This window comes from Candidatus Pantoea symbiotica, from assembly GCF_056491525.1.
On record NZ_JBSZHR010000002.1, the window covers coordinates 977,604 to 1,091,825 of the forward strand.

A 114,222-nucleotide genomic window follows, 5' to 3' on the forward strand; every position below is an offset into this window, starting at 1 on the left:
GCCAGCTCAACACGCTCGGCTGGATGCACAATCGCTTGCGCATGATTACAGCCAGTTTCCTGGTGAAGGATCTATTGATCGACTGGCGTGAAGGCGAGCGTTATTTCATGCAGCAGTTGATCGATGGCGATCTGGCCGCCAACAACGGCGGCTGGCAGTGGGCAGCGTCAACCGGCACCGATGCCGCGCCCTATTTTCGTATCTTCAATCCCACCACGCAGGGCGAGCGTTTTGATAAACAGGGCGCGTTTATCCGTCAGTGGCTGCCGGAATTAAAGGAAGTGCCCGACAGCGATATCCATCAGCCGCAGGTGTGGGCGCAGAAAAATAACAAGAAACTCGATTATCCCGCGCCAATCGTGGAACATAAGGACGCACGTAAAAAGACACTAGACGCCTTTGAGCGCGCTCGCAGCGCGGCTTGAGGCGGTCAGGGAGCCGTAATGAATAATGTCGAGTTAGAACAGATCGTCAATCAGCAGCTGAACAACAGCGCCTTCAGCGACTATGCGCCGAACGGTTTGCAGGTTGAAGGACGCGCCGAGGTCAAAACCATCATCACCGGTGTAACCGCTTGTCAGGCGTTGCTGGATGAAGCGGTGAAGCGCAACGCCGATGCGGTGCTGGTGCATCACGGATACTTCTGGAAAAGCGAAGCGCCGGTGATTAAAGGCATGAAACGCCAGCGTCTGCGTACGCTGTTAGCCAATGATATCAACCTGTATGGCTGGCATCTGCCGTTGGACGCGCACCCCGAGTTGGGTAATAACGCGCAGCTGGCGCGCCTGTTTGATATTGAAGTGAAAGGCGAGATTCAGCCGCTGGTGCCGTGGGGCGAGCTGGCAGAACCAGTGAGTGGCGCGGCGCTGGCGCAGAGAATTGCCCAGCGATTAGGTCGCACACCGCTGCACTGCGGCGATAACGCACCGGCATTGATCAAGCGCGTTGCCTGGTGCAGCGGCGGCGGTCAGGGTTTTATCGATAGCGCAGCAGCCTTTGGCGTTGATGCCTTTATTACCGGCGAAGTTTCTGAGCAAACCATCCATAGCGCGCGCGAACAAGGTTTGCACTTCTTTGCCGCTGGACACCACGCGACCGAACGCGGCGGGATCAAGGCACTGGGCGAATGGTTAGCCGCCCATCATGGCCTTGATGTGACCTTTATCGACATCGATAATCCTGCCTGATTCTTCCATTCTCACGCCCTTAACCTGCGTTTAAGGGCGCAAATCTGTTGACACATCTCTGTCACTTTCGCATAACTTATTGCCTTTACGCATTAACGAGTTGCCCGGTCGCCATGAAAGGCGACCCTACGTTATGTTTTGAATTTGACCAGGAGGTTGTTTTTGCAACGAGCACGTTGTTATCTGCTAGGTGAGCGCGCGGTGGTGCTGGAACTGGAACCGCCGGTTTCGTTGACCAGTCAGCAGCGCATCTGGGGATTGTGTCAGCGACTGCAGCAGAACGAGCAGGTAGAGGAAGTGATTCCTGGAATGAACAACCTGACGTTGCTGCTGCGCGATCCGCAACTCAATGCATTGGACGCCATTGAGCGTTTGCAGCGCTGGTGGGAAGAGAGCGAAGCGCAGCTGCCGGAATCGCGTCGGGTTGAAATCCCGGTGGTGTACGGCGGCTCGGGCGGGCCTGATCTGCAGGTGGTGGCGGATCGCGCCAACATGACGCCAAAGCAAGCGGTAGAACTGCACAGCAGCATCGATTACGTGGTCTATTTCATCGGCTTCCAGCCTGGTTTCCCCTATCTCGGTGGCCTGGATGAGCGTTTACACACGCCACGCCGTGCTGAGCCGCGCGTGATTGTGCCGAGCGGCTCAGTGGGCATCGGCGGCAGCCAAACCGGCATCTATCCGTTAGCCGCGCCTGGCGGCTGGCAACTGATTGGTCACACACCGCTTAGCCTGTTCGATCCACTTCAGCATCCACCGACACTGTTACGGCCCGGAGATAGCGTGCGCTTTGTGCCGCAGCAGGAGGGCGTATGTTGAAAATTCTCCGCGCGGGCATGATGACCTCGCTGCAAGACCACGGCCGCACCGGCTTCCGCCAATACGGCATCAGCGTAGGCGGCGCGCTCGATCAACCGGCAATGCGCACCGCCAATATGCTGGTGGGCAACCCCGAACAGAGCGCGGTGCTGGAAATTGTGCTGGGACAATTTAAAGCGCAGTTTACCCGCGACGGTTGGTTTGCGCTGACGGGTGCGGGCTGCAATGCCGATCTGGATGGCAAACCGGTCTGGACAGGCTGGCGTCTGCCGGTGAAAAAAGGGCAGGTGCTGACGCTTGCAACGCCAACGCGCGGCATGCGCAGCTATCTGGCGGTCAACGGTGGTTTTGCCGTGCCGGAAATGCTTGGTTCGGTGAGTACCGATCTTAAGGCGGCGTTTGGTGGCTGGCAGGGACGTAAGCTGCAGGACGGCGACGAACTGCCGTTGGGCAAACCGACGCGCGACTTCAAAGATAAAGCCGGCGTGCGTCAGCTGCTGTGGGGCAACCGCATCCGCGCCTTAGCGGGCCCGGAATATAACGAGTTCTCGCGAGAGGCGCAGCAGGGTTTCTGGCGCAGTCCGTGGAAGCTTAGTCCGCAAAGTAACCGCATGGGCTATCGCCTGCAGGGGCGTCAACTGCATCGCGATGCAACGCGCGATTTGCTGTCGCACGGTTTAGTGCCCGGTGTGGTGCAGGTTCCGCCCAATGGTCAGCCGATTGTGTTGATGGCGGACGCACAAACTACCGGCGGCTATCCGCGTATTGCCTGCATCATCGAAGCCGATCTCTATCATCTGGCGCAAATTCGCCTCGGCGAACCGATTCACTTTATCCACTGCACGCTGGAAGATGCGATTCACGCCAAACAGCATCAGCAACGTTCCTTCGACCAAATAGCCTGGGGATTGGCACATGAAGATTGATCTTAACGCCGATCTCGGCGAAGGCAGCGCCAGCGATCAGGAACTGCTGACGCTGGTGAGTTCAGCCAATATCGCCTGCGGCTTTCACGCCGGTGATGCGCAAACCATGCTGCAATCGGTGCGCTGGGCCAAAGCGTCTGGTGTGGCGATTGGTGCTCATCCAAGTTTCCCCGATCGGGAAAACTTTGGTCGTACCGCCATGCAGCTGCCGCCAGAAACCGTATATGCGCAGATGATCTACCAGATTGGTGCGTTGAAAAGCATTGCGGAGAGCGAAGGCGAACGGCTGGTGCACGTCAAGCCGCACGGCATGCTGTACAACCAGGCGGCGGGCGATCCACAACTGGCGGATGCCATTGCGCGTGCGGTGAAAGCCGTGGATGCCGGATTGATTCTGGTAGGATTGGCGGGCAGCGCATCAATTGCGGCGGCGGCGCATCATGGTCTGCGCACCCGCGAAGAGGTGTTTGCCGATCGCGGCTATCTGGCGAGCGGGGCGTTAGTGCCACGCAGCCAGCCGCAAGCGATGATTGAAGATGCCGACCAGGCGCTGGCGCAAACGCTGGCGATGGTACAGCAGCGTCAGGTGCAGAGCATCAGCGGAGAATGGGTCAAGGTTAACGCCGAAACCGTCTGTTTACACGGTGATGGCGCACACGCGCTGCAGTTCGCCCGCACGCTGCGCGCCGCCTTTGCGACACATCAGATTGCTGTCACCAGCGCATAACGTTTTACTCATTGCCCGGCATCACGCCGGGCTTTGTCTTTTCACATAAGGGAACAACATGGATAACGTGGTAAACCTCTGGCCGCTGTTGGGTATTGCCGCCATCATTCTGGGTTTTGTGCTGCGCTTTAACCCGGTGCTGGTGGTAATTGTGGCGGGCTTCGTCACCGGATTGGCGGCGCATCTGCCGCTGGCAGACATTCTGGAAAAACTCGGCTCAGGCTTCCTCAATACGCGCAACCTGCCGCTGATTCTGCTGCTGCCGCTGGCTGTTATCGGTTTGCTGGAGCGTCATGGTCTGAAAGAGCGTGCGCAAAGCTGGATCGCGCAGATCAAAACCGCTACCGCCGGCCGCTTACTGATCGTCTACCTGTTTGTGCGTGAAGCCACCGCCGCGCTGGGCTTAACCAGTCTCGGCGGCCATCCGCAGATGGTGCGTCCGCTGCTGGCACCGATGGCTGAAGGCGCTACCGAAAACCGTTACGGTGACGTCCCGCCAGACGTGCGCCATCGTCTGCGCGCCATGTCTGCGGCGACCGATAACATTGGTCTGTTCTTCGGCGAGGATATCTTCGTTGCCTTTGGCGCGATTATCTTTATGCATAACTTCATGCAGGAATCTGCCGGTATCAGCACCGAACCGCTGCACATCGCGTTGTGGGGCATTCCTACCGCCCTTTGCGCTTTCCTCATTCATTCTGCTCGTCTGGTGCGTCTTGATCGCCAGCTGTCGCGTGAATTAGGCGCGTTGAACCAGCAGGCGCTGAACGCCAAAGGAGGGAAGTAATGTTCCAGCAACAATATTTGATGTGGCTGGCAGGGGTGATCCTGCTGGTGGTTGCCGTGCTTTCCTGGCGTGACAGCGCTAACCCGCGTCGTTTTACCACCGGGCTGTTCTGGGCATTGTATGGTCTGATTTTCCTGATTGGTGAGGGTGCTTACCAGCTGATGGGACAATGGGCGGGCGATGCCGAACTGGGCCGCCGCTGGTTGCATATCGGCGTGGGCGTGGCCGTGGTGTTGATGGCGCTGATTGCCGGTTTCGGCGGCGTGCGTCTGGGCCGCTATCATCAGCGCAGCGACGAGCAGAAACAGGAGAGCGCTAAACGTCTGCATAACAAACTGTTCCTGCCAGCGCTGGCGATTCCGCTGGTCACGGTGATTGGCGTGCTGGCGTTTAACCATATTCCCGGCTTGCAGGACAGCGTGTTTGGACCCGGTAATCACTCCACATTGGTGACGCTGTTCTCAATGATGATTGGTTGCCTGCTGGGCTGGCTGATCGCGTTGAAAATTACCCATGAAAAGCCGCTGCAGTCGATGCAGGAAACCCGTCGTCTGCTGGATGCGGTGGGTTGGGCATTTATCCTGCCGCAAATTCTGGCCACGCTTGGTTTGCTGTTCACCAGTGCCGGTGTCGGCACGGCGATTTCGCATCTCACCGAGCAGTATCTGGCGGTGGATAATCGTCTGATTGCCGTCGCGGTCTATGCGGGTGGCATGGCGTTGCTGACCATGGTGATGGGTAACGCCTTTGCTGCCTTCCCGATTGTGACCGCCGGCATTGGTATTCCGATTCTGGTGCTGCAACACGGCGGCAATCCGGCGGTGATGGCGGCGATTGGTATGTTCTCCGGCTATTGCGGCACGCTGATGACACCGATGGCGGCCAACTTCAACATCGTGCCAGCGCGCCTGCTGGAGCTGCCGGACCGCAACGCGGTGATCAAGGCTCAGGTGCCAACCGGTGTGCTACTGTTGGTAGTGAATATTTTCCTGCTCTACTTCCTGATGTTCTTGTGAGGTTGCAATGAAAACGGTGTTAATGACGGCGTTTGAGCCCTTTGGTGGCGAAACTATCAACCCTTCGTGGGAAGCGGTGCGCACTTTTGACGGCAAAGAGATCGCCGGTGCGCGCATTGTGGTACGCCAGTTGCCGGTGGTGTTTGCTACCTGCGGTGAAGTGCTGACGCGCGCGCTGGACGAGATTCAACCCGATCGCGTGCTGTGTGTTGGGCAAGCTGGCGGCCGCGCCGATATTACGGTTGAACGTGTCGCAATCAACGTAGACGACGCACGTATTCCGGATAACAACCAGCAGCAACCGATCGATCAGCCGATTGAGGCGGATGGCCCGGCGGCCTATTTCTCCACGCTGCCGATCAAAGCGATGGTTGCCGCGCTGCGCGAAGTGGGCGTGCCGGCTTCGGTATCGCAAACTGCCGGCACCTTCACCTGTAATCACGTGATGTACAGCCTGCTGCACTGGATCCACACCACCAACAGCAAGGCGCGCGGCGGTTTTATTCACATCCCGTATATGCCGGAACAAGCGGTGCACCATCCGGGCGTGGCCAGCATGGCGACGTCTAGCGTGATTCAGGCGCTGGAAACTTCGCTGCAGGTGATTCTGAGTACCGAAAATGATATCCGCGTCGTCGGTGGCGCCACGCATTAACAGGAGTTGTTATGCCTGAGGGACCGGAGATCCGCCGCGCGGCGGATCAGCTGGCAGAGGCAATGGTCGGCAAACCACTCACCGATGTGTGGTTTGCCTTTCCACAGCTGAAAACCTACGAACCGGCGTTGATGGATGCCACCATCAACGCCTTCGAAACACGCGGTAAAGCGTTGCTCACCCACTTCTCTAACGGTTTGACGCTCTACAGCCACAATCAGCTGTACGGCGTGTGGCGCGTGGTTCCAACCGGCACGCAGCCGAATACTACGCGCCAGCTGCGTGTGCGGCTCGCTACCGCGGATAAAACCATTTTGCTGTATAGCGCATCGGATATTGAGCTGCTCAATGCTGATACCTTAGCGGCGCATCCGTTTTTGCAACGTGTAGGCCCGGATGTGCTGGATGCCAGTTTAACGGTGGAAGAGGTGCGCGAGCGTTTGCTGTCGCCGCGTTTTCGTCGTCGCCAGTTCAGCGGCTTGCTGCTCGATCAGGCCTTTTTAGCTGGCCTCGGCAATTATCTGCGCGTGGAGATTTTGTGGCACGCCGGATTGCTGGCGTCGCATCGGGCGCAGGATCTCAGCGAGCAGCAGCTGACGGCATTAAGTGAGGCGATGCTGGTGGTGCCGCGTTTGTCGTATCAGATGCGTGGCAGCATGAAGAAATATCACGAAGAGGCAGCTTTTCGCTTCGAGGTGTTTCATCGGCAGGGCAAAAAGTGTCGGCGATGTGGAGCGGTGATTGAGAAGGGCGTGCTGTCATCGCGGCCGTTTTACTGGTGTCCGGGATGCCAGTTGTAGCGCTGCGTTCAGTGCCTAACGCTGGTGCCTGGTTTTCGTAGGGTTCGCATTTATGCGCACCAGGTCGCCATGAATGGCGACCCTACGGAGTTTGTAGCGATTGTGAGTCAAGAAAACGTACTGATGCTACAGCGCGGGTGTTGAGGCGACATCCCAAACCGCTGAACGATTGAGGGATTCCAGGGCGAGCCGCATGGATGCGGCGAGAGGTGGCGTTGAGCAGGAGCGAATCGACACCGGTCCGTCAGGAATCGTGAATGAGTGAAGGGACCGCGCAGCGGCGGGTTGGGCTGGCGCAGGGCCCGGGAGTGCAGAGGGCGTGGCCATGACGCCCTCTGCTCGGTCGCCGCACCAAGGTGCTGCAACTGCTTAGCACATGGCGAACGAAAGTCGCTCTGCGCTTAACTAATCGGCGTTGCCAGATGGCCGCCTTTCTCTTATTTATCCAGCGCCGAGGTGAATGGACGCTCGGTGTAACCGGTATACAGCTGACGCGGACGGGCGATTTTCATGCCTTCGTCGTGCATCTCTTTCCAATGTGCAATCCAGCCCACGGTACGCGCCATCGCGAAGATCACGGTAAACATGGAAGACGGGATGCCCATCGCTTTCAGAATGATGCCTGAATAGAAATCGACGTTTGGATAGAGTTTACGTTCGATGAAGTACGGGTCGTTCAGCGCGATGTGTTCGAGCTCCATCGCCACTTCCAGCAGATCATCTTTCATGCCCAGTTCGTTCAGCACTTCGTGACAGGTGTCGCGCATCACGGTGGCACGTGGATCGTAGTTTTTATACACGCGGTGGCCGAAGCCCATCAGACGGAACGAATCGTTCTTATCTTTCGCACGTTTAACAAACTCAGGGATGTGATCAACGGTGCTGATCTCTTCCAGCATGCGCAGTGTCGCTTCGTTGGCACCGCCGTGCGCCGGTCCCCACAGTGAAGCGATACCGGCGGCGATACACGCAAACGGGTTCGCGCCTGAAGAGCCTGCGGTACGCACGGTAGAGGTTGAAGCATTCTGCTCATGGTCGGCGTGCAGAATCAGAATACGGTCCATCGCGCGTTCCAGTACTGGATTCACTTTGTACTCTTCGCAAGGCGTGGCGAACATCATATGCAGGAAGTTACCGGCATAAGAGAGGTCGTTACGCGGATACACAAACGGCTGGCCAATCGAGTACTTGTAGCACATCGCCGCCATGGTCGGCATTTTCGACAGCAGGCGGAACGCAGCGATTTCACGGTGACGTTCAATGTTGACGTCTAAAGAGTCGTGATAAAACGCCGCCAGCGCACCGGTCACACCACACATCACTGCCATTGGATGCGAATCGCGGCGGAAGCCGTGGAACAGTCGGGTGATTTGCTCGTGGATCATGGTGTGGCGGGTAACGGTGGTGCGGAACTCTTCAAACTGGGCTTGGGTCGGGGCTTCGCCATTCAGCAGGATGTAACACACTTCGAGATAGTTTGAGTGGGTTGCCAACTGATCAATCGGGAAACCACGGTGTAACAGAATACCTTCGTCACCATCAATAAAGGTGATTTTAGATTCGCAGGACGCCGTAGAGGTGAAGCCGGGATCGAAGGTGAACAGGCCTTGAGAGCCAAGGGCGCGGACATCAACAACATCTTGTCCCAGCGTGCCTTGCATCACGTCCAGTTCAACAGACGTATTATCTTGTAGGGTTAGCGTCACTTTTTTATCTGTCATTATTTCGTCTCCATAGCGCCTTTAAGGTAAGGATCTTAGACACCAGAATAGCCTCCATGTTGCATAAAACCACAATCTTCCCAGCATCACTCTACGGTAACGTTGGTTAGGCAAGGTTACAGAGTAAACGCTGAATTTGGGCCATTCGGTGGCATCGGGGCATGACATGCTGCACATCGAGGATGTTAAAGTTCCTGTCACGACATAACTTCTTGGTAACCAATAACCTGATGCTTTATATAACTTGTATTGGCAATGTTACATAACTTGAGCTTAGGGGAAAGTGTATCCCCATAACTTTTGTGCATCATAGGGCTTTAATGCGATTGTTTGTAACTGAAATGTTGATTCTTTGTCAAATCAGATAATTAAAAATGTATAAATTGTGAAATTCGTGAAGGTGATCACTGTTCAGCCTAAATGTGACCAAAGAGATTGTAGGGGAATTGTAATCAGAATGTGATCCTCCTATACTGCGGCCAGGTCTCCGGAACACCCTGACACCAGGAGCCACCCAGCGTTTTACCCGCTTTATTTAACACTGGATGTTGCTATTTTGGTGGCGGTTGCAGTCTGAACACACGCTGTGTCTCTGATGCAACTCAGGACCGGAGGAAGCAAAATAAAAAAGAGCTGTGTGGGCAAAACCGTGAAAAAACAAAGACCTGTTAACTTGGATCTCTCGACGATCCGGTTTCCCGTTACTGCAATATCGTCCATTCTCCACCGCGTCTCCGGCGTGATCACCTTTGTCGCTCTCGGAATTCTGCTCTGGTTACTGGGTCTCTCCCTCTCTTCTCCTGAAGGCTTCCTGCAAGCGGCATCCATCATGGATAGCTTCTTTGCCAAATTCATCATGTGGGGCATTTTAACTGCGCTGGCGTATCACGTCGTGGGCGGTATTCGTCATATGTTGGCTGATTTTGGCTTTATGGAAGAAACCCTGCAGGTGGGAACCCGTTCCGCGCAAGCGGCTTTTGTTATCACTGTCGTGCTCTCAATTTTGGCTGGAGTCCTCGTATGGTAAGCAATGCTTCTGCATTAGGACGCAACGGTATCCATGACTGGCTGTTACTGCGTGCTGCTGCAATCTTAATGACGCTTTACATCATCTACATCCTCGGTTTTGTCGTGATGACAGGCACGCTGACGTATGACGTCTGGCATGGCTTCTTCTCATCCGCCTTCACTAAAGTGTTCACCATGTTGACGCTGTTCTCGATTCTCATCCACGGCTGGATTGGAATGTGGCAAGTGCTGACTGACTACGTGAAACCAGTAGCAACCCGTTTGCTGCTGCAGTTTGTGATTGTGGTTGCGCTGCTGTCGTACGCAATTTATGGATTTGTTGTGGTGTGGGGTGTGTAAATGAGTTTGCCAGTCAGAGAATTTGATGCCGTGGTGATCGGCGCAGGTGGCGCAGGTATGCGCGCCGCCTTGCAAATCTCCCAATCGGGCCAGACTTGTGCCCTGTTATCCAAAGTTTTCCCAACCCGTTCCCATACTGTATCGGCGCAGGGCGGTATTACCGTCGCGCTGGGTAACACCCATGACGATAACTGGGAATGGCACATGTACGATACCGTCAAAGGTTCCGACTTTATCGGCGACCAGGACGCGATCGAATATATGTGTCATGTCGGTCCAGAAGCGATTCTGGAACTGGAACATATGGGATTGCCTTTCTCCCGTCTTGATGACGGCCGCGTCTATCAGCGTCCGTTTGGTGGTCAGTCGAAGAATTTCGGCGGTGAGCAGGCGGCGCGTACCGCTGCTGCGGCCGACCGTACCGGCCACGCCTTGCTGCATACGCTGTATCAGCAGAACCTGAAGAACAAAACCACCATCTTCTCCGAATGGTATGCGCTGGATCTGGTGAAAAACGAAGACGGTGCGATTGTCGGCTGTACGGCTATCTGCATGGAAACCGGTGAAACCGTCTATTTCAAAGCCAAGGCCACCATTCTGGCGACCGGCGGCGCGGGCCGTATTTATCAGTCCACCACTAATGCTCACATCAACACCGGTGACGGCGTTGGTATGGCGCTGCGCGCAGGCGTGCCGGTGCAGGATATGGAAATGTGGCAGTTCCACCCAACCGGTATTGCCGGTGCGGGTGTGCTGGTGACCGAAGGTTGCCGTGGTGAAGGCGGTTACCTGCTGAATAAGCACGGTGAACGCTTCATGGAACGTTACGCGCCGAACGCCAAAGATCTGGCGGGTCGTGATGTGGTTGCACGCTCGATGATGGTGGAAATCCGTGAAGGTCGCGGTTGCGATGGCCCTTGGGGTCCGCACATTAAACTGAAGCTCGACCATCTCGGTGCCGATGTACTGGAATCGCGTCTGCCAGGCATCCTTGAGCTGTCGCGTACCTTTGCGCACGTTGACCCAATCAAAGAACCGATTCCGGTGATCCCAACCTGCCACTACATGATGGGCGGCGTGCCGACCAAAGTGACCGGCCAGGCGCTGCGCGTGAACGAGCAGGGCCAGGATGAGGTGATTCCGGGTCTGTTCGCTGTCGGCGAAATCGCCTGCGTATCGGTACACGGCGCTAACCGTCTCGGCGGCAACTCGCTGCTCGATCTGGTGGTGTTCGGCCGCGCAGCCGGTGTGCATCTGCTGGAGTGTATTGAAGAGCAGGGCGAACTGCGTGAAGCCACGCAGGAAAATCTCGATGAAGCGATGGCGCGCTTCAACCGTTGGGAAAATAACACCACCGGTGAAGATCCTGTCGAAATCCGTAAAGCGCTGCAGCGCTGCATGCAGAACAACTTCTCGGTATTCCGCGATGGCGATGCGATGCGTGAAGGTCTGGAAGAGCTGAAAGTGATTCGTGAGCGTTTGAAATCGGCGCGTCTGGATGACCGTTCGCCGGACTTCAACACCCAGCGTATCGAGTGCCTCGAGCTGGATAACCTGATGGAAACCGCTTACGCCACTGCTGTCGCCGCCAACTTCCGTACCGAAAGTCGTGGCGCGCATAGCCGCTTCGACTTCCCGGATCGCGATGATGAAAACTGGCTGTGCCACAGTCTCTATGTTCCGCAGACGGAAAGCATGACGCGCCGTGAGGTGAACATGCAACCGAAACTGCGTGCGGCCTTCCCGCCGAAAGCGCGTACCTACTAATTGCGGAGATCATCATGAGACTCGAATTTTCTATCTATCGTTACAACCCGGAAGTCGACGACAAACCGCGTATGCAGGAATACACGCTGGAGTCGGAAGATGGTCGCGACATGATGCTGTTGGATGCGCTGATCCGTCTGAAAGAGAAAGACCCAACGCTGGCTTTCCGTCGCTCATGCCGTGAAGGCGTGTGCGGTTCAGATGGTCTGAACATGAACGGTAAAAACGGTCTGGCATGTATCACGCCGATCTCTGCGCTGGGCAACGGCACGAAGAAAATTGTTATCCGTCCACTGCCAGGTTTGCCGGTGATCCGCGACCTCGTGGTAGACATGGGACAATTCTATGCACAGTATGAGAAGATTAAGCCTTTCCTGTTGAATAATGGGGAAAATCCACCGGCGCGCGAGCATTTACAGAGCCCTGCTGAGCGTGAGCATCTGGACGGTTTGTACGAGTGTATTCTCTGCGCCTGCTGCTCAACGTCGTGCCCGTCGTTCTGGTGGAATCCGGACAAGTTTGTTGGTCCGGCTGGCCTGCTGGCCGCTTACCGTTTCCTGATCGACAGCCGCGATACGGAAACCAATGCGCGTCTCGACAATCTAAACGATGCTTTCAGTGTTTTCCGCTGTCACAGCATCATGAACTGTGTGAGCGTGTGCCCGAAAGGCCTAAACCCAACGCGCGCCATCGGCCATATTAAGTCGATGCTACTGCAACGCGGGGCGTAATAGAAAGTCACTCTCCGGGAACTTAGGTTCCCGGATGTTTACGGAAGCCTCTATAAGCGCGGTGCTGACCACGCTTATAAAGGTTCCCTTACGAGCCAGGCGCCGGTAGCGCACAGGTTCGTATCGCTGAACTCACTACGGCAAGCCGCGTAAGCGGTAAAAAATGAAACCTCATAAAAAGCAGATTAATGCTTAAGGGATCACAATGCAGAACAGCGCGATGAAACCCTGGCTGGACTCCTCCTGGCTGGCCGGCGCGAACCAATCTTACATAGAGCAGCTCTATGAGGATTTCCTGACCGATCCTGACTCAGTTGATGACATGTGGCGCGAGCTGTTCCAACAGCTGCCGGGCACTGGCGTGAAACCTGAGCAATTTCACTCCACCACGCGTGATTACTTCCGCCGCCTGGCTAAAGACGCCACGCGTTACACATCAACCGTGACCGATCCAGCAACCAACTCCAAACAGGTTAAAGTGCTGCAGCTGATTAATGCGTTCCGCTTCCGCGGCCATCAGCATGCAAACCTCGATCCGCTTGGCCTGTGGAAACAGGACACGGTAGCCGACCTCGATCCGGCTTATCACGATCTGACCGACGCCGATTTTCAGGAAAGCTTTAACGTAGGTTCTTTTGCTATCGGCAAAGAGACTATGAAGCTGGCCGATCTGTTTGCGGCGCTGCAGCAGACTTACTGTGGCTCGATTGGTGCAGAGTACATGCACATCAACAACACTGACGAGAAGCGCTGGATTCAGCAGCGTCTGGAATCGGTGGTGGGCCACGCGTCTTTCAGCAGCGACGAGAAAAAAGGTTTCCTGAAAGAGCTGACCGCGGCAGAAGGCCTGGAAAAATATCTGGGCGCGAAATTCCCGGGTGCGAAGCGCTTCTCACTGGAAGGCGGTGATGCGCTGGTGCCAATGCTGCGCGAGATGATTCGTCACGCTGGCAAGAGCGGTACGCGCGAAGTGGTGCTGGGTATGGCGCACCGTGGTCGTCTCAACGTACTGATCAACGTCTTAGGTAAGAAGCCGCAGGATCTGTTTGACGAATTCTCCGGCAAGCACAAAGAACACCTCGGCACCGGCGACGTGAAGTACCACATGGGCTTCTCGTCTGACGTGGAAACCGAAGGCGGCCTGGTGCATCTGGCGCTGGCGTTCAACCCGTCGCATCTGGAAATCGTGAGCCCGGTAGTGATGGGTTCGGTGCGCGCGCGTCTGGATCGCTTGGCTGAGCCAAGCAGCAACAAAGTTCTGCCAATCACCATTCACGGTGATGCTGCCGTTATCGGTCAGGGCGTGGTGCAGGAAACCCTAAACATGTCGCAGGCGCGTGGTTACGAAGTGGGCGGTACCGTTCGCATCGTGATCAACAACCAGGTTGGTTTCACCACCTCCAACCCGAAAGATGCGCGTTCTACGCCGTACTGTACTGATATCGGCAAGATGGTGCTGGCACCGATTTTCCACGTTAACGCGGACGATCCAGAAGCGGTGGCGTTTGTGACTCGCCTGGCGCTGGATTATCGCAACACCTTTAAACGTGATGTGTTCATCGATCTGGTGTGCTATCGCCGTCACGGCCACAACGAAGCCGACGAGCCAAGTGCAACTCAGCCGTTGATGTACCAGAAAATCAAAAAGCATCCAACGCCGCGTAAAATCTACGCCGATCAGCTGGAAAGCGAAGGTGTTGCGACCACCGAAGATGCCACCGAGATGGTTAACCTGTACCGCGACGCGCTGGATGAAGGCGAATGCGTGGTGCCGGAATGGCGTCCGATGAGCCTGCATTCGTTCACCTGGTCGCCATATCTGAACCACGAGTGGGACGAAAGCTACCCGGCAACCGTGGAACTGAAACGCCTGCAGGAACTGGCGCGCCGCATCAGCAGCGTACCGGAATCGGTAGAAGTGCAGTCTCGCGTGGCCAAGATCTACAACGATCGCAAAGAGATGGCCGAAGGCAACAAAGCGTTCGACTGGGGCGGTGCAGAAAACCTCGCTTACGCCACGCTGGTTGACGAAGGGATTCCGGTACGTCTTTCCGGTGAAGATACCGGTCGCGGTACCTTCTTCCACCGTCATGCGGTGATCCACAACCAGACCAACGGTTCAACTTACACGCCGCTGCACCATGTCCATAACGGTCAGGGTCAGTTCAAAGTGTGGGATTCCGTGCTGTCTGAAGAAGCGGTACTGGCCTTCGAATACGGTTACGCCACCGCAGAACCGCGCGTGCTGACCATTTGGGAAGCGCAGTTCGGCGACTTCGCCAACGGTGCGCAGGTAGTGATCGACCAGTTCATCAGCTCCGGCGAGCAGAAATGGGGCCGTATGTGTGGCCTGGTAATGTTGCTGCCGCACGGTTATGAAGGTCAGGGTCCTGAGCACTCCTCAGCGCGTCTGGAGCGTTATCTGCAACTCTGTGCTGAACAGAATATGCAGGTATGCGTGCCTTCAACGCCAGCGCAGGTTTACCACATGCTGCGTCGTCAGGCGCTGCGCGGTATGCGCCGTCCGCTGATCGTCATGTCACCAAAATCACTGCTGCGTCATCCGTTGGCGATTTCCAGCCTGGAAGAGTTGGCGACGGGCAGCTTCCAGCCGGCTATTGGTGAGATCGACGATCTCGATCCGCAGCAGGTTAAACGCGTCGTACTGTGTTCGGGCAAGGTTTATTACGATCTGCTGGAGCAGCGTCGTAAAAACGAGCAGACCGACGTGGCTATCGTGCGTATCGAACAACTCTATCCGTTCCCGCACAAAGTCGTGCAGGACGTATTGAAAAACTATGCTCATGTGCAGGATTTCGTGTGGTGTCAGGAAGAGCCACTGAATCAGGGCGCATGGTATTGCAGTCAGCATCATTTCCGCGAAGTGGTTCCATTTGGTGCGTCACTGCGTTATGCAGGCCGTCCGGCTTCTGCTTCACCGGCCGTGGGCTACATGTCCGTACATCAAAAACAGCAGCAAGACCTGGTTAATGACGCGCTGAACCTTGGTTAATAAAAAGGAAAGAAAATGAGTAGCGTAGAAATTCTCGTTCCCGATTTGCCTGAATCCGTAGCGGACGCAACGGTTGCAACCTGGCACAAAAAACCCGGCGACTCCGTGAGCCGCGATGAAGTACTGGTAGAGATTGAAACTGACAAAGTGGTGCTGGAAGTGCCTGCTTCAGCGGACGGCATTCTGGAAGCCGTGCTGGAAGATGAAGGCGCTACCGTCACTTCTCGTCAGATTCTGGGCCGTCTGAAAGAGGGCAACAGCGGCGGGAAAGAGACTGCGGCAAAAGCGGAAAGCAAAGAGTCGACACCAGCACAGCGTCAAACCGCTTCTCTGGAAGAAGAGAGCAACGATGCGCTCAGCCCAGCGGTTCGCCGTCTGATTGCTGAAAACAACCTCGATGCCAGCCAGATCAAAGGCACCGGCGTTGGCGGCCGTCTGACGCGTGAAGATGTGGAAAAACATCTGGCGAAGAAAGCCGACGGTGGCAAAGCCGCACCAGCGCCAGCCGCTGCTGCTGCACCGCAGGCCGCTGTGGCTAACCGCAGCGAAAAACGCGTACCGATGACGCGTCTGCGTAAGCGTGTTGCCGAGCGTCTGCTGGAAGCGAAAAACAGCACCGCGATGTTGACCACGTTTAACGAAATCAACATGAAGCCAATCATGGATCTGCGCAAGCAGTACGGCGACGCGTTCGAGAAGCGCCACGGCGTGCGTCTGGGCTTCATGTCCTTCTACATCAAAGCGGTGGTTGAAGCGCTGAAACGCTTCCCGGAAGTGAACGCGTCGATTGATGGCGAAGATGTGGTTTACCACAACTATTTCGATGTGAGCATTGCGGTTTCTACTCCGCGTGGTCTGGTAACGCCAGTGCTGAAAGATGTTGATGCGCTGAGCATGGCCGACATTGAGAAGAAAATTAAAGAGCTGGCGGTGAAAGGCCGTGACGGCAAGTTAACGGTTGAAGAGCTGACTGGCGGTAATTTCACCATCACTAACGGTGGTGTGTTTGGTTCGCTGATGTCTACGCCAATCATCAACCCACCGCAGAGCGCGATTCTGGGCATGCACGCCATCAAAGATCGCCCAATGGCGGTCAATGGTCAGGTAGTGATTCTGCCAATGATGTATCTGGCGCTCTCTTACGATCACCGTTTGATTGATGGTCGTGAATCCGTTGGCTATCTGGTCGCGGTGAAAGAGATGCTGGAAGATCCAGCTCGCCTGCTGCTGGACGTCTAATTTCGCCGGGCGCGCGGTGTGAAGGCGCGCCCAAACTCATACCTGAATGGATAGAACATCATGAATTTACATGAATACCAGGCGAAGCAGCTGTTTGCACGCTATGGCATGCCAGCACCGACAGGCTACGCCTGCACCACGCCACGTGAAGCTGAAGAAGCCGCGTCTAAAATCGGCGCAGGTCCGTGGGTAGTGAAATGTCAGGTTCATGCCGGTGGCCGCGGTAAAGCGGGTGGCGTGAAAGTGGTTAACAGCAAAGAAGACATTCGTGCTTTTGCTGAGCATTGGCTGGGCAAACGTCTGGTGACCTATCAAACTGATGCGCACGGTCAGCCGGTAAACCAGATTCTGGTTGAAGCCGCGACTGATATCGATCAGGAGCTGTATCTTGGTGCGGTTGTTGACCGTGCGACTCGTCGCGTAATCTTCATGGCCTCGACTGAAGGTGGTGTTGAGATTGAGAAAGTGGCAGAAGAAACGCCACACTTGATCCACAAGATGGCGCTGGATCCATTAGCGGGTCCACAGCCGTATCAGGGCCGCGAGTTGGCGTTCAAACTCGGCCTGACCGGTAAGCAAGTTAGCCAGTTCACCAAAATCTTCATGGGTCTGGCGACCATGTTCCTCGAGCGCGATCTGGCGATGGTTGAGATCAACCCGCTGGTGATCACCAAGCAGGGCGACCTGATCTGCCTCGATGGCAAACTGGGTGCAGACGGTAACGCACTGTTCCGTCAGCCGGAACTGCGTGAAATGCGCGATCCAAGCCAGGAAGATCCACGTGAAGCACATGCAACGCAGTGGGAACTGAACTATGTTGCGCTGGATGGCAACATCGGCTGTATGGTAAACGGCGCTGGTCTGGCGATGGGCACCATGGACATCGTGAAACACCACGGTGGTGAGCCAGCAAACTTCCTGGACGTTGGCGGCGGCGCAACCAAAGAGCGCGTGACCGAAGCCTTCAAAATCATCCTGTCTGACGATGCGGTAAAAGCCGTGTTCGTTAACATCTTCGGCGGCATCGTACGTTGCGACCTGATCGCAGACGGCATCATCGGTGCGGTGGCAGAAGTGGGTGTGAACGTACCAGTTGTGGTACGTCTGGAAGGTAACAACGCCGAGCTGGGCGCTAAGAAACTGGCGGACAGCGGTCTGAACATCATTGCAGCAACCAGCCTGACAGACGCTGCACAGCGTGTTGTAGCTGCAGCGGAGGGTAAATAATGTCCATTTTGATCGACAAAAACACCAAAGTCATTTGCCAGGGTTTCACCGGTGGTCAAGGGACGTTCCACTCTGAGCAGGCGCTGGCCTATGGTACGCAGCTGGTTGGCGGTGTAACGCCAGGCAAAGGTGGCACCACGCATCTCGGACTGCCGGTGTTCAACACCGTGCGTGAAGCAGTAGAAGCGACCGGCGCAACCGCCACCGTTATCTACGTTCCAGCGCCGTTCTGCAAAGACGGTATTCTGGAAGCGATCGATGCGGGCATCAAACTGATCATCACCATCACCGAAGGTATCCCAACGCTGGATATGCTGACCGTGAAAGTGAAGCTGGATGAAGCTGGCGTACGTATGATCGGCCCGAACTGCCCAGGCGTGATCACGCCTGGCGAATGTAAGATCGGTATCATGCCGGGCCACATTCACCAGCCAGGCCGCGTCGGTATCGTATCGCGTTCAGGTACGCTGACTTATGAAGCCGTTAAGCAGACCACTGACATCGGCTACGGCCAGTCAACCTGCGTAGGTATCGGTGGCGACCCGATCCCAGGCTCTAACTTCATCGACATCCTGAAACTGTTCCAGGAAGATCCACAGACCGAAGTGATCGTGATGATCGGTGAGATCGGTGGTAGCGCGGAAGAAGAAGCAGCAGCTTACATCAAAGCGCACGTGACCAAGCCGGTTGTCGGCTACATCGCGGGTGTGACTGCACCGAAAGGCAAACGTATGGGCCACGCAGGCGCCATCATTGCCGGTGGCAAAGGTACTGCTGATGAGAAATTCGCTGCGCTGGAAGCGGCCGGTGTGAAAACCGTACGCAGCCTGGCAGACATTGGCGACGCAGTTAAAGCGGTTCTGCCAATCAAATAAGCCAGTATTGACTGACATTAAAAAGCCACCTTCGGGTGGCTTTTTTTTTGGTAATAACCCGCCGAAAATAGGGGCAAAAAGCGTAACGGTTTCAAAAACAGCGGCTATGCTTACTCTGTCATCAGGGTAAAGAAGGGAAAAGACGCTGGATCTTTGTCAAACAATTGGCGCAAAGCTTTCCAGATCGAGGTTAAATAATTGCGGAAAAGGTAATTATATTCTTAATTATATGATGATGTTGTGACATCTAATTAACAACCACTTTAACACTACATATCTGGAAATTTATTGTCTTAATCCAGATCAATAAATAGCGAGTTATAGGAAACTTTACCGCTAGCAAAACAGCAACTAACCGGTATAAATTGCGCTGCATCAATTCAGTCTTCGTCATAATTTTTCAGGAGTTTGTGCCAGGCGTTGTTATATCAATTCTGCCGCCTCCTCATTCCAATCCTGCTTAAAATTGACTGAAAAGATCGGTTTTTAAGGGAATTTTATCACTGTTACTCGCCTTCTTCGGGCAACAGCTTTCTCTGTTCTATCAGTAACAAAACTGGAATCAATAATCAGTCGTTCCTGAATCTTATTCTGCGCGTCAATGTCTGTTGTTTGCCGTTGTCATCCGCAGGGGAAGTTCATGCGAGGAGCAAGGAGTCATCATGTTAGATATTGTCGAGCTGTCGCGTTTACAGTTTGCCCTGACGGCGATGTACCATTTCCTGTTCGTGCCATTAACGCTGGGTATGGCGTTTTTATTGGCGATCATGGAAACCGTATATGTCCTGACGGGGAAACAAATTTATAAAGATATGACCAAGTTCTGGGGTAAGTTGTTTGGTATCAACTTTGCGCTCGGCGTGGCTACCGGCCTGACCATGGAATTCCAGTTCGGTACCAACTGGTCATATTACTCACACTATGTCGGCGATATCTTCGGTGCGCCGCTCGCTATTGAAGGCTTAATGGCGTTCTTCCTCGAATCCACCTTTGTTGGCCTGTTCTTCTTCGGCTGGGATCGCCTCGGCAAGGTGCAACACCTTGCAGTGACCTGGCTGGTGGCGCTCGGTTCCAACATGTCCGCGCTGTGGATTCTGGTGGCGAACGGCTGGATGCAAAACCCGATTGCTTCCGAGTTCAATTTTGAAACCATGCGTATGGAGATGCTGAGCTTCTCCGAGCTGGTGCTAAACCCGGTTGCGCAGGTGAAGTTTGTGCATACCGTGGCCGCTGGCTACACCACAGGTGCGATGTTCATCCTTGGTATTAGCGCATGGTATCTGCTGAAAGGGCGCGATATTGCTTTCGCTAAACGCTCCTTTGCTATCGCAGCCAGCTTCGGTATGGCGGCGATTTTGTCGGTGATCGTGCTGGGTGACGAATCTGGTTATGAAATCGGCGACGTGCAGAAAACCAAGCTGGCGGCGATTGAAGCGGAATGGGAAACCCAACCGGCTCCAGCTGCGTTTACGCTGTTTGGTATTCCGGACCAGGAAACCCAGGAAAACAAATATGCGATTCAGATTCCGTATCTGCTCGGCTTGATCGCTACGCGTTCAGTCGATACGCCAGTCACCGGTTTGAAAGATCTGCTGGCGCAGCATGAAGTGCGTATTCGTAACGGCATGAAAGCGTACGCGCTGCTGAACGAACTGCGCGGTGGTAGCAAAGATCCTGCTGTGCGCAGCCAGTTTGAAGCCAGCAAAAAGGATCTCGGTTATGGCCTGCTGCTAAAGCGCTATACGCCGGATGTGGCTAACGCCAGCGAAGAGCAGATCCAGAAAGCGACGAAAGACTCAATCCCACGTGTTGCACCGCTGTACTTCGCCTTCCGTATCATGGTGCTGGGCGGTGTGTTGATGCTGGGCATCATTGCGCTCTCCTTCTGGAGCGTGATTCGTAACCGTATCGGCAAGTCGCGCTGGTTACTGAAAGCCGCGTTGTACGGCATTCCATTGCCATGGATTGCGATTGAAGCGGGTTGGTTCGTTGCCGAGTATGGTCGCCAGCCGTGGGCAATTGGTGAGGTGCTGCCAACCGCAGTCGCTAACTCCTCATTGACCGTCGGCGATCTGCTGTTCTCAATGACGCTGATTTGCGGTCTCTACACCTTGTTCCTCGTGGCGGAAATGTACCTGATGTTCAAGTTCGCGCGCCTCGGTCCAAGCAGCCTGAAAACCGGCCGCTATCATCATGAAACGCTGAAGACATCATCTCAGCCGGCGCGTGGATAAGGAGAGCGACCATGTTTGATTACGAAGTATTGCGCTTTGTCTGGTGGCTGCTGATTGGCGTGTTGCTGATTGGTTTTGCGGTCACCGATGGCTTCGATATGGGCGTCGGTATGCTGACCCGCATTTTGGGTCGTACCGATACCGAACGTCGCATCATGATTAACAGCATTGCGCCGCACTGGGATGGAAACCAGGTTTGGCTGATCACCGCCGGTGGCGCGCTGTTCGCCGCCTGGCCAATGGTGTATGCCGCTGCGTTCTCCGGCTTCTATGTGGCAATGATTCTGGTGCTGGCTTCACTGTTCTTCCGTCCGGTTGGTTTTGATTACCGTTCGAAGATTGAAGATATGCGCTGGCGCGGCATGTGGGATTGGGGCATTTTCATCGGCAGCTTTGTCCCGCCGCTGGTGATTGGCGTGGCATTCGGCAACCTGCTGCAAGGCGTGCCGTTCCATGCTGACGAATATCTGCGCCTGTTCTATACCGGCAACTTCTTCCAGCTGCTAAATCCGTTTGGCCTGTTGGCGGGCGTAGTGAGTGTGGCGATGATCCTGACGCAGGGCGCAACCTACCTGCAGATGCGTACTGCCGGTGAGTTGCACGTCCGCAGCCGCAGCACCGCACAAATCTCAGCGCTGGTGATGATGGTGTGCTTCATCCTTGCCGGCGTGTGGGTGAAATACGGTATTGATGGTTATGTGCTGAAAAGCGTTATCGATCATCACGCCGCATCCAACCCGTTGGGTAAAGATGTGGTGCGTGAAGCGGGCGCATGGATGGTGAACTTCGAGCAGATGCCAGTATTGTGGCTGTTCCCGCTGTTGGGCGTGGTGTTACCGCTGCTGACCATTCTCTTTTCGCGTATCGAGAAGGGCGCTCTGGCGTTTATCTCTTCTTCACTGACCTTAGCTTGCGTGATCATGACTGCTGGGATTGCGATGTTCCCGTTCATCATGCCATCCAGCACCGTGCCAGGCATCAGCCTGACGATGTGGGATGCCACGTCTAGCCTGCTGACGCTGAAAGTGATGACCATTGCCGCCATCATCTTTGTACCGATTATCCTGGCGTACACCGCCTGGTGTTATTACAAGATGTTTGGCCGTATCACCAAAGAACACATTGAGAGCAATACGCACTCCCTGTACTGATTAAGGAGATTGAGCATGTGGTATTTTGCCTGGATTCTTGGCACCTTGCTGGCCTGTGCGTTCGGTGTGATCACGGCGCTGGCTCTGGAGCATGTTGAAGAGAGCAGCGCCAAGGACGAGCAAGTCTGATGCGCACACTGATTCGGACGATGTATCGTCTGATGGACAAGGGCCCATTTCGGGCCCTTTCGTTAATTCTGGCACTGTGGCTGGCGGGATGCGTTATTTGGCAACCTTCACGCTTTGCTGCGCGTACAAGTGATTTGGCGATATGGCATGGATTGCTGCTGATTTGGGCTGTGTGTACCGGCGTGATTCACGGCACCGGATTCAGTCCACAACAAACGCGTTGGCAGGCTCTATTCTCACCTCTGCCCGCTCTGTTGATTTTGTTGGCAGGAATTTCCTGGTTCTACCATTAAGTCCAGGTTCAGGACTTAAAAACGCTGCATTTTCAGGCGCTGGCGTGAGGTTTTGTCAGCGCCCGGTCAAGAAACATCCTATAAATCCTTCCAGTTGTTAACCTGTGATAATTATTTTCGCGCGGCGTCAGCGGACCATTCCCAAGCCGATCTCACTTGCGTATAGTAGCAACGTTTAAAATGAGACCGGGATGTAGAGTGAGTACTACGCTGTTTCGCTGGCCGGTTCGTGTCTATTACGAAGACACTGATGCCGGTGGTGTGGTTTACCACGCCAGTTATCTTGCTTTCTATGAACGAGCACGTACCGAAATGTTGCGCCAGCACCATTTCAATCAGCAGGTCCTGTTGGAAGAGCAGGTGGCTTTTGTGGTACGACGCATGACGATCGATTTTGTTGCAGCTGCACGTCTGGACGATCTTTTGGAAATTCAAACAGAAGTGACCTCAATGACGCGTGCAACGATGACGTTCTCGCAGCGTATCGTGAATGCAGAAGGCAAAGTGCTAAATGAAGCAGAAGTCCTGATTGCCTGCATCAACCCACATCTAATGAAGCCAATTGCGCTTCCCAAGTCTATTGTCGCGGAGTTCAAGCAGTGACTGACATGAATGTTCTTGATTTGTTCCTGAAGGCGAGCCTTCTGGTCAAACTTATCATGTTGATTTTGATCGGCTTTTCTATTGCCTCATGGGCGATCATTATTCAGCGTACGCGCATTTTGAATGCGGCGGGGCGCGAAGCCGAAGCTTTTGAAGATAAGTTCTGGTCGGGTATCGAGTTGTCTCGTCTGTATCAGGAAAGCCAGGGACGCCGCGATGAATTGAGCGGATCTGAGCAAATCTTCTATTCGGGTTTCAAAGAGTTTGCGCGCTTGCACCGTGCTAACAACCATGCGCCAGAAGCCGTGGTAGAGGGTGCGAGCCGTGCGATGCGTATCTCCTTCAATCGTGAACTGGAAACGCTGGAAACTCACATTCCTTTCCTTGGGACCGTTGGCTCAATCAGTCCGTATATCGGTCTGTTCGGTACGGTGTGGGGGATCATGCACGCCTTTATCGCCCTTGGTGCGGTAAAACAGGCGACGTTGCAGATGGTTGCACCGGGTATTGCCGAAGCGTTGATCGCCACCGCAATCGGTCTGTTTGCGGCCATTCCTGCCGTTATGGCGTATAACCGTCTGAACCAGCGCGTTAACAAGCTGGAACAGGGCTACGACAACTTTATGGAAGAGTTCACGGCTATCCTGCATCGTCAGGCTTTCTCCAACGACAACACGAAGTAAGTCGAGGTTTACGATGGCCAGAACCCGTGGTCGCGGTAAACGCGACCTTAAGTCGGAAATCAACATTGTTCCACTGCTGGACGTGCTGTTGGTGTTGCTGCTCATCTTTATGGCAACCGCGCCGATTATTACCCAGAGCGTGGAAGTGGATCTGCCGGATGCGACAGATTCAAAAACCGTCTCAACTGATGATAATCCACCGGTGATTGTTGAAGTGTCTGGTGTTGGCCAGTACAGCCTGGTGGTGGATCACGATCGTATGACGCAGTTGCCGCCGGAGCAGGTGGTGAGCGAAGCGCAGCGCCGGATTGAAGCCAATCCGAAAACGGTCTTCCTGATCGGCGGTGCGAAAGACGTCCCTTACGACGAAATCATCAAGGCGCTGAACCTGTTACATCAGGCAGGCGTGAAATCTGTCGGTTTGATGACGCAGCCGATTTAAAGCGAACCGTTTTTGGGAACCGAGTGTGTCGAAGGCAACCGAGCAGAACGACAAGTTAAAACGCGCAATAATCGTTTCGGTGATTCTGCACATCGTGCTGATCGCCTTACTGATTTGGAGCTCGTTTAACGAAAAAATCGAATCCAGCGGCGGTGGCGGTGGCAGTGATATTGACGCAGTGATGGTCGATTCAGGCGCCGTGGTTGAGCAGTATAACCGCCAGCAGAATCAGCAACGAGACAGTCAACGCGCCGAGCAGCAGCGTCAGAAACAGTCGCAACAGCAGGCCGAAGAGTTACAGCAGAAACAAGCTGCTGAGCAGCAACGCCTTAAAGAGATGGAAAAAGAGCGTTTGCAGGCCCAGCAGGAAGCCAAAGAGCAGGCGAAGCAGCAGGCCGAGCAGCAGAAAGCCGCTGAAGCCGCCGCTAAGCAGGCGCAGGAACAGCAGAAAACTGCCGAAGCCGCTGCAGCGAAAGCCAAGGCCGATGCCAAAGCGGAAGCCGATGCGCAGGCAAAAGCGGCTGCTGACGCCAAAGCCAAAGCGGTAGAAGAAGCCAAGCAAGCCGCAGCTGACGCGAAGAAGAAAGCGGACGCGGAAGCCAAAGCTGCCGCTGCTGAAGCGGCCAAAGAGAAAGCGGCACAACAGGCGAAAGCCGCCGCAGAATCGAAAGCTAAAGCGGATGCTGAAGCCAAAGCTCAGGCTGCTGCCGATGCGAAGGCGAAAGCGGCTCAGGAAGCGAAAGAGGCTAAAGAGCAAGCGGCTGCTGAGGCAAAAGAAAAAGCTGCAACAGAAGCAAAAGAGAAGGCTGCAGCCGAGGCGAAAGCCAAGGCCGATGCAGCTGCGAAAGCCAAAGCGGATGCCAAAGCGAAAGCTGCTGCAGATGCCAAAAAAGCCGCCGCTGAAGCTGCGAAGAATGAAAACGCCGTTGACGATCTGTTAGGTGGCTTGTCTTCAGGTAAGAATGCACCGAAAAGCGGCACCGCATCGGGTGGCGCTGCAGGGCAGGGCAATCAGAAGAAATCCGGGGCGTCCGGAGCGGATATTAGTAATTATGCTGGTCAGATTCAGGCTGCAATCAAAAGTAAATTTTATGATTGGGAAAGCTTCAAAGGCCGAACTTGTACTTTGCGCCTCCAGCTAATGCCGGATGGTACATTGGCAGGTGTCAAGTCTGAAGGTGGAGATCCTGCACTGTGTCAAGCTGCGGTAGCGGCTGCTAAACAGGCTCGTATTCCTAAGCCTCCAAGCCAGGATGTCTATCAGGTGTTTAAAAATGCACCTCTGGATTTCAAGCCTCAGTAAATGCAGTAACCTACGGCAGGTTGAACTAAGGTTAGCTTGCCGTACTCTATGAGTACTCGTGTTTTTCAGGAACTGTGCGAATTATCATGAACCTCTGGTTCAGGTAAGGGAGAAAAGATGAAGCAGGCACTTCGTGTAACCTTAGGTTTTTTTGTACTGCTGTGGGCAGCAATGCTTCATGCAGAAGTCCGTATTGAAATTACGCAGGGCGTTAACACCGCACGCCCTATTGGTGTGGTTCCGTTCCAATGGGCTGGCCCAGGCGCGGCACCAGAAGACATCGGCGGGATCGTTTCTGCTGACTTACGCAACAGCGGAAAATTCAATCCGCTCGATCGTTCTCGTCTGCCACAACAGCCAGCCAGCGCGCAGGAAGTTCAACCTGCCGCATGGAGCGCATTGGGTATTGATGCGGTCGTGGTCGGCCAGGTAACGCCAAATGCTGACGGCAGCTATCAAGTTGCCTATCAGCTGGTGGATACCGGCGGCGCTCCAGGCACCGTGCTGGCACAGAACTCTTATAAAGTGACTAAGCAGTGGCTGCGTTATGCAGCGCACACCGCCAGTGACGAAGTGTTCGAGAAGCTGACCGGCATTAAAGGCGCATTCCGTACCCGCATTGCCTATGTGGTGCAGACCAACGGCGGTCAGTTCCCGTATGAGCTGCGCGTATCGGATTACGATGGCTACAACCAGTTTGTGGTTCACCGTTCACCGCAGCCATTGATGTCTCCGGCCTGGTCGCCAGATGGCAGCAAGGTGGCTTACGTAACGTTCGAAAGCGGCAAATCTGCGCTGGTTGTGCAGACGCTGTCTAACGGTGCAATCCGTCAGGTGGCTTCGTATCCACGTCACAACGGTGCGCCAGCCTTCTCACCAGACGGTTCTAAACTGGCCTTCGCGCTGTCGAAAACCGGTAGCCTGAATCTGTACGTGATGGATCTGGCTTCTGGTCAGACGCGTCAGGTGACGGATGGTCGCTACAACAGCACTGAACCGACGTGGTTCCCGGACAGCCAGACGCTGGCTTACACCTCGGATCAGGCCGGTGCGCCTCAGATTTATAAAGTTGGTATCAACGGCGGTGCGCCACAACGTATTACCTGGGAAGGTGCGCAAAACCAGGATGCGGATGTGTCAACCGACGGTAAAACTATGGTGATGATCAGCAGCGCCGGTGGCGCTCAGCATGTCGCCAAACAGGATCTGGTAACGGGAGCCGTTCAAACAATAACGGACACGTTCCTGGATGAAACGCCGAGTCTGGCGCCAAACGGCACAATGGTAATCTATAGCTCTACTCAGGGGATGGGTTCCGTGTTGCAGTTGGTTTCAACCGACGGGCGTTTCAAAGCGCGTCTTCCGGCAACTGATGGACAGGTCAAATTCCCTGCCTGGTCGCCGTATCTGTGATGCATAGGTCCCCTGCACGGCGGGGGATTAAAATGTATGGCAAACAAAATAATAGGATAAAGAAATGCAACTGAACAAAGTGCTGAAGGGTTTGATGCTGGCTCTGCCGGTTATCGCAGTAGCTGCATGTAGCTCACACAAAAACAACAACAACGATCAGACTGGTATGGGCGCTAACGACGGTGCTTACGGTGCTGGTCAGAACGGTAACATGTCTTCTGACGAGCAAGCGCGCCTGCAGATGCAGCAGCTGCAGCAGAACAACATCGTTTACTTCGGTCTGGACAAGTATGACGTGGCTTCTGACTACGCTCAGATGCTGGATCAGCACGCGGCATTCCTGCGTGGCAACCCGTCTTACAAAGTGACCATCGAAGGTCACGCGGATGAGCGCGGTACTCCAGAATACAACATCGCCCTGGGCGAACGTCGTGCAAGCGCCGTTAAGATGTATCTGCAAGGCAAAGGCGTTTCTGCTGACCAGATGTCTATCGTTTCTTACGGTAAAGAAAAACCAGCTGTACTGGGTCATGACGAAGCGGCTTACGCTAAAAACCGTCGTGCCGTACTGGTTTACTAAGAAAATATCATGATGAGTAACTTCAGACTTCATCTGTTGAGTCTGTCGTTACTGGTTGGTTTAGCGGCCCCTTTGGGGGCTGCTAATGCCCAGGCGTCAATCAGTAGCGTTGGCTCAGGCTCGGTCGAAGACCGCGTCACCACTCTTGAACGTATCTCTAATGCCCAGGCTCAGCTTCTGCAGCAATTGCAGCAGCAGATGAGCGACAACCAAAGCGATATCGATTCGCTGCGCGGGCAAATCCAGCAAAACAGCTATCAGCTTAATCAGGTGATCGAGCGCCAGAAACAGCTTTATCAGCAAATCGACAGCCTCAGCTCCGGCAGTAACGGTGCGCAGGCAGGCGGCGGTGCGGATGCCGCTGCTGCAGGCGCTGCGGGTGCAGCAGCGGCTGATAGCGGTAGCAGCGATAACGCCAGTGCGGCCGCGCCAGCACAAACCGGCGATGCCAACACGGATTACAATGCTGCCGTTGCGCTGATTCTGGAGAAGAAGCAGTACGATCAGGCGATTACTGCCCTGCAGGCTTGGGTGAAGAAATATCCTGATTCTACCTATCAGCCGAATGCCAATTACTGGCTGGGTCAGCTGTATTACAACAAGGGTAAAAAAGACGATTCGGCCTATTATTTTGCCACTGTGGTAAAAAATTACGCGAAATCGCCAAAAGCCCCGGAAGCGCTGTTTAAGGTTGGCGTGATCATGCAAGAGAAGAATGATACGGCGAAAGCCAAGGCTGTCTTCCAGCAAGTGATCAAACAATTCCCAAATAGTGATTCTGCTAAGCAGGCGCAAAAACGTCTTGCCGGGTTGTAATTTGTGCTTAAAAGACCGGATTTCGTGTGATTTCTGGTCTTACAGCATGAAAGGTAAGCAATTGAGACATTTAGTGGAAAATAAGGGTTGCGCCCTCCCGCTAAATCAGTAATATATGCCGCCGTTGCCGGGACATATCTTAACAAGTATCGGCAGCACTGAAGATGGGTCGTTAGCTCAGTTGGTAGAGCAGTTGACTTTTAATCAATTGGTCGCAGGTTCGAATCCTGCACGACCCACCATCTCAACCCGTTGTAAGTGAGATGATTTCTTCAGTAAGCTTCACAACCTTGATGGGTCGTTAGCTCAGTTGGTAGAGCAGTTGACTTTTAATCAATTGGTCGCAGGTTCGAATCCTGCACGACCCACCATCAAGTAAAGGTTGTAAGCCCCACAGCGGGTCGTTAGCTCAGTTGGTAGAGCAGTTGACTTTTAATCAATTGGTCGCAGGTTCGAATCCTGCACGACCCACCAGTTATGTAGAAAGGCGCCCTAAAGGCGCCTTTTTGCTTTTCTACGCTATAGCTGGATTTGCTTTGAGATGGTGCACCGGCCAGATAAGGCGGGGCGGATCGCGAAGAAACCTCACATCCCTGTGGATCGGCCTCGCCATCCATGGCTCGGACGCTTCGCTCCTTCCGCTCCCGCCTTTTCTGGCCCTTAAGCTTCGATGTTGCTTTAAATAATCGCACCCATGCTGAACGAAGACGGAAGGACCGGGCGGTGGAGTAAAGCTTCCGGCGCATGGATGCGCCGGCAGAGCCTACAGGGATGTATCCACGGCGACTTTACGCAACCGCCCCTTATTTCCGCCTGAAACGCACTATTAAGATTTCTTAACCGGTGTCAGACTTTCCCAGATATGCAGCACCGCATAGCTGCGCCAAGGTCGCCAAACCTGCGATAACTGCTCCGCCACTTTGGCACTCACGCCGCCGAGGTTATTACGAATCGCAATATCTTCTTTGGGAAATGCATCAGGCCAACGCAGTGCGCGCATCGCGATATAGCTTGCGGTCCACGGCCCAATCCCTTTTAGCGCCAGTAACTGCTGCTGAACCACGTCCGGATTCACCGCACCGTTAAAGCGCAATGCGCCAGAAGCACAGGCCTGCGCCAACGCCTGAATGGCATGTGAACGCGCACTGACAATTCCCAGGCTGGCGATATCATCGATGCTCGCCGCCGCCAGCGACTCCGCATTCGGCGGCAAACGCGAAAGTTCTGACCACGGCGTTACCAGCGGCTCACCAAAACGTTGTGCCATTCGGCTACTTAACGTGGTTGCCGCTTTCACCGTAACCTGCTGGCCGAGTATCGCGCGCACACCCAACTCAAAGCCGTCAAACGCACCAGGAACGCGTAGACCGGGAAAGCGCGACAAGCTCTCGGCTAAAAGCGGATCGTGGCTTAGGTGCTCTGCTATGCGCTGTGGCTGCGCATCCAGGTCGAACAGGTCGCGCAGACGACGCAGCAAAGCGGGCAGCACCGGCGTCAACGACGTTGTGAATTGCACCTTCAGCGACTGTTTCTCCTCAAGATGGCTCACGCGCACCCAGCCGCGACAGTTGCCCAGCGCCACGGTGCGGTGATAAATGCCCTCGTTCACCCATTCCACGTCCTTCATCACGCGCTGCTGCAGGAAATCGAGCATCGCATCCCAATCGTAAGGCGGCCGATAACTCAGGCGCAGTTCAGCGCTCTCCTGCGTGGTCTTCACGGCGTCAGGCTGATTCTGCTTACGCAGGCGGGAAGGCGTCATGCGATAGCGCGCCTGGAACACATCGTTAAAACGCCTCAGACTGCGAAAGCCGCTGGCATAAGCAATTTCTGTTACCGGGAGTGAGGTTTCTGTAAGAAGTTGCTTAGCGAGCAGCATACGACGTGTCTGACGCAGCTCTAAAGGCGATACGCCGAGCTCCTGCTGCACCACACGACGCAATTGACGTTCACTCAGGTCAAACTCGGCTGCGATGTCTGCCAACGTCTCCTGCTCTTCCAGCAAGCCCTCTTCGATACGGCGAATTAAACGATCGGCAATGCGGTGATGGCTATCCACCGGTGCAGAGCCGGGTGCCAGTTCCGGGCGGCAGCGTAAACACGGGCGGAAGTGCGCTTTCTCGGCGGCCTCTGCGCTGCTAAAAAACAGGCAGTTCTTCTGCATCGGCGCTTTCACCGGACAAATGGGGCGGCAATAGATGCCGGTGGATGTCACGCCAACAAAAAACAGCCCGTCGAAGCGGCTATCGCGCGACGTCAGCGCCTGGTAAGCAATTTCAGCATCAAACATCATCGTCTCCGGCAAATAAACGGCATGGTCGCGCAAGCTGAATGGGAAAACTCGCTGCTTTCGGACAGCTAACCAGTTTATGCTGATGACCGAAAACAGCCAGTTTCCTGCGGCGGAAATGCGATAATCGCCAGCAGAGATTAAGCCGGAGGTGCACCATGTATCATGCCAAAATCATCGCAACGCCCGTTGGCGAGCTCACGATTGTTGCCACCGATAAGGGATTGTCGGCGATTCTGTGGGAAAACGAAGGCGCGCAGCGCGTGCCGTTGAAGCCGATTAGCCGTAACGATCAGCATCCGATTCTGTGTGAGGCTGAACGCCAGCTGCGCGAATATTTCGCCGGTGAACGTCAGCAGTTTGATATGCCGTACGACACTGTCGGCACCGAGTTTCAGAAAAAAGTGTGGCAAGCGTTACTGACTATTCCGTTTGGTGAAACGCGCAGCTATCTGCAAATCGCTGAGCAGATCGGCAATCCGAAAGCGGTGCGCGCCGTGGGCGCAGCTAACGGTAAAAACCCGCTATCGATTATGGCACCGTGTCATCGCGTAATAGGCAGCAACGGCAAACTCACCGGTTTTGCGGGCGGGCTTAGCGTTAAAGCTTTCCTGCTGGAGCTGGAAAGTCCACAGAAGAGCGCATTGTTGCTATAGAGCGCGCAAAAAAGAGACGACACTCTCGCGCAATTCCGCTATCGTGTTTAGCATATAAAACACGATGGCGGTTTTGATGCCGCATCATTGCCGTAACAGGCAATTTTGTTAAATTGAGAAAACGAGAGCCGTGTCATGAGTCTGATGTTTGATCCTGAAAGCGCGATCTATCCTTTCCCGCCGAAACCGGCACGTCTCAGTGACGATGAAAAATCCCATTACAAAAACAAAATCAAACGCTTGCTGAAAGAACGTGATGCGGTGATGGTGGCGCATTACTACACCGATCCTGAAATTCAGGCGCTGGCGGAAGAGACCGGCGGCTGCGTATCGGACTCACTGGAAATGGCGCGTTTCGGCAGCACACATTCCGCTAAAACCTTGCTGGTGGCGGGCGTGCGTTTTATGGGCGAAACCGCAAAAATTCTTAGCCCGGAAAAAACCGTGTTGATGCCTACCTTGCAGGCGGAATGCTCGCTCGATCTCGGTTGCCCGATTGAGGAGTTTAACCGCTTCTGCGATCAGCATCCCGATCGCACCGTGGTGGTGTATGCCAACACCTCGGCGGCGGTGAAGGCGCGCGCGGATTGGGTCGTCACCTCAAGCATCGCGGTTGAGCTGATTGAACATCTCGACAGTCTCGGCGAGAAAATTATCTGGGCCCCAGATCGTCACCTTGGCCGCTACGTCACGCAAAAATCCGGCGCAGATGTACTGTGCTGGCAGGGCGCTTGTATCGTGCATGACGAGTTCAAAACGCAGGCTTTGCAACGCATGAAGGCGCTCTATCCGGATGCGGCGGTGCTGGTGCATCCTGAATCGCCGCAGGCGATTGTCGATCTGGCCGATGCGGTGGGATCCACCAGCCAGCTGATTCAGGCGGCACAAAACTTGCCACATCCGCAGATGATCGTTGCCACCGATCGCGGCATCTTCTACAAAATGCAGCAGGCGGTGCCGAACAAAGAGTTGCTGGAAGCGCCAACCGCAGGTGAGGGCGCAACCTGCCGCAGCTGTGCGCACTGTCCGTGGATGGCAATGAACGGCCTGAAAGCGATTGCCGAAGGATTGGAACGTGGCGGCAGCGAGCATGAAATTCATGTCGATGATGCGCTGCGCGAGGCCGCGTTGATCCCGCTTAATCGCATGCTATCCTTTGCTGCAGATCTCAAACTTAAAATCAAAGGGAATGCATGACGGGCTCCCGTTACACAGGCACCTTATATGGACTTCTTTAGCACGCAAAATATTCTGGTTCACATTCCGCTAGGCGTTGGCGGCTACGATCTCTCCTGGATCGAAGCCGTTGGCACCATCGCTGGCTTGCTGTGTATCTGGCTCGCCAGCCTGGAAAAAATCATCAACTACTTTTTCGGGCTGATTAACGTCACGCTGTTCGCGGTGATCTTCTTCCAGATTCAGCTCTATGCCAGCTTATTGCTGCAGCTGTTCTTCTTCGTCGCCAACGTTTACGGCTGGTACGCGTGGAGTCGGCAAACCGCCAACAATGAAACTGAGCTGCAAATTCGCTGGCTGCCGCGCTCAAAAGCCTTGGGTTGGAGCGCGGCGTGCGTGGTGGCGATTGCGCTGATGACAGTGTACATCGATCCGGTGTTTGCCTTCCTGACCAAAACTGCAGTCGGCATTATGCAGAGTCTTGGCCTCAACGTGGCGATGCCGCAGCTGCAGCCGGATGCTTTCCCATTCTGGGATTCATGCATGATGGTGTTGTCGATTGTGGCGATGATTCTCATGACGCGTAAATACGTTGAGAACTGGCTGCTGTGGGTGGTGATCAACGTTATAAGCGTGATGATATTTGCGCGTCAGGGCGTTTATGCCATGTCACTGGAGTACGCGATTCTGACGCTGATTGCGCTTAACGGTTCGCGCCTATGGATGCAAAGCGCACGCGAACATGGCTCGCGCGCGCTGTCACATCAGTGATGATGATGAGCGTGACCTTCCAGCGCAGCATGATCGTGGTGATCGTGCTGCGCGGCGCTGTTATCTAAACAGAGCTCACAGTCCGGTCCGCTGCACGGCTGATACTCCATCTGCACCGTGGCGTGGGCAATTTGATAGTGCTCATGCAGATAATGGTGGATGCGCTTAAGCAAGCCGTCATGATCGTAAGGCGGAATCACCTGTACATGCAGCGTCAGCACCGGCTTTTCACCTACTTGCCACAGATGAACGTGATGCACGTTACGCACTTCATCGATATTGCGCGTCAGCTCACGCGACAGTTTATCCGCGTTGATATGGCCCGGCGCACCTTCCAGCAGCTCATGCAGACTCTCGCGCAGCAGCGACCAGGCGCTGCGCACCACCAGCAATGACACCAGCAGCGACAGAATCGGATCGATCGGCGTCCAGCCGGTCAGCATGATGATCACTGCCGCGACAATCGCACCGACCGAACCCAGCAAATCGCCCAGCACATGCAATGCTGCCGCACGCACGTTGAGATTCTTCTCTTCGCTGCCGCGGTGCAGCAGCCAGAACGACAGCAGATTGGCCAGCAAACCGGCAATGGCGATGCCGAGCATCAATCCGCCGGCTATTGGCTGTGGCTCGTAAAAGCGACGCAGCGCTTCCCAGACAATCAGCACCGTTATCACCAGCAGCGCAATGGCGTTGACGAACGCCGCTAAGGTGGTGAGGCGCAGCAAGCCGAAGGTATGACGCGCGTTGGGTTTGCGCTGAGCAAATTGCACCGCAAGTAACGCCATCAGCAGTGCGGCGGCATCGGTCAACATATGTCCGGCATCGGCCAGCAGCGCCAGCGAGCCAGAAACCAGCCCGCCAATCACTTCCGCCACCATAAACAGCGCCGTTACGCCAAACGCCGCTGCCAGCCTCGTGCGGTTGCTGCTAGCTGCGCCGTGGGAATGAGTGTGTGCCATAATTTTCCAGTTGTTTAAGTAACCTGTTTGTTAATGATATCAGTAAATTGAGATCATCAAGCGGCAACTGCTGCTGTTTGGTCTGCACAATCAACCGCTGACAGCGCTCGGCAACCTCATCCATCCCGAGCATCAACCAGCTGCCTTTCATGCGGTGCGCTGCCTGTTCCAGCGCTGACCAGTTTTGCTTATCGCGTGCGCTGATCAGCGAATCCCGATCCTGTTGCAGCGTGCGCTGCAAGGTCTGGCAGATGCGTGGAATAAACGCCTGATTATTCTGCGCCAAAATCAGCAAACTGTTTGGCAACAAATCCAGCGGATCTTTTATCGCGCGCGCCAGCAGCGGCGCCAGATGATCAAGCTCGATGGGTTTGAGCAGCAAGGCTTCATCGTCCTGCAGGGCGATTTTCAGCAACTGAACATCCGCAGAGCACAGCACGCGCAGCGTGGCGGTGCCGCGCTGGTGCTGTCGGCGGCGCAGAATGCGCAGCAGCGTTAAACCATCCGGGCGCGGCATCATCTGGTCGATAAACAGGATGTCGAAGGCGCGCTGGGCATCGGCGCGCAGCAGCGCTCGGCCCTCTTCAAACACCTGCGCCTGCACACCAAAGTTTGCCAGCTGCTGCTGCATCACTAAAAGATTGGTCGGATGATCGTCCACGATCGCTACACGCAGCTGCGGGTAAAGTGGCCAGCTTGCTGTGCGCTCGGTTAACGGCTCTTCGCTCAGTACTAACGGCAACTGCACGCTGACCGTGGTGCCGCTGCCGGGTTCTGATGTGAGCGTTAGCGTACCGCCCATCCGTTGCACAATCTCGCGACAGATAAACAAACCCAATCCGCTACCTTGTACCGCATGGCTTTTGCCGGATGGCGCCTGATACCAGGGTTCAAACAGCTCTGCCTGCTCGTCAAGCGGAATGCCGCTGCCGGTATCGGCCACCGTAAGCTGGATATGCGCATCAACCGCCAGCGACAGGCGCACTTCGCCTTCGCGGGTAAACTTCAGGGCGTTGGCGACCAAATTATTCACCACCTGCTGCAGGCGATCGCCATCCAGTAACACGCTGGCAGGCAACGGCGTCAGGGCTTCGGCAATCAGGTTTGGCCCGGCATCGCGCATCAAGGGATGATAAAACTGCTGCTGTTGCTGCAGCCAAAGTGTCAGATTGAGCGGGCGCGGCGCCAGGCGGAAGCTCTGGCTCTCAATGCGTGCGTGATCCTGCAAGTCGTTCAGCAGCGCCATCAGCGAGCGCGCGCTGCTGTGCATCAGCGCCAGCCGTTCGCTTGGGTGCTGTTGCTGTTCCAGCTCCAGCAAACCGAGAATCGCCTGCATCGGCGTGCGCAGTTCGTGGCTGGCGGTGGCGAGAAACTGGCTCTTGGCGGCATTGGCGCGTTCGGCCTGTTCACGCTGCAGTCGATCACGACGCTGCTGCCAGTAACGACGCGCCAGCAAACCCAGCAGCAACAGAATAATCACGCCAGCCGCAATCAAAATCATCAGCGGAATATTGCGCATCGCTATCGTCGTGCCGGGCTGCGGCGGCTGCGACCAACTGACGCGCATCTGGTTGAGCGTATCGGGCGGGATCTGCTGCAGAGCATGGTCGAGCAGGGCGCGCAGCTCAGGCTGTTCAGCGCTTACCTGCGGTGCCAGCGGCCAGGCGATATCGCTGGCGGCAAACGCCAGATGCACGCGATTATCTTCGTGACTCGCCATACGCCAGCGCGCGGACAACACGTTATCCACCAGCGCATCAATCTGGCCGCTATTCAGCGCTTGCCACAGCTGCGCCCGGTCGTCGAACGGCTGTGGCGTAATGCCTGATGGCAGCAAACGTGAGGCGAGATCGTCACGCAACACACCCACGCGCTGGCCTTGTAGGGATTGCCAGTTCATTGGCTGATGCGTGGCAAGCGTGTAAATCCCCCAAATGGCGCGCCATACCGGCAAGGTGTTGCTGCCGGGATCGTCGCCATACAGCGGTTGTAACAGATTCAGCATTACCTGCTGTTGCTGCAAAAGCGTGGCGGCCTGCTGCGGATTGTTGACCCAGCGTGGAGTAAAACGCAGGCCGGTACTTTGGCTTAAGGCGTTTAGCAGGTCGATGCCAAAGCCACGCGCATTGCCGTTGCTGTCGCGATAACTCCATGGCGCGTTATCCGCCTCAACCGCATACGGAATCTCGTTGTGCTGCGCCAGCCACTGTTTTTCGCCGGCCGACAGCATCAATGTTTGCGTGTCCTGATAACGCAGCAGCGGCGGACTCCAGCGCTGCTGGACGCGACTGCTGAATTCGGCGGGCAGCAGGCGCAGCTGGCTGTTAAGCCAGTGGATCAAGGCGGCATCGCGCGCCAGCGCACGTAGCGTCAGTTCACCCGCGCCGGGATCGGCGGTGATTTGGTAGATTTGTCCTTGCTGCAGCTGGCCCAGCAGGAAACCGGCGCTGGCTTCATCGGCGACCAGGTAATCGCTCTGCTGATTAAGCAGTGCATACAGCGCCTGCAGATCACCCGGCAAGGTGTGCCAGCGATGCTGCTGGACAAATTCGGCGGGTAATTGCGCTAACGTCGCCTCGGCAATGGTGAGCTGCGCGGTGTCGCTGTTGAACATCACCGCGCGCTGATTATCCCGGTTGCGATAGATACGAATCGGGCTGCTGTACCAGCTGTCGCTGAGCAGAACATCGGGCGGCAGCTCGGCGTGTTGATTACTTAACACCAAATCTACTTCGCCGCGCTGCAAGGCTGCCAGCTGCTGCGCGCGATCGGCATAGCTTTGCAGCGTGAAATGGGTACCTGTCAACTGGCTAAGCGCGCTGAGATAGTCGGCGTCGATGCCCCAGATGTGATCGCCAATGCGCATCGCCCAGGGCGCGCTGTTCTGTGCCGGCACCGCGACGCGCAAGGTTGCACCCGGCCACGGCTCGGCGTGCGGCGCTGGCATCATTGCGGGTAACATCACGCTGCTGGCGGGTTGCAGATCGGCTTTCGCCAGCACACTCAGCACCAACAGGCTGAGTAGCAGCCATATCCTCACTGCTGCGCTTTCCACAATTCAGCCAGCTCAACCACCGATTGCACGCCGGTTTTCTCCAGGATGTTTTTCTTGTGGGTGCTGACAGTTTTATTGCTGATGTGCAGCTGCTCGCCAATTTGCAGATTCGATAAGCCGCGCACTAACAGCGCCACAATTTGCTGCTCCTTCTCGGTTAACGGCAGTTCGATACGCTCTGGCAGCGGCGGAAACGCCTGTTGTCCGCCGAGCACTGCCAGAATTGCACTCAGCAGTTGCGCCATGCTTTGGCTTTTCACCACGTAACCGGCGGCGCCCAACGACACTGCGCTGAGCAATGTGTGACGGCTCTGCTGCGCTGAGTAGATCAGCACCGGGCAGTCTTGGTGGCGCACACGAAAACGGCGCAGCAGCTCGAGGCCGTCGCAATCGGGTAAGCCAATATCCAGCACAATTAAATCGATGGGATGTTGCTGCAGCAGTTGGCGGGCCTGAGCTTCGTCGCCAGCGGCGTGAATTTTCAGCGTGATGGGAGCGTTAACGCAAGCCGCTTCCAGTGCGACTTCAACTAACGGGTGATCATCAATAAGCAGCAATGAAGCCATGAATCAGTTCCTGTGAATTTCATTGCTTCAGCATAGCGGAAAAGGGCGGGGCACAAAATAAAAGGGAGAGCCGAAGCTCTCCCGATTGATACCAATGACTTACTTATTGCGTGGTGCCATCGGTCTTATGATGCTTGGTTCCGACTTTTTTATTCATGTCAGGGCATTTGCCCTCTTTACACATTGAATTTTTATGAACCTGTTCCGCAGACATATTGCTGGTGTTGGTGCCGGATGTTGCAGCGCTATTCGTATTCATGCTGCCGCTGTTGATTTTGCTGTTATCAACTTTATTTGGTGGAAGATTCTGTTTTGCACCACCCGCTGCTGCGCCGGCTTCTGCTGAAGCGTTAGCCGCGCCATTATTGTCTGCAGCCATTACAGCACCGCTACCTAAAGTCATCGCTGCCGTCAGAAAGATCATTGCAAACTTATTCATCATTATGCTCCAGTAATTAATGGATAGTTGCCGTCAAACACGCACTGGTGTTAATTGACGAAAATAGCGTGCCGCGATGGAATAAAATTCCACCTTATACGCTTCGCTTAAATATTAAATTTTGTAAACACCTCATTCCTTAGTGCTTACATTTAAAAAGCTTAGTGCATAGATATATAAATGCAAACTTGAGATATACATTTTAGCCACGGTGCGTAATTTACACCTACCGCGTGAAGGGCTAAAGTGGGCGGGTTGCGCCCGACGGACGTTGGGCCAGAAATTTGAATGGAATTGTGTATGGATTACCAGAACGACGATTTACGCATCAGAGAGATCAAAGAGTTACTTCCTCCTGTTGCCTTGCTTGAGAAATTCCCCGCCACTGATAAAGCTGCCGAAACCGTTGCGCAGTCACGTCAGGCGATTCACCGCATTTTGCATGGCGAAGATGATCGTCTGCTGGTGGTGATCGGTCCGTGCTCGATTCACGATACCCAGGCTGCGCAAGAGTATGCCGCGCGTCTGCTGAAATTGCGTGATGAGTTGAAAGACTATCTCGAAGTGGTGATGCGCGTTTACTTTGAAAAACCGCGCACCACGGTGGGCTGGAAAGGGCTGATCAACGATCCATTTATGGATGGCAGCTTCCAGATCAACGACGGCCTGCGGCTGGCGCGCAAGCTGCTGGTGGATATCAATGATATCGGTTTGCCTGCAGCGGGTGAGTTCCTCGATATGATCACGCCACAATATATGGCCGATCTGATGAGCTGGGGCGCGATTGGCGCACGTACCACTGAATCGCAGGTGCATCGCGAGCTCTCTTCCGGCCTCTCTTGCCCGGTGGGCTTCAAAAACGGCACCGACGGCACCATTAAAGTGGCGATTGACGCGATTGGTGCAGCCAGCGCGCCACACTGCTTCTTGTCGGTCACCAAATATGGTCACTCGGCGATTGTCGAAACCAGCGGTAACGAAGATTGCCACATCATTCTGCGCGGCGGCAAAGAGCCGAACTACAGCGCTGAACACGTGGCGGCAGTGAAAACCGGTCTGGAGAAAGCAGGCTTGCGTCCGCAGGTGATGATCGACTTCAGCCATGCCAACAGCAGCAAGCAGTTCCAGCGTCAGATGGTCGTTTCTGATGACGTGGCGCAGCAGATTGCCGGCGGTGAGCAGGCGATTACTGGCGTGATGATCGAGAGTCATCTGGTGGAAGGCAATCAGAGCCTCGAAAGCGGCAAACCGCTGGTGTACGGCCAGAGCGTGACCGATGCCTGCATCGGCTGGGAAGACACCGAGAAAGCGTTGCGTCAGCTGGCTCAGGCGGTCAAACAGCGTCGCGGTTAAGCTTAGCGGCAATAAAAAAGGCCAGACTCGCGTCTGGCCTTTTTGCGTTTCAGCGGTCGCTTACTTCGCTTTACCCTGGTTTGCTACGGCTGCCGCTTTCGCAGCGATCTCGTCAGCATCACCCAGATAGTAACGTTTGAGCGGCTTGAAGTTCTCGTCGAACTCATACACCAATGGCACGCCAGTTGGGATGTTCAGTTCGAGAATCTCGCCTTCGCTCAGATTGTCGAGGTATTTTACCAGTGCACGCAGTGAGTTGCCGTGTGCAGCAACGATCACTTTCTCACCGCTCTTAATGCGCGGCAGAATGCTTTCGTTCCAGTAAGGAATCACGCGTTCGATGGTCAGCGCCAGGCTTTCGGTGGTTGGCAGCTGCGCGTCAGTCAGTGAAGCGTAACGCGGGTCGTGGCCAGGGAAACGCTCATCAGCGCGATCCAGCTCTGGTGGGGTGATGGCAAAGCCACGACGCCACTGTTTCACTTGCTCGTCACCGTATTTAGCGGCGGTTTCTGCTTTATCCAGACCTTGCAGCGCACCGTAGTGACGCTCGTTCAGACGCCAGGTTTTCTCAACCGGCAGCCAAGCCTGATCCAGCTCATCCAGCACGTTCCACAGCGTGTGGATAGCGCGCTTCAGCACTGAGGTGTAAGCGAAATCAAACACGAAACCTTCTTTCTTCAGCAGCTGACCGGCTGCTTTGGCTTCAGTGCGACCTTTGTCAGACAGGTCAACGTCGTACCATCCGGTGAAGCGGTTTTCCTGGTTCCACTGGCTTTCGCCGTGTCGCACCAGTACCAGCTTAGTTACGGCCATAGCTTTACTCCTTAATGCTCGATTTACGATTAGTATTGAAACCGGCTGCGGCCGCTGAGAAGCGGCTCACTAATAGCGCCATACCATAGCGGAAAACAACGCACGGCGTAAGCCTGTCGGCAGCGCAGTGCGCGTTTTTCATCCGGTGGCTCAGTGCGGCGTGAAGCGATAACGCGTCACGGACTGCCAGCTGTCGCCGGGTTGCAGCCAGCAATCGGGCTGCGGCCACTCTGCATGGTTGGGCGAATCCGGTAAAAATTCGCTCTCCAGAGCGATGCCCTGGAAAGCAGTATAGCTGTCCTGCTCACGGGCGCGTGTTCCCGCCAGATAGTTGCCGCTGTAGAACTGCAACGCCGGGGCAGCAGTAAATACGCTCAGCTCCAGCTTGCCATCCGCAGACCACAAATGGGCGGCGGGCTGGCTGCTGTCGCCAGCGGTGTTGAGCAAAAAGGCGTGGTCATAGCCTTTCACCGCTTTTTGATCGTCATCGGCGAGGAACTCATCAGCGACGCGCTTCGGCTGGCGGAAATCAAAACTGTTTCCCGCTACCTCTTTCAGCGGCGCGTTAGGAATACCTTCGCTATCCACCGGCAAGTAACGATCGGCGTGCAGTTGTAAGCGATGCTGGCGCGCATCACCATGATGCGCATCAAGATTAAAGTAAGCATGGTTGGTCAGATTGACCGGGCAGGGCTTGTCGGTTTGCGCTTCGTAGCGAATCGACAGGCAATTATCATCATCAAGTTGATAGATGACATCGGTGATTAAATTACCGGGATAACCCTGATCGCCATCCGGCGAATCGAGGCGATAGTGCACCTCGCTTTCGCTCTGACTGAGGATCTGCCAGCGACGTTTATCGAAACCTTCCGGCCCGCCGTGCAGCTGATGTGCGCCCTGATTCGCTGCCAGCAACAAATTAAGCGGCTTCAGTTCGGCCGAGGCGATGCGGTTTGCGTAGCGGCCAATCGTCGCGCCAAGATAGGCATCCTGATGCAGATAATCAGATGGCGTGGCGCAGCCGAGCAATGCTTCACGCACGCTGTGATCCAGCATTGGCACGCGCGCTGACAGCCAGGTCGCGCCCCAATCCATAAAGGTCGCGACCATGCCGTTGCGATTACGCAGCACAGTGATGCGCCACGGTTGCCCGTCTGGCGCGTGTGAATTCACATCACTTACCATTGGCCTGCTCCTGCGGACGCTTTGCACACGTAGAAGGTCTCTTTGATGCCGGTTTGTGCTTCATACTTCTCGGCCACCACCGCTTTCACCGCATCGACCAGATCGGTTGGCATCAGCGCCACGATGCAGCCACCAAATCCGCCGCCGGTCATACGCACGCCGCCGCGCGGGCCGATTTCTGCTTTCACAATCTCAACCAGTTGGTCGATTTGTGGCACGGTGATTTCGAAATCGTCACGCATCGAGGCGTGCGATTCGGCCATCAGTTCGCCCATACGTTTCAAATCGCCAGCGCTTAAGGCATCGGCTGCTTCCAGCGTGCGCGCATTTTCGGTAATGACGTGACGCACGCGTTTGGCTACCAACGCATCCAGTTCGCCTGCTGAGGCTTCGAACTCTTCCAGCGTCACATCGCGCAGCGCCGGTTTATTGAAGAAGCGCGCGCCGGTTTCGCACTGCTCACGACGCGTGTTGTATTCGCTGCCCACCAGGCTGCGACGGAAGTTGGAGTTGATGATCACCACTGCGACATCTTCCGGCATCGATACCGCGCGCGTGCCAAGCGTGCGGCAATCCAGCAACATGGCGTGATCCGGCTGACCGAGCGCGGAGATCAGCTGATCCATGATGCCGCAGTTGCAGCCGACAAACTGGTTTTCCGCTTCCTGACCGTTCACTGCAATCGCTGCGCCGTCGAGGTTCAATGCATACAGCTGCTGGAATACGGTACCAACCGCCACTTCCAGCGACGCCGAAGAGCTCAGGCCCGCGCCTTGTGGCACGTTGCCGCTGATCACCATATCGACGCCACCAAAGCTAGCATCGCGTTTCTGCAGATGTTTCACCACGCCGCGCACGTAATTGGCCCACATTGGCTCTTTCAGCGGCTCAATCGGCGCATCCAGCGAGAAGCTATCCTGCTGATTGTCGTAATCGACGGCAATCACGCGCACCTGACGATCGTCGCGTTTGGCGCAGGCAATCACGGTTTGATAATCGATGGCGCACGGCAGCACGAAGCCATCGTTGTAATCGGTGTGTTCGCCGATCAGATTGACACGGCCCGGTGCCTGAATGCTGTGCGTGGCTGGATAGCCGAAGGTGTCAGCGAATACCTGTTGAGTAATGGATTTTAATGACATTTATTGCGCCTCGCGGAAATGGACATCGCTGACAGAACGCAGACGTTCAGCTGCCTGTTCCGCCGTTAAATCACGTTGGGTTTCGGCCAGCATTTCATAGCCAACCATAAATTTGCGTACCGTGGCTGAACGCAGCAACGGTGGATAGAAGTGCGCATGCAGCTGCCAGTGATCGTTACTTTCGCCATTGAACGGCGCGCCGTGCCAACCCATTGAATAGGGGAATGAGCACTGGAACAGGTTGTCGTAGCGGCTGGTGAGCTGCTTGAGCGCCAGCGCCAGATCGGTGCGCTGTGGCTCGGTGAGATCGGTGATGCGTTTCACATGGGCTTTCGGCAGCAGCAAGGTTTCAAACGGCCACGCCGCCCACCACGGCACTACCGCCAGCCAGTGTTCGGTTTCCACCACCGTGCGGCTGCCTTCATTCATTTCACGCTCGGCGTAATCGACCAGCATCGGCGTGCCTTTCTCGGCAAAATAGTGACGCTGATGGTCATCTTCTTTTTGCGCTTCGTTCGGCAGGAAGCTGTTGGCCCAAATCTGACCGTGTGGATGCGGATTGGAGCAGCCCATCGCCGCACCTTTGTTTTCAAACACCTGCACCCACGGATAGTGCTGGCCGAGATCGGCGGTCTGTTCCTGCCAGGTACGTACGATATCTTCCAGTCCGCTCAGCGGCAGCTCAGGCAGCGTTTTGCTGTGATCTGGCGAGAAGCAGATCACCCGGCTGGTACCACGCGCGCTTTCGCAGCGCATCAAAAGATCGTCGCTCTGCGGTGCGTCTGGCGTGTTGGTCATCAGCGCGGCAAAGTCATTGGTGAACACGTAAGTGCTTTTATAGTTGGGGTTTTTGTCACCGGTAATGCGAGTGTTTCCCGCACAGAGGAAACAGTCAGGATCGTGCGCCGGCAGCTGCTCCAGCGCCGGGGTTTCCTGCGCGCCTTGCCACGGACGCTTAGCGCGATGGGGTGAGACCAGCACCCATTGATCGATCAATGGGTTATAACGGCGATGCGGATGATCGACCGGGTTAAATTTTTCCATGATGAGTCCTGGTAAACGGCAAACAGATAAAAATGATTTTGATCAAAGTAGCACAAAGACCAGCGTGAAAGCGTGATCCAGTCTGGATAAATGGTATCGTTTACACAAGGTGACGATTCTCATTTTGTGGGGTTATCAGTGCTATTTGCTTACTTACCAGGCAATGAAATGGTAGCGGTTACATTGCCTTCATACTTCGAACTGCTGCTGCGTTGGCTGCGCATGCGCGCCCCAGTCACTTACTGATGTAAGCTCCTGGGGACTTGCCTGCTTGCCGCCTTGCAGCAGCACGAATTATTTTGGCAATGGCTTTATTGCACGGTAGGCCTTCGTAGGGTCGCCATTCATGGCGACCGCTAATTAACGCAGCGACTCTTGCAGAAAACCGTAGCCCTGTTCCTGCGCGACAAAACTCAGGCGGTGGGTGATGCACTGCGGGGCATCTTCGGCGTGGTGGGAAACAAACAGCAGTTGCGTGCGACCTTCACCAATCAGCACATCGACAAAGCGACGCACCAGCTGGCGGTTAATCGGATCCAGCCCTTGCAGCGGTTCATCGAGGATCAATAACGTAGGATGCTTCACCAGTGCGCGCGCAATCAGCACCAGCCGCTGCTGTCCCCACGACAAACTGTGGAACGGCGCATCGGCCAGCTGATTATCCATACCGAGCAACGTCAGCCACTGACGCGCCAGCGCTTTTTGCCGATCGGACACAGCCTGATACAAGCCAATCGAGTCAAAGAAGCCGGAGAGCACCACGGTGCGCACATTGCAGCTGACGCGATAATCGAGGTGCAGGCTGCTGCTGACGTAGCCGATATGCTGCTTGATATCCCAGATGGTTTCACCGCTGCCGCGTCGGATGCCGAACAGCGTTAAATCGTTGCTGTAACCCTGCGGATGATCGCCGGTCACTAAACTGAGTAGGGTAGATTTACCCGCGCCGTTCGGCCCCACAATCTGCCAGTGTTCGCCGGGATTAACCTGCCAGTTCAGGCCATCAATTACCGCTTTATCGTTGTACGACACCACGCCGTTGCGCAGAACCACGCGCGGCGCATCTTCGGCCAGCTGCGGCAATTGATCCGGCTGATCCGCTTCCGGCAGCGCCATGCCCTCGAGTTTCTCGCTGTGTGCCAGCTGTGCCACCAGCGCTTCAGCCAGAATCGCGCGGCGCTCGCCCACGTGGGTTAGCGTGCACTCCGCCAATACGCCAACCTTCTCGACAAACTCGGGAATATCATCAAAACGATTGAGCACCAGCACCACGCTATAACCGCTTTGATGCAAATCGCTGAGGGTTTGCGCCAGGCTGGCGCGCGACGCCACATCCAGGCCATCAAAAGGTTCATCGAGGATCAGCAAATCCGGCTGCGCCATCAGCGCCTGACACAGCAGCGTTTTGCGCGTCTCGCCGGTGGAGAGGTATTTGAAGCGACGATCAAGCAGATAAGTGATGCCAAACTGCTGCGCCAGCGCCTGACAGCGCGCCTCATCTTTCACTTCGTCCTGAATGATCTGCGCGGCGGTGCGGCCGGTATCGTCTTCGCCTTCACTCAGCAGATCGGTGTTATTGCGTTCCCACTCATCGCTGACCAGTTTTTGCAGCTGCTCTAACGAAAGACGCGTGCGGCGCTGAAAATTCTGCTGCACGCTGCCTTTGCCGGGCAGCAACTCGCCGGAGAGGGCGCGCGCCAGCGATGACTTGCCGCTGCCGTTGGCGCCGACGAACGCCCAGCTTTCGCCGCTGTCGAGAGTTAAATCGTTGAGGGACAGTGCTCGGGTGTCGCTAAGGTGAAACGTGCCTTGCGAAATTTGCAATGAAGCCATGATTTATTCCGTTTTATGCATCGTGTTGCTCAGTTTTAGCCAGCGATGCAGGCGAAGTCAAATCATGGCGTGGATTTCAGAGCAGTGTGGCGATGATGGCGTGTTCGGCATTAAAACTGGCGGTGACGCTGGCGCCAACCTGCAGATTCTGCTGTTTCACCGCGTCATTGGTGACGGTAGCGCACAGCGTTTCGCCGCTCGGCAACGCCATCAATACTTCGCTAACCTGATCGCCGGGCTCAATCGCGCTGATCTGCGCGGCCAGCTGATTATCGCTACTGTCGGCGGCGTGACTGACGTGAATCCACGGCGCTTTAATCAGCACCAGCACCTCTTTGCCGCTGTCGAGTTGCAGCCGTTCAGCGCTGCGGGCGGTGATCGCCACTTGCAGGCGCGTCACGCCATCAGCGAGCAGCACCTCAATGTGCTGCTGCACCTGCTGGTGATCGCTGGCCAGCACCGTACCAAACAGCTGATTGCGCGCGCTGGTTTGCAGCGAGAAGCGCGCAATTGCTGCCAGCAAACTGTCGAGCGGCAAACTGTCGTTTTGCAGCACATCGAAGGCTTTCTGTTGAATCTGCTCCATTAACTGGAACAGCTGAATCAAGCGTTCGCCATAACGCGTCAGCTGCGCGCCGCCGCCGCCTTTGCCGCCGGTCGCGCGATCCACTAGCGTTTGATCGGCCAGCTGATTCATTTCATTGATCGCATCCCAGGCGCTTTTGTAGCTGATGCCCGCCAGTTTCGCGCCCTGGCTAATCGAGCCAGTTTGCTGCACGCGTTTCAGTAATTCGATGCGGCGCGGATCGGCAAACAGCTTTTGCTGAAGACGAATATGGAGAGAAAGTTCTGCCTGCATGTCAGCTCCTTAGGTTTATCTGACCAGTGTAAGGCCTAAAGTAAAAGCACGAAAAGGGCAGTGCGTTTTTTTCGCTAACCGTTACAATCACTTTTTTATTTTCTGCGTGAGGTTTCCATGCTGGAACTGTTAAAAAGCCTGGCTGTGGCTATCATCATGGTGCCGATTGTGATGGCTATTATGCTCGGTCTGATTTACGGCCTGGGTGAAGTTTTCAACGTCATCTCAAAATTTGGCCGCCGCGACGATCGTCCTGCCAACAGCTCACAACACTAATTTCTCAACGCCCGCTTCCTGCGGGCGTTTTGTTTCTGAACTTTTGTAAAATCCTGCCGATAAATATCCTATCGTCTTGGTCACCATAAATGGCGACCCTACGTCACCAAATAGCGGCTGACATGCTTTGTGCTCACGTTGTATTATCAAATATATAACGTAACAAGGAGCAACAAATGCAAACAATCAATTACCGCTGGGCTGCTGCAACCGTTTTAGGCGTTTCGTTGGCGGGTCACGCCGTGGCCGCAGAGAAAATTACCGTGTTCGCGGCGGCATCGCTGACCAATGCGCTGCAGGAAATTGCGACGCAGTATCAGAAGAAAAGTGGCGTAGAAGTGGTCTCGTCTTTTGCCTCTTCTTCGGTGCTGGCGCGCCAGATTGATCAGGGCGCACCGGCCGATCTGTTCATCTCTGCCGATCAGCAATGGATGGACGATGTGGTGGCGAAAAACAGCGTGGTGACCAGCACACGCTACACGCTGCTTGGCAATGATCTGGTGCTGATTGCGCCGAAAAGCGACGCGGCTAAAGCGGTCACCATTGACAGCAAAACCGACTGGAAAAGCCTGCTGAAAGGCGAGCGTCTGGCGGTGGGCGACCCGGATCACGTGCCAGCGGGCATTTATGCCAAAGAAGCATTACAAAAACTCGGCGCGTGGGACGCTTTATCCCCGCAGCTAGCGCCGGCTAATAATGTGCGTGCCGCGCTGGCGCTGGTTGAGCGTAATGAAACGCCGTACGGCATCGTGTATGGTTCAGACGCGGTGGCCAGCCAAAAAGTGCAGGTCGTGGGACGATTCCCGGAAGATAGCCACAAGCCAGTGGAATATCCGATGGCGATTGTCAAAGAACATAAGAACGCAACGGTAGAAGCCTTCTACAACTATTTGCAGGGGCCGGATGCCGCTGCCGTGTTTAAACAGTATGGATTCACGCCGAAGAAATGATATTGAGCGATCCCGAATGGCAGGCCGTTTTTCTCAGCCTGAAAGTTTCTTGTGTAGCTGTGATCTGCAGCTTGCCGTTTGGCATCATGATGGCCTGGATACTGGCGCGCTGCCGCTTTCCGGGCAAAACCCTGTTGGATAGCATCGTCCATTTGCCGCTGGTGCTGCCGCCGGTGGTGGTCGGTTATCTGCTGCTGATCGCTTTAGGCCGTCGCGGTTTTATCGGCGAATGGCTGTATGACTGGTTTGGCTTCACCTTTGCCTTTAGCTGGCGCGGCGCAGTGATCGCTTCGGCGGTGATGGCGTTTCCGCTAATGGTGCGCGCGATTCGTCTCGCGCTGGAAGCGGTGGATACCAAACTGGAGCTTGCCGCCCGCACGCTGGGTGCCGGGCGCTGGCGCGTGTTTTTCACCATCACACTTCCGCTCACCTTGCCGGGCATTATTGTCGGCACGGTGCTGGCCTTCGCCCGCTCGCTGGGCGAATTTGGCGCCACCATCACTTTTGTCTCCAACATTCCCGGCGAGACGCGCACCATTCCGTCGGCGATGTTTACCCTGATTGAGACGCCGGGTGCGGAAGGCACCGCAGCGCGACTTTGTGCGGTGGCGATAGCGTTAGCGCTGATGTCGCTGGTGGCGTCTGAGCTGCTGGCGCGCTGGGGCCGTAAACGGCTGGGAGCGGCATAATGCTAAATCTGCATCTTTCTCAGAAGTTGGGCGATCACCTGCTCGACGTCAACGTCAACATTCCCGCCAGCGGCATCACCGCCATTTTTGGCGTATCGGGCGCGGGCAAAACCTCGTTAATTAACGCGATTGGCGGATTAACCCAGCCGCAAAGCGGGCGCATCGAGTTAAACGATCGTCTGCTGTTCGATTCGGCCACGCGCGTGAATTTGCCGCCGGAAAAGCGCCGTATCGGCTATGTGCTTCAGGATGCGCGACTGTTCCCGCACTATCGCGTGCGCGGCAATCTGCAATACGGCATGGCGCCCTCAATGAAGCCGCAGTTCAACGCGCTGGTGGCGCTGCTCGGTTTAGAGTCGCTGCTGACGCGTTATCCCGCGTCGCTTTCGGGCGGTGAAAAACAGCGCGTGGCAATTGGCCGCGCTTTGCTGACCGCGCCCGATATTCTGCTGATGGATGAACCGCTGGCATCGCTCGATCTGCCGCGCAAACGTGAGCTAATGCCCTATCTGCAAAAGCTGGCGAAGCAGGTCGATATTCCGATTCTTTACGTGTCGCACAGCCTCGATGAAATCCTGCAGCTGGCAGATAACGTGCTGGTGCTGGATGCCGGCCAGGTGAAAGCCTTTGGTCCGCTGGAGAAAGTGTGGGGCAGTTCGGCGATGCGTCCGTGGCTGCCGCTCGCCGAGCGCACCAGCGTGCTGCGTGTGCAGGTGCTGGAGCAGCATCCCGATTACCCGATGACCGCGCTGTCTCTCGGCGATCAGCATATTTGGGTGAGCAGGGTGAATCAGCCGCTGAAAACGCCGCTGCGTATTCGAATCGCCTCGGCCGATGTATCGCTGGCCTTGCAGCCGCCGCACAATACTTCGATCCGCAATATTCTGCCGGCGCAGGTGGTTGAGCTGCTGGAGATTGACGATCAGGTGGAAGTGAAGCTGCGTATTGGCATCAGCGAGTTGTGGGCGCGCATTTCACCGTGGGCGCGAGATGAGTTGGGCATCCGGCCCGATCAGTGGCTGTATGCGCAGATTAAGAGCGTGTCGATAGCGGCATAACAAAAGGTCGCCATGAATGGCGACCCTACAAAACCGCACTAAACATCTGTAGGGTCGCCATTTATGGTGACCGAAAAGCGTTGATGCGGAGGGTTAACTAGAGAACTTCCTGATAAATCACTTCGGCGATACCCGGCTCCAGATTGGTGCCAATCACCTTTTTGGCGCGCGCTTTGATGGCGTCATCGGCATTGCCCATCGCCACGCCTAATCCCACCTGTTCCAGCATGCTGAGATCGTTGTAGTTATCGCCAAACGCCAGCACGTCTTGCATGCTAAAGCCCTGACTTTCAACCCACTGCGCCAGACGCTTGCCTTTGCTGTTGCCGCCTTTGGCGATATCCACCTGATCGTGCCACGACCATTCACACGCCAGACCGAGTTCGGCTTCGGTGCGTTCAGCAAACTGCTGCAGCGCACGCGTGTCGGGATGCGACAGCGCGAATTTCCAGATCGAGTCAGCGTCAATCGCCGCCTGCGCCAGGCTTGGTACCTGCAGGAACAGCGGACGCTGCGCTTCCGGCAGCGATTGCGCCCAGTTCAACGTACGCGTCACATGGCCGGTTGGCGTCTGGTAGAGCATCGCATCATCGACATACAGCAGACCGTGGATGTTCTCTTCATCCAGCATCTCAATCACACGCGCGGCTTTGCTTTTATCTAGCGGATCGGCGGCCAGCACCTGTTTCGCCGGATAATCATACAAATAGGTGCCATTACAGCAGATTGCGGGTGTATCCAGCTTAAGTGCCTGATAAAAAGGGTGGATAGCGCAGTGGTGGCGACCGGTGACGATCAACACTTTCACGCCCGCCTGTTGCGCGCGGGCCAGCGCTTCGATGGATTCAGGCAGAATGGTTTTGTTCGGGGTCAGCAGGGTGCCGTCGAGGTCAAGGGCGATTACGCGGTAGCTCATTACACTTTCCGTCCGGGAGTTGGCAAAGCATTGAGTCTACACCCGGCAGCGGCCCTGAGACAAAAAACAGGGCACAAATGAATCCAGCGCGACAAAATGAAACGCGCTACAGTTATCCCTTTCATCAGGCAGCGAATAAGGAAAACGCATGAAACAAGTCGTGTATACCGCCAGTCCCGAGAGCCAGCAGATCCATGCCTGGCAGTTGCAGGAAGATGGCGCACTGACGTTATTGCAGGTAACGGATGTTGCCGGCCAGGTGCAGCCGATGGTGGTGAGCCCGAAGAAAGATTTCCTCTATGTAGGTGTTCGTCCGAATTTTCGCGTGCTGGCGTTCCGCATTGCGGCCGACGGTTCGCTGAGCCTGGCCGGTGAAGCGCCGCTGCCGGGCAGCCCAACCCACATCTCCACCGATCGTCACGGCAATTATCTGTTCTGCGGCTCGTACAACGATGCCTGCGTCAGCATCAGCCCGATTGGCAGCGATGGTTTGCCGCAAGCGCCAAGTCAGGTGATCAGCGGGTTGGACGGCTGCCACTCCGCCAATATCGACCTGAAAAACCAAACGCTGTTTGTTCCGGCACTGAAGCAGGATCGCATCTGCCTGTATCAACTGAACGCAGACGGCACGCTGTCCCCGCGTGAACAAGCGCAGGTCACCACTGTTGAAGGTGCGGGTCCGCGTCACATGGCCTTCCACCCGAACGGCGCGTATGGCTACGTGGTGAACGAGTTGGATAGCAGCGTCGATGTCTGGGCGTTGAACAATGTGCACGGCCAGGTTGAGCGGGTGCAGAGCCTCGACATGATGCCGAAAGATTTCAGCGACACGCGTTGGGCGGCGGACATCCACATCACGCCGGATGGCCGATTCCTCTATGCCTGCGACCGCACTAGCAGCACTATCACAGTGTTCAGCATCAGTGAAGATGGTTCGGTATTGGCGATTGAAGGTTACCAGCCGACTGAAACCCAGCCGCGCGGCTTCAATATTGATCACAGCGGTCAATATCTGGTGGCGGCGGGACAAAAATCGCACCATATCGAAGTGTATAAGATTCAGGAGCGCGGCCTGCTTAACCCGCTGGCGCGTTACGCAGTAGGACAAGGCCCAATGTGGGTGGTAATCCACCAGCTGTGATATCTCGCAGGGTCGCCATTTATGGCGTAATGCATGTCAGATAAGCAGCGTGCTGACATCGCAGGGATTCCGCCCGCTAAGCATCTGGTAGTTTCAGAATGTGTGAAGCAGGCGGCCGGGCTAAGGTCCGAAGGCGCGGACCTTAGCAATCCGCGCCTGCGCCGTCCTCGCTGTTCCCTCGCTTATCCTTCCGGCCTGACGGACCGCGCGGATTCGCCTTCCTGGCTCATGCCGCGCTTTCGCCGACGTCCTGTCGGCTCATCCTGGCCGTCACTCTGCGCTCGGCGCTGCGGATGGCGCGCAACAGCGCCGCCTGTGATGACAGTGTCCGTACGTATTCATGCGCACCAGGTCGCCATAAATGGCAACCCTACGGAATTTTTAGCGATGGCGAGTCAGGAAAATGCATTGCTGCTGCAGCGCGGGTGTTGAGGCGACATCCTAAACCGCTGAGGGAATGAGGGATTCCAGGGCGAGCCGCATGGATGCGGCGAGAGGTGGCGCTGAGCAGGAGCGAATCGCCGCCGGTCCGTCAGGAATCGTGAATGAGTGAAGGCACCGCGAAGCGGCGGGTTGGGCTGGCGCAAGGCCCGGGAGTGCAGAGGGCGCGGCCAGGCGCCCTTTGCTCGGTCGCAGCACGGAGATGCTGCAACTGCCTCAGCACATGGCGAACGAAAGTCGCTCTGTGCTTAACTGATCGGCATTACGCCATTTATGGCGACCTTTTTTATTACGCGTACTTCACTGTAATCGACGCACTGGCCAGCGCGTGGAAATGCACGTTAAAACCCACCATCGCGCCACTCGCGCCTTCATCGACGTCAATCTTATCCGTATCCATGGCATGCACCGTAAAGATGTAGCGATGCGATTCGCCCTGCGGTGGCGCTGCGCCGCCGTAGCCGGTTTGGCCAAAATCGGTGCGCGTCTGAATCGCGCTTTCCGGCAGTTCTGCCACGCCGGAACCGGCACCTTGCGGCAACTCGGTGACTTCTGCCGGAATGTTCGCTACCACCCAATGCCACCAGCCGGAACCGGTTGGCGCGTCGGGATCGTAGCAGGTGACAACAAAGCTTTTGGTGCCCGCCGGCACATCATCCCACGCCAGATGCGGTGACACATTGTCGCCCTGGTAACCCATGCCGTTGAAAACGTGTCGCTCTGGCATCTTATCGCCGTCGTTAAAATCCTGGCTAACTACGCGCATGATCGCTCCTTATTGGTTGTGCAGTGCCCTCAATCATGGTGGAAATGCGCCGCAACATCCAGTGCCGCACCGACCGCTTGCGTCAGTTTCGTCAGTTCGGCGGCAGAAATCAGATAAGGTGGCATCAGGTAGATCAATCGCCCAAATGGACGAATCCACACGCCGCGCTCCACAAAGAAGTGTTGCAACGCCGCCATGTTCACCGGCTGATGGGTTTCGATCACGCCAATCGCGCCCAGCACACGCGCGTCGGCCACCGCGTGATGACCGCGCAGCGGGAGCAGTTCGGCACGCAGCTGCTGTTCAATCTGTGCCACTTGCGACTGCCAATGCCCTTCATTCACCATTTTCAGACTTTCCACCGCCACCGCGCAGGCCAGCGGATTGCCCATAAAGGTGGGGCCGTGCATAAAGCAGCCCGCTGCGCTGCGGCTGATGGTGTCCGCGACTTCACGCGTGGTCAGCGTGGCGGAGAGCGTCATGGTGCCGCCGGTCAGCGCTTTGCCGAGGCAGAGAATGTCCGGCGTGATGCCCGCATGGTCGCAGGCAAACAGCTTGCCGCTGCGGCCAAATCCGGTGGCGATCTCATCGGCAATCAGCAGCAAACCGTAGCGATCGCACAGCGCGCGCACCTGCTGCAGATAGCGCGGATGGTAGAAACGCATGCCGCCCGCGCCTTGCACAATCGGCTCCAGAATCACCGCCGCAATCTCGCGATGGTGGATTTCGGCCAGCTGCGCGAAATCGGCGAAATCCGCCTCGTTCCACTCATCATTGAAAGCACACTGCGGCGCGTTGGCGAACAGATGTTCCGGCAGATAGCCGCGCCACAGGCTGTGCATCGAATTTTCCGGATCGCACACCGACATCGCGGCAAAGGTATCGCCATGATAGCCGCGCTTCAGCGTGAGGAATTTTTGTCGCGTTTGGTTGCGTCCCAACCAGTATTGCAGCGCCATTTTCATCGACACTTCGACGGCGATCGAACCTGAATCGGCGAGGAACACGCACTCCAGCGCCTCAGGCGTCATGGCAACCAGCTGGCGGCTCAGTTCCACCGCCGCCGGATGAGTAATGCCGCCAAACATCACATGCGACATCTGCGTCATTTGCTGCTGTAACGCCTGATTGAGGCGCGGATGGTTGTAGCCGTGGATTGCTGCCCACCACGACGACATGCCGTCCACCAGTTCACGTCCATCGGCCAGCTGCAGCTGACAGCCGTGCGCCGCCACAACCGGATAACAGGGCAGGGGATCGCGCATCGACGTGTAAGGATGCCAGATATGCTGGCGGTCAAAGTTGAGGTCGTCCTGAGTGAACATGTGAGTTGTAAACCATTTTAAAAAGATTTAGTTTACAAGTATAACCACGTTAATCGTCGGGATGAACCCCCTTTTTCTGGAGTAAGCAATGGCAAACCGCTGGACACTGACACAAGCTCAGGCACTTTTCGATAAACCTTTCCTTGAGTTGATGTTTGAAGCGCAGCAAGTGCATCGTCAACATTTCGATCCACGCCAGGTGCAGGTCAGCACGCTGCTATCGATCAAAACCGGCGCCTGTCCGGAAGACTGTAAATACTGTCCGCAGAGCGCGCGCTACAAAACCGGTCTGGAATCAGAACGTCTGATGGAAGTGGATGCGGTGCTGGAATCGGCGCGCAAAGCCAAGGCGGCGGGATCGAGCCGTTTCTGCATGGGCGCGGCGTGGAAAAACCCGCACGAGCGCGACATGCCTTACCTGCAGCAGATGGTACAGGGCGTGAAAGCGATGGGCATGGAAACCTGCATGACGCTCGGCACGCTGGATGGCAGCCAGGCACAGCGTCTTGCCGAAGCCGGGCTCGATTTCTACAACCACAACCTCGACACCTCGCCAGAGTTCTACGGCAACATCATCACCACGCGCAGCTATCAGGAACGTCTGGATACGCTGGATAAAGTGCGCGGCGCGGGCATCAAAGTGTGTTCCGGCGGCATCGTAGGTCTGGGTGAAACGGTAAAGGATCGCGCGGGCTTGTTGGTGCAGCTGGCGAATCTGCCAACGCCGCCCGAGAGCGTGCCGATCAACATGCTGGTGAAGGTCAAAGGCACGCCGCTGGCCGATAACGACGACGTTGAACCCTTCGACTTCATCCGCACCATCGCGGTGGCGCGCATCATGATGCCATCCTCGCACGTGCGTCTTTCAGCCGGTCGCGAGCAGATGAGCGAGCAAACTCAGGCGATGTGCTTTATGGCCGGTGCAAACTCAATCTTCTACGGCTGCAAGCTGCTCACCACGCCAAACCCGGAAGAGGATAAGGATCTGATTCTGTTCCGCAAACTGGGTCTGAATCCCGAGCATACCGCGACAACCGCCGGTAACAACGAGCAGCAATATCAGCTCAGCGAGCAGCTGCTGCACGCGGATACCGAGCAGTTCTACAACGCGGCTGTGTAAATGGGCTGGTCACAACGTATCGATCAGGCGCTGGCGGCGCGGCGTGCCGCTGATGGCTGGCGGCTGCGGCGTCCCGTTGAGTACAACAGCGTGCGGGAGATTACGCTCGAAGGGCAGCGTTATCGCCACTTCTCCAGCAACGACTATCTCGGCTTGAGTCAGCATCCGGCGGTGATCGCTGCCTGGCAGCATGGCGCAGCCGAATCAGGCGCGGGTGCGGGTGCATCCGGTCATGTCACCGGCTACAGCCGCCATCATGCGCAGCTCGAAGCGGAGCTGGCGGACTGGCTTGGCTATTCGCGCGCGCTGCTATTTATTTCGGGATTCGCCGCCAATCAGGCGGTGATCCATCTGCTGGCGGAAAAGCAGGATCGCATCTTCGCCGATAAGCTGGCGCACGCGTCACTGCTGGATGCCGCCAGCCACAGCCCGGCGAGTCTGCGTCGCTTTGCGCACAATCAGCCGGAAAGTCTGGCGAAGCTGCTGGCAACGCCGTCGGATGGCGGCACGCTGGTGGTGACCGAAGGCGTGTTCAGCATGGATGGCGACAGTGCACCGCTGGCAGCTATCGCAGAAGAGACGCGGCGCGGCAACGGCTGGCTGCTGGTGGATGATGCGCACGGCATCGGCGTTACCGGTGCGCAAGGGCGCGGCAGCTGCTGGCAGCAGCAGGTTAAACCGGAACTGCTGATTGTCACCTTCGGCAAAGGGTTTGGCGTCAGCGGCGCGGCGCTGCTGTGCGATGACGCCACTGCTGATTATGTCGAGCAGTTTTCCCGCCATCTGATCTATTCCACTGCGATGCCACCGGCGCAGTGCTACGCGTTGCTGGCGGCACTGCGGCAGATTCAACAAGGCGATGCGCTGCGCGAAAAACTGCACAGTCACATCGCGCGTTTCCGTGCAGGAGCCGCCGATTTGCCGTGGCAGTTAGGTGCCTCTGCAAGCGCCATCCAACCGCTGATCGTCGGTGAAAACAGCGCGGCGCTGGCGTTGTCGCAGCGGCTGGCGCAGGCCGGCTGCTGGGTAAGCGCCATTCGTCCACCAACCGTGCCGCCGGGCACCGCACGGCTGCGCATCACGCTCACCGCTGCGCATCACACCGATGATATTGATCGTCTGCTGGAGGTGCTGTATGACGCTGCAGGTTAACAAGCAGGCCGTGGCAAACGCTTTTGGTCGTGCGGCTGCGCATTACGAGCAGCACGCGCAGTTACAGCGGCTGAGCGGTGATGCGCTGCTGGCGCTGGCGCCCGCCGGTTTTGGCCCGCATCTGCTGGATGCTGGTTGCGGCACCGGCTGGTATAGCCGCTACTGGCGCGATCGCGGGCGCACGTTGACGGCGCTTGATCTGTCGCCCAACATGCTGCAAACCGCACGCGATCAGCAATCGGCGCAGCACTATCTGCTGGGCGATATTGATGAGGTGCCGCTACCAGACGCCAGTGTTGACGGCGTGTGGAGCAATCTGGCGGTTCAGTGGAGCAGCGACTTGCACACCGCGCTGCTGCAGTTTTTACGCGTTACGCGTCCAGGCGGCACGGTACTGTTTTCCACGCTGCTCGATGGGTCGCTGCACGAAGTGCATCACGCGTGGGCGCAGCTGGATGGTCGTCAGCACGCTAACCGTTTCCTCAGCGCCGTGCAGTTTGACGCGGCCACCGCGACGCTGCCGATCGCTAAGCAGCAACAGGTTATCACGCTGCATTTTCCCAGTGCGCTCAGCGCTATGCGCTCGCTGAAAGGCATTGGTGCCACGCATCTGCACGACGGACGCGGCGCCAGCGTACTGACGCGCGCACAGCTGGCACAACTTGAGCAGCACTGGCCGCAGGACGAGGCGGGTTATCGCCTGAGTTATCACCTGATGTATGGAGTTTTAAGCAAATGACACGCTGGTTTATCACCGGAACCGATACCGAAGTGGGCAAAACCGTGGCCAGCGGCGCGCTGCTGCAGGCGGCGAGCGCCGCCGGTTTACGCACCGCAGGCTACAAGCCGGTGGCTTCCGGCTGCGAGATCACGCCGCAAGGTATCCGCAACAGCGACGCGCTGGCGTTACAACGCTACAGCAGCTTGCCGTTAAGTTATGAGCAGGTGAACCCGCTGGCGTTTGTCGAGCCGACCTCGCCGCATATCATTAGCGCGGAAGAGGGCAGACCGATTACTTTTGCCACGCTGTCAGCAGGCTTGCGCGCGCTGGAGCAGCAGGCGGAATGGGTGTTAGTCGAAGGCGCAGGCGGATGGTTTACGCCGCTGTCGGAGACACAAACGTACGCCGATTGGGTGGAAGCCGAGCAATTGCCGGTGATTCTGGTGGTGGGGGTGAAACTTGGTTGCATCAACCATGCGATGCTCACCGCCGAAGCGGTTAAAGCGCGCGGATTGCGCCTTGCGGGCTGGATTGCCAATGATATCCAGCCGCCCGGCAAACGCCATCAGGAGTATATGGCCACGCTGTGTCAGCGCATTGACGCGCCGTTCCTTGGTGAGATTCCACATTTGAGCGATACGGCCGAACAGGCCGAATGTGGGCGTTATTTGACGTTGCCGCAATAAATAACCCAGGTCGCCATAAATGGCGCCCCTACAAAACCACATCATGCTCCGTAGGGCTGAGGGATCCCCAGGAATATCGTTAATACACATATACGATATTCCTGTAACTCGCTGATAGTTCGGCTCGCACCGTTTCTATATCCAGCTGACTGATCCCTGCCGGGTTGTGCCTTATCGCATTTCTTGCCAGCGTAAGGTATGACAGTACTCGCCGGTGTTGCACCGTGTTCGCCTGATAAAACCGGTGCTCGCCTTTGCTTTCAAGCGCGTAGCCCATCAGCCACAGTAAGATGCTGCACAGCGTCGACAGCAGGTTCAGCACTGACATCCTTTCCACACTCCGGCTGAAGCTGCTTCTCAGCCCCATACCGTAACGTTCACTCTTTTCATCCCGGAAGTTCTGTTCTATCTGCATTCTCCGGCTGTAAAGCTTCATTACCGTCCGTGGCTTCAGCTCCGCATCGCTGGTAAACAGCACCCACGGCTCACGGGCCAGGCGACTCTGGTTTGCCTCTTCGCGCGTGTAAAAAAAACGATCCCGGCTTTTCTTTCCGTGACGATTTTTGGGCGCTCTCTTATGAACGTGCACGAAGCCGTAAGCCGGTGATTTTTTATATCGCGTCAGCCGGGCCGCACTAGCACAGCGCGGCGTTGTGCCGGCTTTTAGCTGACCCGGCGTTACCCACTCATCCGTTCCGGCCAGCTTCAGAACGCCGTTGCCCCTGAGCCGGCCGATGAAGTGCCATCCGTGCGACTGAACGCGGTTAAACCACTCGCGGCGGAACCCGGCATCGGTGACGATGGTCACTTTCCTGTCTCCCATACACCCGGCCAGTTCGTCCAGAAAGCGGTTCTGAAGGTCGGGATTTCCCAGCTTATCGCCTTCTGCGATGAGGCTCAGCAGCGGGATAGCGCGTCCGTCCGCCAGCAGGCTGGCACGCAAAAGGCTGAAGGACTGAGTCGGCCAGGCGCTCCAGTCCACGGCAATGACGCACTCCTTCATGTCCCGGATAAGCCAGCAGATAATGTCGCGTGACAGCGCGGGCACCTCCCGGTGGAGGGCAGCATTCCCCATAAGGCGGTCAACGCGTTTGATTTTGTGCTTAACGCGGGCATCGCCCGCAAGAGAGCGACCAATGCTGGTCAGATTGAGGGAAGCACCGCGGGTCAGGGAAATCGTCATATCAGTGAGGGCGTTACGACGATACTGATGGGTGCTGGCTAAAGATTCCCGTAAAAATTTATGGCAAAATGCGGAAGCAGGCATAGTGGCGATCTTATTTTTTGTTGGCGCAATAATTAGACCATTTTTCCACTGTGCCTGCTTCGTTTTTGTGGGGATTCATCAGGTCGTAGGGTCGCCATTTATGGCGACCTGGCTATCTACGTCGCCGTTAACCACTTATTAACGGTGATGTCATCCAACTGCGCCACTTTGCCGTGTGCCACGTTACGCCCACGATGCAGCAGCAGGAAATAGTCGGCGACGCGCCGGACAAACGACACGTGCTGCTCCAGCAGCAGAATGGTTAAACCATACTCACGGTTTAGCCGACGAATCAGATTGCCCATCTCCTCTTCCAGCCACGGCGACATCCCTTCTGTTGGCTCATCCAGAATCACCAGCTTGGGCTGCAGCACCAGCGCGCGCGCCAGTGCCAAATGTTGCTGTTGCTCCATCGGCAACTCGCCGCTGCGCTGATGGCGCAATGAATAGAGCGCCGGAAACAGGTCAAACACCATTTCCGGAATGGCGCGACTACGATCGTCCTGCGCCGCCATCAGGGCGATCAGCAGGTTATCCTCCACGCTCATCTGCGAGAAAATATGCCGTCCTTGCGGCACGTAACCAATGCCGGTGCGTGCGCGCAGCTCGGCCGGTTGCAGCAGCAAATCTTCCGGCGGCGCGCCATCTTCCTGCCAGGTCATCGAGCCGCTGTTAATCGGCAGTCGGCCCATAATGCAGTTCACCAACGTGGTTTTGCCCATGCCGGGGCTGCCCAACACGCCGGTGCAGGTGCCCGGCGGCAGATCGAGATCCACATCCCACAGAATGTGATTTTGACCGTAAAACTGATTCACCGAACGTAAACTCAGCATCTGACATACTCCTTCCAGATTATTAGCCTGAATGCTCCCGCTCTGTGTCGTCTGGCATACAGTCGTGCACGATTGATGGACACCGCTGTCGTCGGCAAGCGCCGATATGGACTCGTCACTCCATATAGCAAACACTGCAATTCCCAGGCCAGGTTAGGAATTTAACTCTTTCCAGGTCGGAAACCTGACAAATCAACCGCTAAAAGTTGAGAAACGCTTAACAATTGCCGGCGGTGATAAATTAGCTGCACTTTGACGGTGCTGACTGCTTAACGTTTCTGGTGCATTTGATCGTTCGTAAGGCAATAACCGGGGAAATAAATGGTCTTAAAGCCTGGCTTTTCTCCCGGCAAGGAGAGGTAAACAGGGAAAAAGAAGGGTTAATGCGACACGCAGGCGGAGAAAAATAAATGCGAAAAAATTTTTTTTCGCGCTTAAGAATGGGCGAGAGAAAATTATACACAGCCGATGGGCTCGGGGCTGGATTCACTTATCCACCATTACTGTGGATAACCTTGTGCATTAGCGACTGAAAACCGTGTGCAAGCGAGTAAATTCGCGGCCTTCATACATTATGATGAGAAACTGGGCTTTTGAGTCAATGTCAGTAAAAACAGCAGGTTAGTTAAAATCAAGCATGCGAATTATCTGGCTTGTCATCGGACTGCAATTTAATGACACTCTATTGACAAATGTTAAAAGCGTCCTCCGCTTGGGGATAACATTGCGCAACAAGAGCTTGCTGGCTACCGCTTAAATTGCACTGAAGAAAATCGGCTTCAGGTTCCATTATCGTGCAAGGTTACTGTGATTATGTCCAGTATTTTTTTCTGGCAAATTCGCCATAGCAGAGTAGAATTAGCAGCCTGCCCGCCGACTTCATCTGCTGGAACCGCTAAAACATGAGCAAAGCCTTTAAACTCAACTCCGCTTTCAAGCCTTCAGGCGATCAACCTGAGGCGATTCGCCGTCTCGAAGAGGGGCTGGAAGATGGACTCGCGCATCAAACGCTGTTGGGCGTGACGGGCTCTGGTAAAACATTTACCGTGGCGAACGTGATTGCCGACCTCAACCGCCCGACGATGGTGCTGGCGCCGAATAAAACCCTGGCAGCGCAGCTCTACGGCGAGATGAAGGAGTTTTTCCCGGATAACGCGGTGGAGTTTTTCGTCTCTTATTACGATTACTACCAGCCTGAAGCCTATGTGCCGAGTTCTGACACCTTTATCGAGAAAGATGCCTCGGTGAATGAGCACATTGAGCAGATGCGTCTGTCGGCGACCAAAGCACTGCTGGAGCGTCGTGATGTGATTGTGGTGGCGTCGGTTTCGGCGATCTACGGCTTGGGCGATCCTGATCTCTACCTGAAAATGATGCTGCACCTGACGCGCGGCATGATTATTGATCAGCGCAGCATTCTGCGCCGTCTGGCGGAATTGCAATATACCCGTAACGATCAAGCCTTCCAGCGCGGCACCTTCCGCGTGCGCGGCGAAGTGATTGATGTGTTCCCGGCGGAATCGGACGACATTGCGCTGCGTATTGAACTGTTTGATGAAGAAGTTGAAAGGCTGTCGCTGTTTGATCCGCTGACTGGCCAGATTGATTCTGTTATCCCACGCTTTACCGTCTATCCCAAAACGCACTACGTGACGCCGCGCGAACGCATTCTGCAAGCGATGGAAGAGATCAAAGATGAGCTGGTGATCCGCCGCAAAGTGCTGCTGGAGAACAACAAGCTGCTTGAAGAACAGCGTATTTCCCAGCGTACGCAGTTCGATCTCGAAATGATGAACGAGTTGGGTTACTGCTCCGGCATCGAAAACTACTCGCGCTATCTTTCCGGTCGCGGACCGGGCGAGCCGCCGCCGACCTTGTTCGACTATTTACCAGCGGATGGCTTGCTGGTGGTCGACGAATCGCACGTCACCATTCCGCAGATTGGCGGCATGTATCGCGGTGACCGCGCGCGTAAAGAGACGCTGGTGGAATACGGTTTCCGCTTGCCGTCGGCGCTGGATAACCGTCCAATGCGCTTTGAAGAGTTTGAAGCGGCCGCGCCGCAAACCATTTATGTGTCGGCCACGCCGGGCAATTACGAGCTGGAAAAATCGGGCAGCGAAGTGATTGATCAGCTGGTGCGCCCAACTGGCCTGCTGGATCCGGTGCTGGAAGTGCGTCCGGTGGCGACGCAGGTCGATGATTTGCTGTCGGAAATCCGCAAGCGTGTTGAGATCAACGAGCGTGTGCTGGTGACCGTACTGACCAAGCGTATGGCGGAAGATCTCACCGAATACCTTGTGGAGCACGGCGAGAAGGTGCGCTATCTGCACTCGGATATCGATACCGTGGAACGTATGGAGATTATCCGCGATTTACGCCTCGGCGAATTTGATGTGCTGGTTGGCATCAACTTGCTGCGAGAAGGTCTGGATATGCCGGAGGTGTCGCTGGTGGCGATTCTCGATGCCGATAAAGAGGGCTTCCTGCGTTCCGAGCGTTCGCTGATTCAGACCATTGGCCGCGCCGCGCGTAACATCAACGGCCGGGCGATTCTCTACGCCGACAAACTCACGCCGTCGATGGAGCGCGCGATGGGCGAAACCGAGCGCCGTCGTGAGAAGCAGCAGAAATACAACGAAGAGAATGGCATTACACCGCAAGGGCTCAACAAGAAGATCACCGATATTCTTGAGCTCGGTAAAAACGTAGTGAAAACGCGCGGCAAAGGCAAAACCGCGTCACGCACTGCGGCAGAAGCCGAAGCTAACTATATGGCGCTGACGCCGCAGGCGATGCAGAAGAAAATTCACGAGCTGGAAGGGCAGATGCAGCAACACGCGCAGAACCTGGAGTTCGAAGAAGCCGCCAGCGTGCGCGATCAGTTACATCAACTGCGCGAGCTGTTTATTGCGGCTTCGTGATGGTAGCAGCCAGGTCGCCATAAATGGCGACTCTACACGGCCTGAATGGCGTGTTCCAGCGCGATACGCAGCAGCTGGCGGTCGTGGCGATATTTGATGTCGGCGGCTTCCAGCGGTTCGCGAATGATTAAACGCTCTTCCACGCCGCGAATATCGGCGGCCGGACTCACCACCACCGCATCAATCACCCGCTTGCCAATCGCTTTCTCCATGATCGCCAATTTATCGGCCACATTCAGGCTGGCTGCCGCCGGGCTCAGTTCGCGGCCCAGATTACCAATAAACACCATGGTGGCAGGTGTACGACGCAGCGCGCGTGCCATATCTTCCATCAGCAGAATCGGCATCAGGCTGGTGTAAAAACTGCCGGGACCAATCAGAATCAAATCCGCTTCGCCTATCGCCTCAATCGCTTCACGGGTTGGCAGTACGTTGGGATGCAACATCAACTCTTCGGGCGGCTGTTTCATCTCATCAATCGCGGTTTCGCCGTACACCATATTGCCTTCGCCATCCTGCGCCACCAGATCAACCGGCTGTTCCGACATCGGAATCAGAAACGCATCAACTTTAAGCAGATTGCGAATGATATTGATCGCTTCCAGCGGACGTACGCTCAGGTGATCGAGCGCCTTCAGCATCAGGTTGCCCAGGTTGTGCCCGGCCAGCTCGCCATTGCCGGTGAAGCGATACTCAAACATCGCAGTGGCGACGCTGGGTTCGGTGATCAGCTGATTGATGCAGTTGCGCATATCGCCCCACGCAATGCCGCCTTCCGATCGGCGAATGCGGCCGGTGGATCCGCCGTTATCGGTGGTGGTGACAATGCCGGTTAAGCGCGAGCCTAACGGTGCCAGCGCCGACATCACGCGGCCCAAACCGTGTCCGCCACCTAATGCCACTACGCGGTCCAAATCTGCCAGGGTTCGATTCATGTTTCTCCTTTGTCACTGACGTCCTCGCGTTGAGGCGTAGTTGAACTGATGTGCATCAATATCTGTGATGCATTTTACCGTATCCTGTCGCGAAAATGCGGTGAAAAACACGTTATACATCAAGATATATAGCGAAATTCACTGATGGATGCGAATCGCTAATCGCGCTACCATTCGTTTTAACCGTGTTGTCCATAATGACAACAAACTCCCAAGCCTGGTTTCCTAAGTCGTTAAAGATATGGAATGCAGGCCGCAGCCTTGAGCTGCCAGGGTGCAGAAAGAAATGACTGCATCTCCCGACTTTGGAAAGGTGTTCAGGTGCCACAATTTACAGATGCCTACGCGCGCAGCTTTTACTATCTGCGCCTGTCGGTCACGGATGTGTGTAACTTCCGTTGTACCTACTGCTTGCCGAATGGCTACAAGCCGAACGGTACGCACAATAAAAGCTTCCTCTCGCTGGATGAGATTCGTCGCGTGACGCGTGCCTTTGCGGCTGCGGGCACGGAAAAAGTGCGCCTGACGGGCGGCGAACCCTCTATGCGTCGCGATTTCACCGACATCATCGCCGCGGTGCGTGAAAACGCCGCTATTCGCCAAATCGCGATGACCACCAACGGTTACCGCATGGCGCGTGACGTGCGTGCGTGGCGCGCTGCCGGTCTCACTCATATCAATGTCAGCGTCGACAGCCTCGACGCACGCCAGTTTCACGCCATTACCGGCCAGGACAAATTTACCGAGGTGATGGCGGGAATTGACGCCGCCTTTGATGCCGGTTTCGAGAAAGTGAAAGTGAACAGCGTGTTGATGCGCGATGTAAATAGCCACAGTCTCAGCACCTTCCTTGAGTGGCTGCGCCTGCGACCGATTCAACTGCGCTTTATCGAACTGATGGAGACCGGCGAAGGCAGCGATCTGTTCCGCCGTCATCACATCTCCGGTGAAGTGATCCGCGATCAGCTGATCATGCAAGGTTGGCAACGCCAGCCGCGCGGTCGCAGCGACGGCCCAGCGCAGGTGTTCCGTCATCCCGATTATCAGGGCGAAGTGGGCCTGATCATGCCGTACGAGAAAGATTTCTGTGCCAGCTGCAACCGCCTGCGCGTCTCGGCGCTGGGCAATTTGCATCTGTGCCTGTTTGGCGATGGCGGCGTGTCGCTGCGCGATCTGCTGGCCTCTGACGATCAGCAAGATGCGTTGCAGGCACGCATTGCGCACAGCCTTGGACAGAAAAAGCAGACGCATTTCCTGCATCAGGGCAACACCGGCATCACACAAAATCTCTCCTTTATTGGTGGCTAAACACAGGAGTTACGGCCATGGGTAAACCTTCTGGCGAATTTGTCGCCTTAAATGTGGCGGTGATGACCGTCTCGGATAGCCGCGATGCCAGCAATGACACATCCGGCGATTATCTGCGTGAAGCGCTGGCGGAAGCCGGACATCAGGTGGTGGATCGCGCGATTGTGCCGGATAACCGCTATCGCATTCGCGCCACGGTGTCGCGCTGGATCGCCAGCGACGATGTGCAAGTGGTGATCGTTAACGGCGGCACCGGCTTCAACAGCAAAAACAGCACGCCAGAAGCGTTGCTGCCGCTGCTGGACCGCGAAATCGAAGGCTTTGGCGAGCTGTTCCGCATGATCTCCTATGAAGAGATTGGCAGCTCAACGCTGCAGTCGCGCGCGGTGGCTGGATTAGCCAATCAAACGCTGATTTTTGCCGTGCCGGGATCGACCAACGCCTGCCGCAGCGCCTGGGAACGCATTATTGAAGATCAGCTGGATGCGCGTACGCGTCCGTGTAATTTCGTCTCACATTTGAAGAAGTTGTAAGCATGTCATCGTTAACTCATATCAATGCCGCTGGCGAAGCCCACATGGTGGATGTCTCTGGCAAAACCGAAACGGTGCGCGAAGCGCAGGCCGAAGCGCTGGTGCTGATGAGCGCCGAAACGCTGCAGATGATTATTGACGGCAGCCATCATAAAGGTGACGTGTTCGCCACCGCGCGCATCGCCGGTATTCAGGCGGCAAAACGCACCTGGGAACTGATTCCGCTCTGTCATCCGCTGATGCTGAGCAAAGTGGAAGTCAGTTTGATTGCTGAACCTGAGCACAATCGCGTGCGCGTCACCTCGCTGTGTCGTCTGACGGGCAAAACCGGCGTCGAGATGGAAGCGTTGACGGCGGCATCCGTCGCGGCGCTGACCATCTATGACATGTGCAAAGCGGTGCAAAAAGACATCGTCATCGACCAGCTACGTTTGCTGACTAAAAGCGGCGGCAAGTCCGGCGATTTCAAGGCGGTGAGCCATGATTAAGGTGCTGTTTTTTGCTCAGGTGCGTGAATTGACCGGAACCAGCTCACTTGATTTGGCTCCAGAATATGATGACGTCGCGACATTGCGCGCGGCGTTAGCGGAGAAGGGCGATCGCTGGGCGCTGGCGCTGGAATCTGGCAAGCTGCTGGCGGCGGTAAACCAAACGCTGGTGCCGATGACTCATCCGCTGCGTGCCGGTGATGAAGTGGCCTTTTTCCCGCCGGTCACTGGAGGCTGATGATGGAAACGCGGATTCGTGTGGGATCAGAGCCTTTTAACGTCGGCGAAGAGTACGAAAAACTTGCCGCGCATGACAGCGATGGCGCGGTTGTTACTTTCACCGGCAAAGTGCGCAATCACAATCTCGGCGCTAGTGTGGCGGCCTTGACGCTGGAGCACTATCCCGGCATGACGGAAAAAGCGCTGGCCGATATTGTTGAAGATGCGCGTCAGCGCTGGGCGCTGCAGCAGGTCACGGTGATTCATCGCGTTGGCGAACTGTTCCCCGGCGATGAAATTGTGTTTGTGGGCGTCAGCAGCGCACATCGTAGCAGCGCCTTCGCTGCTACTGAGTTCATCATGGATTACCTGAAAACCCGCGCACCGTTCTGGAAGCGCGAAGCTACCGCTGCAGGCGATCGCTGGGTTGATGCCCGCGACAGCGATCATCAGGCCGCTGAGCGCTGGAGCTAGCGCGCAAAATCCTCCGGCTCCGATAGCGGCAGGCCACTGAAAACGTTAAGGTACGGTTTTTGTTGGCGTCAGGGAGCAGGATGAACACGAGCAAGATGATGAAAGGCGCAGCATTGCTGGCTGCGCTGGTGCTAGTTGGTTGTAGCACCAAAAAAGAGCCGCAGGTGCCTGCACGTCAGCCCGCCGATGTGAAAAGCCAAATCCAGCAGTTGTTGCCAAGCGACGTGAAGCAAAAATCCTCCTGGGCCGACGACATCTATACCGCGTTCCGCGTGCAGCAAATCGATGCCAGCGTCAGCAACATCTGCGCGGTGATTGCCGTCACCGATCAGGAGTCCAACTTCAGTGCTGATGCGGAAGTGCCGGGCTTACCGAAAATCGCCTGGGGCGAAATCGATCGCCGCGCCGCCAAAGTACACGTTCCGGCATTTCTGGTGCGCACCGCGCTGCTGATCAAATCGCCGAACGGTGAAAGCTATGCCGCGCGTCTGGATAAAGTGCGCAGCGAGAAAGAACTGAGCGCCATCTTTGATGATTTCATCGATATGGTGCCGATGGGGCAGAAGCTGTTTGGCAACCTTAACCCGATTCATACCGGCGGGCCGATGCAGGTCAGCATTGAGTTTGCGGAAGCGCACGCCAAAGGCTATCCGTATGCGGTTGACGGTTCGATTCGTCGAGAAGTCTTCACCCGTCGCGGTGGTATCTACTTCGGCACGCTGCATCTACTTGGCTATCCGGCCGATTACAGCCAGCCGCTCTATCGCTTCGCCGACTTCAACGCCGGTTGGTACGCCAGCCGCAACGCGGCATTCCAGGCGGCGATTGCACGCGCCAGCGGCATCAAGCTGGAACTGGATGGCGACTTGATTATGTATGGCAGCGAGCAGGCCGGCTCCACCGAACTGGCGGTGCGCAGCCTGAGCAAGCAGCTGGATATGAGCAATCGTGAAATCCGCCGCGATTTGGAGAAGGGCGACAGCGAAGATTTTGCCAAAAGCACGCTGTGGAAGCAGACCTTTATTCTCGCCGATAAGATGGCCGGAAAACGTCTGCCGCGCGAAATGCTGCCGGGCATCAAACTGGAGAGCCCGAAAATCACCCGCAATCTCACCACCGCGTGGTTTGCCCAGCGCGTTAATGGCCGCTATCAACAGTGCTTGACGCGCCGTTGACGCAAACGGGTGTACACTCCACACTTACAGAGTTTGTTAACGTAAAAGCTAATGAGGCGCTTCATGGATCGATATCCACGTAATGATTCAATCGTGCAGCAGGCATCCACCTCGCTGCAGACCTACATGGCGCAGGTGTATGGCTGGATGACCTGCGGCTTGCTGCTCACCGCGTTTGTTTCGTGGTTTGCTGCCCGCACACCTGCAGTAATGGAACTGGTGTTTGCTAACCGTATCACTTTCTTTGGTCTGATCATCGCGCAGCTGGCGCTGGTGTTTGTGCTGTCTGGCATGGTGCAACGGATGAGCGGCGCGGTCGCCACCGCGCTGTTTATGCTCTATTCGGCGCTGACCGGCCTGACAATGGCGAGTATTTTCCTCGTTTACACCTACTCATCGATTGCCAGCACCTTCTTTGTGACGGCCGGGATGTTCGGTGCCATGAGCTTCTACGGTTACACCACCAAGCGCGACCTGAGCCGTTTTGGCAGCCTGCTGTTTATGGCGCTGATCGGTATTTTGCTGGCGTCGCTGGTGAACTTCTGGCTGAAAAGCCCGGCACTGATGTGGGCGATCACCTATATCGGCGTGGTGGTGTTTGTTGGCTTAACCGCCTATGACACGCAGAAGCTGAAGGCGATTGGCGAGAACATCAACGTGAACGACAAAGAGAACCTGCGTCGCACTTCCATCATGGGCGCGCTTACGCTGTATCTCGACTTTATCAACCTGTTCCTGATGCTGCTGCGCATCTTCGGCAACCGCCGCTAATCCTCGTGTATCTTCGTAGGGTCGCCATTGATGGTGACCAGGTCGGCATAAATGCCGACCCTACGAGGATATTTACCGCGAAACCGATTTCTCCATCTTCTGCTCATTCTTCTGCCGCAAATGCTTCGCGCGGCTCTCCAGCCACAAATAGAGCACCAGCGCCACCAACAGCGGCAGAATAAAGTAGAGCACGCGATAAGCCAGCAGCGCCGCGATAATGCTGCCATGCGAGGCATGTTGCCCACTCAGCAGCGCCAAAAATACCGCTTCCAGCACGCCAATCCCGGCCGGGATATGAATAATCACACCCGCGATACTGCTGATCAACAGCACGCCCAGCACGATCGGATAATCCACCTGACGCGCCAGCAGCAGCCAGATAATCATGCCCATCACCATCCAGTTGGCGCAGGAGACGGCAAACTGGAACAGCGCCATGCGCAGCGAAGGCAACTGCAGATGCTGGCCTTTTACCGTCCAGCGGCGCTTCTTCGCAAAGGCGCACGCCCACAAATAGACAGCCACCATCACCAGCAGCACTACGCCAATAATGCGCAGCGTGGTTTCGCCAATGAACCAGCCGGAAGGAATTGGCACCATGCCCGCCGCAAACACCACGCCGGCCAGCAGAATATAGCCGAGCCAGTTGGTGGCGATGCTCAGCGAGAAAATGCGCGTAATGGTGTTTCCCGGCAAACCGAGTCGCGAGTAGAGCCGATAACGCATCGCCACGCCGCCAACCCAGGTGCTGAGCGTCAGGTTGAAGGCATAACAGATAAACGACACCAGCATCACCTGACGCTTCGCCAGCTTATGGCCGCAGTACGCGCGTCCAATCAGGTCGTAAAGGCCATAAGTCAGATAACTCACCACCACCAGCGCGGCAGCGCTCAGCACCACATAGCGGTTGTAGCCGACGATGACGGTATAGACGTCTTCCCAATTCACCTTGCGTGCATACACCACCAGCAGCACAATCACTGCGATAAAAAACAGCCAGGTGAGGATTTTTTTCGCCAGTTGCCAGCGCGGATTCTTTTTCGACATTAGGGTTTCGCTCCTGGATTATCGGCTTCAACCCGATCCTGGGTTTCCATTTCAGGTTGCACCGGCGGCGCAACCTGCGACAAGTGCGGCGTATGCGCAGGCAACCAACCGGCGATAGCCGGAAAGTGGCGTAAAAAGTGAAACACAATCACGCCTTTGGTTAGCTGCCACCAGTTGCGCGGCGGCAGCTTGTCATCCTCCACGCGCACACAATCCTGCTGAATCAGCAACTCCAGATTGTCGCGCAGCGTCTGGTTGAAGGCGTGATCGTGCACCATCAAGTTGGCTTCCAGATTGAGGGATAAACTCAACGGATCGAGGTTGCTGGAGCCGACGGTGGACCACTGCTGATCCTGCACCGCAATTTTGCCGTGCAGCGGGCGGCGGCAGTATTCATACACTTCTACGCCACCATCGACCAAATAGTTGTACAGCAGCTCGGCACCAACTTTAACGATCGGCATATCGGGTTCGCCCTGCACAATCAGCCTGACGCGCACGCCGCGCTGTGCCGCGCTGCGCATCTCACGCAGCAAACGATAGCCGGGGAAGAAGTAGGCGTTGGCGATGATCACATCCTTCTGGGCTTTGCGCAGCATGGCGAGATAGTGCTGCTCAATGTCGTCGCGGTGTTCGTCGTTATCGCGATAGACAAACAGCACCTGCGCTTCACCGGGCATGGCATTAACCGCCGGGCGGTGGGAACGCGCGCCCCACCAGCGCCGCGTGTGCTGTTCGCTGCCCATTTGTTGCTGCACATACTGGGTAATATCCAAAACCACCGGGCCTTTCACCTCCACCGCATAATCCTGTTTGGCTTGCGCGCCAAAATCGATGTTGTGCTCGGCGGAGAAGTTGATGCCGCCGACAAAGGCGATCGCTTCATCGATCACCACAATTTTGCGATGCAGACGGCGGAACACGTTGGTGCGCATACCGAGCACTAACGGACGCGGATCGTAATAGATAAAGCGCACGCCAGCGGCGGTCAGGCTATCGACAAAGCGATCGGAGAGATCCGGCGAGCCGTAACCATCGACCATCACTTCAACTTTCACTCCACGCTGCGCTGCGTTAAGCAACGCTTCGTGCAGGTCGTTACCCACTTCATCTTCAAACAGAATAAAGGTTTCCAGCAGCAGCGTGCGCTCGGCGCGCTGAATCGCGCTCAACACGCGCGGGAAAAATGCGTCACCGTTTTCAAGTAAACGGAGCTGATTACCGTCGCGCCAATTGAAACTCATAGGAAAATCTCCACCGCTAATGGCGCATGATCGGACAGGTGTGACCATGGTTTAACCGGCAGCGCCCACGGCTTACTTACCGTGGCGTTGCGGATGTAGATACGATCAAGCCTCAACAGCGGAAAACGTGCCGGAAAGGTGCGGGCAGGGCGGCCGGTTTTGATGCTGAACACTTCCTCTAAGCCCACCGCGCGCTTGAGAAAGCGATTGGCGCTGACCTGCCAGTCATTAAAATCACCGGCCACCACCAATGGCGCATCGGGCGACAGCGTATCGATGAAGTCGCACATCATCTTCATCTGCGCCTGACGATGCTTCTCTTTCAGACCGAGATGCACGCAGAACACATGCAGCGGCTCAGCACGATCTGGCAGGCGGATTTGGCAGTGCAACATGCCGCGCTTTTCACTTCCGGCGACGGAAATATCGCGGTTCTCATATTCAACGATGGGAAATCGTGACAATATCGCGTTCCCGTGATGTCCCTCGGGATAAACGGCGTTGCGGCCATAGGCGAAATCGTCCCACATGGTATCGGCCAGAAACTCATAATGTGAGGTTTCCGGCCAGTTTTCGATGTTCAGTGAATGGATAGCGTGGGTGCCCATCACCTCTTGCAGGAAGACGATATCCGCCGATGTGGCGCGGACTGCGTCGCGCAATTCCGGCAGGATAAAGCGGCGATTAAAGCTGGTGAACCCCTTGTGGGTATTGATCGTCAGGACTTTAAATGAAAATCCTTGCGTATTTTGTGGCATACTTCGACGCGCTCCTTTTCATCATCAACAGCACAAAGTGTAGTCTTTGTCACAAATGGATGGTGTTAAGGGCAGAAAATTAGGGCGTAATCCGAAATTTGCTTTACATTGAGGACGTTCGTCTGGCCTCCAGCCAGATACACTTGGGCGACCTGTTGGGTCTGCCAGGAGAAGAGAATGAAATGGTCTAATCGTGTTCAGATTGTTACCGGACAAACCTGTTTGCACATTGCAATGCACCTGCTGGTGATTGCCGCGCTGGTTTGGGGCTGGAAACATAGGGCGCTGGTTGAAGTGAGCAGTACCCTGGTGGCAGCTTATGCGGTGGTATTTATTACCATGCTGGTCATGCAGCGTAGTGCCCGTTTACGTAGAATGGGTGACTCCCTCGAAGAGGTGACCACCACGTACTACTTTGGCGCAGCGATGTTAACGCTGTTCCTGATCTCCCGCTTTATCCACAACAACCTGCTGATTGGTATCCTCGGCGTGGTGATGTTGGTGGGACCGGCGCTGGTATCACTGCTGGCGAAAGAGCCGGTCCAGCGCATCGAGAAGAAGCGCAGTTGATCGATTAGGGACCGCAATCCTGCGGACCTGACAAAAAGGAGCCGAATGCGGCTCCTTTTTTTATGGATGCTGTACGCGCGGAAAGCTGCTAAACTCGCGCCCTTACGCATGGTAGTTTGTGCCCTTTTCACACGTGAGCCCAGCGCTTGCGTCATATCCCTCCTGAAAACTACATCGCTTACGGCGATCAGGACGGTTCGGAGTAATACACCTGCATGTCATTTGACTCTCTCGGCTTAAGTGCCGATATTTTGCGTGCGGTAGCAGAACAAGGCTACCAAGAGCCGACGCCGATTCAGCGTCAGGCAATTCCTGTGGTGCTGGCTGGTCGTGACCTGCTGGCGAGCGCCCAAACCGGCACCGGTAAAACCGCCGGCTTTACGCTGCCATTGCTGCAGCGTCTGACTGCAAAACCGTCCACGGCGCGTGGCCGCCGTCCGGTGCGTGCGCTGATCCTGACCCCGACCCGCGAACTGGCGGCTCAGGTTGGCGAGAACGTGCGTGAGTACAGCCAATATCTGGATATCCGTTCGCTGGTGGTCTTCGGCGGCGTGAGCATCAACCCGCAGATGATGAAACTGCGCGGCGGCGTTGACGTATTGGTGGCAACACCGGGCCGTCTGCTCGATCTGGCACACCAGAACGCAGTTGATCTGTCACAGGTTGAAATCCTCGTGCTGGATGAAGCGGATCGCATGCTCGACATGGGCTTCATCCACGACATCCGTCGCGTGCTGGCGCGTCTGCCTGCTAAGCGTCAGAACCTGCTGTTCTCTGCCACCTTCTCTGACGAGATCAAAACGCTGGCGGAAAAACTGCTCACCAACCCAGAACAGGTTGAAGTTGCGCGCCGTAACACCGCATCTGAGCAGGTTTCCCAGCAAGTGCATTTCGTGGATAAGAAGCGCAAGCGGGAACTGCTGTCGCTGATGATTGGCCGTGATAACTGGCAGCAAGTGCTGGTCTTCACCCGTACCAAACACGGCGCCAACCACCTGGCTGAACAGCTGAACAAAGACGGCATCACTGCCGCCGCGATCCACGGCAACAAGAGCCAGGGCGCTCGTACTCGTGCATTGGCTGACTTCAAATCTGGCGGTATTCGCGTGTTGGTTGCCACCGACATCGCGGCGCGTGGTCTGGATATCGAAGAGCTGCCACACGTGGTGAACTACGAGCTGCCAAACGTGGCGGAAGATTACGTGCACCGTATCGGTCGTACCGGCCGTGCAGCTGCTACCGGAGCGGCACTGTCGCTGGTGTGTGTTGATGAACACAAACTGCTGCGTGACATTGAGCGTCTGCTGAAGCGTGAAATCCCACGCATCGAGCTGCCTGGTTTCGAAGTCGATCCAAGCATCAAAGCCGAGCCAATCCAGAACGGTCGTCAGCAGCAGGGCGGCGGTCGCGGTCAAGGTGGACGCGGTCAAGGCCAGGGTCGCGGACAGGGCGGCAACGTTTCTCGTCCACACAGCGGCAATGCACCACGTCCGCAGGGTGAAGCGCGTTCAGCGCGTCGTCCAGCGCAGGGCGCAAGCCAGGCCGCGCCAGCCGCCAACAGCGGTCGTCGTCGTCCGGCACCAAAGAAAACCGGGAACGCCTAACGTCATGAGGGTTTTGCTGGCGCCGATGGAGGGCGTGCTTGATTCGCTGGTGCGTGAGCTGCTCTCCGGGGTTAATGATTATGACTTATGCGTGACCGAGTTTTTGCGCGTGGTCGATCAGCTGCTGCCGGTAAAATCCTTCTATCGTTTGTGTCCTGAGCTGCATAACCACAGCCGCACGCCGTCAGGCACGCGCGTTCGCATGCAGTTGCTTGGGCAATATCCCGAGTGGCTGGCAGAGAACGCCGCGCGCGCGGTGGAACTCGGTTCCTGGGGCGTTGATCTCAACTGCGGCTGTCCGTCGAAGCTGGTAAACGGCAGCGGCGGCGGTGCCACCTTGCTGAAAGATCCCGAACTGATCTATCGCGGCGCGAAAGCGATGCGTGAAGCGGTGCCGGATCATTTGCCGGTGACGGTGAAAGTGCGATTGGGCTGGGATTCCGGCGATCGTCGCTTTGAGATCGCCGATGCGGTGCAGCAAGCCGGTGCCAGCGAGTTGGTGGTGCACGGTCGTACCAAAGAAGATGGCTATCGCGCCGAAAGCATTAACTGGCAGGCGATTGGCGAAATCCGCCAGCGTCTGCGCATTCCGGTGATCGCCAACGGTGAAATCTGGAACTGGCAGGACGCGCAGGATTGCATGCGCATTACCGGCTGTGATGCGGTGATGATTGGACGCGGTGCGCTCAACGTGCCGAATCTGGCGCGGGTTGTGAAGTACAACGAAGCGCCGATGCCGTGGTCTGATGTGGTCGCATTGTTGCTGAAGTACACCCAGCTGGAAAAGCAGGGCGATACCGGCATGTATCACGTGGCGCGCATCAAGCAGTGGCTTGGCTACCTGCGCAAGGCGTATCACCAAGCCGACGGCATGTTCAGCGAAGTTCGCACCCTCAAAGTCTCCGCCGAAATCGCCACCGCGATTGAGCGGCATGCATCAGCAATCATCACTTAATTCCGCAAAACCATTGTCGGATCGCCATTTATGGCGTAATGCTGCGCACCCTACGAAAAACGCGCCAATCCTTTGTAGGGTCGCCATTCATGGCGACCTTCTCATACAAGTGCATATAAACTTAATAATTAAAAAATCCGCGATCTCTTAGCACGCTAAGGTTATAGTTATCGCCTACTTTCATCCTGATCCCCGACGCCACCTTCCATGTCTGACGCCGCTGTACTGAGTAACGCTCAGTTAAATAAACGTATTCTCTCCGTCATTGTCTTCACCTTCTTTTGCTACCTTTCGGTGGGTTTGCCGCTCGCGGTGCTGCCGGGATTTGTGCATAACCAGCTTGGATTCAGCTCATTCATCGCCGGATTAATCATCAGTCTGCAATACTTCGCCACGCTATTAAGCCGCCCGCACTCCGGTCGTCTGGCGGATCGCTACGGTCCAAAACGCGTGGTGATGATGGGATTGGTGTTCTGCGGCATGAGCGGCGTGCTATCGATTATCGCCGCGCTGTGCAGCGATATGCCGCTGTTGAGCCTGGCGCTGCTGGCGGCGGGGCGCCTGTTCCTCGGCGTCGGTGAAAGTTTTAGCAGCACCGGATCCACGCTGTGGGGCATGAACATTGTCGGCCCGCTGCAAACCGCGCGCGTGATCTCGTGGAACGGCGTGGCGACCTATTTCGCCATGGCGATTGGTGCGCCGCTCGGCGTGCTGCTCAATCAATGGTTTGGCATCAGTGGCTTTGCGGGTTTGGTGGCGATCATGGGAGTTGCCGGATTCTGGATGGCGAGCCGCAAAGCGGGCGTCAGTGTCACCGCCGGCGTGCGCATTCCGTTTCATCGTGTGGTCAGCCGCGTGTGGATGTTTGGTCTGGCGCTCGGTTTTGGCACCATCGGCTTCGGCGTGATCTCCACCTTTATCACCCTCTATTTCGCCAGCCGCGACTGGAGCGGAGCCGCGTTCGCGCTGACGCTGTTCAGCCTCGGCTTTGTGATTGTGCGCCTCGGTTTTGGCCGCTACATCACACGTTTCGGAGGCCTGAAGGTGGCGCTGGTGTCGTTCGTGCTGGAGTGTGCCGGATTGCTGCTGATTTGGCAGGCCGACAGCATTTGGCTGGTGGATTTGGGCGCGTTCCTTACCGGCGGCGGTTTCTCGCTGGTGTTCCCGGCGCTCGGGGTGGAAGCGGTGAAGCGCGTACAGCAGCAGGATCAGGGTTCGGCGCTTGGCACCTATTCGGCGTTTCTCGATTTAGGGCTGGGATTAACCGGGCCGGTAGCGGGCTTGCTGATTGGTCATTGGGGCATGCAGTCAGTCTATCTTGCGGCGGCACTGATGGTGCTGGGCGCGTTTGCCATCACGCTGCGCCTGCACCAACAGCACGGCCGCCAGACGGCCGCGCAAGCGCTTTAGTATTTCTCCGGCACCACCATGTGCTCGGGTACCGGCGCGCGGCGATAGTCTTCGGAACGTTCGCGCGGCGGTAGCATAATCGGTTTGGCTTCACTCTCTTCGTACGGCATCTGCTGCAGCAAATGGCTGATGCAGTTGAGTCGCGCACGCTTCTTATCCACGCCTTGTACCACCCACCACGGCGCTTCGGGAATATTGGTGCGCTCCAGCATCTCCTCTTTCGCCTCGGTGTAATCTTCCCAGCGACGACGGCTTTCGAGATCCATCGGGCTCAGTTTCCACTGTTTGAGCGGATCGTGAATGCGGCTGAGGAAGCGCAATTCCTGCTCTTCATCGGTGATTGAGAACCAGTATTTGATGATCTGGATGCCGCTGCGCGTCAGCATTTTTTCAAACTCCGGCACGCTGCGGTAAAACTCTTCCACTTCATCTTCGTTGCAGAAACCCATAACGCGCTCAACGCCCGCACGGTTGTACCAGCTGCGGTCAAACATCACGATCTCACCGGCGGCCGGCAGATGGGCGATATAGCGCTGAAAATACCACTGCGTTTTCTCGCGATCGTTGGGCGCGGGCAGGGCGGCTACACGACAGGTGCGCGGATTGAGACGCTGAGTGATACGTTTGATCACGCCGCCTTTACCCGCCGCATCGCGCCCTTCAAACAGAATCACCACGCGATGTCCGGTGCGCATCACCCAATCCTGCAGCTTGACCAGCTCGCCTTGCAGATGCAGCAGCTCGCGGAAATAACGACGACGAAAGGCTTTATCGTCATCAGCCTGCGGCTCGCCGCTGTCGTTAAAACGCAGGTCATCCAGCTCCATCTCCAGCTCTTCGTCGTAGCTGTCGTAAAACTCCTGCAGCAGACGCTGATTAAAGGTCTCGCTGTGGAAGCTATTGTCGTGTGTCGCCATTATTTTCTCCCGTTACAGGTGGATAAACAGGGCGTAAAGGAGCCCCGAAAGTAAAACAGAAACCGGCAGCGTCAGCACCCACGCCATCGCCAGATTGCGGATGGTGGAAAGTTGCAAACCTGAACGGTTGGCGGCCATCGAACCGGCGACGCCTGAAGAGAGCACATGCGTGGTGGAAACCGGCAGGCCAAACACATCAGCCGCGCCGATGGTCGCCATTGCCACCAGCTCGGCGCTGGCCCCTTGCGCGTAGGTGAGATGGGTTTTACCGATGCGTTCACCCACCGTTACCACGATGCGACGCCAGCCGACCATGGTGCCGAGACCCAGCGCTATCGCCACCACCACTTTCACCCACATCGGGATAAAGCGCGTGGCGGCATCCAGCTCTTTCTTCACCGCCGCCAGGTTGCGCGCGGTCTCTTCCGGCAGCGTCACTTTGGCATTTTGCAGATGCTTGATGGTTTCCGATGCCAGATACATGTCGTTTCGCGTGTTAGTCACCGCCTGCGCCGGAATATTCTCCACCGCGCCATAGCGACGAATCTGGTCGCCGATATCGCCGAGCATCATGCCGAGCGCCGGTAACACTTGCGGGCGATTTTGGTTGGTGCGCACGAATTCGGTCAGCACTTCACGCGGCGCGGGCATGGCAGCGGGCACGGGTTGCAGCGTTAGCAGCTGCTGTTCCGTCACCTGAGTTAAGGCGGCGACGCGCGGAATCTGCTCCGGCGGCAGCGAGCGGTTCAGCGCATAGGCAATCGGCATGGTGCCGACCAGAATCAACATGATTAAGCCCATGCCTTTTTGGCCGTCATTCGAACCGTGGGCGAAAGAGACGCCGGTGCAGGTGAGGATCAGCAAGCCGCGAATCCATACCGGTGGCGGCTGATTGCCCTTTGGCGCTTCATACAGCTGGCGATTACGGATAAAGGCTTTCATCGCCAGCAGCAACAGGGCGGCACAGACGAAGCCGACAATTGGCGACAGCAGCAGCGCGTAACCGACTTTAATCGCCTGATCCCAATCCACACCGCTGGTGCCGCTGCGACCATGCAGTAAGGCGTTCGCCACGCCGACGCCGATGATCGAACCGATCAGCGTATGCGAAGAGGAGGCCGGCAAACCGAAATACCAGGTGCCGAGGTTCCAGATAATCGCCGAGAACAGCAGCGCATACACCATGGCAAAGCCGTGGCCGCTGCCCGCTTGCAGAATCAACTCCACCGGCAACAGCGAGATGATGCCGAACGCCACCACGCCGCTGGAGAGCAGCACGCCCAAAAAGTTACAGAAACCGGACCACATTACCGCCACGCCCGGCGACAGCGAATGGGTGTAGATCACGGTGGCTACGGCGTTGGCGGTATCGTGGAAACCGTTCACAAATTCAAAGCCGAGCGCGATGATCAGCGCCACGCCAAGCAGTACGAATGGCGTATAACTGGTGACCGGCGCGCCAGTCTCTTCAACATCATTAAACAGGTTAATGCCGGCATACATCAGGCCAGCGATCAGCAACAGTACAAAGATCAGGCGTGAGGCTGGACCGTTGCCGCGGTTAAGGTTCGGGCGTCCGCTGTGGGACGAGGAGGTCGATGCAGGTAAACTGTTTTCAGCCATAAAACACCTCAGTGTTAAATCACGATGCTCGAACGGCATCCGTTAATGGCAGTGTGATACGTGGTTTGTATGACAGAATGATGATGGCGATCACGCTGTGTCATCGTGCTGCAACAAAGCTGTCGCACGCTGTGGATCTGACCGCTGCGGAATGACCTGCTAATGCTCCAGCCCGTACTACCACTCGCCTCGCTGCCGGACTTCAACAATGAAGTCGCCGGATTGATTCACGGTTATCTGTTTACCCCCGCGTCGCCGCCTCAGCGCCTCAATGCGCGCGAAGCGGCCCAGCTGGCGCAGCAGCAGCTGCCGGAGTCGTACTTTATCTGGCTGCACATCAACCTTAATCACGCACGTGCAGAGCGTTGGGTTCAGGACCACTTTGGCGTAGACCACGATTTTTTCGACGAGATACATTCGGCTTCGCCGCGCACCCGTTTAGCCCATCAAAACGATGCGCTGCTGGCGGTGCTCAATGACGTGACTTTCAGTAAAGAGGAGCGCAGCACGCAGAACGCCACATTGTGGATGTGGTGCTGCCCGCGTGTGGTGGTCACCGCGCGTTTTCGCCCGGTTGGCATGATTGAACGCATGCATCAGCAGATGGACCGCCTGAAGTTCGCCGAGCCGGATGCGATGCTGCTGTGGCTGCTTGGTGAGCAGGAAGCGCAGCTGGAGCAGGTGGTGCGGCGATCCAGTCAGGCGGTGGATGCGATTGAAGAGCGGTTGCTGAGTGCGGCAATCAAAACCAACCGCCGCGAGCTGGGGCAACTGCGTCGCATGCTGCTGCGCGTGCAGCGTTTACTGGCACCGGAACCGGCGGCGCTGTTCCGCCTGTTGAATCGTCCGCCCAAATGGCTGAAGCGTGAACCATTAGGCGAGCTGCGGATTTTCACCGAAGAGTTCAGCGTGGCGCTGAATGATTTGGCGAGCTTGATGGAGCGGATTCGTTTGTTGCAGGAAGAGATCGCCGCGCGATTAATGGAGCAGAGCAACCGCACGCTGTTTTTGCTGACGGTGATTACCGTGCTGGCGCTGCCGATCAATATCGTGGCGGGATTTTTTGGGATGAACGTGGGCGGGATTCCGCTGGCGAATAATCCGCACGGTTTTTTGCTGCTGGTGTTGGTGGTGCTGGCGTTTACGTTGGTGGCGGGTTGGCTGGCGTTTCGACGACCGCGGGATTGATTTGGCAAGGTTGCCATAAATGGCAACCCTACGGGTGCGGTTTTGTAGGGTCGCCATTTATGGCGACCTTCTTAAACCGCGATTACAGGCTGGTGGTCGGCTGCGCCGCTGGCGCTGCGCCGTTGATACCTTGCGGTGTCATTGGCTCTTCTTTCGGCAATGCGTCAGAAGACTCCTGAACCGGAACCGGTGCTGGCTGAACTTCGCCTGCTGGACCGTTAATCTTGATCGGCATACCGTTACGCGCCTGGATAGCGTTGTTGACCGCATCCTGGTTGGTGCTGGCATCGGCAATCACTTTGGTCACAGCTGAAGTCAGGTTGATCGGCACCACTTCACGTGAGTTAAACTGCTCTTCGGTGGTCGACAGCGGATTGTGCACTTCCACATAGCGCGAACCATCTGGCTCAACGGTGGCTTTCACCGGCTGATCGATGAACTGAACGCGGGTGCCAACCGGCACGTTGTCGAACAGCCATTTGATGTCGTCAGCACGCAGACGCACACAGCCGTGGCTCACGCGCAGACCGATACCGAAGTTGGCGTTAGTGCCGTGAATCGCATACAGGCGGCCGATATACAGCGCGTGCAGACCCATCGGGTTATCCGGGCCAGCCGGGAACACCGCAGGAATGCTCTCGCCGCGTGCCGCATATTCTGCGTGCATCGCTTTGGTTGGCGTCCAGGTTGGGCCATCTTTCTTACGCTCAACCGCAGTAGTCCAGTTGATCGGCGTATCTTTACCCAGCTCGCCGATACCGATTGGCAGCACGACTACAGTCTTGGTGCCTTTCGGGTAGTAGTAAAGACGCATCTCAGCGCTGTTGATCACGATGCCTTCACGCGGCGCGTCAGGCAGAATCAGCTGCTGTGGGATGATCATTTTAGTGCCAGCTTTCGGCAGATAAACGTCAACGCCCGGATTGGCTTCCAGCATGTTGCTGAGGCCCATCTGATACTGAGCAGCAAAGGCTTCCAGCGGAAGTTTGCTGTCATCAGGTACGGTGATTTCAATGTTTTCGCCGATCAGACGGCTGTTAGCCGGCGGCAGCGGATAGACTACTGCAAATGCCGACTGGCTGAACGCCGCCAGTGCGAGGGCGAGTGAAGCGAACGCGCGAATGCTCATTTTCATGTTTTTCAAGTCGTTATGGCCATGTTTCAGGCTTGTCAGTGTGTCGAATCCATCGTGGTCAGTATGACCCGCTGCGCATTATATGTGCATTGACGCATTGATGGAAATCAGGATTTTTACTGGCTGCAGATACTTTACGCAATTCCTTGTCTTTACCAGACAATTCTCTTGGATCCGCAGCCCAAAATGTGAATTTTCACGGCTGCCACAGCGTCACTTCATTACTCAGTTTACGATTGAGGAAAAAAGCGGCACTGATTAATGCCAGATGCGTCAACGCCTGCGGCATGTTACCCAATGCTTCGCCGTGCGAAGTGAACTCTTCGGCATACAGACCGAGCGGATTGGCGTAACTCAGCAACTTTTCAAACTCAAAATGCGCCTCATGTACGCGACCCGCACGCGCCAGACACTCCACATACCAGAATGAACAGGCGGCAAAGGATCCTTCGCCACCGGTTAAAGCATCGGCAGGCGTCTCGTGAATGTTATAGCGTCGAACTAAACCGTCGCTCACCAGATGCGTTTTAATCGCATCCAGCGTCGAAATCCAGTCGGGATCGGTGGAGCTGACAAAGCGCACCAGCGGCATCAGCAGCATCGACGCATCAAGGAAGGTTCCGCCGCGCGTGGCGGTGAAATGGCCCAGTTCCGGGTTCCAGAAGTTCTGCCAGATATCGTCGCGGATCTCGCTGCGCACCCGATCCCAGCGTTCGTACGGCATCGGCAATGAACGCTTCATGCCCAATCGCAGCGCGCGATCCAATGCTACCCAACACATCAGGCGTGAATGCAGGAAATGCTCCGGCTCACCGCGCATCTCCCAGATGCCAGCATCGGGCTGATTCCAGTTAACGCAGACGTAATCGATCATATCGGAGACGTACTTCCAGCCGCGATGTGAAATCGCCTCGCCATATTTGTTGGCGAGATAAATGGCATCCATCAGCTCGCCATAAATATCGAGCTGCGTCTGACGCCAGGCATCATTGCCGATGCGCACTGGACGCGAATTGGCGTAGCCGGAAAGATTGAGCAACTCGGTTTCGTGCAGTTCGGTGCCGCTGTCGAGGCGATACATCACCTGTAAGTGTGGCGTATCGTCGTGGCTGTGTTCAACGCAGCGGCCGACCCATTTGGTAAAGTCGCGCGCTTCTTCGGTGTAGCCGAGGCGCATTAGCGCGTACATGCTGAACGAGGCATCGCGGATCCACGAGGCACGATAATCCCAGTTGCGCTCGCCGCCCAACTCTTCCGGTAAGCCAAAGGTGGCGGCTGCGGCGATTGAACCGTGCTGATGCGAGGTTAGCAGCTTCAGCGCCAGCGCCGAACGCGTCACCATCTCTTGCCAGCGACCGCGATAGGAACTGTGGCTGCTCCAGCGCCGCCAGTACTGCAGCGTGTCATGGAAACACTGCTCGGTAGCGATCTTGGCCACGTTGGCATCGTCATCGTTACCAAAGACAAATTCGGCGGTTTCACCGGCTTTCAGGGTGAATTCCGCCACCGCGCTGTGATTTTCGCGCGTCATCACCACTGTAGCGCTCAGACGCAACGTGGGTTGTCCGGGCGCCAGAAACGCGATGCCGCCGGGCCGCAGCTCGGTGGTGGTTTCGGCGCGTGCATAGTCATGGCGCGGGGCGCACAGCAGATGAAATTTTGCCGTGCCGCGTACCATTTTCACGCGACGCACGATACGCGGCACTTTGCTGTGTTCATCGCAAATCGGCATGTAATCGGTAATCTCTGCTACGCCCGCGTCATCCAGCCAGCGGGTTTGCAGAATATTGGTATCAGGCAGGTAAAGCTGCTGCTGGCGGGCATGTTTCCAGTCCGGCGCGAGGGAGAAAAGGCCTGCCTCATCGCTGTCGAGCAAGGCGGCGAAAACCGACGGGCTATCGAGCTCCGGCCAGCACAAATAATCGATGGTGCCGTCATTCGCGATCAGGGCGCAGGTGCGTAAATCACCAATCACACCGTGGTCGTCTATTCTTCGTTTTATCTCGCTCATCGTGCCCCCTAATGCGTATGTAATTGTTAACTATAGACGAAACGGCAGATTCGGCGGCGCCGAGGCACAGAAGGATAACTTCTATACTGTAAAGACACCCTCAATCAGGAGAATGTTATGAGCTCAGGAAAACAGAAAGTCGCTGTGGTCACCGGATCCAGTTCTGGCATTGGTCGCAGCTGTGCGGTGATGCTGGCCGAAGCGGGCTATACGCTTGGCATCACCTGGAGTTCGGATGAAGAGGGCGCCCAGGAAACCGCACGCATGGTGGAGAGCCGTGGACAGCAGGCGCAGGTGCGGCAGGTCGATCTCTCCGATCCGCAAGCTGGCGCGCAGCAACTGGCACAGCTGATCAACTCGCTGGGGCGCATCGATGTGCTGGTGAGCAACGCCGGCGTGATGACCAAAGCCGACTTTCTCGACGTAACCTTTGAGGATTGGCGCAAGGTGTTCAATGTGGATGTCGATGGCGCGTTTCTGTGTGGGCAGATTGCCGCGCGCCATATGGTGGATCAGGGCGACGGCGGACGCATCATCAACATCACCTCGGTGCATGAACACACGCCACTGCCGGATGCCACTGCTTATACCGCCGCCAAACATGCGCTTGGTGGCCTGACCAAGTCGATGGCGTTGAGTCTGTTGCCGCACCATATTCTGGTGAACGCGGTCGCGCCGGGCGCAATTGCCACCGCAATGAACGATATGAAAGATGATCAGCAAGGGCGACGTATGCCGGAAATCCCGATTGGGCGTCCCGGCGATACGCGTGAAGTGGCGAGTTTAGTGGCGTGGCTCTGCTCGGAGTGGGCAACCTATACCACCGGACAATCGTTTATTGTCGACGGTGGTTTTATGCTGGCCAATCCACAGTTTAAGGGTTACCACCAGTAATTAACCGGCGCGGCGGCGGTTCCAGTGGCGAATGATAAAGCGCAGGACGATGCCGAAAATCACCGCTGCCGCCAGCCACAATACCGGCTTGAGGTGCTGATCGATTTTGTGCAGCCAGGGCGCAACGATCTGTCCGGCGAAGTAGCCGAGCGAAACAAAGATCAGCGACCACAGCGCCGCACCAATCACATTCAAAATAAAGAAGCGCAGCGGCTTGAGATGGCTGGTGCCGATGATGATCGGCCCGACAATGCGAAAGCCATACATAAAGCGCACGCCAATCACGAACAGGCTGGGATGTTTGCGAATCAGCCGATTAGCTTTGCCGATGGTTTCCTGATGTTTACTGAAACGGCGCAAAATACGCGTGCCATAACGACGTCCCAGCCAGAACAGCAGCTGATCGCCAATGATGCCGCCCGCCATTGCCGCCAGCACCACGCCGCTGAAGTGCAGTAAGCCTTCATGCGCTGCCACACCGCCCAACAGCGTGAACGTTTCCCCTTCGGCGATACAACCAATCAGCAGCGCCAGATAACCGTATTGGGTGATTAATCCATTGATATCGAGATGCAAATTATCCTCCCTGCAAAGTGTGAAATCGCTATTAGTGTATACCAGCGGCTTAATTTGTGTGGCGACCCGCAAAAACGGCGCTGACGATTATACTTGAGTTAACGCTGCCTCCGTTGATCAGGCCGTTAGCTGTAAGGGCAGCCCATCGCAGCAAAGGAGTAGATGTATGAATCATGTCTGGGGTTTACTGGCGCATCCAGGTCAGGAAATGCGCGATATTAAACAGGAAAATGAGAGCGTTTCGCACCATTACACCCATCATGTTCTGCTAATGGCGGCGATCCCGGTGATCTGCGCCTTTATCGGGACCACGCAACTGGGCTGGAATCTGGGCGAAGGGCAATTCGTACAACTCAATCTACTGACCGGTATCGGTCTCGGCATTCTGTTCTATCTGATTATTCTCGGCGGCGTGGCGGTGATGGGGCGTGTGATCCACTGGATGGCACGTAACTATCCGCAGCGTCCTAGCCTACAGCGCTGCACGGTGTTTGCCGGCTATGTGGCAACGCCGCTGTTCCTCAGCGGGCTGGTGGCGCTCTATCCGTTGGTATGGCTTTGCGTGCTGGCGGGTGCGGTGGCGCTGGTTTACACCGGTTATCTGCTTTATGTCGGTATCCCGGTGTTCCTGAGCATTGACCGTGAAGAGAGCCTGCGTTTCTCCGGTTCAACGCTGGCGATTGGTGTACTGGTGTTTGAGGTGCTGCTGGCGCTGACGGTGATTTTGTGGGGTTACGGGCCACGGTTGTTCTGAGGTTAGCCAGGTCGCCATAAATGGCGACCCTACAAAAAACGCACTCACCTCGTAGGGTCGCCATTCATGGCGACCTTTTTAACGCCCAGAAACAATCTCGATAAGAAATTTCTCAGGTAAGTGCGTATGATACTGCTGCCAGCCCGCATCCTGTCTGGATTGTTGCGGGCGGCCTGTGTCTCAACACAGCGCAAAACTCCTTACCGGATTTTTTTGACACGATGTCTGCAAAAATGCGTATTTCCTTGCTGTCGCTGGCGCTTTTTGTCGCCGCGCCAGCCGCTGTAACGCCCGCGCACGCTGCGCCGGCGGCACTCTCTAACCTGGCGCCGATTGCTCAACCGCAAATCGCCTCTGGCAGTGCCATGATTGTTGATTTGGAAAACGGCAAAGTGCTGTTTTCCAGCCATCCTAACCGCGTACGTCCGATCGCTTCACTCACCAAAGTGATGACGGCGATGGTGGTCCTGGATGCCAAACTGCCGATGGATGAAATGCTGTCGGTGGATATCAGCCATACCGCTGAAATGCGCGGCGTGTTCTCCCGCGTCAAACTGAACAGCGAAATCAGCCGCCGCAACATGCTGCTGCTGGCGCTGATGTCCTCGGAAAACCGTGCTGCCGCCAGCCTGGCGCATCACTATCCAGGCGGCTACGATGCGTTTATTCGCGCCATGAACGCCAAAGCGCGTTCACTCGGCATGACGCACACGCGCTATGTGGAGCCGACGGGCCTGTCGATTCAGAACGTTTCCAGTGCTGAAGACTTGGTTAAGCTGGTGAAAGCCACGCGTCAGTACCCGCTGATTGGCGAACTGAGTACCACCAAAGAAGATACTGCGGTATTTAAACATCCGAACTACGCGCTGCCGTTCCGTAACACCAATCATCTGGTGTACAAAAACGACTGGCGTATTCAGCTGACCAAAACCGGTTACACCGATGAAGCCGGGCACTGCCTGGTAATGCGCACGGTGATCAACAACCGCCCGGTGGCGCTGGTGGTGCTGGATGCCTTCGGTAAGTACACCCATTTCGCCGATGCTAATCGCCTGCGCGACTGGCTGGAAACCGGCAAAGCCGCACCGGTTCCGGCCGCGGCGCTGGCGTATAAAAAGCAGAAGTCCGGTTTGACCGCCAGCAACAACGAGGCGGAATAATCACTCGCAGGTAAGCTGCAATCTGTCGTAGGGTCGCCATTAATGGCGACCTGTTTCACCTCGACTTACCGAAAAAATTTCTTATCGTTAGCGCCAAAGTTTTACACCTTCATTCCTATAGTTTCAGTGTCGGCAACGTCTTAAACTAGCCGCCATTCACGATCGCACTTGCGTTTATCGGCTGTTATTACGCTGGAATCTCATTCATATGTTCAAGTTCCGTCACCTGTTTACCCCATTTTTACTGCTGTTAGTGCTGTTAGCCCCCACGCTGAGCGTGGCCGCCGACACGCCGCCCAACGATCAGGCGGAAGATGCCGCACCCAAGGTTAATGCTTCGGTCGAGCTGCCTAAAATGCAGAAAATTCTCGACAAAATTAAAGGCCAGGTGTCAGGCGATACCAATGAAAGCCAGCTCAACCAGCTCAATGAGATGGCGCTCGAGCTTTCCGGTAATGCCGAAACCCTTGGCCAGGCCTTAGTGCCGCAGCGTCAGCAGCTGGATGCCCAGTTAGCGGTGCTCGGCCCGGCACCCAAAGCCGACAGCGGCGTGAAAGAGACGCCCGAAGTGACGCGCAAACGTGCGGCGCTGGAGAGCCAGAAAGCCAAGCTGGACGATCAGATCAAACAAGCCGATGGCATCAAAAACGGTGCGCTGGTGCTGTCATCGCAGATCGTCAACCTGCGTCGTGACCAGCTGAAAAGCCAGCTGGCGCTGAACTCCGGCAGTATCCTCGGCCCGCGTTTCTGGGCACCGGTGATGAGCAGCCAGGATCTCGATGGCGAGAAGATCAGCGATTTTATCGCCGAATTGCAGGACACCGCCGCGCTATCGTGGGAGTCAGGCTGGCGTTTTGGCACCATCGCCTGGCTGTTTGCGGCGATGCTGGTGATGACGCTGGGACGCCGTTACAGCGAAGAGTTCTTTGCCTGGGTCAGCATTCATAAAATGCCGGAAGGGCGCTTACGTCGTAGCTTCCTCGCCGCCACCACCGCGCTCACCACGCTGGCGGCGGTGGTGCTAACTTTCAACTTCATCGCGCTGGCCTTTACGCGCCGCGACGAAGTCTCTGGCGATGTGCAGGATTTTGTCGAGCGACTGGTGCAGCTCAGCGTCTATTGCGGCTTGATTGCCGGTTTAGGCCGCGCGTTTCTCTCAACCCGTCGCCCAAGCTGGCGTCTGCCGGCCATCTCCAACGAAGTGGCGCAGGCGCTAAAACCGTTCCCGCCATTCACTGCGGCGCTGGTGTTTGTTTTCCAGACGGTGGAAGCCTTCAACTACAGCGTCGGCACCAGCCTGAATACCACCATTTTTGCTAACGGCTTGACCGCGCTGCTGATCGGCAGCACCGGACTGGCGATCGGCATGCGCATCAACCGCGTACGCCGCCGCATGGTGCAGGAAGGCCATCAGCCTGAAGCGCGTTCAACGCTGGTGGGATTGGTGCAGCTGGCGCTGATGCTGACGGCGCTGGGCATTCTGGTTTCGCTGATTATTGGTTACGTCACGCTGGCGCGCTTCCTCAGTTATGAGGTGATTTGGTGCGGCATCTTGTTTGGTTCGTTCTACTTCCTCAGCCATCTGGTGAATGACGGCTGCGAAAGCCTGTTCTCCACCAGCAATGCCACCGGCAAGCGCCTGCAAACCACGCTGAATATCGATGAGCGCTACCTGCAACAGGCGGCGACGCTGCTCAGCGCGCTGGGTAAAACCCTGCTGATTGCGATTCTGGCGCTGGCACTGCTGAACGGCACTTTTGCCTCGTCAACGCCGATTGAGCTGATCCAGAAGGTGATTGAATTCTGGGGCGGTAAAGGGCTGGAGTCGCTGAACATTGTGCCGGCGCACATGGTCAATGCGATTCTCTGTCTGGTGGTGGGCATTTACGTGCTGCGTTCGGTGCGTCGCTGGCTGGATAAAGATTTTCTGCCCAAAACCACCATGGACGTTGGCATGCGCGTGTCGCTGGTGACGCTGTTCAGCAACATCGGTTACGTGCTGATTATCCTGCTGACGCTGTCGATCATGGGCCTGCAGTGGAACAAGCTGGCGTGGATCGTCAGCGCCTTGTCGGTTGGTATCGGTTTTGGTTTGCAGGAGATCGTGAAGAACTTTATCTCTGGCCTGATTCTGTTGACCGAGCGTCCGGTGAAAGTCGGCGATCTGGTGAGCATTAGCGGCATTGAAGGGGATATTCGTCGCATCAACGTGCGCGCCACCGAAATTCAGCTGGGCGACAAATCGACGGTGATTGTGCCGAACTCGCAGTTTATCTCGCAGAACGTGCGTAACGCCACCATGGGCAATGCGCAGGGCGTGGTCACCATCTTGCTGACCTTCCCGCTGGATATCGATCCGGTGCGCGTGCGTGAAATTCTGCTGGAAGTGTATCAGGAGAACGAACGTATTCTGGAGACGCCGGAGCCGTCAGTGTCGTTCAAAGATTTGACGCCGGCGGGCATCGTGTTAAGTGTCACCGGCAACGTGGCGGGTCAACGTCAGATTTCCGGTGCCAAGAGTGATTTGCTGTTTGATATTCTGACGCGTCTGCGCAAAGAGGGCATTATGCTGTCAACGCCGCAAACCATGATTATCGAGCGCCGCGCCATGGCTGCGGCACAAGATCAGCAAAGCGATCCGTTACCCTAAATCCGGCTCGTAGGGTGGCCATTCATGGCCACCTTTACCACAACCGCACTGGATCAAACCTTCACCGCCCAACCTTTCTGTTTACTGGTTTTGCCAATCCCCGGATTAAAACTGTTGGTAGGATCGAGCTGCTGATAAAACGCCTGCAGCTGCGGTTTTGCCTGATACAGATGGCCGACGTTATGTTCGGCCGGATATTCGGCACCGCGCGCGGCTAATATCGCCAGCATCTTCTCTTTCAGCGCATGTGCATCCACGCCTTTTTTCACGATGTAATCCTGATGGAACACGTGGCAGAAGAAATGGCCGTAATAGAGACGATGGCTTATATCCTTATCGAACTCGGCCGGCAGGCGTTCAAACCACTCTTCATCATTACGACGCAGCGCGATATCCAGCGCCAGAATGTCTTCCACTTCATCGGCATGCACCGCGTGATAGCGCACCGCAGCTCCGGCGGCAGCAAAGCGATGCAGGAAAGCGTGCGCGCCCTCTTTGGCGTCGCAGGCGAAGAACGCGCCGCCGCCTTCGCGGAAATATTCGGTCAAATAAGCCTGCGCTTCGGCCACGCCGTCGCCAGACATCTTCAGCATCAGGTGATGCTCATATTTATCGCGATACAGTTTAAGGCGTTTAGGCAGATGCGCCGGTAGCCAGCCGCTGATGCGCTGCAACAGACGATCGGTGAGATGCGGTTTCACCCAGCTCAGCTTGTTCAGCCAGGCATCCACGCGGCCTTTAAGGGTGAAAAACAGCGGCATTTTGTCGGTGCCGAGTTTGTCGATCATCACGAAGGTATCTTTGCCGTACACCTCGGCGATGTCGAAAATGTCGCGGTGCATATATTCGCCCGCCACCGGCAGATGGGTAAACTCCGCCAGAATATGGCGACGAATATCGCCCAGCTCCGCCGGATTGTTGGTGCCGATATAGAACACCTGCTGCTGCGGTTCGGTGGGGAAGGTATCCAGACGCACGGCAAACACCGCCAGCTTCCCGGCGCAGCCGGAGGCTTCAAACAGGCGGCGCTCATCGGCGTTGAAGCGCGCTGGCGTCTGCGCATTAATATCGCGCACGCGCTCGGCGTATTCGTGATCCGAGGCGTGGCGCTCGTCCCAGCGTACATCACTCTGCTGCCAGCGATCGTCATCCAGCCGGCCCAACATCTCTTCCGGCGAGTGACCAAGATCGATGCCGAGATGGTTCACCAGCTTGAGTTTGCCGCTGGCATCAATCTGTGCAAACAGCGCCATTTCGCTGTAGGCCGGACCGCGTTTAATCAGCGATCCGCCTGAGTTATTGCAAATTCCGCCCATCACCGAGGCGCCAATGCAGGAGGAACCAATCACCGAATGCGGCTCGCGTCCGAGCGGCTTCAGCGCTTTTTCCAGCTGATACAGCGTGCTGCCGGGGAAGGCGAGGATCTGTTTGCCGCTGTCGATCAGCTGCAACTTATCCAGACGCAAGGTGCTGATGATCACCACCGGACGATCGTAATCGTTGCCGTTTGGCGTGGAACCTTCGGTCAGGCCGGTGTTGGCGGCCTGCATCAAAATGATCGCATCGGCGCTCACCAGCGCCTGCAACGCACGCCACAGCTCAAGCAGCGAACCGGGGAAAATCACCGCCAGCGCCTCGCCTTCGCCGGAGCGAAAACCTTTGCGGTAGCGCGCGGTTTGCTCCGCGTCGGTTAACAGGTTCGACGATCCGACCAGACGACGCAGTTCGGCGAGCAGAGTAGGATGCGAAGTGTTGTTATTCATTGGCCTATCCTTGTCTTTAACATGGCGCATTTACTGTAGCACGCGTCAGCGACAGGGTCGCGGTGTGACATGGCGGCTACCTGCTATCCTCATCTTGTGGCAAACTGCCCCGGTTATTTCGATATTGCGCAGTCACTTAAGAGAACCCGACCTGATGAAATGGATTTACTCTGTTAGCCTCGCTGTCTCCTTAGCCATTCAGCCCGCTTTCGCGGACGACTTGTTTGGCCCACATCCGATGACTGAACAGGCGCGTGACGCCTTTGTGAATCAGCTGCTCAGCAAAATGACCCTTGATGAAAAAATCGGGCAGATGCGTTTGATCAGCGTAGGACCGGATACGCCAAAATCGGCGGTTCGCGACATGATTCAGCATGGTCAGGTCGGGGCAATTTTCAACACCGTGACGCGTCAGGATATTCGCGCCATGCAGGATCAGGTGATGCAGCTCAGTCGCCTGAAAATTCCGCTGTTCTTCGCCTATGACGTAGTGCACGGTCAGCGCACTATCTTCCCGATTCCACTTGGCCTGGCGGCGAGCTGGGATCTGGATGCCATCGCCGAGGTGGGACGCGTCTCTGCTTATGAAGCCGCAGATGATGGCCTGAATATGACGTGGGCACCAATGGTTGATGTGTCACGCGAACCTCGTTGGGGACGCGGCTCGGAAGGCTTCGGCGAAGACACCTTCCTCAGCGCGCAAATGGGCAGCAGCATGGTAAAAGCCATGCAGGGCAAAAGCGCGGCGGATCGCTTCTCGATCATGACCAGCGTGAAGCACTTCGCGGCCTACGGCGCAGTGGAAGGCGGACGTGATTACAACACCGTCGACATGAGCCCGCAGCGCCTGTTCCAGGATTATCTGCCGCCGTATAAAGCATCACTGGATGCCGGCAGCGGTGGCGTGATGGTGGCGCTCAACTCGCTGAATGGCACGCCGGCCACGGCAGACAGTTGGCTGCTGAAAGATATTCTGCGCGGCGACTGGAAGTTCAAAGGCATCACCATTAGCGATCACGGTGCGATTAAAGAACTGATTAAACACGGTGTGGCCAGTGATCCGCAGGATGCGGTGCGCATTGCGATGAAATCAGGCATCGACATGAGCATGAGCGACGAGTATTACAGCAAATATCTGCCGGGCCTGGTGAAGAGCGGCGCGGTGAGCATGGCGGAAGTGGATGATGCCGCGCGCCACGTGCTGAACGTCAAATATGACATGGGCCTGTTTAACGATCCTTACAGCCATTTAGGACCGAAGGAGAGCGATCCGCAGGACACCAATGCCGAAAGCCGTTTGCACCGCGCCGAAGCGCGTGATGTGGCGCGCAAAAGCATTGTGTTGCTGAAAAACTGGCGTGAAACCTTGCCGCTGAAAAAAGACGCCACCATTGCGTTGGTGGGACCGTTGGCGGATAGCCAGCGCGACATCATGGGCAGTTGGTCGGCGGCTGGCGTAGCGAAACAATCGATCCCGCTGCTGCAAGGCATGCGCAATGCGATGGCGGGCAAAGGGACGGTGCTGTATGCCAAAGGCGCTAACATCAGCGACAACAAAGGCATTCAGGACTTCCTCAATCTGTATGAGCAAGCGGTAAGCGTGGATAAGCGCTCGCCGCAGGAGCTGATTGATGAAGCGGTGGCACAGGCGAAAAAAGCCGATGTAGTGGTGGCCGCAGTCGGCGAAGCGCAAGGCATGGCGCATGAAGCCTCCAGCCGCAGCGATCTCGTCATTCCACCTAGCCAACAGAAGCTGCTGGCAGCGCTGAAAGCCACCGGTAAACCGCTGGTGATCGTGCTGATGAATGGCCGTCCTCTGACGGTGGTGAATGAAGATAAGCAAGCCGATGCGATGCTGGAAACCTGGTTCAGCGGCACCGAAGGCGGCAACGCCATCGCTGATGTGCTGTTCGGCGATTACAATCCGTCAGGCAAATTGCCGGTCTCCTTCCCGCGTTCCGTAGGCCAGATTCCGATTTACTACAACCATCTGCCAACCGGTCGTCCGTACAACTTTGCCAAGCCGAACAAGTACACTTCGCATTACTACGATGCGGTGAACGGTCCGCTTTATCCGTTTGGTTACGGTCTGAGCTACACCACCTTCAGCGTATCGCCGGTGAAGATGTCGTCACGCACCATGCCGCGCAACGGTTCGGTGGAGGCGTCAGTGACCGTCACCAACAGCGGTAAACGCGATGGCGCAACCGTTGTGCAGCTCTATCTTAACGATCCGGTGGCCAGCATTAGCCGTCCGGTGCAGGAGCTGCGCGGCTTCCAGCGCATCATGCTGAAAGCCGGTGAATCGCAGACCGTGAAGTTTAAAATCGACGTTGATGCGCTGAAATTCTGGAACCAGAAGATGCAGCACATCGCCGAGCCGGGCAAAATCAACGTAATGATTGGACTGGATTCGGTGCGCACTCAGGACGCGCAGTTTGATTATCTGTAAGTAAGCTTGTTGCGCTCTTTGGTTCGGTCAGCATGAACGCTGACCCTACATGTTATGCTTCACTGATTTGTAGGGTCGGCATTTATGCCGACCAGGTCAACGAGCGCACAAACCCATGAACATCCGCGAACGCATCCAACAGCAAGTCTTCCGCCTCAACGGCCTGTCACTCAACGAATTCGACATCTCGCAACCGCCTGGCGATCCCGGCTTATTTGGCCCGGACCACGTTATCTGGCGCGTCCACGGCGACTTCACCTCCATGCTGTGCGGCGGCATCAGCGCCTTGATGCTGCAAATGTTGCATCCGGCGGCGCTGGCGGGCGTGTGGGATCACTCCAATTTCCGACAGGACATGATGGGCCGCTTGCGCCGCACCAGCCAGTTTATTGCCGTCACCACCTTCGGTAACACCACAGATGCCAATATCTTGATCGACCGCGTCAAACGTATTCACCTGCGCGTGACCGGTGTTGATAACGCGGGCAAGCCGTATGCCGCCAGCGATCCGCATCTGCTCACCTGGGTGCACGTCGCGGAAACCAGCCGCTTTCTGGCGGCGCATCTGCGCTATAAAAATCCGCAGCTCAGCCTCGCCGATCAGGATCGCTATTATCAGGAAGCGGCATTAGTTGCTGAAGCGCTGGGTGCGCAGCGGGTGCCGAAAAGCGTACAGGCGGTTGAGGCGTATCTACAGATGATGCGGCCCGAGTTGATCTGCGATGCGCGCACGCTGGAGGTGATGCAGTTATTGATTAACGCGCCCGCGCCCAGCTGGCAGGCAAAACCGGCCATGCGCGTGATGCTGAAAGCGGGGATGGGATTGTTGCCGGAGTGGGCGCAACAGCAGATCCAGCAGCCGGTTGCGCCGCTGACGCAGTGGCGGGTGGATCGGGAAATGGCGGTGATCGCCGCACTGTTGCGCTGGTCGATTCAGCGCGGCGCTTATACCCGCGCCATGCAGCGCATGGGCCGCTAAAGGTTACAGATGCAGTTCATCCTGCTTGTTCGTGTAGGTGCGCGGCGTGCGCGCTTGACGTTTTAACGCCAGCTGACGTTGCTGATAATGATGCAGTAACATGCCAAGCCCGAGGCCAATCAGCGCCAGCGGCAACAAGCTGTAATAGATATCAATCGGTAATAACACCAGCAATGCCACGCCGCTTAGCAACAAGGTCAGCGATGACATCACCCACGTATAGCGGATAAACAGCCACACCAACATCACGAAAATAACCACATCCCGCAGGTTCAGATCGAGGTTTTGCAGCACCATGATGGCAGCTCCAAAGAGGCGAATGTGCAAACAATATCACGCGAAATTGTAAAAGAATCGCAAATTAATCTGAAGCTTGTCAGCCAGTTAAGCGGCGATTCATAAGGCGCTCTCATCTATTTCCCACCGCACTTTGAGAGTTTTACCCTTGTGTCACATGGCACGAGTGCCGATCCTGCTCTATTCTCGGGGAAAATGGATTCCTCCAGGTAATATCGAGGCGTTATGACCCACCAACCTCTGATTGCTGAGGTGCCGAATCAGCAACACACACTAACCGCGATCGTCGAGCAGGATGCGCGTACGGCTTATTTTTACATCTGGCCGAATGACCTGTTTCGCAGCCAATACGCGGTGCGCGGCTGCTGGCTGCGTAACCTGCTGCCTGCACCCGCGCAGGAAGATCGTGAAGCGATGGAGCAGGGCATCGCGCCGCTGCTGAGTGCCGAGTATTGCCGCACGCTGGAAGCCGAGCCGATGCTCGATCCGGCGGGATTACAGGTGCTGTGGGAGCCCAGCGATGACGGCGCAGCGCTGTGGTATTACGGCCAGCTGCTGGCGGTGATCCCCGGCTGGAGCCTGTATCAGGATAAGCAGGTGAGTTTTTCTGCTGCCTGCATCAAAGAGAATCGCCTGACCGCGCCGCTTGGGTCGGCCTCCACCAACGATTACTACGCGCGCGCAGAGCAACAGCGCCACTTCTGGCGCGACTGGCACGACGGCCATTTGTGGGATGTGGTGCAGCGCGAGCTGATGCAGTGTTATCAGGCGCAGTTTGGCGAGTCGGTAAAATATTACTCCATCGATCAGGGCAACTGGCCACCGATGGCGATTTCGCAGCACTTGCACAATGGCGTCTGGTATTTTCTCACTCTCGGCATGGGAATTCGCCCGATGCCGCAGGTGGATCATCTGTTTGACGAGCTGGCCCCGCAGTATCGCCGCGTCGAGCTGGCGATGGCGGTAGACGGCGAAGTGATGACCGAAGCCAACGCGGTGCAGATGGCGAGCGCACTGGCTGAGTTTGCCCATCTGCCGTGGGCGCGCCTGACCTGGATTGGCGAAGGGCATACGCTGGCGTCGGAAGTCGCCCCTGTGGGCTTTGAAAGTTTCCTGCTGGCGAATGATCTTGCCCCGGAAGCGGCGCAGTTCCGCCTGCCGAAACGCGATGGCGATCGCGTGAATCTGCTGTGGTGCACGCCAATTACCGAGGCCGAACGCCAGTTCGCCCAGGCGGACGATCGCGGTGGGCAGCAGCTGCTGCAGCGGTTGCTGGCGGACGGCAATAATCATGTGTTTCGGCCACGGCAGGAAGTGGTGGAAACCCCCGCACCGTAAATCAGGTCGGCATCGATGCCGACCCTACGATTTTAAATTATCACCCAAATCAACTATTTCACTGCTTTGTGATCTCGCTCACCTCAAGTTCCCCATTAACACGCCGTTAACCTCGATCAGGCAACTCGCCAACCAGGGTAAGGGCACACATAATGTTCAAAACAACACAATCCCGTTTTACCGCGACGCTTGTCGCCTTTTTTGCCGGTCTGATGCTGGTTACCGTGCTGGTAATCAATCAGTTCATCGCGCCGCAACTCTCCGAAAATGAAAGTCGTCTGGTGCGTTACGAAGTGGACGGTCTGGCCGGTCGCATTGTCGAGCAGATGAACCGCGTACAGGCGCAGCAGCGCGCCATTACCGAAGCCGCAGGCGTGATGGACAGCGCAGCCATCGATACCTTGCTGCCCGCCTTAGTTAACCAATATCAGGACAGTAATGTGTTCGGCGGCGGCATCTGGCCGTTACCAAACCGTCGCGATCCGGCCAAAGAGAAAAACAGCTCATTCTTTGCGCGCAACGCCAGCAACCAGCTGCAGGTCAACACCTACTGGAACTCGGATGCCGCCGACAAATACTGGGAGCAATCCTGGTATAAAGATGGTTTAGCCGCGCCTAAAGGCCAGTGCGCCTGGGCGAAAGCCTATCAGGATGCCGCCAGCCCGCAGCCGCGCACCAACTGCGCAATGGCGATCTATCGCGATGGCACCGCGTGGGGCGTGGCGACCATTGACGTGACGCTCGGCTTCTTCAACCAGCTGGCAAAACAGATGGGTGAGGCGATTCAGGGCCGCGTACTGATCGTTGAAGCTGACGGCAAAGTGGTGGGTAACGCCGCGCTGGTGGATGGCGCGCCGAAGCTGGAAAACCTCGCGGATACTCAGCTGCCGATGGCGTCCGCGCTGAAAGGTCTGTTGGCGCAGGCGGGCAGTCAGCCCGCGCAAACCACCTTTGAAGGTGAGGATGGCGAACACACGCTGTTCGTGCAGGCGATTGCCGGCAGCCCGTGGTATCTCGCCAGTGATGTGCCGTCGAGCTTGCTGGATGCACAAACCCACAGCATGTTGACGCGTCTTGGTCTGGTGCAGATTCCGCTGGCGGTGATCCTGCTGCTGGTGCTGCTTGGCTTCGTGCGCGCCATGATGAAACGTCTCGCCGTGCTGAACAGCAACATTGAAGCCTTATCGACCGGCGGAGCCGATTTGACACAGCGTCTGCCTGCCAGCAACAGCCCGGAATTCAACGCCGTGGCGCAGAGCTTCAACCAGTTCATCGCCTATCTGCAAGGCCTGATGCGTCAGGTGGGCGACAGCGCGCTGGCGATTACGGCGGCTTCGCGTGAAATCGCCAGCGGCAACGCCGATCTCTCGGCGCGTACCGAATCGCAAGCCAGTTCGATTGTTGAAACGGCGGCGTCAATGGAAGAGCTGACCGGCACGGTGCGTCAGAACGCCGACAACGCCACGCACGCAAACCAGCTGGCGGACGGCGCATCGCAGGTTGCCGCACGCGGCACCGAAGTGGTGCGGCAGGTGGTCACCACCATGGGCGCGATCAATCACTCTTCGCGCAAAGTAGTCGATATCATCAGCGTCATCGACAGTATCGCCTTCCAGACCAACATCCTGGCGCTGAACGCCGCGGTAGAAGCGGCGCGCGCCGGTGAACAGGGTCGCGGTTTTGCCGTGGTGGCATCGGAAGTGCGTAACCTGGCACAGCGCTCGGCTAACTCGGCGCGTGAAATCAAAAAGCTGATTGAGGAGTCGGTGGCGAATATCGATACCGGCAGCCAGCTGGTGGAGCAGGCCGGGCAAACCATGGATGAGCTGATGCAGGGCGTCAGCAGCGTGACCACGCTGATGAGCGAAATCATGTCGGCCAGCCGTGAGCAGAGCATGGGCATCGATCAGGTGAACGTGGCGATTACTCAGCTGGATGGCAGCACCCAGCAGAACGCCGCGCTGGTCGAGCAGGTTTCCGCCGCCGCGCAGTCGATGCAGCAGCAGAGCGTGCAGCTGGAGCAGGTGGTGCAGAGCTTTAAATTGTAAGTTTTGTGGAAGCGGTCGCCATAAATGGCGACCCTACACCAATCCCACGTAAGGCCGTCATTTATGGCGTAATGCATGTCAGATAAGCAGTGCGCTGAAATCGCAGGGATTCCGCCCGCTAAGCATCTGGCAGTTTCAGCATGCCAAAAGCAGGCGGCCGGGCTAAGGTCCGAAGGCGCGGACCTTAGCAATCCGCGCCTTGCGCCGTCCTCGCTGTTCCCTCGCTTATCGCTCCGTCCTACGGACCACGCGGATTCGCCTTCCTGGCTCATACCGCGTTTTCGCCGACGTCCTGTCGGCTCATCCTGGCCGTCACTCTGCGCTCGGCGCTGCGGATAGCGCTCAACACCGCCGCCTGTGATAACCGTGCCCGAATTAGTTTTTTCGTAGGGTGCGCATTCATGCGCACCAGGTTGCCATGAATGGCAACCCTACGGGATTTATAGCGATTTTGAGTTAAGAATACACACGACTGCTGCAGCGCGGGTGTTGAGGCGACATCCTAAACCGCTGAGGGAATGAGGGATTCCAGGGCGAGCCGCATGGATGCGGCGAGAGGTGGCGTTGAGCAGGAGCGAATCGACACCGGTCCGTCAGGAATCGTGAATGAGTGAAGGCACCGCGAAGCGGCGGGTTGGGCTGGCGCAGGGCCCGGGAGTGCAGAGGGCGCGGCCAGGCGTCCTCTGCTCGGTCGCCGCACGGAGGTGCTGCAACTGCCTCAGCACGAGGCGAACGAAAGTCGCTCTGAGCTTAACTGATCGGCATTACGCCATTTATGGCGACCTTCTCACCCTCCGCACACATCTCCTCCGTTAACGCCGTTCCCCGCCTTTTTATGCTGAATTGCCCGCCGGCTGCTACGCTTTAATGTGCCCACGTTAACGCACGGAATGTGCGCTATTTCCTCCATCAACCCTTTGGAGGTTGTGTACAATAGCTGCGAATTTTCCGAAGGAGTTGTCATGCCCGCCATTGAAGTTATTCTCGTTGACCACCTCGATCGTCCTATCGGCAAAATGGAAAAGCTGGAAGTGCATGAAAAAGGATTGCTGCATCGCGCGGTGACGGTTTACGTGTTCAATTCGCGCCATGAAGTGCTGCTGCAGCGCCGTGCCAGCAGTAAATATCACTGTGGTGGCTTGTGGAGTAATACCTGCTGCAGTCATCCCTATCCGCAGGAATCGACGCGCGACGCCGCCGAGCGCCGTTTGCGTGAAGAGATGGGCATGAATGTGGCGTTAACGCCGGTGTTTGAACTGAGCTACAACCTGCCGCTGAGCAACGGGTTAACCGAGCATGAATATGGCCACGTGTTCTTCGCCATCAGCGACGAGCAGCCGGTGCTGAATCCGGAAGAGGCCGATGCGTGGTGTTATCGTTCGATTGCGCAGATTCAGCAGGAGATGCAGGAGAATCCGGCGCAGTTCACGCCGTGGTTTTTGCACACCTTCCCGCGCATTCCCCATACGCTTGGTGAGTTTCGCCTGACGGCGTAATGGCGGAGGTCGCCATGAATGGCGACCCTACGAGGTGATGTCGCCATGAATGGCGACCCTACGAGGTGATGTCGCCATTTATGGCGACCTCTGTTAATCCATCACTGAAAATCTTCCGCATCCACGTCGTAACCCGACGGCTCCCAGCGAATCGCCAGCAGCGCCAGCAAGCCAATCAGCGGTGCAAGGAAAATCACCCAGAACACGCCAGTGCCGAAGGCCGCCACCAGCAGCGGGAAAGCAAATAGCGACACGGTGGAGCTGCCGCGCATCAGCGTCTGGTTGAAGCCGACGCCGACACCGCGCAGAGAAGCTGGATAGCTCAGCGAGGCAAACGTCATGGTGTGCGAGCCGGGACCAAAACCCTGACCAAACAGGAACAGCGCCAGCATGGCAATCGCCACCGCTGCCTGTTCGCCGCCCTCCGGACGACCAATCAGCGCTAATCCCAGCAGCGCCACGCACTGACAGGCGTAACCGGCCACCGACATCTTCCACGCGCCAAGACGTGGCACCAGCCGCACCGCCAGCAAGCCGCCGACAAAGGCAAACAGCAGATTCAGCGCCAGCGACACCAGAATGGTGGTCAGCATCGATTGCGCAAAGAAGCTGGAGATAATCACCGGCAAACCAAACGCCACCGCGTTATAGGCAAACGACGAGGCAATCGAAGTGACGGTAGCCAGAATCGTACGACGGCGATAAACGCCCTGCAGCAGCGCGCCGTAGTTGCGCCAGCTTGCTTTGCGTACCGCTTTTTGCGGCGTCAGATCGGCGTCATCCGCCACCTGCGCGTTGATGTTGTAGGAGTTGCGCAGAATCTCCGCCGCGCCCTTCAGGTTGCCCTGATTGGCTGCCCAAATCGGTGATTCACTCATGTAGCGGCTGCGAATGGCGATGATCAGCAGCGCAGGTACCGCACCAAATCCCAGAATCAAACGCCACAGCCAATCGGTGTGGCTTTCGGGCAATACCGCATACAGCAGCAGGACCAGCAGATAGGAAATACTGATCGCTGCGTACCACGTCGGACACCACATCGCCACGCTGGCGGCCTTGTTACCTTGCCCGCGCAGTTTCGAAAACTCGGCGAGAAACGCCATCGCCACCGGCAAATCGATCCCAACGCCGAGGCCCATCACAAAGCGCGCACCGGCCAGCACATACTCGTTTGGCGCAAACGCACAGGCTAACGCTGCCACCACGAAGAAGAACATATCGGCCATAAACACACGATAGCGGCCGATCTTGTCGGTGAGGTAGCCGCCAATCAGCGCCCCGACAATCGCACCAAAGGTAATCGCCGATGCCACCATGCCGGTGCCTGCGGGCGTAAGCTGGAACTCACGCGTCACGTCTTTGATGCCGAAGGCTAATGCACCGAGATCGTAGGCGTCGAGGAACACGCCGCCCAGCGCAATGGCGATGACGATACGCGCGTTGCTGCGCGATTCGTCGCTGTTATTCACTAGCCCGGAGACATCGGCCGCGCTGCGGATCCATTTGGTCTCGCCGGTTGGTGTATTCCCTGCCTGCGCGACGTGCGCCGGAGAAGCTAAGTCGGTCATGATGTTTTGTAATTTATTGTAATGAGTGGGACTGTGAGCATAAGCCGCCACCGAAGCATCGAAAATTCCATTTAATTATATGTGCTGCGTTTTGGTTATAACCGTTGCGATATTGATAGCAAAAAAAGCACGAAGTAAGCCGCTTGACCGCGCCCATCCCGATTCGCCAGGCTACGCTTGATAGTCACACAATGAAAACAAATGAGGGAAGCGAGATGATAAAGCAGGGTTTATTGGGAATGATTGCATTGGCAATGAGCGTGGGTGCAGCGCAGGCGGCGGATCCGGTTAAAGTGGGTTCAAAGATTGATACCGAAGGCTCGCTACTCGGCAACATCATCCTGCAGGTGCTGGACAAACACGGGGTAAAAACTGTCAACAAAATCCAGCTCGGCACTACGCAAGTGGTGCGCGGTGCGATCACCGCCGGCGAGCTGGATATCTACCCGGAATACACCGGCAACGGCGCGTTCTTCTTCAACGATGAGAAAGACACGGCGTGGAAAAACGCCCAGCAGGGCTACGAGAAAGTGAAGAAACTCGACGCCGAGAAAAATCATCTGGTGTGGCTGACGCCCGCGCCGGCCAACAATACCTGGACCATTGCGGTGCGCGGCGACGTAGCGCAGAAGAACAACCTCAACTCGCTGGACGATCTCAGCGCCTACCTGAAAAAAGGTGGCACCTTCAAGCTGGCCGCCTCGGCGGAATTTATCGAACGCAGCGATGCCTTACCGGCGTTTGAAAAAGCCTACAACTTCAAGCTGGAGCAGGCGCAGCTGCTGTCGCTGGCCGGTGGTGACACCGCCGTGACCATTAAAGCGGCAGCGCAGCAAACCTCTGGCGTGAACGCGGCGATGGCGTACGGTACCGACGGTCCGGTGGCGGCGCTAGGCCTGCAAACGCTGAGCGATCCGAAAGGCGTGCAGCCGATTTATGCGCCTGCGCCGGTAATCCGCGAAAGCGTGCTCAAGCAATATCCTGACATCGGCAACTGGCTGCAGCCGGTCTTCAGCAAGCTGGATGAGAAAACCCTGCAGCAGCTGAATGCGCAGATCGCGGTGGATGGTCAGGATGCCAGCCAGGTCGCGAAACAGTGGTTACAGACCAATAAGTTGATGTAAGCAGTGTCGTCGTTGTTATTCAGACCGCGCCAGCAGCCGGTGCTGCTGGTGTTAATCACGCTTATCACGCTGGCGCTGTCTGCCTTGCCGCTGCTGAGCTTTGCCGCCAATCGGTTGGTCTCCGGCCAGCCGCTAACGTTCTGGCAGGTGACGAACAGCGCACTGCTGTTGATTCCGCTGCTGTGGCTTTGGCAGAGCTTGTGGTGGCCGCCGCGCCGCATCCACGCGATAACGGTGCTGCTGGCGGCGGAGTTGCTGCTGGCCTTGCTTATTTGGCTGGCCGGACAGCAGGCCACGGAACTGGCGAACAGCGGCAGCCCGCTGGCACGTACCGCGTTTGGTAGCGGCTTGTGGTGCGCGGCGGCGCTGGCGCTGCTGCTGGCGGCGGAAGCGATACGGCAAATCACGCGCAGTACGCCGTGGCGCATTGTGCTCAATCTGCAAATCTGGCTGTTGCCGCTGGCGCTGTTACTCAGCGGTCATCTCGATCGTCTCTCGCTTATGAAAGAGTACGCCAATCGCACGGCGGTGTTTGACGCGGCCTTCACGCAGCATTTGTGGCTGCTGGGCGGCACGCTGCTGCCCACGGTAATCATCGGTTTGCCGCTCGGCCTGGCGATTGCGCGCCGTCCGCGCTGGCAAAACGCCGCGTTTAGCGTGCTCAATCTGATCCAAACCGTGCCGTCGGTGGCGCTGTTCGGCTTGCTGATTGCGCCGCTGGCAGGATTGGTGGCGCATTTCCCGGTTCTGGCCCGTTGGGGCATTAGCGGCATCGGCATCGCTCCGGCCTTGATTGCGCTGGTGCTCTACGCGCTGTTGCCGCTGGTGCGCAGCGTGGTGGCCGGTTTGCAGCAGGTGCCGCAGGAAGTGCGTGAAACCGCGCGCGGCATGGGCATGAGCGCGTGGCAACAATTCTGGCGCGCCGAGCTGCCGCTGGCACTGCCGGTGTGGCTCTCCGGGCTGCGCGTGGTGGTGGTGCAAACCGTTGGCCTGGCGGTGGTCGCAGCGCTGATTGGGGCAGGCGGATTCGGTGCCATTGTTTTTCAGGGATTGCTGAGCAGCGCGCTGGATCTGGTGCTGCTTGGCGTGATTCCGGTGGTGGCGCTGGCGGTGATTTTTGATGCACTGCTGCGTTTACTGTCGGCACTGCTGGAGAGACGTCATGATTGAATTTCACCACGTGAGCAAAGTGTTCGCCGGGAAAGAGGCGATACGTAACCTGTCGCTGAAGATTGAAAAGGGCAGTTTTACTGTGCTGATCGGCACGTCCGGTTCCGGAAAGTCGACCACGCTGAAGATGATCAATCGGCTGGTCGAACACGACAGCGGCGAAATCCGCTTCGCCGGAGAGGCCATCGAGACCATGGATGCGCGCGCGCTGCGCCGCCGCATCGGCTACGCCATTCAGTCGATTGGCCTGTTTCCGCACTGGAACGTGGCGAAGAACATCGGCACCGTGCCGTCACTGCTCGGCTGGCCGCGGGCGAAGATCAACCAACGCGTCGAGGAGCTGCTGGTGCTGCTCAATCTCGATAGCCATCTGGCGACGCGTATGCCGCATCAGCTGTCGGGCGGACAGCAGCAGCGCGTCGGCGTGGCGCGTGCGCTGGCGGCCGATCCCGAATTGCTGCTGATGGATGAACCCTTCGGCGCACTCGATCCGGTCAACCGTCTGGCGCTGCAACACGAGATGCTGCGCATTCAGAAAATGTCCGGTCGTACCGTGGTGCTGGTGACGCACGACATCGACGAAGCGCTGACGCTGGCCGATCAACTGGTGCTGATGGACGGTGGCGAAATCGTGCAGCAGGGCAGACCGATCGATCTGCTGACGCAACCGGTGAATGACTTTGCCCGCGAGTTCTTTGGTCGCAGCGAGCTGGGCGTGCGTTTGCTGGCGCTGGGGCGTGCGGGCAGCGCAGCGCGACGCGGTGAATGGCTCGATGCCGAACCAATTGCCGCATCGCTGACGCTGCGTGAAGCGCTGTCGCAGTTTATTGCGCGCCGCACCGACAAATTGCCGGTGATCGATCAGCATCAGCAGCCGCTCGGCGTGCTGCACTTCAGCGATCTGCTGCGCCAGCGGGAGGCGAGCTGATGCGGCTGTTACGCGATCCGCTTTACTGGCTGCTGGCGGCCTTTCTGCTGTTGCTGTGGGGCTTGCCGCACAGCGGTCCGCTGTTTGCCCACTGGTTTCCGCAGCTGGAGCGTCCGCTTTATCAGCAGGAGAGTTTTTGGCGATTGGCGCTGGCGCATCTGGCGTTAGTGGTCAGCGGCAGCCTGTTGGCGTTGCTGGTTGGCATTGGCTGTGCGGTGTTTGCTACGCGTCACGCCGGTCGCGCCTTTCGTCCGCTGCTGGAAACGGTGGCTGCGGCCGGGCAAACCTTTCCGCCGGTTGCAGTGTTAGCGATTGCGGTGCCGGTGATGGGATTTGGCGCGACGCCCGCGGTGATGGCGCTGTTTCTCTACGGCTTGCTGCCGATTTTACAGGGCACGCTGGCGGGCTTAGATAGCGTACCGGCCAGCAACCGTGAAATCGCTGTCGGTCTCGGCATGGGGCCGTGGCGACGCTTGTGGCAGATTGAGCTGGCGCTGGCGGCACCGGTGATCATGGCGGGCGTGCGAACCTCGGTGATGATCAACATCGGCACGGCAACCATCGCCTCCACGGTGGGCGCGGAGAGTCTGGGATCGCCGGTGATTATTGGTCTAAGCGGCTTTAACACCGCCTATGTGATTCAGGGCGCGCTGCTGGTGGCGCTGCTGGCGTTAATTTGCGATCGCCTGCTAGAGCGCGTGCAGCGCAAACTTAGTTGGTATGCACAATGAGGCTGTAGCCGACCAGCATCATGCCGCCCATGCCGCCAAGCGCCATGATGGCAAACAGGGAACCGATGAGGAGTTTATTCCAGTTCATGTGGAGACCTGAGAAAAGAAATTTAGGGCGGCATGATAACGCGCACACCACGCCAGGCAAAGGCCGTGTGTGCGATTTTTAGTTACGCGGGATCGTGCAGGTGAATGGCAAAACCTTGTGCCTGCCAGTGCTCAAACTGCTCGATCTGGCGACGCGTCGGCTTTTTGCCGGTCCAGATAAACAAATTTTGTCCGGGGAATAACTCAGGGCGTGGCATATCCAGCGGTTCCGCTAACACATCCATGCGCCAGCCTTGCTGCGACAAACGCCAGGCTTCCAGCCAGATGCGGGTACGATCTTCCACCGCCCAGCCAATCATCAGCGCATCTTTACCGGCTTTTTTACGCCCACCGGCCAGACAAAACGCCACATAATCAATCAGCGCGCCATCAAGCAGGCTGCACATGGTACGCGCAGTATTTTGATCTAAACCGAGACGCTGACGAACCGGCACGAACACGTGATCGATCAGCGCATCCACCGGATGTTCCCGGCCGATGGTGGCAATTTTGACGCGCAATTTCGCCGGGCGAACGTGACGCAGCACGCTCATCAACTCTTCCTGCAGCGCCGACCAACCGTCATGCACATTGACAGTGGCACCTTCCAGCAACGCTTTTACTTTGCCGACGGGCACGCCGCTCTCTATCCAGCGTTTTATCTCTTCGATACGCTGAACATCTTCATCATCAAACTGCCGATGACCACCTTCGGTGCGCTGGGGTTTTAACAGACCGTAACGTCGCTGCCAGGCGCGAAGCGTTACCGGGTTGATTCCACAGCGTTCGGCCACATCCCCGATACTGTATAAGGCCATAGACTCCTCGAAAATACTGACCTGCATAACAACACCTTAACCCCCACGCTTGGGTTGTACAACGATTTTTTAGTTGTACAACTTGACCTTGTTTAGGATTCGTAGTGTTATCTCATATATGAGATTTAATTCCCATAAATGAGAGGTGAAGATGTCTGCTTCTGATACTGACGATCGACTGGCGGCACGACTGGCCGAATTACGCGTACAGCGCGGTTGGTCATTAGATGATTTGGCGATGGCGACCGGCATCAGTCGGGCGTCATTGTCGCGCATTGAACGCGCTGAAACGAGCCCCACAGCCGCTTTGCTTAACCGCCTTTGCGTGGCTTACGGATTGACCATGTCGCGCCTGCTCAGCGAGGTAGAAGAGGAGGCCGCGCTGCTGCTGAAAGCGGAGCAACAGCCGGTGTGGCGCGACGACGCCAGCGGTTTCCAGCGCCGCAACGTATCACCGCCCGCCAGCCACTTTAAAGCGGAAGTGGTGGAAGGCGTGCTGCGTCCCGGCGCGCGTATTGATTACGACGCGCCGCCGATTCAGGGACTGGAGCAGCACATCTGGCTGCAATCGGGTGAGCTGACCATCAGCATGGACGATCAACACTGGACGCTGCAGGCGGGTGATTGTCTGCGCTTCCATCTCACCGGTAAATCCGCGTTTGCCGCCCATGCCGAAGGCGGCGCGCGCTACATTTTGGTGGTATGCAAACCATGATTGACATCGAACTTCTCAGTGCTACACAAGCGCAGCCGCTGCTGGCGGCATTGTGTGATGTGCTGCAGGGCTGCGTCGCCGATGGCGCCAGCGTGGGCTTTATTGATGCCAACGATCGCGCGGCCATTGAGCGCTTCTGGCAGGACAAAATTTACAGTCTGGCGAGCGGCGACAATCAGCTTTTGGTGGCGTATCAGCAGGGCGTGATTGTGGCGACGGTGATGGTAGGTTTCAGCGCGATGCCGAACGGTCGCCATCGTGCGGAGATCAGCAAACTGCTGGTGCATCCGCGCGCCAGACGTCAGGGCATTGCGCGCCGCCTGATGCAGCAGGCCGAACAGTTGGCGGCAGAGCAGGGCAAAACCTTGCTGGTGCTGGACACGCGCAGCGGCGACGTGGCGACGGATTTGTATTTGTCGATGGATTGGCAGATTGCGGGGTCGATTCCAATGTATGCCGAGTCAACTGAAGGTGTGCTGGATGCGACCACGGTGATGTTTAAGATGCTGCGTTGACCAGGTCGGCATAAATGCCGCCCCTACGGTAGGGTCGCCATTCATGGCGACCTGTGCAAAACTCTGCACCAAATCAGTGCGCCGCCTCCGCCTCTGCCACGCCCAACGCCTGCATAAACAGCCGGATAATCGGGTTTATTTTGCGGCCCTTCTTCATCATCAAACAAAACGGGTTTTCACGCCGAATCGAATCATCGCCCAACTCACACAGCTGACCACGCGCAATAAACGCGGCGGCATAATGATCCGGTAAATAACCAATAAAATGGCCGGTTAAAATCAACATGGCGACAGATTCAACCTGAACCGCCTGCGCACCGCTGTCCTGCAACGGAATGATGCGACGATCGTCGCGCGGCGTCACATATAAATGATTAATGATTTTCTGCTCACGTAATATTTCCAGTGAGATATTTTTATCATACGAGCCGGAATATAAAGGATGTGACATAGAGCAATATAATTTTGAATATTCCTTATAAAGCGGGAAGTAATCAAAATCACTTTTCATTTCATAAACCGGTGCAATACCACAATGAAAACGGCCTTCACTGATGCCGCGTTCAATATCATCTAATTGCGCGGTTTGCAGTCGAATTTGTACCTTTGGCGCTTTCTGGTGCAGCTGTTGCACCGCCGCGGTGACCGGTGATTGCGGATCCGAAATAGTGTTATCCACCACGCAAATGGCAATGTCACCCAGCAGTTCATTGCGGCTGTTGTGCAGCCGCTCGCGAAACAGATTCAGCGAGACGAACAGCTCCAGCGTGGCCTGATAGACGTTGATGCCGTATTGCGTCAGCTCAAAACCTTCGCGTCCGCGGCTGCACAACGTCATGCCGAGACGAATTTCCAGATCGGAAACCTGTTTACTGATCGCCGCCAGACCAATATTCAATTCGTGACTGGCAGCGGTTAATCCGCCGGCTTCTACCACGCATTTAAATACCCGCAGTAATTTTAAATCGATATTACTCAGTGCCAGAACCGCATTATCGCTGCGATTATTTGCATTGTTTCCGGACTGGGAAACTTTACTTTCCATTTTTGCTATTCAACTCCGGAATAATTGCGGTGAAAGTACAGTGAACCTGAAATAGGCCCTATTTACCAGTGTAGCCATAAAATAATTTTTTATTATCTCAACTGGCTTATCCATATCTTTTTCATATCGCTGATGATTATCTGTAAGGGGAAATAGCATGTCTGATAATGCCGAACTGTTATGGGGCGCGCGTTTTAAAGCGGCACCGGCGGCGAGTTTAACCGCGCTGTCTCGTAGCCCGGATTATTACTTTGCATTGGCACCTTACGATTTGGCGGGCTGCCGGGCGCATGCCCGTGAACTGGCGCGCGGCGATCTGCTGAGTGCGGAAGAGCTCCGTACCATGCTGGACGCCATTGACGTGTTAGACGCCGATTATCGCGCCGGTCAGCTGCATCCGATTGCCGCCGACGAAGATGTGCACACGTTTATCGAACGCGCGCTGACCGAGCGTTTAGGTGCGCTGGGCGGTAAGCTGCGCGCCGGGCGTTCGCGCAACGATCAAACCGTTAACGACCTGCGACTTTACCTGCGCGACAACGGCCGCAAAGTAGTCAGCGCCTTGCTGGCACTGCAGCAGGCGCTGGTCGAGCAGGCGGCGCAGCACACCGAAAGCGTCGCGCCTGGTTTCACGCATTTGCAGCAGGCGCAGCCGATTGTGTTCGGTCATCAACTGCTGGCCCACGCGCAATCCTTCGCCCGCGATATCGAACGCATGCAGGATTGGGATCGCCGCAGCGCGCGCTGTCCACTCGGTGCTGCGGCAATGGCCGGTTCCGCCATTGCGCGTCAGCCGGAGCAAGCCGCCGCCGATCTCGCTTATCTCGCGCCGTGCGAGAACTCCATCGATGCCGTGGCCAGCCGCGATTACGCCGCTGAATTCCTGTTTGTCACCAGCATGATCGGCATCAACCTGTCACGCCTGTGCGAAGAGGTGTGCATGTGGGCGTCCCGCCAGTTCCGCTGGGTTGAGCTGCACGACAGCTACGCCACCGGCAGTTCCATCATGCCGCAGAAGAAAAACCCGGACATCGCCGAACTGACGCGCGGTCGCTCTGGCCGCCTGGTCGGCAACCTGATGGCGCTGCTCACCACCATGAAAGCGATGCCGCTCTCCTACAACCGCGATCTCAGCGACGACAAACGCAACGTGATTGATGCGGTGGATACGCTGCTGCTGGTGCTGCCAGCGATGGCGGGCATGATGACGACGCTGAAATTCAACACCGACGTGATGCGCGAGCAGGCGCCGGACGGCTTCACGCTGGCGACCGAAGTGGCCGACTGGCTGGCGATGCGCGGCGTGCCGTTCCGCGAAGCGCATGAGATCACCGGCCAGCTGGTGCAGCTGTGCGAGCGCGAAAACTGCGGTCTGCCGGATCTCAGCGATGCGCAGCTGCACGCGGTGGATGCCCGCTTAACGCCGGAGGTGCGCAGCGCCCTGACACTGGAAGCGGCGCTGGCGGCCCGCAGCGGCTACGGCGGTACCGCACCGGCACGCGTGCGTGAGCAGTTGGCACGTCTGCAAACCCTGATGCAGGACCAGCAGCGCTGGACCGAAGATTACGCTGGCCCACGCGCCTGAGGAGAGCTCTATGTCGCAATCAACGCCGATTGAGCCGGGTTTGAACAACAGCCGCGAGCAGACGCATTACGATCTCGATCGTTATCAGGTGGTGCCGCGCCGTTATTACGGCCGCATTACCGCGTCGGCGGTGATTCTGGTGCTGCTGGCGCTGCTGGTGAACGCTTTTGCCCACGGCAATATCGAATGGTCGTTTGTCGGCCAGTTCTTTACCGCTCAGGCGATCCTCAACGGCGTGGTCAACACGCTGATCATGTCGGTGCTGGCGATGGGGCTGGGCGTACTGTTTGGCGTCATCACCGCCATCATGTACATGTCGCCCAATCCGGTGCTGCACTACATCGCCGTGGGCTATGCGTGGATTTTTCGCGGCACGCCGCTGATTTTACAGCTCCTGCTGTGGTTCAACCTCGCGCTGGTGTTTCCCACCATCAGCATTCCCGGCGTGTTCAGCGTGCAAACCGTCACCATCATGACGCCGTTTCTCGCCGCGCTGCTCGGTTTGAGCATCAATCAAGGCGCGTACACCTCGGAAGTGGTGCGTGCGGGCTTGCTGTCGGTGGATACCGGACAGTACGAAGCGGCGAAAGCCATCGGCATGCCGCGTTTGCAGGCGCTGCATCGCATCATTCTGCCGCAGGCGATGCGCGTGATTCTGCCGCCGGTCGGCAACGAATTTATCAGCATGATCAAAACCACCAGTCTCGCCAGCATGATTCAGTACTCCGAACTGCTCTACAACACGCAAACCATCTACTTCGCCAACGCGCGCGTAATGGAATTGCTGTTCGTGGCGGGCATTTGGTACCTGATTGTGGTCACGGTGTTGTCGTTTGGACAGAGCCGACTGGAACGTTATTTCTCACGCGGCCATCGTCAGCGTCAGTAATCAGGAGCCCAACATGAGAAACATCGTGCGCGCCGTCAAGGTGAACAAATATTTCGACCAGTTCCACGCCCTGAAGGATGTCAGCCTCGAAGTGAACTACGGCGAGGTGATGTGCATCCTCGGTCCATCCGGTTCCGGCAAAAGCACCTTTTTGCGCTGCATTAATCAGCTGGAGAAGGTCGATAAAGGCGGGATTTGGGTCGACAACGAGCTGGCGGGCTATCGCATCGCCGGTAACAAACTGCATGCGCTGAGCGACAAGCAGATTGCGCGTCAGCGCCTGCAAACCGGCATGGTGTTCCAGCGCTTTAACCTGTTCCCACACAAAACCGCGCTGGAGAACATTACCGAAGGGCCGTGTCGCGTACTGCTGCGTCCAAGGCGCGAAGCCAGCGAAGAGGCGATGGCGCTGCTCGAGCGCGTCGGTCTGGCGCACAAAGCGCACGACTATCCGCAGTCGCTCTCCGGCGGCCAGCAGCAGCGCGTGGCGATTGCCCGCGCGCTGGCAATGAAACCCAAACTGATGCTGTTTGACGAACCCACTTCGGCGCTGGATCCGGAGATGGTGGGCGAAGTGCTGGCGGTGATGCGTCAGCTGGCAAAAGAGGGCACCACCATGCTGGTGGTCACGCACGAAATGGGCTTTGCCCGTGAGGTGGCCAATCAGGTGGTGTTTATGGACGAGGGACGCATTATCGAGCAGGGCGCACCGGAAGACATTCTGCTGAACCCGCAAAATCCACGGATGAAAAACTTTATTAACGCGATTCTTCTTTAACATTACCGGGGTGAATATGAAAAAGCTGTTATTGAGTGCCATCAGTGCCGCCGTTTTGCTGCAATCCTCTGCCTGGGCAGATATCGCCGTACCTGCTGCGATCAAAGAGAAAGGACTGACCGTGGCGATCATGCCGAACTATCCGCCAATGGATTTTAAAGATCCGGCCACTAACCAGCTGACCGGCGTGGATTACGATCTCGGCCAGGCGATTGGTGAAAAGCTCGGCGTGAAGATCAACTGGCAGGAGATTGCCTTCGAGCAGATGGTGAACGCGGTAGTGACCAAGCGCGTTGATCTGGTGATGTCCGGCATGACGGACACCAAAGAGCGCCAGCAGGTGGTTAACTTTATCGACTACTTCAAAACCGGCCCGCAGTTCTACACCCAATCCGCGCGCAGCGATATCAACAGCGCGATGGATTTGTGCGGCAAGAAAGTCGGCACCAGCCGTCGCACCACCTTCCCACTGGAAATTGCTAACTGGTCAAAAGCGCACTGTGAAGCGGCCGGTAAGCCCGCGATCATCGTGGTGGGCGCCGAAGGTACCGCCGATGCGCGTACTCAGCTGCGTCAGAACCGTCTGGATGGCGTGGTGCAGGGCAGCGAAACCCTGCCGTACATCATGGATCTGGAAAAGGGCAAATATAAGGCGCTGGATAAAGCCTTCTCCTTCCAGTACACCGGCATGGCGATTGGTAAGGATGCGGGCGAGCTGACAACGGCGATTCAGGCGGCGATCGACGCGATGATTGCCGATGGCACTTACCAGAAAATCCTCGGCAAATGGGGCCTGGCAGACAACGGCGTGGCGAAGGCTACCGTTAACCAGGGCTAAGGAGCGCGCAGATGCAACAACCGGGCGCAGTGCGCTGGCCGCAGGGTAAACGCGGCTGTATGGCGCTGGCGTTTGACCTCGACGGTCCCACCGGCGATGCCATGCTGAATGGCAGCCTGTGGTCAACGCCAGAGTATTTTACCTTTGGGGCTTACGGGCCGTACCGCGCGCTCGGGCGTCTGCTTGACCTGCTGCGCGCCTTTCATATTCCTGCCACCTTTTTTGTGCCGGCGTGGGTGGTGGAGCAGTGGCCGCAGCAGTGTCAGGCGATTATCGAACAGGGCCACGAAGTGGCCTATCACGGCTATCGCCACGAATCCTTCTGGGCGATTTCACCGGATGAACAGCGTGCGGTAATGGCGAAATCCGCTGAAATTTTCCACAACATTCTCGGTATCACCGCCTGCGGTTTTCGCACGCCGTCGGGCGACTGGCATGCCGAAACGCCACAAATCCTGCGCGACGCGGGCGTGATTTATTCCAGCAGCATGCGCGGCGACGATCGTCCCTACAGCATTCCGGTGGCGGGCCATACGCCGCTGGTGGAGATCCCCGGTAAATGGGAGATGGATGATTACGCCTCGCTGGCCTACACGCGCCAGCCCGATTTCCCCAAAGGCGGCGACCGTATCGCCAGCTATGCGCACACGCGCGATAACTGGCAGCGAGAGTTCGATGGCGCGATGGATGAAGGCTTGTGCCTCACCACGCTGTTCCACCCGAAAATCTCCGGCCAACCGGGACGCATTTTGCTGCTCGAACAGCTGTTTGAACATATGACGGCGCGCGATGACGTGTGGTTTGCGCGATGCGATGCGGTGGCGCAGTGGTATTTGCAGGAGCAACAGCATGACTGAACCTTCACGCTGGCCGCTGGACTTCCAGTCGGCGGCGATCATCACCATCGACTTCAACGATATCCACGGCATTCTCACTCAGGCACCGGCGGTGGCGGGGCGCGATAAAACGCTATCGGTATGGCGCTACGGCACGCTGCGCGGCGTTGATCGCTTGCTGGCGCTGCTGGCGGAAAAACAGCTTAAAGCCACATGGTGTATGCCCGCGATTGTTGCCGAAGAGCAGCCGGAACTGGTGCAGCGTATGGTGGCCGAAGGCCATGAAATTGCCTGCAGCGGCGATATGCATGAAGATTTCTCGTTACTCACGCTGGAGCAACAAATTGCCAGCGTGACGCGCGGCTGCGACAAACTGGCGCACATCACCGGCCGCGCTATTGTCGGCTTCCGCACGCCCGCCGGGCAGTGGAAACCGGGATTGGCCGAGGCGCTGATAGAACGCGGTATTCGCTGGTCATCCAGCTGGCGCGGCGACGATTTACCGTACTTCCATCCCGGCACGCGCCTGGTGGAACTGCCAATGCACTACACGCTGGAAGATGAGCCTTATTTTGCCTTCAACCTCAGCCCGGCGATTCCGCCAGGGCAATCGCGTATCGCACCTTATGCGGAAACGCTGGCGAATATGACGCAGGATTTCCACGGCTTCCACCGCTTTGGTCTGTGCTACTTGCTGCGCCTGCACCCGGAAATTATCGGCACCGCCGGACGCATTGGTTTGCTGCGGGCGCTGCTTGACACGCTGCAACAACACAACGTGTGGATCGCCACCGCCGAGCAGGCGGCGGCGCATTGGCAGACGCAGCCGGATAACGATTTATCCCATCCGGCGGAAGTGTTTACCCGCATCATTGGAGGTGCGCATGGCGAGCACGCTTGATCAACTGG

107 protein-coding genes, 3 tRNA genes and 1 riboswitch (2 of these 111 running past the window's edge) are annotated in these 114,222 nt (G+C 56.6%); of the genes, 79 read left to right on the plus strand and 31 right to left on the minus strand.

Features of this window, described 5'->3' with window-relative positions; translation table 11 throughout:
* The 9 genes from phrB to nei form a co-directional block, all read left to right on the plus strand.
* Positions 1–425 carry the 3' portion of a deoxyribodipyrimidine photo-lyase gene (phrB, locus tag ACXIZX_RS05090; RefSeq protein ID WP_479403713.1) on the plus strand. Its footprint begins 1,003 nt before the window's first position, so only the last 425 of its 1,428 coding nucleotides appear in the window; its start codon lies off the left edge, out of view; it ends in the stop codon at positions 423–425.
* Between the two features lie 18 nt (positions 426–443).
* Positions 444–1,187: a type 2 GTP cyclohydrolase I gene (locus tag ACXIZX_RS05095; RefSeq protein ID WP_479403714.1), complete on the plus strand. Its 744-nt coding sequence runs from the start codon at positions 444–446 to the stop codon at positions 1,185–1,187.
* Between the two features lie 162 nt (positions 1,188–1,349).
* Positions 1,350–2,006 (plus strand): 5-oxoprolinase subunit PxpB, encoded by a 657-nt coding sequence (pxpB, locus tag ACXIZX_RS05100; protein WP_479403715.1) that lies wholly within the window; start codon positions 1,350–1,352, stop codon positions 2,004–2,006.
* The gene (gene pxpC / locus ACXIZX_RS05105; RefSeq protein WP_154153361.1) at positions 2,000–2,932 is read left to right on the plus strand and encodes a 5-oxoprolinase subunit PxpC; all 933 of its coding nucleotides are present in this window, start codon (positions 2,000–2,002) and stop codon (positions 2,930–2,932) included. The genes pxpB and pxpC overlap by 7 nt, the downstream gene beginning before the upstream one ends.
* A complete protein-coding gene (gene pxpA, locus ACXIZX_RS05110) occupies positions 2,922–3,659 on the plus strand; it encodes a 5-oxoprolinase subunit PxpA (protein WP_479403716.1) in 738 nt (245 codons plus the stop codon). Before pxpC ends, pxpA begins: the two co-directional genes overlap by 11 nt.
* 58 nt (positions 3,660–3,717) lie before the next feature.
* Positions 3,718–4,446 (plus strand): DUF969 domain-containing protein, encoded by a 729-nt coding sequence (locus ACXIZX_RS05115; RefSeq protein WP_008107005.1) that lies wholly within the window; start codon positions 3,718–3,720, stop codon positions 4,444–4,446.
* A complete protein-coding gene (locus ACXIZX_RS05120) occupies positions 4,446–5,462 on the plus strand; it encodes a DUF979 domain-containing protein (protein ID WP_479403717.1) in 1,017 nt (338 codons plus the stop codon). The genes ACXIZX_RS05115 and ACXIZX_RS05120 overlap by 1 nt, the downstream gene beginning before the upstream one ends.
* A 7-nt stretch (positions 5,463–5,469) precedes the next feature.
* Complete coding sequence (gene pcp, locus ACXIZX_RS05125) at positions 5,470–6,117, plus strand: pyroglutamyl-peptidase I (RefSeq protein ID WP_008107000.1); 648 nt, start codon at positions 5,470–5,472, stop codon at positions 6,115–6,117.
* A gap of 11 nt (positions 6,118–6,128) precedes the next feature.
* Positions 6,129–6,917, plus strand: coding sequence for an endonuclease VIII (gene nei, locus ACXIZX_RS05130; protein WP_479403718.1), 789 nt, complete (start codon positions 6,129–6,131; stop codon positions 6,915–6,917).
* Between the two features lie 437 nt (positions 6,918–7,354).
* Here the strand turns inward: nei and ACXIZX_RS05135 are convergent, their stop codons facing one another.
* Complete coding sequence (locus ACXIZX_RS05135; protein WP_008107361.1) at positions 7,355–8,638, minus strand: citrate synthase; 1,284 nt, start codon at positions 8,636–8,638, stop codon at positions 7,355–7,357.
* Between the two features lie 595 nt (positions 8,639–9,233).
* Here ACXIZX_RS05135 and sdhC point away from each other — a divergent pair.
* The 22 genes from sdhC (at position 9,234) to ACXIZX_RS05245 (ending at position 28,979) form a co-directional block, all read left to right on the plus strand.
* A complete protein-coding gene (gene sdhC, locus ACXIZX_RS05140; protein WP_008107362.1) occupies positions 9,234–9,665 on the plus strand; it encodes a succinate dehydrogenase cytochrome b556 subunit in 432 nt (143 codons plus the stop codon).
* Positions 9,659–10,006: a succinate dehydrogenase membrane anchor subunit gene (sdhD, locus tag ACXIZX_RS05145; protein ID WP_008107364.1), complete on the plus strand. Its 348-nt coding sequence runs from the start codon at positions 9,659–9,661 to the stop codon at positions 10,004–10,006. The genes sdhC and sdhD overlap by 7 nt, the downstream gene beginning before the upstream one ends.
* Positions 10,007–11,773 (plus strand): succinate dehydrogenase flavoprotein subunit, encoded by a 1,767-nt coding sequence (gene sdhA / locus ACXIZX_RS05150; protein ID WP_036649196.1) that lies wholly within the window; start codon positions 10,007–10,009, stop codon positions 11,771–11,773.
* A gap of 14 nt (positions 11,774–11,787) precedes the next feature.
* Positions 11,788–12,504, plus strand: a complete 717-nt coding sequence (locus ACXIZX_RS05155) for a succinate dehydrogenase iron-sulfur subunit (protein WP_008107369.1) — start codon at positions 11,788–11,790, stop codon at positions 12,502–12,504.
* A gap of 205 nt (positions 12,505–12,709) precedes the next feature.
* Positions 12,710–15,517, plus strand: coding sequence for a 2-oxoglutarate dehydrogenase E1 component (sucA, locus tag ACXIZX_RS05160; protein ID WP_008107371.1), 2,808 nt, complete (start codon positions 12,710–12,712; stop codon positions 15,515–15,517).
* Between the two features lie 15 nt (positions 15,518–15,532).
* Positions 15,533–16,756 (plus strand): 2-oxoglutarate dehydrogenase complex dihydrolipoyllysine-residue succinyltransferase, encoded by a 1,224-nt coding sequence (odhB, locus tag ACXIZX_RS05165; RefSeq protein ID WP_008107373.1) that lies wholly within the window; start codon positions 15,533–15,535, stop codon positions 16,754–16,756.
* Between the two features lie 60 nt (positions 16,757–16,816).
* Positions 16,817–17,983, plus strand: coding sequence for an ADP-forming succinate--CoA ligase subunit beta (gene sucC, locus ACXIZX_RS05170; RefSeq protein WP_007890646.1), 1,167 nt, complete (start codon positions 16,817–16,819; stop codon positions 17,981–17,983).
* The gene (gene sucD, locus ACXIZX_RS05175; RefSeq protein ID WP_008107375.1) at positions 17,983–18,858 is read left to right on the plus strand and encodes a succinate--CoA ligase subunit alpha; all 876 of its coding nucleotides are present in this window, start codon (positions 17,983–17,985) and stop codon (positions 18,856–18,858) included. Before sucC ends, sucD begins: the two co-directional genes overlap by 1 nt.
* Before the next feature lie 662 nt (positions 18,859–19,520).
* A complete protein-coding gene (cydA, locus tag ACXIZX_RS05180) occupies positions 19,521–21,092 on the plus strand; it encodes a cytochrome ubiquinol oxidase subunit I (RefSeq protein ID WP_154153344.1) in 1,572 nt (523 codons plus the stop codon).
* 11 nt (positions 21,093–21,103) lie between these two features.
* Positions 21,104–22,243 (plus strand): cytochrome d ubiquinol oxidase subunit II, encoded by a 1,140-nt coding sequence (cydB, locus tag ACXIZX_RS05185; protein ID WP_008107378.1) that lies wholly within the window; start codon positions 21,104–21,106, stop codon positions 22,241–22,243.
* Positions 22,244–22,258: 15 nt separating this feature from the next.
* A complete protein-coding gene (gene cydX, locus ACXIZX_RS05190) occupies positions 22,259–22,372 on the plus strand; it encodes a cytochrome bd-I oxidase subunit CydX (protein WP_007890642.1) in 114 nt (37 codons plus the stop codon).
* Complete coding sequence (ybgE, locus tag ACXIZX_RS05195; RefSeq protein ID WP_154153341.1) at positions 22,372–22,665, plus strand: cyd operon protein YbgE; 294 nt, start codon at positions 22,372–22,374, stop codon at positions 22,663–22,665. The genes cydX and ybgE overlap by 1 nt, the downstream gene beginning before the upstream one ends.
* 198 nt (positions 22,666–22,863) lie before the next feature.
* Complete coding sequence (ybgC, locus tag ACXIZX_RS05200; protein WP_008107385.1) at positions 22,864–23,268, plus strand: tol-pal system-associated acyl-CoA thioesterase; 405 nt, start codon at positions 22,864–22,866, stop codon at positions 23,266–23,268.
* Positions 23,265–23,951 (plus strand): Tol-Pal system protein TolQ, encoded by a 687-nt coding sequence (gene tolQ / locus ACXIZX_RS05205; RefSeq protein WP_008107387.1) that lies wholly within the window; start codon positions 23,265–23,267, stop codon positions 23,949–23,951. Before ybgC ends, tolQ begins: the two co-directional genes overlap by 4 nt.
* 13 nt (positions 23,952–23,964) lie before the next feature.
* Positions 23,965–24,393: a colicin uptake protein TolR gene (gene tolR, locus ACXIZX_RS05210; protein WP_008107389.1), complete on the plus strand. Its 429-nt coding sequence runs from the start codon at positions 23,965–23,967 to the stop codon at positions 24,391–24,393.
* Between the two features lie 25 nt (positions 24,394–24,418).
* Complete coding sequence (gene tolA, locus ACXIZX_RS05215; RefSeq protein ID WP_061717358.1) at positions 24,419–25,696, plus strand: cell envelope integrity protein TolA; 1,278 nt, start codon at positions 24,419–24,421, stop codon at positions 25,694–25,696.
* Between the two features lie 117 nt (positions 25,697–25,813).
* Positions 25,814–27,109 carry a Tol-Pal system beta propeller repeat protein TolB gene (gene tolB, locus ACXIZX_RS05220; protein ID WP_101763208.1) on the plus strand — a complete coding sequence of 432 codons (1,296 nt, stop codon included), beginning with the start codon at positions 25,814–25,816 and terminating at the stop codon, positions 27,107–27,109.
* Positions 27,110–27,173: 64 nt separating this feature from the next.
* Positions 27,174–27,689: a peptidoglycan-associated lipoprotein Pal gene (pal, locus tag ACXIZX_RS05225; protein ID WP_008107396.1), complete on the plus strand. Its 516-nt coding sequence runs from the start codon at positions 27,174–27,176 to the stop codon at positions 27,687–27,689.
* A 9-nt stretch (positions 27,690–27,698) separates the two neighbouring features.
* Complete coding sequence (cpoB, locus tag ACXIZX_RS05230) at positions 27,699–28,505, plus strand: cell division protein CpoB (RefSeq protein WP_008107398.1); 807 nt, start codon at positions 27,699–27,701, stop codon at positions 28,503–28,505.
* 166 nt (positions 28,506–28,671) lie between these two features.
* Positions 28,672–28,747 (plus strand) — tRNA-Lys (locus ACXIZX_RS05235).
* Between the two features lie 53 nt (positions 28,748–28,800).
* Positions 28,801–28,876 (plus strand) — tRNA-Lys (locus ACXIZX_RS05240).
* A gap of 27 nt (positions 28,877–28,903) precedes the next feature.
* Positions 28,904–28,979: transfer RNA gene (locus tag ACXIZX_RS05245), tRNA-Lys, on the plus strand.
* 352 nt (positions 28,980–29,331) lie between these two features.
* Here ACXIZX_RS05245 and ACXIZX_RS05250 read toward each other — a convergent pair.
* A complete protein-coding gene (locus ACXIZX_RS05250; protein ID WP_479403719.1) occupies positions 29,332–30,795 on the minus strand; it encodes an AlkA N-terminal domain-containing protein in 1,464 nt (487 codons plus the stop codon).
* A 158-nt stretch (positions 30,796–30,953) separates the two neighbouring features.
* Here ACXIZX_RS05250 and ACXIZX_RS05255 point away from each other — a divergent pair, with 158 nt between their 5' ends.
* The 3 genes from ACXIZX_RS05255 (at position 30,954) to pnuC (ending at position 33,398) form a co-directional block, all read left to right on the plus strand.
* Positions 30,954–31,451 (plus strand): methylated-DNA--[protein]-cysteine S-methyltransferase, encoded by a 498-nt coding sequence (locus tag ACXIZX_RS05255; protein ID WP_061717355.1) that lies wholly within the window; start codon positions 30,954–30,956, stop codon positions 31,449–31,451.
* 135 nt (positions 31,452–31,586) lie between these two features.
* Complete coding sequence (gene nadA / locus ACXIZX_RS05260; RefSeq protein ID WP_479403720.1) at positions 31,587–32,648, plus strand: quinolinate synthase NadA; 1,062 nt, start codon at positions 31,587–31,589, stop codon at positions 32,646–32,648.
* A 27-nt stretch (positions 32,649–32,675) separates the two neighbouring features.
* Positions 32,676–33,398 carry a nicotinamide riboside transporter PnuC gene (pnuC, locus tag ACXIZX_RS05265; protein ID WP_479403721.1) on the plus strand — a complete coding sequence of 241 codons (723 nt, stop codon included), beginning with the start codon at positions 32,676–32,678 and terminating at the stop codon, positions 33,396–33,398.
* Here the strand turns inward: pnuC and zitB are convergent.
* From zitB to ACXIZX_RS05285, 4 genes are all read right to left on the minus strand, one after another.
* Complete coding sequence (gene zitB, locus ACXIZX_RS05270; protein WP_061717352.1) at positions 33,392–34,360, minus strand: CDF family zinc transporter ZitB; 969 nt, start codon at positions 34,358–34,360, stop codon at positions 33,392–33,394. The two genes, pnuC and zitB, sit on opposite strands and share 7 nt — an antisense overlap.
* Positions 34,329–37,415: an ATP-binding protein gene (locus ACXIZX_RS05275; protein WP_479403722.1), complete on the minus strand. Its 3,087-nt coding sequence runs from the start codon at positions 37,413–37,415 to the stop codon at positions 34,329–34,331. Before ACXIZX_RS05275 ends, zitB begins: the two co-directional genes overlap by 32 nt.
* A complete protein-coding gene (locus ACXIZX_RS05280; RefSeq protein ID WP_479403723.1) occupies positions 37,397–37,981 on the minus strand; it encodes a response regulator in 585 nt (194 codons plus the stop codon). Before ACXIZX_RS05280 ends, ACXIZX_RS05275 begins: the two co-directional genes overlap by 19 nt.
* A gap of 103 nt (positions 37,982–38,084) precedes the next feature.
* A complete protein-coding gene (locus ACXIZX_RS05285) occupies positions 38,085–38,420 on the minus strand; it encodes a YbgS-like family protein (RefSeq protein ID WP_154192254.1) in 336 nt (111 codons plus the stop codon).
* Between the two features lie 300 nt (positions 38,421–38,720).
* On the opposite strand from ACXIZX_RS05285, the gene aroG reads away from it, so the two are divergent.
* Positions 38,721–39,773 carry a 3-deoxy-7-phosphoheptulonate synthase AroG gene (gene aroG / locus ACXIZX_RS05290; RefSeq protein WP_479403724.1) on the plus strand — a complete coding sequence of 351 codons (1,053 nt, stop codon included), beginning with the start codon at positions 38,721–38,723 and terminating at the stop codon, positions 39,771–39,773.
* 60 nt (positions 39,774–39,833) lie between these two features.
* Here aroG and gpmA read toward each other — a convergent pair whose 3' ends face one another.
* The 6 genes from gpmA to modE form a co-directional block, all read right to left on the minus strand.
* Positions 39,834–40,586: a 2,3-diphosphoglycerate-dependent phosphoglycerate mutase gene (gpmA, locus tag ACXIZX_RS05295; RefSeq protein ID WP_479403725.1), complete on the minus strand. Its 753-nt coding sequence runs from the start codon at positions 40,584–40,586 to the stop codon at positions 39,834–39,836.
* Positions 40,587–40,736: 150 nt separating this feature from the next.
* A complete protein-coding gene (galM, locus tag ACXIZX_RS05300) occupies positions 40,737–41,771 on the minus strand; it encodes a galactose-1-epimerase (protein WP_179451547.1) in 1,035 nt (344 codons plus the stop codon).
* Entirely contained in the window at positions 41,765–42,913 is a 1,149-nt protein-coding gene (gene galK, locus ACXIZX_RS05305) for a galactokinase (RefSeq protein WP_154153312.1), read from the minus strand. Before galK ends, galM begins: the two co-directional genes overlap by 7 nt.
* Positions 42,914–43,957 carry a galactose-1-phosphate uridylyltransferase gene (galT, locus tag ACXIZX_RS05310; RefSeq protein ID WP_479403726.1) on the minus strand — a complete coding sequence of 348 codons (1,044 nt, stop codon included), beginning with the start codon at positions 43,955–43,957 and terminating at the stop codon, positions 42,914–42,916. It lies immediately after the preceding gene.
* Positions 43,958–44,317: 360 nt separating this feature from the next.
* Entirely contained in the window at positions 44,318–45,790 is a 1,473-nt protein-coding gene (gene modF, locus ACXIZX_RS05315; RefSeq protein ID WP_479403727.1) for a molybdate ABC transporter ATP-binding protein ModF, read from the minus strand.
* Positions 45,791–45,866: 76 nt separating this feature from the next.
* On the minus strand, positions 45,867–46,649 hold the full coding sequence (gene modE, locus ACXIZX_RS05320; protein ID WP_154153307.1) for a molybdenum-dependent transcriptional regulator: 783 nt from the start codon (positions 46,647–46,649) through the stop codon (positions 45,867–45,869).
* A 117-nt stretch (positions 46,650–46,766) separates the two neighbouring features.
* On the opposite strand from modE, the gene ACXIZX_RS05325 reads away from it, so the two are divergent.
* The 4 genes from ACXIZX_RS05325 to modC all read left to right on the plus strand — a co-directional run bounded on the left by ACXIZX_RS05325 (position 46,767) and on the right by modC (position 49,622).
* Entirely contained in the window at positions 46,767–46,925 is a 159-nt protein-coding gene (locus tag ACXIZX_RS05325) for an AcrZ family multidrug efflux pump-associated protein (RefSeq protein ID WP_007890616.1), read from the plus strand.
* Between the two features lie 176 nt (positions 46,926–47,101).
* On the plus strand, positions 47,102–47,875 hold the full coding sequence (gene modA, locus ACXIZX_RS05330) for a molybdate ABC transporter substrate-binding protein (RefSeq protein ID WP_479403728.1): 774 nt from the start codon (positions 47,102–47,104) through the stop codon (positions 47,873–47,875).
* Entirely contained in the window at positions 47,872–48,564 is a 693-nt protein-coding gene (modB, locus tag ACXIZX_RS05335) for a molybdate ABC transporter permease subunit (protein ID WP_008109064.1), read from the plus strand. The genes modA and modB overlap by 4 nt, the downstream gene beginning before the upstream one ends.
* A complete protein-coding gene (gene modC, locus ACXIZX_RS05340; RefSeq protein WP_479403729.1) occupies positions 48,564–49,622 on the plus strand; it encodes a molybdenum ABC transporter ATP-binding protein ModC in 1,059 nt (352 codons plus the stop codon). The genes modB and modC overlap by 1 nt, the downstream gene beginning before the upstream one ends.
* 97 nt (positions 49,623–49,719) lie before the next feature.
* Here modC and ACXIZX_RS05345 read toward each other — a convergent pair whose 3' ends face one another.
* Positions 49,720–50,538, minus strand: a complete 819-nt coding sequence (locus ACXIZX_RS05345; RefSeq protein ID WP_008109070.1) for a pyridoxal phosphatase — start codon at positions 50,536–50,538, stop codon at positions 49,720–49,722.
* A 148-nt stretch (positions 50,539–50,686) separates the two neighbouring features.
* On the opposite strand from ACXIZX_RS05345, the gene pgl reads away from it, so the two are divergent.
* Positions 50,687–51,679: a 6-phosphogluconolactonase gene (pgl, locus tag ACXIZX_RS05350; RefSeq protein WP_061717344.1), complete on the plus strand. Its 993-nt coding sequence runs from the start codon at positions 50,687–50,689 to the stop codon at positions 51,677–51,679.
* A gap of 730 nt (positions 51,680–52,409) precedes the next feature.
* Here pgl and ACXIZX_RS05355 read toward each other — a convergent pair.
* Together ACXIZX_RS05355 and bioA are read right to left on the minus strand one after the other, a co-directional pair.
* The gene (locus ACXIZX_RS05355; protein ID WP_179451533.1) at positions 52,410–52,886 is read right to left on the minus strand and encodes a kinase inhibitor; all 477 of its coding nucleotides are present in this window, start codon (positions 52,884–52,886) and stop codon (positions 52,410–52,412) included.
* Positions 52,887–52,915: 29 nt separating this feature from the next.
* The gene (gene bioA, locus ACXIZX_RS05360) at positions 52,916–54,211 is read right to left on the minus strand and encodes an adenosylmethionine--8-amino-7-oxononanoate transaminase (RefSeq protein ID WP_061717342.1); all 1,296 of its coding nucleotides are present in this window, start codon (positions 54,209–54,211) and stop codon (positions 52,916–52,918) included.
* 88 nt (positions 54,212–54,299) lie between these two features.
* Between bioA and bioB the strand changes: the two genes are divergently transcribed.
* The 4 genes from bioB to bioD are packed head-to-tail and all read left to right on the plus strand — an operon-like array spanning position 54,300 to position 57,890.
* Complete coding sequence (gene bioB / locus ACXIZX_RS05365) at positions 54,300–55,331, plus strand: biotin synthase BioB (protein ID WP_479403730.1); 1,032 nt, start codon at positions 54,300–54,302, stop codon at positions 55,329–55,331.
* Positions 55,332–56,483, plus strand: a complete 1,152-nt coding sequence (bioF, locus tag ACXIZX_RS05370) for an 8-amino-7-oxononanoate synthase (protein WP_479403731.1) — start codon at positions 55,332–55,334, stop codon at positions 56,481–56,483.
* On the plus strand, positions 56,467–57,222 hold the full coding sequence (bioC, locus tag ACXIZX_RS05375) for a malonyl-ACP O-methyltransferase BioC (protein WP_479403732.1): 756 nt from the start codon (positions 56,467–56,469) through the stop codon (positions 57,220–57,222). Before bioF ends, bioC begins: the two co-directional genes overlap by 17 nt.
* Positions 57,219–57,890 carry a dethiobiotin synthase gene (bioD, locus tag ACXIZX_RS05380; RefSeq protein WP_479403733.1) on the plus strand — a complete coding sequence of 224 codons (672 nt, stop codon included), beginning with the start codon at positions 57,219–57,221 and terminating at the stop codon, positions 57,888–57,890. Before bioC ends, bioD begins: the two co-directional genes overlap by 4 nt.
* 79 nt (positions 57,891–57,969) lie before the next feature.
* Here bioD and ACXIZX_RS05385 read toward each other — a convergent pair whose 3' ends face one another.
* The gene (locus ACXIZX_RS05385) at positions 57,970–59,157 is read right to left on the minus strand and encodes an IS4 family transposase (RefSeq protein ID WP_479403734.1); all 1,188 of its coding nucleotides are present in this window, start codon (positions 59,155–59,157) and stop codon (positions 57,970–57,972) included.
* A 116-nt stretch (positions 59,158–59,273) separates the two neighbouring features.
* Positions 59,274–59,990, minus strand: a complete 717-nt coding sequence (locus ACXIZX_RS05390; protein ID WP_154191941.1) for an ATP-binding cassette domain-containing protein — start codon at positions 59,988–59,990, stop codon at positions 59,274–59,276.
* 902 nt (positions 59,991–60,892) lie between these two features.
* On the opposite strand from ACXIZX_RS05390, the gene uvrB reads away from it, so the two are divergent.
* Entirely contained in the window at positions 60,893–62,914 is a 2,022-nt protein-coding gene (uvrB, locus tag ACXIZX_RS05395; RefSeq protein WP_479403735.1) for an excinuclease ABC subunit UvrB, read from the plus strand.
* Between the two features lie 32 nt (positions 62,915–62,946).
* Here the strand turns inward: uvrB and ACXIZX_RS05400 are convergent, their stop codons facing one another.
* Positions 62,947–63,849, minus strand: coding sequence for a gluconeogenesis factor YvcK family protein (locus ACXIZX_RS05400; RefSeq protein ID WP_008102701.1), 903 nt, complete (start codon positions 63,847–63,849; stop codon positions 62,947–62,949).
* A gap of 196 nt (positions 63,850–64,045) precedes the next feature.
* Positions 64,046–64,182: riboswitch (molybdenum cofactor riboswitch) on the plus strand.
* Here ACXIZX_RS05400 and moaA point away from each other — a divergent pair.
* The 7 genes from moaA (at position 64,171) to ACXIZX_RS05435 (ending at position 68,817) form a co-directional block, all read left to right on the plus strand.
* Positions 64,171–65,157 carry a GTP 3',8-cyclase MoaA gene (moaA, locus tag ACXIZX_RS05405; RefSeq protein ID WP_479403736.1) on the plus strand — a complete coding sequence of 329 codons (987 nt, stop codon included), beginning with the start codon at positions 64,171–64,173 and terminating at the stop codon, positions 65,155–65,157. (Overlaps the previous riboswitch by 12 nt.)
* A 17-nt stretch (positions 65,158–65,174) precedes the next feature.
* On the plus strand, positions 65,175–65,690 hold the full coding sequence (gene moaB / locus ACXIZX_RS05410; protein ID WP_101763177.1) for a molybdenum cofactor biosynthesis protein B: 516 nt from the start codon (positions 65,175–65,177) through the stop codon (positions 65,688–65,690).
* A gap of 2 nt (positions 65,691–65,692) precedes the next feature.
* Positions 65,693–66,178: a cyclic pyranopterin monophosphate synthase MoaC gene (moaC, locus tag ACXIZX_RS05415; protein WP_154153274.1), complete on the plus strand. Its 486-nt coding sequence runs from the start codon at positions 65,693–65,695 to the stop codon at positions 66,176–66,178.
* A complete protein-coding gene (gene moaD / locus ACXIZX_RS05420) occupies positions 66,171–66,416 on the plus strand; it encodes a molybdopterin synthase sulfur carrier subunit (RefSeq protein ID WP_008102694.1) in 246 nt (81 codons plus the stop codon). The genes moaC and moaD overlap by 8 nt, the downstream gene beginning before the upstream one ends.
* A 2-nt stretch (positions 66,417–66,418) precedes the next feature.
* Complete coding sequence (gene moaE / locus ACXIZX_RS05425; protein ID WP_008102692.1) at positions 66,419–66,871, plus strand: molybdopterin synthase catalytic subunit MoaE; 453 nt, start codon at positions 66,419–66,421, stop codon at positions 66,869–66,871.
* A gap of 80 nt (positions 66,872–66,951) precedes the next feature.
* Positions 66,952–68,046: a DUF1615 domain-containing protein gene (locus ACXIZX_RS05430; protein ID WP_479403737.1), complete on the plus strand. Its 1,095-nt coding sequence runs from the start codon at positions 66,952–66,954 to the stop codon at positions 68,044–68,046.
* 63 nt (positions 68,047–68,109) lie between these two features.
* Positions 68,110–68,817, plus strand: coding sequence for a Bax inhibitor-1/YccA family protein (locus ACXIZX_RS05435; RefSeq protein ID WP_008102687.1), 708 nt, complete (start codon positions 68,110–68,112; stop codon positions 68,815–68,817).
* 72 nt (positions 68,818–68,889) lie between these two features.
* Here the strand turns inward: ACXIZX_RS05435 and ACXIZX_RS05440 are convergent, their stop codons facing one another.
* Genes ACXIZX_RS05440 through ACXIZX_RS05450 form a run of 3 tightly spaced genes read right to left on the minus strand, consistent with a single transcriptional unit; the run spans position 68,890 to position 71,866 of the window.
* A complete protein-coding gene (locus tag ACXIZX_RS05440) occupies positions 68,890–69,864 on the minus strand; it encodes a lysylphosphatidylglycerol synthase domain-containing protein (RefSeq protein ID WP_479403738.1) in 975 nt (324 codons plus the stop codon).
* Positions 69,864–71,108, minus strand: coding sequence for a cardiolipin synthase ClsB (clsB, locus tag ACXIZX_RS05445; protein WP_479403739.1), 1,245 nt, complete (start codon positions 71,106–71,108; stop codon positions 69,864–69,866). Before clsB ends, ACXIZX_RS05440 begins: the two co-directional genes overlap by 1 nt.
* Entirely contained in the window at positions 71,105–71,866 is a 762-nt protein-coding gene (locus tag ACXIZX_RS05450; RefSeq protein ID WP_277965915.1) for an endonuclease/exonuclease/phosphatase family protein, read from the minus strand. The genes clsB and ACXIZX_RS05450 overlap by 4 nt, the downstream gene beginning before the upstream one ends.
* Before the next feature lie 177 nt (positions 71,867–72,043).
* Here ACXIZX_RS05450 and ACXIZX_RS05455 point away from each other — a divergent pair, with 177 nt between their 5' ends.
* The 4 genes from ACXIZX_RS05455 (at position 72,044) to ACXIZX_RS05470 (ending at position 76,405) form a co-directional block, all read left to right on the plus strand.
* Entirely contained in the window at positions 72,044–72,436 is a 393-nt protein-coding gene (locus ACXIZX_RS05455; RefSeq protein ID WP_007890591.1) for a YbhQ family protein, read from the plus strand.
* Positions 72,437–72,651: 215 nt separating this feature from the next.
* The gene (gene rhlE / locus ACXIZX_RS05460; RefSeq protein WP_008102680.1) at positions 72,652–74,040 is read left to right on the plus strand and encodes an ATP-dependent RNA helicase RhlE; all 1,389 of its coding nucleotides are present in this window, start codon (positions 72,652–72,654) and stop codon (positions 74,038–74,040) included.
* A 4-nt stretch (positions 74,041–74,044) separates the two neighbouring features.
* Positions 74,045–74,995, plus strand: a complete 951-nt coding sequence (gene dusC, locus ACXIZX_RS05465) for a tRNA dihydrouridine(16) synthase DusC (protein ID WP_479403740.1) — start codon at positions 74,045–74,047, stop codon at positions 74,993–74,995.
* A 207-nt stretch (positions 74,996–75,202) separates the two neighbouring features.
* Positions 75,203–76,405, plus strand: coding sequence for an MFS transporter (locus ACXIZX_RS05470; protein ID WP_008102673.1), 1,203 nt, complete (start codon positions 75,203–75,205; stop codon positions 76,403–76,405).
* Here the strand turns inward: ACXIZX_RS05470 and ppk2 are convergent.
* Positions 76,402–77,322 (minus strand): polyphosphate kinase 2, encoded by a 921-nt coding sequence (gene ppk2, locus ACXIZX_RS05475; protein ID WP_008102671.1) that lies wholly within the window; start codon positions 77,320–77,322, stop codon positions 76,402–76,404. The genes ACXIZX_RS05470 and ppk2 overlap by 4 nt on opposite strands.
* A gap of 12 nt (positions 77,323–77,334) precedes the next feature.
* Positions 77,335–78,945, minus strand: coding sequence for an inorganic phosphate transporter (locus ACXIZX_RS05480; protein WP_479403741.1), 1,611 nt, complete (start codon positions 78,943–78,945; stop codon positions 77,335–77,337).
* A 162-nt stretch (positions 78,946–79,107) separates the two neighbouring features.
* Here ACXIZX_RS05480 and ACXIZX_RS05485 point away from each other — a divergent pair, with 162 nt between their 5' ends.
* Positions 79,108–80,133 (plus strand): transporter, encoded by a 1,026-nt coding sequence (locus ACXIZX_RS05485; protein WP_008102665.1) that lies wholly within the window; start codon positions 79,108–79,110, stop codon positions 80,131–80,133.
* A gap of 82 nt (positions 80,134–80,215) precedes the next feature.
* Here the strand turns inward: ACXIZX_RS05485 and ACXIZX_RS05490 are convergent, their stop codons facing one another.
* Both ACXIZX_RS05490 and ACXIZX_RS05495 read right to left on the minus strand, forming a co-directional pair.
* A complete protein-coding gene (locus ACXIZX_RS05490) occupies positions 80,216–81,268 on the minus strand; it encodes a L,D-transpeptidase family protein (RefSeq protein ID WP_008102664.1) in 1,053 nt (350 codons plus the stop codon).
* A gap of 196 nt (positions 81,269–81,464) precedes the next feature.
* Entirely contained in the window at positions 81,465–83,279 is a 1,815-nt protein-coding gene (locus ACXIZX_RS05495) for a glycoside hydrolase family 15 protein (protein ID WP_154153250.1), read from the minus strand.
* 117 nt (positions 83,280–83,396) lie between these two features.
* Between ACXIZX_RS05495 and ACXIZX_RS05500 the strand changes: the two genes are divergently transcribed.
* On the plus strand, positions 83,397–84,173 hold the full coding sequence (locus ACXIZX_RS05500) for an SDR family oxidoreductase (RefSeq protein ID WP_008102660.1): 777 nt from the start codon (positions 83,397–83,399) through the stop codon (positions 84,171–84,173).
* Here ACXIZX_RS05500 and ACXIZX_RS05505 read toward each other — a convergent pair whose 3' ends face one another.
* The gene (locus ACXIZX_RS05505) at positions 84,174–84,749 is read right to left on the minus strand and encodes a DedA family protein (protein WP_008102658.1); all 576 of its coding nucleotides are present in this window, start codon (positions 84,747–84,749) and stop codon (positions 84,174–84,176) included. It lies immediately after the preceding gene.
* 166 nt (positions 84,750–84,915) lie between these two features.
* Here ACXIZX_RS05505 and ACXIZX_RS05510 point away from each other — a divergent pair, with 166 nt between their 5' ends.
* The 3 genes from ACXIZX_RS05510 (at position 84,916) to ACXIZX_RS05520 (ending at position 89,313) form a co-directional block, all read left to right on the plus strand.
* Entirely contained in the window at positions 84,916–85,503 is a 588-nt protein-coding gene (locus ACXIZX_RS05510) for a Yip1 family protein (protein ID WP_008102656.1), read from the plus strand.
* 221 nt (positions 85,504–85,724) lie between these two features.
* Positions 85,725–86,663, plus strand: coding sequence for a D-alanyl-D-alanine endopeptidase (pbpG, locus tag ACXIZX_RS05515; RefSeq protein ID WP_479403742.1), 939 nt, complete (start codon positions 85,725–85,727; stop codon positions 86,661–86,663).
* 208 nt (positions 86,664–86,871) lie between these two features.
* Complete coding sequence (locus ACXIZX_RS05520) at positions 86,872–89,313, plus strand: DUF3772 domain-containing protein (protein WP_008102652.1); 2,442 nt, start codon at positions 86,872–86,874, stop codon at positions 89,311–89,313.
* Positions 89,314–89,366: 53 nt separating this feature from the next.
* Here ACXIZX_RS05520 and dld read toward each other — a convergent pair whose 3' ends face one another.
* Positions 89,367–91,076: a D-lactate dehydrogenase gene (gene dld / locus ACXIZX_RS05525; RefSeq protein WP_479403743.1), complete on the minus strand. Its 1,710-nt coding sequence runs from the start codon at positions 91,074–91,076 to the stop codon at positions 89,367–89,369.
* A gap of 154 nt (positions 91,077–91,230) precedes the next feature.
* Here dld and bglX point away from each other — a divergent pair, with 154 nt between their 5' ends.
* Both bglX and ACXIZX_RS05535 read left to right on the plus strand, forming a co-directional pair.
* Positions 91,231–93,528 (plus strand): beta-glucosidase BglX, encoded by a 2,298-nt coding sequence (gene bglX, locus ACXIZX_RS05530; RefSeq protein ID WP_061717301.1) that lies wholly within the window; start codon positions 91,231–91,233, stop codon positions 93,526–93,528.
* A 115-nt stretch (positions 93,529–93,643) separates the two neighbouring features.
* Positions 93,644–94,507: an oxygenase MpaB family protein gene (locus ACXIZX_RS05535; RefSeq protein ID WP_479403744.1), complete on the plus strand. Its 864-nt coding sequence runs from the start codon at positions 93,644–93,646 to the stop codon at positions 94,505–94,507.
* Between the two features lie 3 nt (positions 94,508–94,510).
* Here the strand turns inward: ACXIZX_RS05535 and ACXIZX_RS05540 are convergent, their stop codons facing one another.
* Positions 94,511–94,804: a hypothetical protein gene (locus tag ACXIZX_RS05540; protein ID WP_008102643.1), complete on the minus strand. Its 294-nt coding sequence runs from the start codon at positions 94,802–94,804 to the stop codon at positions 94,511–94,513.
* 225 nt (positions 94,805–95,029) lie between these two features.
* Between ACXIZX_RS05540 and ACXIZX_RS05545 the strand changes: the two genes are divergently transcribed.
* From ACXIZX_RS05545 to idi, 3 genes are all read left to right on the plus strand, one after another.
* Positions 95,030–96,142, plus strand: coding sequence for a suppressor of fused domain protein (locus tag ACXIZX_RS05545; protein WP_061717295.1), 1,113 nt, complete (start codon positions 95,030–95,032; stop codon positions 96,140–96,142).
* Between the two features lie 152 nt (positions 96,143–96,294).
* Positions 96,295–98,190: a methyl-accepting chemotaxis protein gene (locus tag ACXIZX_RS05550; RefSeq protein ID WP_258144806.1), complete on the plus strand. Its 1,896-nt coding sequence runs from the start codon at positions 96,295–96,297 to the stop codon at positions 98,188–98,190.
* Positions 98,191–99,152: 962 nt separating this feature from the next.
* Positions 99,153–99,686 (plus strand): isopentenyl-diphosphate Delta-isomerase, encoded by a 534-nt coding sequence (gene idi / locus ACXIZX_RS05555; protein ID WP_061717291.1) that lies wholly within the window; start codon positions 99,153–99,155, stop codon positions 99,684–99,686.
* Positions 99,687–99,787: 101 nt separating this feature from the next.
* Here the strand turns inward: idi and ACXIZX_RS05560 are convergent, their stop codons facing one another.
* Positions 99,788–101,254, minus strand: a complete 1,467-nt coding sequence (locus tag ACXIZX_RS05560; RefSeq protein ID WP_154181421.1) for an MFS transporter — start codon at positions 101,252–101,254, stop codon at positions 99,788–99,790.
* Positions 101,255–101,469: 215 nt separating this feature from the next.
* On the opposite strand from ACXIZX_RS05560, the gene osmF reads away from it, so the two are divergent.
* From osmF to ACXIZX_RS05580, 4 genes are read left to right on the plus strand one after another with little or no spacing between them, the layout of a single operon-like run.
* Positions 101,470–102,378 carry a glycine betaine ABC transporter substrate-binding protein OsmF gene (osmF, locus tag ACXIZX_RS05565; RefSeq protein ID WP_479403745.1) on the plus strand — a complete coding sequence of 303 codons (909 nt, stop codon included), beginning with the start codon at positions 101,470–101,472 and terminating at the stop codon, positions 102,376–102,378.
* Between the two features lie 3 nt (positions 102,379–102,381).
* Complete coding sequence (locus ACXIZX_RS05570; protein WP_479403746.1) at positions 102,382–103,548, plus strand: ABC transporter permease; 1,167 nt, start codon at positions 102,382–102,384, stop codon at positions 103,546–103,548.
* Positions 103,541–104,476, plus strand: a complete 936-nt coding sequence (locus ACXIZX_RS05575) for an ABC transporter ATP-binding protein (RefSeq protein WP_479403747.1) — start codon at positions 103,541–103,543, stop codon at positions 104,474–104,476. Before ACXIZX_RS05570 ends, ACXIZX_RS05575 begins: the two co-directional genes overlap by 8 nt.
* Positions 104,476–105,207: an ABC transporter permease gene (locus tag ACXIZX_RS05580; RefSeq protein ID WP_479403748.1), complete on the plus strand. Its 732-nt coding sequence runs from the start codon at positions 104,476–104,478 to the stop codon at positions 105,205–105,207. Before ACXIZX_RS05575 ends, ACXIZX_RS05580 begins: the two co-directional genes overlap by 1 nt.
* A gap of 170 nt (positions 105,208–105,377) precedes the next feature.
* Here the strand turns inward: ACXIZX_RS05580 and ACXIZX_RS05585 are convergent, their stop codons facing one another.
* The gene (locus ACXIZX_RS05585; protein WP_479403749.1) at positions 105,378–106,112 is read right to left on the minus strand and encodes a MerR family transcriptional regulator; all 735 of its coding nucleotides are present in this window, start codon (positions 106,110–106,112) and stop codon (positions 105,378–105,380) included.
* A 151-nt stretch (positions 106,113–106,263) separates the two neighbouring features.
* On the opposite strand from ACXIZX_RS05585, the gene ACXIZX_RS05590 reads away from it, so the two are divergent.
* Both ACXIZX_RS05590 and ACXIZX_RS05595 read left to right on the plus strand, forming a co-directional pair.
* Entirely contained in the window at positions 106,264–106,827 is a 564-nt protein-coding gene (locus tag ACXIZX_RS05590; protein WP_179451485.1) for a helix-turn-helix domain-containing protein, read from the plus strand.
* Positions 106,824–107,342 (plus strand): N-acetyltransferase family protein, encoded by a 519-nt coding sequence (locus ACXIZX_RS05595; protein ID WP_479403750.1) that lies wholly within the window; start codon positions 106,824–106,826, stop codon positions 107,340–107,342. Before ACXIZX_RS05590 ends, ACXIZX_RS05595 begins: the two co-directional genes overlap by 4 nt.
* Positions 107,343–107,415: 73 nt before the next feature.
* On the opposite strand, the gene ACXIZX_RS05600 is transcribed toward ACXIZX_RS05595, so the two are convergent.
* The gene (locus ACXIZX_RS05600; RefSeq protein ID WP_061717279.1) at positions 107,416–108,387 is read right to left on the minus strand and encodes a LysR family transcriptional regulator; all 972 of its coding nucleotides are present in this window, start codon (positions 108,385–108,387) and stop codon (positions 107,416–107,418) included.
* A 157-nt stretch (positions 108,388–108,544) separates the two neighbouring features.
* Here ACXIZX_RS05600 and argH point away from each other — a divergent pair, with 157 nt between their 5' ends.
* The 7 genes in view from argH to ACXIZX_RS05635 are tightly spaced (at most 16 nt apart) and all read left to right on the plus strand, a layout consistent with a single transcriptional unit that may run on beyond the window.
* Positions 108,545–109,972 carry an argininosuccinate lyase gene (argH, locus tag ACXIZX_RS05605; RefSeq protein ID WP_479403751.1) on the plus strand — a complete coding sequence of 476 codons (1,428 nt, stop codon included), beginning with the start codon at positions 108,545–108,547 and terminating at the stop codon, positions 109,970–109,972.
* 10 nt (positions 109,973–109,982) lie between these two features.
* Positions 109,983–110,861, plus strand: a complete 879-nt coding sequence (locus tag ACXIZX_RS05610; RefSeq protein ID WP_008102605.1) for an amino acid ABC transporter permease — start codon at positions 109,983–109,985, stop codon at positions 110,859–110,861.
* 13 nt (positions 110,862–110,874) lie between these two features.
* Positions 110,875–111,639: an amino acid ABC transporter ATP-binding protein gene (locus ACXIZX_RS05615; protein ID WP_479403752.1), complete on the plus strand. Its 765-nt coding sequence runs from the start codon at positions 110,875–110,877 to the stop codon at positions 111,637–111,639.
* A 16-nt stretch (positions 111,640–111,655) separates the two neighbouring features.
* Positions 111,656–112,477: an ABC transporter substrate-binding protein gene (locus ACXIZX_RS05620; protein ID WP_061717275.1), complete on the plus strand. Its 822-nt coding sequence runs from the start codon at positions 111,656–111,658 to the stop codon at positions 112,475–112,477.
* A gap of 11 nt (positions 112,478–112,488) precedes the next feature.
* Positions 112,489–113,334 (plus strand): polysaccharide deacetylase family protein, encoded by an 846-nt coding sequence (locus ACXIZX_RS05625; RefSeq protein WP_061717273.1) that lies wholly within the window; start codon positions 112,489–112,491, stop codon positions 113,332–113,334.
* Positions 113,327–114,214, plus strand: coding sequence for a polysaccharide deacetylase family protein (locus tag ACXIZX_RS05630; protein ID WP_479403753.1), 888 nt, complete (start codon positions 113,327–113,329; stop codon positions 114,212–114,214). Before ACXIZX_RS05625 ends, ACXIZX_RS05630 begins: the two co-directional genes overlap by 8 nt.
* Positions 114,198–114,222, plus strand: the 5' end (the start) of a protein-coding gene (locus ACXIZX_RS05635; RefSeq protein ID WP_479403754.1) for an MmgE/PrpD family protein. The gene runs 1,337 nt beyond the window's last position; only the first 25 of its 1,362 coding nucleotides appear in the window; the start codon lies at positions 114,198–114,200; its stop codon lies beyond the right edge, outside the window. The genes ACXIZX_RS05630 and ACXIZX_RS05635 overlap by 17 nt, the downstream gene beginning before the upstream one ends.

What these genes read in the sequence shown, in the direction of transcription:
- moaE (WP_008102692.1), top strand. Translation starts at nt 66,419, where the DNA reads ATGGAAACGCGGATTCGTGTGGGATCAGAGCCTTTTAACGTCGGCGAA.
- pbpG (WP_479403742.1), top strand. Translation starts at nt 85,725, where the DNA reads ATGTCTGCAAAAATGCGTATTTCCTTGCTGTCGCTGGCGCTTTTTGTC.
- ACXIZX_RS05560 (WP_154181421.1), bottom strand. Translation starts at nt 101,254, where the DNA reads ATGACCGACTTAGCTTCTCCGGCGCACGTCGCGCAGGCAGGGAATACA.
- gpmA (WP_479403725.1), bottom strand. Translation starts at nt 40,586, where the DNA reads ATGGCCGTAACTAAGCTGGTACTGGTGCGACACGGCGAAAGCCAGTGG.
- ACXIZX_RS05250 (WP_479403719.1), bottom strand. Translation starts at nt 30,795, where the DNA reads ATGTTTGATGCTGAAATTGCTTACCAGGCGCTGACGTCGCGCGATAGC.
- aroG (WP_479403724.1), top strand. Translation starts at nt 38,721, where the DNA reads ATGGATTACCAGAACGACGATTTACGCATCAGAGAGATCAAAGAGTTA.
- ACXIZX_RS05580 (WP_479403748.1), top strand. Translation starts at nt 104,476, where the DNA reads ATGCGGCTGTTACGCGATCCGCTTTACTGGCTGCTGGCGGCCTTTCTG.
- ACXIZX_RS05535 (WP_479403744.1), top strand. Translation starts at nt 93,644, where the DNA reads ATGAACATCCGCGAACGCATCCAACAGCAAGTCTTCCGCCTCAACGGC.
- ACXIZX_RS05455 (WP_007890591.1), top strand. Translation starts at nt 72,044, where the DNA reads ATGAAATGGTCTAATCGTGTTCAGATTGTTACCGGACAAACCTGTTTG.
- ACXIZX_RS05550 (WP_258144806.1), top strand. Translation starts at nt 96,295, where the DNA reads ATGTTCAAAACAACACAATCCCGTTTTACCGCGACGCTTGTCGCCTTT.
- tolR (WP_008107389.1), top strand. Translation starts at nt 23,965, where the DNA reads ATGGCCAGAACCCGTGGTCGCGGTAAACGCGACCTTAAGTCGGAAATC.
- ACXIZX_RS05575 (WP_479403747.1), top strand. Translation starts at nt 103,541, where the DNA reads ATGATTGAATTTCACCACGTGAGCAAAGTGTTCGCCGGGAAAGAGGCG.
- ACXIZX_RS05630 (WP_479403753.1), top strand. Translation starts at nt 113,327, where the DNA reads ATGACTGAACCTTCACGCTGGCCGCTGGACTTCCAGTCGGCGGCGATC.
- ACXIZX_RS05620 (WP_061717275.1), top strand. Translation starts at nt 111,656, where the DNA reads ATGAAAAAGCTGTTATTGAGTGCCATCAGTGCCGCCGTTTTGCTGCAA.
- ACXIZX_RS05545 (WP_061717295.1), top strand. Translation starts at nt 95,030, where the DNA reads ATGACCCACCAACCTCTGATTGCTGAGGTGCCGAATCAGCAACACACA.
- ACXIZX_RS05385 (WP_479403734.1), bottom strand. Translation starts at nt 59,157, where the DNA reads ATGCCTGCTTCCGCATTTTGCCATAAATTTTTACGGGAATCTTTAGCC.
- ACXIZX_RS05610 (WP_008102605.1), top strand. Translation starts at nt 109,983, where the DNA reads ATGTCGCAATCAACGCCGATTGAGCCGGGTTTGAACAACAGCCGCGAG.
- rhlE (WP_008102680.1), top strand. Translation starts at nt 72,652, where the DNA reads ATGTCATTTGACTCTCTCGGCTTAAGTGCCGATATTTTGCGTGCGGTA.
- pal (WP_008107396.1), top strand. Translation starts at nt 27,174, where the DNA reads ATGCAACTGAACAAAGTGCTGAAGGGTTTGATGCTGGCTCTGCCGGTT.
- ACXIZX_RS05490 (WP_008102664.1), bottom strand. Translation starts at nt 81,268, where the DNA reads ATGAAAATGAGCATTCGCGCGTTCGCTTCACTCGCCCTCGCACTGGCG.
- pxpA (WP_479403716.1), top strand. Translation starts at nt 2,922, where the DNA reads ATGAAGATTGATCTTAACGCCGATCTCGGCGAAGGCAGCGCCAGCGAT.
- modA (WP_479403728.1), top strand. Translation starts at nt 47,102, where the DNA reads ATGCAAACAATCAATTACCGCTGGGCTGCTGCAACCGTTTTAGGCGTT.
- cydA (WP_154153344.1), top strand. Translation starts at nt 19,521, where the DNA reads ATGTTAGATATTGTCGAGCTGTCGCGTTTACAGTTTGCCCTGACGGCG.
- ACXIZX_RS05120 (WP_479403717.1), top strand. Translation starts at nt 4,446, where the DNA reads ATGTTCCAGCAACAATATTTGATGTGGCTGGCAGGGGTGATCCTGCTG.
- ACXIZX_RS05510 (WP_008102656.1), top strand. Translation starts at nt 84,916, where the DNA reads ATGAATCATGTCTGGGGTTTACTGGCGCATCCAGGTCAGGAAATGCGC.
- galT (WP_479403726.1), bottom strand. Translation starts at nt 43,957, where the DNA reads ATGGAAAAATTTAACCCGGTCGATCATCCGCATCGCCGTTATAACCCA.
- cydX (WP_007890642.1), top strand. Translation starts at nt 22,259, where the DNA reads ATGTGGTATTTTGCCTGGATTCTTGGCACCTTGCTGGCCTGTGCGTTC.
- clsB (WP_479403739.1), bottom strand. Translation starts at nt 71,108, where the DNA reads ATGAGTTTCAATTGGCGCGACGGTAATCAGCTCCGTTTACTTGAAAAC.
- galK (WP_154153312.1), bottom strand. Translation starts at nt 42,913, where the DNA reads ATGTCATTAAAATCCATTACTCAACAGGTATTCGCTGACACCTTCGGC.
- pgl (WP_061717344.1), top strand. Translation starts at nt 50,687, where the DNA reads ATGAAACAAGTCGTGTATACCGCCAGTCCCGAGAGCCAGCAGATCCAT.
- ACXIZX_RS05280 (WP_479403723.1), bottom strand. Translation starts at nt 37,981, where the DNA reads ATGGCTTCATTGCTGCTTATTGATGATCACCCGTTAGTTGAAGTCGCA.
- zitB (WP_061717352.1), bottom strand. Translation starts at nt 34,360, where the DNA reads ATGGCACACACTCATTCCCACGGCGCAGCTAGCAGCAACCGCACGAGG.
- tolB (WP_101763208.1), top strand. Translation starts at nt 25,814, where the DNA reads ATGAAGCAGGCACTTCGTGTAACCTTAGGTTTTTTTGTACTGCTGTGG.
- ACXIZX_RS05095 (WP_479403714.1), top strand. Translation starts at nt 444, where the DNA reads ATGAATAATGTCGAGTTAGAACAGATCGTCAATCAGCAGCTGAACAAC.
- ACXIZX_RS05595 (WP_479403750.1), top strand. Translation starts at nt 106,824, where the DNA reads ATGATTGACATCGAACTTCTCAGTGCTACACAAGCGCAGCCGCTGCTG.
- ACXIZX_RS05600 (WP_061717279.1), bottom strand. Translation starts at nt 108,387, where the DNA reads ATGGAAAGTAAAGTTTCCCAGTCCGGAAACAATGCAAATAATCGCAGC.
- ppk2 (WP_008102671.1), bottom strand. Translation starts at nt 77,322, where the DNA reads ATGGCGACACACGACAATAGCTTCCACAGCGAGACCTTTAATCAGCGT.
- ACXIZX_RS05345 (WP_008109070.1), bottom strand. Translation starts at nt 50,538, where the DNA reads ATGAGCTACCGCGTAATCGCCCTTGACCTCGACGGCACCCTGCTGACC.
- moaC (WP_154153274.1), top strand. Translation starts at nt 65,693, where the DNA reads ATGTCATCGTTAACTCATATCAATGCCGCTGGCGAAGCCCACATGGTG.
- ACXIZX_RS05625 (WP_061717273.1), top strand. Translation starts at nt 112,489, where the DNA reads ATGCAACAACCGGGCGCAGTGCGCTGGCCGCAGGGTAAACGCGGCTGT.
- ACXIZX_RS05590 (WP_179451485.1), top strand. Translation starts at nt 106,264, where the DNA reads ATGTCTGCTTCTGATACTGACGATCGACTGGCGGCACGACTGGCCGAA.
- osmF (WP_479403745.1), top strand. Translation starts at nt 101,470, where the DNA reads ATGATAAAGCAGGGTTTATTGGGAATGATTGCATTGGCAATGAGCGTG.
- ACXIZX_RS05440 (WP_479403738.1), bottom strand. Translation starts at nt 69,864, where the DNA reads ATGTCGAAAAAGAATCCGCGCTGGCAACTGGCGAAAAAAATCCTCACC.
- ACXIZX_RS05135 (WP_008107361.1), bottom strand. Translation starts at nt 8,638, where the DNA reads ATGACAGATAAAAAAGTGACGCTAACCCTACAAGATAATACGTCTGTT.
- ACXIZX_RS05520 (WP_008102652.1), top strand. Translation starts at nt 86,872, where the DNA reads ATGTTCAAGTTCCGTCACCTGTTTACCCCATTTTTACTGCTGTTAGTG.
- nadA (WP_479403720.1), top strand. Translation starts at nt 31,587, where the DNA reads ATGAGTCTGATGTTTGATCCTGAAAGCGCGATCTATCCTTTCCCGCCG.
- ACXIZX_RS05450 (WP_277965915.1), bottom strand. Translation starts at nt 71,866, where the DNA reads ATGCCACAAAATACGCAAGGATTTTCATTTAAAGTCCTGACGATCAAT.
- ACXIZX_RS05495 (WP_154153250.1), bottom strand. Translation starts at nt 83,279, where the DNA reads ATGAGCGAGATAAAACGAAGAATAGACGACCACGGTGTGATTGGTGAT.
- ACXIZX_RS05255 (WP_061717355.1), top strand. Translation starts at nt 30,954, where the DNA reads ATGTATCATGCCAAAATCATCGCAACGCCCGTTGGCGAGCTCACGATT.
- galM (WP_179451547.1), bottom strand. Translation starts at nt 41,771, where the DNA reads ATGGTAAGTGATGTGAATTCACACGCGCCAGACGGGCAACCGTGGCGC.
- ACXIZX_RS05435 (WP_008102687.1), top strand. Translation starts at nt 68,110, where the DNA reads ATGGATCGATATCCACGTAATGATTCAATCGTGCAGCAGGCATCCACC.
- ACXIZX_RS05400 (WP_008102701.1), bottom strand. Translation starts at nt 63,849, where the DNA reads ATGAATCGAACCCTGGCAGATTTGGACCGCGTAGTGGCATTAGGTGGC.
- moaD (WP_008102694.1), top strand. Translation starts at nt 66,171, where the DNA reads ATGATTAAGGTGCTGTTTTTTGCTCAGGTGCGTGAATTGACCGGAACC.
- pxpC (WP_154153361.1), top strand. Translation starts at nt 2,000, where the DNA reads ATGTTGAAAATTCTCCGCGCGGGCATGATGACCTCGCTGCAAGACCAC.
- ACXIZX_RS05500 (WP_008102660.1), top strand. Translation starts at nt 83,397, where the DNA reads ATGAGCTCAGGAAAACAGAAAGTCGCTGTGGTCACCGGATCCAGTTCT.
- bioC (WP_479403732.1), top strand. Translation starts at nt 56,467, where the DNA reads ATGACGCTGCAGGTTAACAAGCAGGCCGTGGCAAACGCTTTTGGTCGT.
- argH (WP_479403751.1), top strand. Translation starts at nt 108,545, where the DNA reads ATGTCTGATAATGCCGAACTGTTATGGGGCGCGCGTTTTAAAGCGGCA.
- ACXIZX_RS05540 (WP_008102643.1), bottom strand. Translation starts at nt 94,804, where the DNA reads ATGGTGCTGCAAAACCTCGATCTGAACCTGCGGGATGTGGTTATTTTC.
- pnuC (WP_479403721.1), top strand. Translation starts at nt 32,676, where the DNA reads ATGGACTTCTTTAGCACGCAAAATATTCTGGTTCACATTCCGCTAGGC.
- odhB (WP_008107373.1), top strand. Translation starts at nt 15,533, where the DNA reads ATGAGTAGCGTAGAAATTCTCGTTCCCGATTTGCCTGAATCCGTAGCG.
- nei (WP_479403718.1), top strand. Translation starts at nt 6,129, where the DNA reads ATGCCTGAGGGACCGGAGATCCGCCGCGCGGCGGATCAGCTGGCAGAG.
- modB (WP_008109064.1), top strand. Translation starts at nt 47,872, where the DNA reads ATGATATTGAGCGATCCCGAATGGCAGGCCGTTTTTCTCAGCCTGAAA.
- bioA (WP_061717342.1), bottom strand. Translation starts at nt 54,211, where the DNA reads ATGTTCACTCAGGACGACCTCAACTTTGACCGCCAGCATATCTGGCAT.
- ACXIZX_RS05285 (WP_154192254.1), bottom strand. Translation starts at nt 38,420, where the DNA reads ATGAATAAGTTTGCAATGATCTTTCTGACGGCAGCGATGACTTTAGGT.
- uvrB (WP_479403735.1), top strand. Translation starts at nt 60,893, where the DNA reads ATGAGCAAAGCCTTTAAACTCAACTCCGCTTTCAAGCCTTCAGGCGAT.
- ACXIZX_RS05615 (WP_479403752.1), top strand. Translation starts at nt 110,875, where the DNA reads ATGAGAAACATCGTGCGCGCCGTCAAGGTGAACAAATATTTCGACCAG.
- ACXIZX_RS05470 (WP_008102673.1), top strand. Translation starts at nt 75,203, where the DNA reads ATGTCTGACGCCGCTGTACTGAGTAACGCTCAGTTAAATAAACGTATT.
- cydB (WP_008107378.1), top strand. Translation starts at nt 21,104, where the DNA reads ATGTTTGATTACGAAGTATTGCGCTTTGTCTGGTGGCTGCTGATTGGC.
- idi (WP_061717291.1), top strand. Translation starts at nt 99,153, where the DNA reads ATGCCCGCCATTGAAGTTATTCTCGTTGACCACCTCGATCGTCCTATC.
- ACXIZX_RS05325 (WP_007890616.1), top strand. Translation starts at nt 46,767, where the DNA reads ATGCTGGAACTGTTAAAAAGCCTGGCTGTGGCTATCATCATGGTGCCG.
- sdhA (WP_036649196.1), top strand. Translation starts at nt 10,007, where the DNA reads ATGAGTTTGCCAGTCAGAGAATTTGATGCCGTGGTGATCGGCGCAGGT.
- sdhD (WP_008107364.1), top strand. Translation starts at nt 9,659, where the DNA reads ATGGTAAGCAATGCTTCTGCATTAGGACGCAACGGTATCCATGACTGG.
- ACXIZX_RS05430 (WP_479403737.1), top strand. Translation starts at nt 66,952, where the DNA reads ATGAACACGAGCAAGATGATGAAAGGCGCAGCATTGCTGGCTGCGCTG.
- cpoB (WP_008107398.1), top strand. Translation starts at nt 27,699, where the DNA reads ATGATGAGTAACTTCAGACTTCATCTGTTGAGTCTGTCGTTACTGGTT.
- ACXIZX_RS05355 (WP_179451533.1), bottom strand. Translation starts at nt 52,886, where the DNA reads ATGCGCGTAGTTAGCCAGGATTTTAACGACGGCGATAAGATGCCAGAG.
- bioD (WP_479403733.1), top strand. Translation starts at nt 57,219, where the DNA reads ATGACACGCTGGTTTATCACCGGAACCGATACCGAAGTGGGCAAAACC.
- ybgE (WP_154153341.1), top strand. Translation starts at nt 22,372, where the DNA reads ATGCGCACACTGATTCGGACGATGTATCGTCTGATGGACAAGGGCCCA.
- ACXIZX_RS05585 (WP_479403749.1), bottom strand. Translation starts at nt 106,112, where the DNA reads ATGGCCTTATACAGTATCGGGGATGTGGCCGAACGCTGTGGAATCAAC.
- bioF (WP_479403731.1), top strand. Translation starts at nt 55,332, where the DNA reads ATGGGCTGGTCACAACGTATCGATCAGGCGCTGGCGGCGCGGCGTGCC.
- bglX (WP_061717301.1), top strand. Translation starts at nt 91,231, where the DNA reads ATGAAATGGATTTACTCTGTTAGCCTCGCTGTCTCCTTAGCCATTCAG.
- modC (WP_479403729.1), top strand. Translation starts at nt 48,564, where the DNA reads ATGCTAAATCTGCATCTTTCTCAGAAGTTGGGCGATCACCTGCTCGAC.
- sucD (WP_008107375.1), top strand. Translation starts at nt 17,983, where the DNA reads ATGTCCATTTTGATCGACAAAAACACCAAAGTCATTTGCCAGGGTTTC.
- dusC (WP_479403740.1), top strand. Translation starts at nt 74,045, where the DNA reads ATGAGGGTTTTGCTGGCGCCGATGGAGGGCGTGCTTGATTCGCTGGTG.
- sucA (WP_008107371.1), top strand. Translation starts at nt 12,710, where the DNA reads ATGCAGAACAGCGCGATGAAACCCTGGCTGGACTCCTCCTGGCTGGCC.
- dld (WP_479403743.1), bottom strand. Translation starts at nt 91,076, where the DNA reads ATGAATAACAACACTTCGCATCCTACTCTGCTCGCCGAACTGCGTCGT.
- modF (WP_479403727.1), bottom strand. Translation starts at nt 45,790, where the DNA reads ATGGCTTCATTGCAAATTTCGCAAGGCACGTTTCACCTTAGCGACACC.
- modE (WP_154153307.1), bottom strand. Translation starts at nt 46,649, where the DNA reads ATGCAGGCAGAACTTTCTCTCCATATTCGTCTTCAGCAAAAGCTGTTT.
- ACXIZX_RS05155 (WP_008107369.1), top strand. Translation starts at nt 11,788, where the DNA reads ATGAGACTCGAATTTTCTATCTATCGTTACAACCCGGAAGTCGACGAC.
- ACXIZX_RS05485 (WP_008102665.1), top strand. Translation starts at nt 79,108, where the DNA reads ATGCTCCAGCCCGTACTACCACTCGCCTCGCTGCCGGACTTCAACAAT.
- moaB (WP_101763177.1), top strand. Translation starts at nt 65,175, where the DNA reads ATGGGTAAACCTTCTGGCGAATTTGTCGCCTTAAATGTGGCGGTGATG.
- ACXIZX_RS05480 (WP_479403741.1), bottom strand. Translation starts at nt 78,945, where the DNA reads ATGGCTGAAAACAGTTTACCTGCATCGACCTCCTCGTCCCACAGCGGA.
- bioB (WP_479403730.1), top strand. Translation starts at nt 54,300, where the DNA reads ATGGCAAACCGCTGGACACTGACACAAGCTCAGGCACTTTTCGATAAA.
- pcp (WP_008107000.1), top strand. Translation starts at nt 5,470, where the DNA reads ATGAAAACGGTGTTAATGACGGCGTTTGAGCCCTTTGGTGGCGAAACT.
- ACXIZX_RS05390 (WP_154191941.1), bottom strand. Translation starts at nt 59,990, where the DNA reads ATGCTGAGTTTACGTTCGGTGAATCAGTTTTACGGTCAAAATCACATT.
- ACXIZX_RS05115 (WP_008107005.1), top strand. Translation starts at nt 3,718, where the DNA reads ATGGATAACGTGGTAAACCTCTGGCCGCTGTTGGGTATTGCCGCCATC.
- sucC (WP_007890646.1), top strand. Translation starts at nt 16,817, where the DNA reads ATGAATTTACATGAATACCAGGCGAAGCAGCTGTTTGCACGCTATGGC.
- sdhC (WP_008107362.1), top strand. Translation starts at nt 9,234, where the DNA reads ATGCAACTCAGGACCGGAGGAAGCAAAATAAAAAAGAGCTGTGTGGGC.